General features: G+C 32.6%; 75 protein-coding genes and 2 tRNA genes (1 of these 77 running past the window's edge). 18 read left to right on the top strand and 59 right to left on the bottom strand.

Going from position 1 to position 115,343, the window contains the following annotated elements; all coding sequences use genetic code 11:
- The 19 genes from Q4548_RS07670 to lpxK all read right to left on the bottom strand — a co-directional run.
- A partial coding sequence (locus Q4548_RS07670; RefSeq protein WP_303453325.1) for a sulfatase-like hydrolase/transferase occupies positions 1-760 on the bottom strand: 760 nt, incomplete at its 3' end.
- Positions 761-777: 17 nt separating this feature from the next.
- Positions 778-1,899 (bottom strand): alpha-L-fucosidase, encoded by a 1,122-nt coding sequence (locus Q4548_RS07675; protein ID WP_303453328.1) that lies wholly within the window; start codon positions 1,897-1,899, stop codon positions 778-780.
- 17 nt (positions 1,900-1,916) lie between these two features.
- Positions 1,917-4,601 (bottom strand): glycoside hydrolase family 95 protein, encoded by a 2,685-nt coding sequence (locus Q4548_RS07680; RefSeq protein ID WP_303453331.1) that lies wholly within the window; start codon positions 4,599-4,601, stop codon positions 1,917-1,919.
- 196 nt (positions 4,602-4,797) lie between these two features.
- Positions 4,798-5,841 (bottom strand): glycoside hydrolase family protein, encoded by a 1,044-nt coding sequence (locus Q4548_RS07685; protein ID WP_303453334.1) that lies wholly within the window; start codon positions 5,839-5,841, stop codon positions 4,798-4,800.
- 413 nt (positions 5,842-6,254) lie between these two features.
- Entirely contained in the window at positions 6,255-8,360 is a 2,106-nt protein-coding gene (locus Q4548_RS07690) for a T9SS type A sorting domain-containing protein (protein WP_303453336.1), read from the bottom strand.
- 190 nt (positions 8,361-8,550) lie between these two features.
- A complete protein-coding gene (locus Q4548_RS07695) occupies positions 8,551-10,227 on the bottom strand; it encodes a RagB/SusD family nutrient uptake outer membrane protein (RefSeq protein WP_303453338.1) in 1,677 nt (558 codons plus the stop codon).
- Positions 10,228-10,238: 11 nt separating this feature from the next.
- Positions 10,239-13,451 (bottom strand): TonB-dependent receptor, encoded by a 3,213-nt coding sequence (locus Q4548_RS07700; protein ID WP_303453339.1) that lies wholly within the window; start codon positions 13,449-13,451, stop codon positions 10,239-10,241.
- Positions 13,452-13,491: 40 nt separating this feature from the next.
- Entirely contained in the window at positions 13,492-14,988 is a 1,497-nt protein-coding gene (locus tag Q4548_RS07705; RefSeq protein ID WP_303453340.1) for a sulfatase, read from the bottom strand.
- Between the two features lie 4 nt (positions 14,989-14,992).
- Positions 14,993-15,868 carry an SGNH/GDSL hydrolase family protein gene (locus Q4548_RS07710; RefSeq protein ID WP_303453341.1) on the bottom strand — a complete coding sequence of 292 codons (876 nt, stop codon included), beginning with the start codon at positions 15,866-15,868 and terminating at the stop codon, positions 14,993-14,995.
- An 11-nt stretch (positions 15,869-15,879) separates the two neighbouring features.
- Complete coding sequence (locus Q4548_RS07715) at positions 15,880-17,364, bottom strand: alpha-L-fucosidase (RefSeq protein WP_303453343.1); 1,485 nt, start codon at positions 17,362-17,364, stop codon at positions 15,880-15,882.
- A gap of 30 nt (positions 17,365-17,394) precedes the next feature.
- Positions 17,395-18,840 (bottom strand): sulfatase-like hydrolase/transferase, encoded by a 1,446-nt coding sequence (locus Q4548_RS07720; protein WP_303453345.1) that lies wholly within the window; start codon positions 18,838-18,840, stop codon positions 17,395-17,397.
- A 38-nt stretch (positions 18,841-18,878) separates the two neighbouring features.
- The gene (locus Q4548_RS07725) at positions 18,879-21,299 is read right to left on the bottom strand and encodes a T9SS type A sorting domain-containing protein (protein ID WP_303453347.1); all 2,421 of its coding nucleotides are present in this window, start codon (positions 21,297-21,299) and stop codon (positions 18,879-18,881) included.
- Between the two features lie 197 nt (positions 21,300-21,496).
- On the bottom strand, positions 21,497-22,417 hold the full coding sequence (locus Q4548_RS07730) for a T9SS type A sorting domain-containing protein (protein ID WP_303453349.1): 921 nt from the start codon (positions 22,415-22,417) through the stop codon (positions 21,497-21,499).
- A 46-nt stretch (positions 22,418-22,463) separates the two neighbouring features.
- Positions 22,464-23,594, bottom strand: a complete 1,131-nt coding sequence (locus tag Q4548_RS07735; RefSeq protein WP_303453351.1) for an alpha/beta hydrolase fold domain-containing protein — start codon at positions 23,592-23,594, stop codon at positions 22,464-22,466.
- A gap of 37 nt (positions 23,595-23,631) precedes the next feature.
- Complete coding sequence (locus tag Q4548_RS07740) at positions 23,632-23,979, bottom strand: hypothetical protein (protein ID WP_303453353.1); 348 nt, start codon at positions 23,977-23,979, stop codon at positions 23,632-23,634.
- Between the two features lie 305 nt (positions 23,980-24,284).
- Positions 24,285-26,114, bottom strand: a complete 1,830-nt coding sequence (locus tag Q4548_RS07745) for an arylsulfatase (RefSeq protein WP_303453355.1) — start codon at positions 26,112-26,114, stop codon at positions 24,285-24,287.
- A gap of 27 nt (positions 26,115-26,141) precedes the next feature.
- Complete coding sequence (locus tag Q4548_RS07750) at positions 26,142-27,950, bottom strand: alpha-L-fucosidase (RefSeq protein ID WP_303453357.1); 1,809 nt, start codon at positions 27,948-27,950, stop codon at positions 26,142-26,144.
- A 394-nt stretch (positions 27,951-28,344) separates the two neighbouring features.
- Positions 28,345-32,475, bottom strand: a complete 4,131-nt coding sequence (locus Q4548_RS07755; RefSeq protein ID WP_303453359.1) for a hybrid sensor histidine kinase/response regulator transcription factor — start codon at positions 32,473-32,475, stop codon at positions 28,345-28,347.
- Positions 32,476-32,741: 266 nt separating this feature from the next.
- Positions 32,742-33,767 (bottom strand): tetraacyldisaccharide 4'-kinase, encoded by a 1,026-nt coding sequence (gene lpxK / locus Q4548_RS07760; RefSeq protein WP_336622735.1) that lies wholly within the window; start codon positions 33,765-33,767, stop codon positions 32,742-32,744.
- 90 nt (positions 33,768-33,857) lie between these two features.
- Here lpxK and Q4548_RS07765 point away from each other — a divergent pair, with 90 nt between their 5' ends.
- The 3 genes from Q4548_RS07765 to Q4548_RS07775 all read left to right on the top strand — a co-directional run bounded on the left by Q4548_RS07765 (position 33,858) and on the right by Q4548_RS07775 (position 38,492).
- On the top strand, positions 33,858-34,952 hold the full coding sequence (locus Q4548_RS07765; protein ID WP_303453361.1) for a Nif3-like dinuclear metal center hexameric protein: 1,095 nt from the start codon (positions 33,858-33,860) through the stop codon (positions 34,950-34,952).
- 4 nt (positions 34,953-34,956) lie between these two features.
- Positions 34,957-35,730 carry a zinc ribbon domain-containing protein gene (locus Q4548_RS07770; RefSeq protein WP_303453363.1) on the top strand — a complete coding sequence of 258 codons (774 nt, stop codon included), beginning with the start codon at positions 34,957-34,959 and terminating at the stop codon, positions 35,728-35,730.
- 167 nt (positions 35,731-35,897) lie between these two features.
- Positions 35,898-38,492 carry a DUF6923 family protein gene (locus Q4548_RS07775; RefSeq protein WP_303453365.1) on the top strand — a complete coding sequence of 865 codons (2,595 nt, stop codon included), beginning with the start codon at positions 35,898-35,900 and terminating at the stop codon, positions 38,490-38,492.
- 229 nt (positions 38,493-38,721) lie between these two features.
- Here the strand turns inward: Q4548_RS07775 and Q4548_RS07780 are convergent, their stop codons facing one another.
- Together Q4548_RS07780 and Q4548_RS07785 are read right to left on the bottom strand one after the other, a co-directional pair.
- Positions 38,722-38,913: a cold-shock protein gene (locus tag Q4548_RS07780; protein WP_303453367.1), complete on the bottom strand. Its 192-nt coding sequence runs from the start codon at positions 38,911-38,913 to the stop codon at positions 38,722-38,724.
- A 188-nt stretch (positions 38,914-39,101) separates the two neighbouring features.
- A complete protein-coding gene (locus Q4548_RS07785) occupies positions 39,102-39,719 on the bottom strand; it encodes an FKBP-type peptidyl-prolyl cis-trans isomerase (RefSeq protein ID WP_303453369.1) in 618 nt (205 codons plus the stop codon).
- 69 nt (positions 39,720-39,788) lie between these two features.
- Here Q4548_RS07785 and Q4548_RS07790 point away from each other — a divergent pair, with 69 nt between their 5' ends.
- Together Q4548_RS07790 and Q4548_RS07795 are read left to right on the top strand one after the other, a co-directional pair.
- The gene (locus Q4548_RS07790; RefSeq protein WP_303453370.1) at positions 39,789-40,175 is read left to right on the top strand and encodes an RNA-binding S4 domain-containing protein; all 387 of its coding nucleotides are present in this window, start codon (positions 39,789-39,791) and stop codon (positions 40,173-40,175) included.
- A gap of 14 nt (positions 40,176-40,189) precedes the next feature.
- Positions 40,190-40,690 carry a phosphoribosyltransferase family protein gene (locus Q4548_RS07795; RefSeq protein WP_303453372.1) on the top strand — a complete coding sequence of 167 codons (501 nt, stop codon included), beginning with the start codon at positions 40,190-40,192 and terminating at the stop codon, positions 40,688-40,690.
- On the opposite strand, the gene Q4548_RS07800 is transcribed toward Q4548_RS07795, so the two are convergent.
- Positions 40,691-41,200, bottom strand: a complete 510-nt coding sequence (locus Q4548_RS07800) for a shikimate kinase (RefSeq protein ID WP_303453375.1) — start codon at positions 41,198-41,200, stop codon at positions 40,691-40,693.
- Between the two features lie 100 nt (positions 41,201-41,300).
- Here Q4548_RS07800 and Q4548_RS07805 point away from each other — a divergent pair.
- Positions 41,301-41,373, top strand: a tRNA-Lys gene (locus Q4548_RS07805).
- 57 nt (positions 41,374-41,430) lie between these two features.
- Here Q4548_RS07805 and Q4548_RS07810 read toward each other — a convergent pair.
- The 17 genes from Q4548_RS07810 to Q4548_RS07890 all read right to left on the bottom strand — a co-directional run bounded on the left by Q4548_RS07810 (position 41,431) and on the right by Q4548_RS07890 (position 75,352).
- Positions 41,431-43,032, bottom strand: a complete 1,602-nt coding sequence (locus Q4548_RS07810; protein WP_303453377.1) for a glycoside hydrolase family 172 protein — start codon at positions 43,030-43,032, stop codon at positions 41,431-41,433.
- A gap of 15 nt (positions 43,033-43,047) precedes the next feature.
- On the bottom strand, positions 43,048-45,189 hold the full coding sequence (locus tag Q4548_RS07815; protein ID WP_303453380.1) for a glycosyl hydrolase: 2,142 nt from the start codon (positions 45,187-45,189) through the stop codon (positions 43,048-43,050).
- A gap of 411 nt (positions 45,190-45,600) precedes the next feature.
- Positions 45,601-46,974 (bottom strand): alpha-L-fucosidase, encoded by a 1,374-nt coding sequence (locus Q4548_RS07820; protein WP_303453382.1) that lies wholly within the window; start codon positions 46,972-46,974, stop codon positions 45,601-45,603.
- Between the two features lie 20 nt (positions 46,975-46,994).
- Entirely contained in the window at positions 46,995-49,937 is a 2,943-nt protein-coding gene (locus tag Q4548_RS07825) for an alpha/beta hydrolase fold domain-containing protein (RefSeq protein ID WP_303453384.1), read from the bottom strand.
- 35 nt (positions 49,938-49,972) lie between these two features.
- Positions 49,973-51,412 carry an arylsulfatase gene (locus tag Q4548_RS07830; RefSeq protein WP_303453387.1) on the bottom strand — a complete coding sequence of 480 codons (1,440 nt, stop codon included), beginning with the start codon at positions 51,410-51,412 and terminating at the stop codon, positions 49,973-49,975.
- Between the two features lie 488 nt (positions 51,413-51,900).
- Positions 51,901-53,409 carry a T9SS type A sorting domain-containing protein gene (locus tag Q4548_RS07835; protein WP_303453389.1) on the bottom strand — a complete coding sequence of 503 codons (1,509 nt, stop codon included), beginning with the start codon at positions 53,407-53,409 and terminating at the stop codon, positions 51,901-51,903.
- Between the two features lie 86 nt (positions 53,410-53,495).
- Positions 53,496-54,446, bottom strand: coding sequence for a LamG-like jellyroll fold domain-containing protein (locus Q4548_RS07840; protein ID WP_303453391.1), 951 nt, complete (start codon positions 54,444-54,446; stop codon positions 53,496-53,498).
- A gap of 151 nt (positions 54,447-54,597) precedes the next feature.
- Positions 54,598-56,094: a sialate O-acetylesterase gene (locus Q4548_RS07845; RefSeq protein ID WP_303453394.1), complete on the bottom strand. Its 1,497-nt coding sequence runs from the start codon at positions 56,092-56,094 to the stop codon at positions 54,598-54,600.
- Positions 56,095-56,314: 220 nt separating this feature from the next.
- Complete coding sequence (locus Q4548_RS07850) at positions 56,315-57,214, bottom strand: BT_3987 domain-containing protein (protein ID WP_303453396.1); 900 nt, start codon at positions 57,212-57,214, stop codon at positions 56,315-56,317.
- Positions 57,215-57,237: 23 nt separating this feature from the next.
- Positions 57,238-58,992 (bottom strand): RagB/SusD family nutrient uptake outer membrane protein, encoded by a 1,755-nt coding sequence (locus tag Q4548_RS07855; protein ID WP_303453397.1) that lies wholly within the window; start codon positions 58,990-58,992, stop codon positions 57,238-57,240.
- 12 nt (positions 58,993-59,004) lie between these two features.
- Positions 59,005-62,055: a SusC/RagA family TonB-linked outer membrane protein gene (locus Q4548_RS07860; RefSeq protein WP_303453399.1), complete on the bottom strand. Its 3,051-nt coding sequence runs from the start codon at positions 62,053-62,055 to the stop codon at positions 59,005-59,007.
- Positions 62,056-62,084: 29 nt separating this feature from the next.
- Positions 62,085-63,941 (bottom strand): RagB/SusD family nutrient uptake outer membrane protein, encoded by a 1,857-nt coding sequence (locus Q4548_RS07865; protein ID WP_303453401.1) that lies wholly within the window; start codon positions 63,939-63,941, stop codon positions 62,085-62,087.
- A 13-nt stretch (positions 63,942-63,954) separates the two neighbouring features.
- On the bottom strand, positions 63,955-67,041 hold the full coding sequence (locus Q4548_RS07870) for a SusC/RagA family TonB-linked outer membrane protein (RefSeq protein WP_303453403.1): 3,087 nt from the start codon (positions 67,039-67,041) through the stop codon (positions 63,955-63,957).
- Between the two features lie 348 nt (positions 67,042-67,389).
- Positions 67,390-69,549 (bottom strand): RICIN domain-containing protein, encoded by a 2,160-nt coding sequence (locus Q4548_RS07875; RefSeq protein WP_303453406.1) that lies wholly within the window; start codon positions 69,547-69,549, stop codon positions 67,390-67,392.
- A 314-nt stretch (positions 69,550-69,863) separates the two neighbouring features.
- Positions 69,864-72,443, bottom strand: coding sequence for a fibronectin type III domain-containing protein (locus Q4548_RS07880; RefSeq protein ID WP_303453408.1), 2,580 nt, complete (start codon positions 72,441-72,443; stop codon positions 69,864-69,866).
- A gap of 85 nt (positions 72,444-72,528) precedes the next feature.
- Entirely contained in the window at positions 72,529-73,878 is a 1,350-nt protein-coding gene (locus tag Q4548_RS07885) for a hypothetical protein (RefSeq protein ID WP_303453410.1), read from the bottom strand.
- A complete protein-coding gene (locus Q4548_RS07890) occupies positions 73,871-75,352 on the bottom strand; it encodes an arylsulfatase (protein WP_303453412.1) in 1,482 nt (493 codons plus the stop codon). Before Q4548_RS07890 ends, Q4548_RS07885 begins: the two co-directional genes overlap by 8 nt.
- A 333-nt stretch (positions 75,353-75,685) precedes the next feature.
- Between Q4548_RS07890 and Q4548_RS07895 the strand changes: the two genes are divergently transcribed.
- Complete coding sequence (locus Q4548_RS07895; RefSeq protein WP_303453413.1) at positions 75,686-79,813, top strand: hybrid sensor histidine kinase/response regulator transcription factor; 4,128 nt, start codon at positions 75,686-75,688, stop codon at positions 79,811-79,813.
- Between the two features lie 128 nt (positions 79,814-79,941).
- On the opposite strand, the gene Q4548_RS07900 is transcribed toward Q4548_RS07895, so the two are convergent.
- The 4 genes from Q4548_RS07900 to Q4548_RS07915 form a co-directional block, all read right to left on the bottom strand.
- Positions 79,942-82,989 (bottom strand): glycoside hydrolase family 2 TIM barrel-domain containing protein, encoded by a 3,048-nt coding sequence (locus Q4548_RS07900; protein WP_303453416.1) that lies wholly within the window; start codon positions 82,987-82,989, stop codon positions 79,942-79,944.
- Between the two features lie 31 nt (positions 82,990-83,020).
- Entirely contained in the window at positions 83,021-84,526 is a 1,506-nt protein-coding gene (locus Q4548_RS07905; RefSeq protein WP_303453419.1) for a sulfatase-like hydrolase/transferase, read from the bottom strand.
- Between the two features lie 62 nt (positions 84,527-84,588).
- On the bottom strand, positions 84,589-85,707 hold the full coding sequence (locus tag Q4548_RS07910) for an alpha-L-fucosidase (protein WP_303453422.1): 1,119 nt from the start codon (positions 85,705-85,707) through the stop codon (positions 84,589-84,591).
- Positions 85,708-85,804: 97 nt separating this feature from the next.
- Positions 85,805-89,005: a glycoside hydrolase family 2 TIM barrel-domain containing protein gene (locus tag Q4548_RS07915; RefSeq protein ID WP_303453424.1), complete on the bottom strand. Its 3,201-nt coding sequence runs from the start codon at positions 89,003-89,005 to the stop codon at positions 85,805-85,807.
- Positions 89,006-89,291: 286 nt separating this feature from the next.
- Here Q4548_RS07915 and Q4548_RS07920 point away from each other — a divergent pair.
- The 3 genes from Q4548_RS07920 to Q4548_RS07930 all read left to right on the top strand — a co-directional run bounded on the left by Q4548_RS07920 (position 89,292) and on the right by Q4548_RS07930 (position 91,023).
- A tRNA-Leu gene (locus Q4548_RS07920) sits at positions 89,292-89,374 on the top strand.
- A gap of 12 nt (positions 89,375-89,386) precedes the next feature.
- Positions 89,387-89,791 carry a tRNA (adenosine(37)-N6)-threonylcarbamoyltransferase complex ATPase subunit type 1 TsaE gene (gene tsaE, locus Q4548_RS07925; RefSeq protein ID WP_303453426.1) on the top strand — a complete coding sequence of 135 codons (405 nt, stop codon included), beginning with the start codon at positions 89,387-89,389 and terminating at the stop codon, positions 89,789-89,791.
- A gap of 32 nt (positions 89,792-89,823) precedes the next feature.
- Entirely contained in the window at positions 89,824-91,023 is a 1,200-nt protein-coding gene (locus tag Q4548_RS07930; RefSeq protein WP_303453429.1) for an alanine dehydrogenase, read from the top strand.
- A gap of 82 nt (positions 91,024-91,105) precedes the next feature.
- Here the strand turns inward: Q4548_RS07930 and Q4548_RS07935 are convergent, their stop codons facing one another.
- Positions 91,106-93,907, bottom strand: a complete 2,802-nt coding sequence (locus tag Q4548_RS07935) for a VPS10 domain-containing protein (protein WP_303453431.1) — start codon at positions 93,905-93,907, stop codon at positions 91,106-91,108.
- 199 nt (positions 93,908-94,106) lie between these two features.
- Between Q4548_RS07935 and Q4548_RS07940 the strand changes: the two genes are divergently transcribed.
- Together Q4548_RS07940 and Q4548_RS07945 are read left to right on the top strand one after the other, a co-directional pair.
- The gene (locus Q4548_RS07940; RefSeq protein ID WP_303453434.1) at positions 94,107-94,538 is read left to right on the top strand and encodes a hypothetical protein; all 432 of its coding nucleotides are present in this window, start codon (positions 94,107-94,109) and stop codon (positions 94,536-94,538) included.
- Positions 94,539-94,543: 5 nt separating this feature from the next.
- Positions 94,544-95,425 (top strand): aldose 1-epimerase family protein, encoded by an 882-nt coding sequence (locus tag Q4548_RS07945; RefSeq protein WP_303453436.1) that lies wholly within the window; start codon positions 94,544-94,546, stop codon positions 95,423-95,425.
- A 109-nt stretch (positions 95,426-95,534) separates the two neighbouring features.
- Here the strand turns inward: Q4548_RS07945 and Q4548_RS07950 are convergent, their stop codons facing one another.
- The 4 genes from Q4548_RS07950 to Q4548_RS07965 all read right to left on the bottom strand — a co-directional run bounded on the left by Q4548_RS07950 (position 95,535) and on the right by Q4548_RS07965 (position 98,164).
- On the bottom strand, positions 95,535-96,116 hold the full coding sequence (locus Q4548_RS07950; RefSeq protein WP_303453439.1) for a toxin-antitoxin system YwqK family antitoxin: 582 nt from the start codon (positions 96,114-96,116) through the stop codon (positions 95,535-95,537).
- Between the two features lie 36 nt (positions 96,117-96,152).
- Entirely contained in the window at positions 96,153-96,950 is a 798-nt protein-coding gene (locus Q4548_RS07955) for a YHYH protein (RefSeq protein WP_303453442.1), read from the bottom strand.
- Positions 96,951-97,011: 61 nt separating this feature from the next.
- Positions 97,012-97,686, bottom strand: coding sequence for a TrmH family RNA methyltransferase (locus Q4548_RS07960; protein ID WP_408068630.1), 675 nt, complete (start codon positions 97,684-97,686; stop codon positions 97,012-97,014).
- 4 nt (positions 97,687-97,690) lie between these two features.
- The gene (locus Q4548_RS07965; RefSeq protein ID WP_303453445.1) at positions 97,691-98,164 is read right to left on the bottom strand and encodes a DUF6495 family protein; all 474 of its coding nucleotides are present in this window, start codon (positions 98,162-98,164) and stop codon (positions 97,691-97,693) included.
- A gap of 326 nt (positions 98,165-98,490) precedes the next feature.
- Between Q4548_RS07965 and Q4548_RS07970 the strand changes: the two genes are divergently transcribed.
- The gene (locus Q4548_RS07970) at positions 98,491-99,303 is read left to right on the top strand and encodes a transglutaminase family protein (protein ID WP_303453447.1); all 813 of its coding nucleotides are present in this window, start codon (positions 98,491-98,493) and stop codon (positions 99,301-99,303) included.
- A gap of 50 nt (positions 99,304-99,353) precedes the next feature.
- Here the strand turns inward: Q4548_RS07970 and rplI are convergent, their stop codons facing one another.
- From rplI to Q4548_RS08015, 9 genes are all read right to left on the bottom strand, one after another.
- Entirely contained in the window at positions 99,354-99,800 is a 447-nt protein-coding gene (gene rplI, locus Q4548_RS07975) for a 50S ribosomal protein L9 (RefSeq protein WP_303453450.1), read from the bottom strand.
- A gap of 14 nt (positions 99,801-99,814) precedes the next feature.
- Entirely contained in the window at positions 99,815-100,111 is a 297-nt protein-coding gene (gene rpsR / locus Q4548_RS07980) for a 30S ribosomal protein S18 (RefSeq protein ID WP_303453452.1), read from the bottom strand.
- 2 nt (positions 100,112-100,113) lie between these two features.
- On the bottom strand, positions 100,114-100,452 hold the full coding sequence (gene rpsF, locus Q4548_RS07985) for a 30S ribosomal protein S6 (RefSeq protein WP_303453455.1): 339 nt from the start codon (positions 100,450-100,452) through the stop codon (positions 100,114-100,116).
- Between the two features lie 86 nt (positions 100,453-100,538).
- Complete coding sequence (locus Q4548_RS07990; RefSeq protein ID WP_303453458.1) at positions 100,539-102,002, bottom strand: oligosaccharide flippase family protein; 1,464 nt, start codon at positions 102,000-102,002, stop codon at positions 100,539-100,541.
- Positions 102,002-103,084: a non-hydrolyzing UDP-N-acetylglucosamine 2-epimerase gene (gene wecB / locus Q4548_RS07995; protein WP_303453461.1), complete on the bottom strand. Its 1,083-nt coding sequence runs from the start codon at positions 103,082-103,084 to the stop codon at positions 102,002-102,004. The genes Q4548_RS07990 and wecB overlap by 1 nt, the downstream gene beginning before the upstream one ends.
- 1 nt (position 103,085) lies before the next feature.
- Entirely contained in the window at positions 103,086-104,339 is a 1,254-nt protein-coding gene (locus Q4548_RS08000; protein WP_303453464.1) for a glycosyltransferase, read from the bottom strand.
- A gap of 2 nt (positions 104,340-104,341) precedes the next feature.
- Positions 104,342-105,529, bottom strand: coding sequence for a glycosyltransferase family 4 protein (locus Q4548_RS08005; protein WP_303453467.1), 1,188 nt, complete (start codon positions 105,527-105,529; stop codon positions 104,342-104,344).
- A gap of 4 nt (positions 105,530-105,533) precedes the next feature.
- Positions 105,534-107,945: a YfhO family protein gene (locus tag Q4548_RS08010; RefSeq protein ID WP_303453470.1), complete on the bottom strand. Its 2,412-nt coding sequence runs from the start codon at positions 107,943-107,945 to the stop codon at positions 105,534-105,536.
- An 18-nt stretch (positions 107,946-107,963) separates the two neighbouring features.
- Positions 107,964-108,221: a DUF4834 domain-containing protein gene (locus Q4548_RS08015; RefSeq protein WP_303453472.1), complete on the bottom strand. Its 258-nt coding sequence runs from the start codon at positions 108,219-108,221 to the stop codon at positions 107,964-107,966.
- Between the two features lie 98 nt (positions 108,222-108,319).
- Between Q4548_RS08015 and Q4548_RS08020 the strand changes: the two genes are divergently transcribed.
- The 5 genes from Q4548_RS08020 (at position 108,320) to Q4548_RS08040 (ending at position 112,996) form a co-directional block, all read left to right on the top strand.
- On the top strand, positions 108,320-109,492 hold the full coding sequence (locus Q4548_RS08020) for a transporter (RefSeq protein WP_303453475.1): 1,173 nt from the start codon (positions 108,320-108,322) through the stop codon (positions 109,490-109,492).
- Positions 109,493-109,507: 15 nt separating this feature from the next.
- Positions 109,508-110,215 carry a 16S rRNA (uracil(1498)-N(3))-methyltransferase gene (locus Q4548_RS08025; protein ID WP_303453478.1) on the top strand — a complete coding sequence of 236 codons (708 nt, stop codon included), beginning with the start codon at positions 109,508-109,510 and terminating at the stop codon, positions 110,213-110,215.
- Between the two features lie 6 nt (positions 110,216-110,221).
- Entirely contained in the window at positions 110,222-111,481 is a 1,260-nt protein-coding gene (gene murF / locus Q4548_RS08030) for a UDP-N-acetylmuramoyl-tripeptide--D-alanyl-D-alanine ligase (RefSeq protein WP_303453480.1), read from the top strand.
- A 184-nt stretch (positions 111,482-111,665) separates the two neighbouring features.
- A complete protein-coding gene (locus Q4548_RS08035) occupies positions 111,666-112,115 on the top strand; it encodes a PA2169 family four-helix-bundle protein (RefSeq protein ID WP_303453482.1) in 450 nt (149 codons plus the stop codon).
- A 167-nt stretch (positions 112,116-112,282) separates the two neighbouring features.
- Positions 112,283-112,996 (top strand): hypothetical protein, encoded by a 714-nt coding sequence (locus Q4548_RS08040; RefSeq protein ID WP_303453485.1) that lies wholly within the window; start codon positions 112,283-112,285, stop codon positions 112,994-112,996.
- 78 nt (positions 112,997-113,074) lie between these two features.
- On the opposite strand, the gene Q4548_RS08045 is transcribed toward Q4548_RS08040, so the two are convergent.
- Positions 113,075-113,926 carry an N-acetylglucosamine kinase gene (locus Q4548_RS08045; RefSeq protein WP_303453487.1) on the bottom strand — a complete coding sequence of 284 codons (852 nt, stop codon included), beginning with the start codon at positions 113,924-113,926 and terminating at the stop codon, positions 113,075-113,077.
- 115 nt (positions 113,927-114,041) lie between these two features.
- Positions 114,042-115,343 carry the 3' portion of a 30S ribosomal protein S1 gene (rpsA, locus tag Q4548_RS08050; RefSeq protein ID WP_303453489.1) on the bottom strand. 495 nt of this gene lie beyond the right edge of the window, so 1,302 of the gene's 1,797 nt are visible here — the last part of the coding sequence; its start codon lies off the right edge, out of view — the gene reads right to left on this strand; it ends in the stop codon at positions 114,042-114,044.

Genomic DNA, 115,343 nt, shown 5'->3' on the forward strand with positions numbered 1-115,343 from the left:
CATCTTTTGCCTTTTCTTTGATATAAGAAACTGTTTTATCTACAAAAACTGGCAATACTTCTTCATGAACAAAATCACCAGAAACAGGTCCTTTTATCCAATAAGCATATTTATTTTCTGATCTTTTTTGCACAGATATTCCTGTTGGTTCTTTTACCACTTTGTCATTCTCTAAATAGACAAAAGGAGGCATGTTTAATGAAGCAGGAATCATGAATGAATAGTCAAAACCTAGGTCTAGAGCTCCTTTTTTTAATGGCTTGGAATAATCCATTTGGTGGGCTTTGAATCTATCTTTAATACCTGAAAAATAATCAAACTCTTCATTTCCATTTTTCATAGACCAATTCAAGCCCAAATGCCATTTTCCAATATTGGCTGTGTTATAACCATTTTGTTGTAGTATGTCTGCAACAGTTGCTCTGTCATCTTTAATCAACATTGGTGAATTTCCCCATGTTACAAACTGCTTTAAAGGTGTTCTCCAATTGTATCTACCTGTTAAAATTCCATATCTGGTAGGTGTACAAACAGATGAAGAGGTATGAGCATCTGTAAACCGCATTCCATCAGCGGCCAATTGGTCTAAATGAGGAGTCTGAATTTTACTGTTTTCATTGTAAACACTCAAATCGCCTATTCCTAAATCATCTGCTAATATGTATATAATATTAGGACTTTTATGAGTAGTTGTTTGACTTTCTGCATTTAATGAAAACGTTAAAAACAACGATACCCCTAAAATTAATTTAATATTCATGTTGTATTTTTTAGTATTTACTGTTTTAAACGTTTCCCTACTTTTTTTAAGGTTTCAACATCATCAGGAAAAACGGTACCATCCGGTAATGGACCTATATTCAGTAACAAGTTTGCTTGCATTTCTTTTGTATGTGCTAACATTTCCATTACTTCATCTGCTGTTTTGTGCCCTACATCGTTGTCTCTATCATATCCCCAGGCATAAGGTTGCATAGTATTGCATATTTCCAATGGCACATTTGATGTTCCTTTAAAATGACGTTCTGGAGCTTTAAAATCTTCCGTTCCAAGCACTCCTTGCTTGTATGAAACTAGTACTTGAGGTTGTAGTGAATGAATATGATCGTATAATTCCTGTATTTTTAATTCGTCTACTTTTTCTGGAGTAGATCTAGGTACAGCAATACCATCCAACCAAATTCCTGCTATAGGTCCATACTTGGTTAGCAATTCTGTCATCTGATTTTTCATAAAGTCTACATACAACTGTAAATCATGTTCCTCACCATATTTGTACAACTCTTCTCTTGGATTGTATTCTGGCTTTGGATTTCCTCCCCATTCTTCTCTATTAGGAGCATGAGGGTGTTTCCAATCACGACCGTGTGAATAATAAAAAAATAAGCCCAATCCTTTTTTATGACATTGTTCCGCTAATTCAGCTACCAAATCACGTTTTGCAGCACTGTTGGTACTTTTAAAATCTGAATACTCAGTATCAAACAAACAAAAGCCATCATGATGTCTCGTTGTAATGTTGATGTACTTCATTCCCACATCAACCGCTAAATCCGTAATAAAATCCGCATCAAAATTTTCAGCAGTAAATTTATCCGCTAATTTTGCGTATTCATCAGGTCTGATTTTTGCACGCAATTGTACCCATTCTGCTGGTTTTGAATGTATGTCTCCCCAATATCCTTCTGTTAAACTAAACAAACCGTAATGGATAAACATCCCAAATTTAGCCTCTTTAAACCATTTCAAAGCAGCTTCTCTAGGGTTTTGATTATAAATTTCTTCGTATCCTTTTAAATAGGAAGGCACCTTATTTTGATGTTTTGCACAACTGATAAGGCTCATCAAAATGATACTTACACAAATAAACGCACAGCTAATGTTTCTATGTATTCTCATGTTCAATTATTTATTTTTTAAGGCAATAACCATATTCCTACAGCTCCTTTTTCACTCTCACGTCCGTTATTATTTACTGCAGTAACTTTAAACATCATCTGATTGATTTTTTCTAGGTTTGAATTTTCACAAACAAAGTCTGTGCCCACAACTTTAGAGGCTATCAACTCATAATCAGATGTATTACCTACCGCTCTATAAACATTGTATGATGCTGCATCTGTAATACCATTCCACGAAAGTAAAATTTGGGTTGCTTTCGTATTATTTTTTATTTTTAAATCTGTTGGAGCCTTTACTGGAATAACCTTTGGTATATTGGTTATCACATAACTATCTCCTTTTATTGTCTTAACATTGATACAATCGCTATCAACAACATCAAACACTACTGTTTTACCCAATTTGGTCTTAATGATAGCCTTAGAAACATTAGGATATTTCAACTCTAATACCCCGCCTGATTTTGATAAAATTTCTAAAACATCAGCATGATTATTAGACCACTGTGCTGAAACCTCAAAATTTCCACGAGCTAGCAAACCTTGATAACTCCCCTCAGACCATGTTGTTGGCAAAGCAGTTAATGGAGCAATGGTATAGTCTTGACTCTGTAAAAGCATTTCAGCTACTCCAGCAGTAGCACCGTAATTCGCATCCGCTTGAAACAAGGGATCTCCACGATGATCATTAAACAAGTTATGCATGTAGTTTTCACCCAATAATTCTTTGTAATAAGAATAAGCTTCTTCCCCATCGTGTACGCGTGCCCACATGGCTATTCTTTCAGCTCGTGCCCACCCAACGTTGGTTTTATGAGAACGTTTTATCAAGCTAAATTTGGCAGCATCTAGCCAAGCAGGTGTTTTATCATTGATCAATTGCCCAGGATATAAACCTAACAACATTGACGAGTGTCGATGGTTTGGATCACCGATATCATTAAAGTAATTTTCTTGACGAAACTCTTTAATTTGTCCTGATTTTCCAATCTGAATAGGATCTAAGAGAGGTAACTGTTTTTTATAAGTAGCTAATCTAGCATCAGAACGATTCAATATTTCTGCTGCTTTTAAGGTATTATGATGATTTTCATAGAACATTTGTTGATCAAAGGTAGTACCAATAGTATTACGAAGCTTTTGTTCTGGACTTGAAGACGGATTGGACAATAAAACACCATCAACATTTTTCACAAAACGAGACACAAAGTTAGCTTGGTTGTAAAGTACTGGATATACCTTATCTGCTAACAACGAATCGTTACGCGTGTAATCATAATAATCCCAAAACAATAAGGAAATCCAAGAACCTGTACCAAAACCAGCAACAGGTGATTTTCCAGGAACACTGTAGGGATTGCTCCAAAATGGTCCAGACCAGCCATTGTCTCCATTCACATCTAACTGTTCACTGTTATATTGCTTAACGTACTGAGTTGCATACAAACGCTGACGAGGTTCAAAAGCTTTGAAATAATCTACATAAGACTCAAACAATTCTGACAAATTGGTAGAAAAAACAGGTGCATAAGCCATCTGTAAATTTGTATCATGCAAGTATTGAGACGACCATGGCGGTCTTTCGTAAACATTCCAAATACCTTGTAAATGTGGAGGAAGTGTACCTTTTCTAGAAGAACATATCAACATATAACGTCCATACTGAAATGCAAGCTCCTCAAGGTATCGACTTGAATCACCTGTAGGATAAGCATCAACCAATTCGTTCGTAGGAATCATTGGTTCTACAGCTCCAAGATTAAGATTTACTCTATCATAAAGTTCCTTATAATCAGCTTGATGACTTGCTAACAACTCCTCATAAGACTTCGTAGAAGCCTCTATCATATACTTCGTTACCTTATCGTGTGGATTCGGGAAACCTTCTAATTTTTTAGCTGGATTATTTGTTAAAAATACTTGAGGGTCTAGTTGATAATTGGTTCCAACCGCTATCAGAACTACGGCACTATTAGCATCAGAAACCTTGATCGTTCCACTTTTTGTTGCTTTCATTGTTCCTCCTTGCGGAATGACTTTGAACTGCCCCTCAAACTTTATCTTATAATAATTCATTACTCCAGAAAGCGTAATAATATCTGATTTAGCCGAAACAGATCCCGATTTTCCCTCCCCTAAAAAAGGAATTGTAGGACGAAGTGTAAATGATAATTTTCCTTTTTTGGAAGCGTTTAAACGGATTACCATTACCTTATCAGGATAACTGGTAAAATATTCTCTTGAGTATTTTACACCGTCTTGCTCGTATTCTACAGACGAAATTCCTTTGTTTAAGTTTAACTCTTGATGGTAACCACTGACATTGTTGTGATTAAAATCAATATAGACCTCCGAAAAATTGTTTAAACCTCTACGTCTAAGTCCACGATCTCCATCGCTTTCATACAAACTATTTTCAGTAATTTGAATTCTTTCTGTTGCCGTGCCTCCAAAAACATTCACTCCCATATACCCATTTCCCATGGGTATTGAACGATTTACCCAGCCCTTATCATTATCAGGAGTAGGCTCGTTGTACCACAATCTTAGTGTTTTATTCTGGCTTTTTAGATTGGTATTGATTGTACCTTCTGTCTCATAATTTTTCTTATTGTATTGCTGAGCATGAGCAAGTATAGTAGTACTAAAACCAACTACTATTAACAATTTAATCATTAGAATATTAGTTTTTATTTTCATTGATTCATTTTTTATCATAGACTTATGGGAATATTGTTTCCTATATTTCTTTTTACTTATGTTTCTTAACTTCTTTAAGATTATTGTAATATCATTCTTTAAATTGTACAACCTCATTGATTGTTAATCCATATTCTTTTTCATGCTATTTATTTTTACAATTTTCAACAATCACTCCAACTAATTTGTAAGTCTATCAATCCCAACCTTCTATTTTTAAAAAATAACCCGCTGTTGGATCTTCGTCATGACATGCAAGAAATAAATACTCCGGCTTTCCGTCTTTCCATAAAATATTAGGTCGTTCGCTTCTTGCTAGTTCATGATTGAAATAGTGACTATTTGTATTGTAACCTATTTGAGGTCTATCCCAATGTATTCCGTCTTTTGATTGGTAAATCAATCCTGGCCGTTTTCCTCCATGCTCTTTTTTACCTAGAGATTTTGGATGTCCTTCCAAAGCACTTTTTACATCCATACGATCTTCAACAATCAAATAGTACATTCCTTTGTAATAAAAAGCATAAGGATCTTCTATATCAATTCCCATATCTGCATAAGAAATTAATGGATTTTCTTGATAGTTTTTATAAGGCCCTTCTAAATTATCACTTACTGCCATTGAAATTTCTCTATAATGATTAGGCTTGTACTTATCTGTAATTGATTTGTAATAAATTCTATACTTCCCGTCTTCATCTATCAAAAAAGTTGGGTTTGAAGCATGAATAATAGCTGCTCCGTCCATAGTACCAGAAGCTTTTAAAATTGGATTGTGTGGACTCTCTACCCAAGGTTCATTTAATGATTTGGTGGTTGCAATTCCTATCTGCTGTGCTATTCGTGGAGTTGTTCTGTCCTTTATCAAGTAGACCATAACATAGCGATCTCCAACCTTTGACACTTGTGGGTTGTGGTACGTAGCTGATGGACTTGAAAAGGTAGTATCAACAAATTGATAAGGTCCTTTAGGTGTGTCTGCCACAAAATGAACAATTTTACTGTCTTTTATCCAACTACCGCTATTGGGGATGGTAGACATAAAAACATGCAATTTATTATCTTCATCATAAATGGGAGACATCCCCCAATTCCACCAACCTTCTTCTGCAGGAAGAATAAACTCTCCAGGAACTAATGATTTAACAAATGAAGATTCTTTAATTGTTAAATCTTTCTTGCACGAAAACAGCATGAATAAAGCAAAAGGAAAGATGGCTATTTTTAAATGTAATTTCATATAAAACTTTTTTCTAATAAATGAATTTTAAATATTGCAACACGTAACTTTTTAACAAATAATTTTACAATACAACATCATTATTACTATATAATTTAAGTATTGTAAAATTGTTAATTACAAAAATGAAAATATCATAAGGAATCTACATTCCTCTTATCATTCTTTATGTTGCTGAATTCACTCAATTCGAAAACTTGAACAACAAGAAAAAAAGACACAAAAACACAAACAACTAATAATCAAATACCTACAAAATCACTTCACAACTTAATTCTAATTGCATGAGTAACTATTTTTAAAATAATTCTCAATCATCCATTTTTTATTAGAGAGAATCTGTTTAGATGATTCTCTAATTTTTAGTATAATTAGAAACAAAATCTGAATTGTTTCATTAATTGGATTCACATCTATTTTTTGACTACAACTTTTTGAGCACTTGTTGTGGTTCCTGTTGTTATTATTAAAATATATATTCCTGAAGAAATGTTGTTTACATTTAGCATTACTTCTTGTCCAAAGCCATAGTCTTTTTGAAGTAAAAGTCTACCCGTATTTGTATACAATTTTAACGTAACTTCTTTACTTGTATCATCCGGAAATAGAACATTCAACTCTCCATTGGTAACTGGGTTTGGAAAAAGAGTTATTGTTTTATCTGATAGTTGATCTAACGATTCATTGCTTAAGCCCCCGTCCAAAGTTGAAACTATATTAAGTCCCACTTTCCGAAAAGCTCCAGTATCATCTGTTACTTTAAGAGCAATATTTTGAATTTCAAAATCGGTGGAAGTTGTACCAGAAATAAGACCGTTACTAGCAAGCGAAATACCATTAGGCAATACAGAACTAGAAATCAATTCCCAAGTATAAGATCCTGTACCTCCATTTGCTATTAACTGATAATTAAATTCTTGATTAACTACCACCTTAGGAAGCTTTTTTGTTTCTATGGAAAGATTGCTATCTGGAATAGCACTAAAAGTTTCTGACATGTAAGCTAATTCTTTAACCAAATCATGCCCCATTTCAATAGCTGTTTCAAGCTCTGTTTGTGTCCAACTTCCTTTTCTTGTATTTAAATTATTTGGTATGGATAATTTAGTTCCCATAGAAGAAGCAATGATCATAGCCGCATTCATATACAAAAGAGGATCTGAAATATGCAAAGCATCATCAGAAGCAATAAATCTTGGTAGGTATTCGTTTAAACGCCCCATACCTATGGTAAGAGGAATGGTTTTCCAACCCCTAAAATGATAATTATACCATAAAGCCGCACATCCTTCTTCATTTAAAGCATTTGTTGTAGAAGTAACACCACCAACACTTTCAAATCCTTTGATCCAATCAAAAACTAGAGGTACAACATTGGGTTGATTTGAATTGATAACATCTTGTGCATTTGCACCAGGGTCGCTTCCTCCAACATAAAGAAACAATCCTAAATTAGCCTGATTCTTAAAAGTATTTTGTCTAAGCTCAGTATCATCAACGGTCCAATCTCTTGTAGAAAAATTTTGATTCCCTAGTTTTTTTGCTGAAGTGGTAAATGAGTGATTGATCAAAGTATCTAATCTTTCACTAGTAATAGTTTGCGTACTACTTCCTTTATAAAAATAAGTTACATTGTTATTAAATGGTGCATTCGTAACGTTTATATCTCTATAAACCACAGCTCCATCATTCTGATAACTAGCATTGTAATGTTCTATATTTTTATGTGTATCTACAGCATTTGTAGCATAAGTTGCAAGTTCTGTAATTGTTGCCTTAGATAATGAATATTGACTTGATGAGTTTATATCTGTGTATTCATAAGTAGGTATATAATTAGCATTTTCTGCATTGAAACCTGTAATTTTCTTATAAATAGCACTTGCGCTTATCATAGCTTGTTCTGCTCTATCTACCCCAACTCTTCGTCCTTGTAAATTAGCTTCATCTATTGCATAACCTGCAGGAATCAATTCTATTCCATTTCCATTTGCAGCACGGTACAAAGACGCTCCTAATTGATCTACTTCAGCAACATAACTTGAATAATACATCATTAGCATTGGAGTTCCTCCAGTCTCTAAAATAGGTTTGGCAAACTGTTTACATCCTTCATAAACAACTTCTGGGTATGCATAAGCCTGTTCTGAATCAAATAAAATCACATACTTATAATCTCCATTAGTTATGATTGATTTGATGTCCTTAAACCGAGGATCGTAATAAATATCTGCAATAGAATTTGCATTACCAACACTATTATAATCTACTTCTACATCAGTATAATCATTCGTTAAAGATAAAAGTCCTTGTAAATATTCCGCTATGTATTCTACTGTAGGATCTGATACACTCATCTGACTCAACTGGTCGTACCACGTTTCATTTCCTATAGAAGGGAAGACTCCATTTTGTGAATCACGTTGCGCAGCGTGTATCAACAAAATATTTTTACTTTCTGTTTGTGAAAAAAGGGAAGCAGAAATACACATTAAAATTATAAACGAAAGTGATTTCATAACTAAAACTATATATAATGTTTGTACTTAATTTTTGAATATTTTGTTTTAGAAAGTCCGATTACAACATCCTAAAAACAGAAAAGTATATTTCTATAAAAACATACAAGACTATAAAATATAGCCTTGATGTTTTACTCTAATACTGTTTTATTTTTAAAATTGACTCATGACTTAACACTATAAATGCTTAATTATAACCGTCATTTTGATACCAATCATTTAAACTATTTAAGTTCATTTCTGATTGAGGAATAGGCAACAACCATTCATGATCTGGCCAATGTGTTCCATAGTTTGTGTTTAAAATAATATCTGTAGCAGAACCTTGCTCTGTACTCCATACAGTTATCAAATCTGCCTCCATTTCGTCGAAACTATCAGTTCTAATCAAGTCAAAACGTCTTTTTACTTCTGCATGCAATTCTAAACGACGTTCTTTTAATATTGCTGTTCTGAACTCATCTTGAGACAAACCAGATAAACTTGGCAACCCTGCTCTGTTTCTAATTTCATTTATTGCTGCATATGCTTCAGTCGTTGGTCCATTCACCTCATTTTCTGCCTCTGCAAAAATCAACAATGCATCTGCGTATCTGTATAAAATAAAGTTATTATTAGTACGCTGAAAAGCAACATCACCAGTTCCATCATCTGTAAAAAAGTCCATATCCATGTATTTTCTAAATTGTGGTTGTGATAAAAAAGTTCTCCCATCAGAAGTTGTATATCTTGTAAGAATTCCCCAATCTCTTCTTTCATCTCCTTCTTCATCAAATGCAGAATATAAATCTGGTGAAACTAAAAGTGTTCCTCCGTTGGTTGTTCCTCCAGTCCATCCCATTTCCACAATTGTAAGATCAATACCTTCATCTGCTAAAGGTGTGTTATTATTCCCTGCTCCCCAATAAAACCTTCCATTTACTCTATTTACACATTCACGAGAAAGATAAGAACCTAAACCACCAAAATTTGTAGAAGCTATTTCAAACATAGATTCTACTGAAAATGGCATGCTTTCAATCCATGGCACACCACAAGCTGGAGTAGTATGCTCACCATTAACGTAAGGCTCTGTAATTAATGAATTGGGAGAGTTTTCTATAACATCTTTTGCTACTGCACTTGCTAATGCCCAATTAGCAGCATCACCTTGAACCTTTTCTCCTTGTGATGTTCTTCTCCATCCTGCACGAGTTAAATACACATCTGCTAAAATTACTTTTGCAGACCATTTTGTAAGACGTCCTTCATGCAAAGTATCCCATCCGTTTTCTTCTGCAAACAATAAATCTGGAATAATTATTTGATCATAAACTTCATCTACGCTTGAACGCGGTAAATTATAATCTGACGCATCTGTTATAGAATTTATAACCAAAGGCATATCTCCCCAAGTTCTAACCAATTGAAAGTAACAAAAAGCTCTTAAAGCATGCGCTTCTGCAAGTATTGCATTTTTATCCGCTTCGTCCATTTCAACTTGAGGCACGTATTTTAAAACGTCGTTAGCCCTAGACACTCCTGTAAATAAACCTTGGTATTGATTGTTTGTTTCCAACCAATCATCAGTAGCAACCATATTGTGAGTTGCCCAATTTTCAAATTGTCTTCTATTGATAAGGTCATCTGTTCCTAAATCAATAACAGGCCAATAACGACCATAAATTGATGTTGCAGTTCCATTATGTAAAGCTTGATAAATGGCATCTGTAGCGGTACGAGCATCTGATTCTGTTTTATAAAAACTAGATAATGGAATGTCTGTTTTTGATTCTTCAATTAAAAAATCTTCACAGGAAACCGACAGAATTGCTATTAATAACAATCCTATTATTGTTGATTTTTTTATGATTTGTTTTTTCATCTTCTTCTTTTTTATAAATTCAAATTAACTCCGAACCTAATGGTTCTTATAGGAGGATATCCTCCATTATCATGTCCTAATGCCAAATTGTTATTACCAAATCCACTTACATCAGGACTGAACCCTGTGTATTTTGTAAATGTGTAAATATTATTAGCCGAACCATAAACTCTAAGAGAACTTAATCCTATTTTTTCTACTAGTTTTTTAGGAAAATTATATCCTATTGTAATATTTTGAAGTCTTACAAATGATGCGTCTTCAACATAACGGTCGCTAAATATAAATGCAGCTCCACCTTGACTTTTTACTTTTGGTAAAGAAGTACTTTGATTTTCTGGTGTCCATGCATCTTTTACTAATGACAATTGTTGTCCGTCACTAAAAGTTAAAAGGTTAAAATTTAACAGATTGGCAACTTCCTTACCTACTTGACCATCAAAAAAGAAACTAAAATCAACATTCCCAATTTTAAAAGAATTATTGATACCAAATGTAACGTCTGGCTGAGCGTTTCCTATTGCCTGTCTATCTTCATTATCAATAATACCATCTCCGTTTACATCTTCAAACAATTGTTCACCAGGCCTGTGCGTAAGGTCTTCTTGAGGAATTGAATTGTCTTCACGAGGAATGTATGTAAAAGTTTCTAATCTATCTGAATTGTATAAATTCACCTGATCTTCATAAGTAAGTCCTTGAAATTCCACAAAATCATCAAACTGACTTATACCAGCTGTTTTCCATCCATAAAATGTTCCTATTGCCTCTCCATTAATCAAACGCTGAGTACCTCCATCTACACGTCCATTAACCTCTGAACCTGCATTTATATAATCTGTAATCAACCCATCCATTGTTGCTTTTCCTACAGAAAAATTCCCTTTAAAATTCCAAGTCATCTTCTGGTTTCTAATAATATCAACTCCCAAACCTAATTCAAAACCTTGTACATCAACAACTCCATAATTTTGTGCGTATGTTGTTTGCCCAGACTGAGAAGGAACTTCATTGTTTTTAAACAAAAGATCTTTTGTTTTCTTTGTATAATAATCGGCTGTTAAAGTAACTCTGTTTCTAAAAAAAGCCAAATCTATACCTGCATCGAACTGATCTGTGGTTTCCCATCTTAAATTTGGGTTTGGCAATTGATTTGAGTAATAAATAGTTGTAATATCTTCACCTCCAGCTCCATCTCCACTAACATACTGATCTGGAGTCAATAAACTTAAAGAATTGTATTGATTGATGGCTTGATTACCTGTTCTACCATAACTCAATCTTATTTTTGCCTCTGAAATAGCATCTATATCTTTGATAAATTGTTCTTGTGAAAGTTTATAGGCAATTGCTCCTGCAGGGAAAAAACCATATTTATTATTTTCGGCAAACTTTGACGAACCATCGTAACGTCCCGTAAGTGTAAACAACCATTTTTTATTGTATGTATAGTTAATTCTACCAAAGAATGACAACAATCTAGAATCTGTATACGACACAATGTCTTGTTCATTAGTACCCGCAGTTCCTAAACCATACCACCCCAATAAATCATTAGCAAAACCGTAATTTGAAGTTCTAATACCTTCACTTTCTCTCCATTCAGCAGACTGACCTAATATTACATTTAGATTGTTACCTCCTATTTTTTTATTGTATGTTAACTGGTTGGTTATAGAACTACTTAAGTTCTGTGCATCACTAGTTTTAGCCCACCCCTTTTTATTGTTTGTAGGATCATCTATAATATTTTCTAAATCATTTTGATAAAAGCGTTGTTTTGACATTCTATTTTGATACGTTAATGTTGTTTTAAAAGACAACGATTTACTCAATTGAAAATCAGCAAACACATTTCCTAAAAATTGATATTGTCTTGTGTTCCAGTCGTTATTTTGCAAGAAAGACAATGGTGTAACTTGCAAGTTTTCATCATCAATTGTATCATCATCATCTTCGTCGTCAAAAACATAAAGTCCGTCTTCATAATACAATTCTGTAGGATTAGAACGAAGTGCTCTCTTTATAATACTTGATGTACCACTTGTTGTAAAGTTATTGGTAGTAGTTGCCTGTGTATCAGTATCTACATAAGAATATGTTATTCTAGTTCCTATTTTTACTTTTTTATTCACATTGGTTGTTAAGTTTAACCTAGATTGAATACGTTTAAAATTAGTCTCTTTTATCAAACCCGTATTGTTTAATACATTGGTTGAAAATAAGTAACGTGTCTCTTTATTTCCTCCGCTAAAACTTATATTTGTATTAGACGTTGTTGCTGGTCTTAATAGAATACTCAACCAGTCTTGAGATGGAACTTCTCCTGCCTGAGCTAATGACAACAACCCTTCATCAATAGGTGACTGACCTCCATTGATACGTGCTTCATTTAAGTTTATCCAATACTCGTTAGCATCAAAAACCTTTACAGCAGTATTAACGATAGACCCCGTAGAATATTCATGAGTTACATTAATTACTCCTTTACCAATTTCTCCTAATTTTGTCGTAATTAAGACAACACCGTTAGATGCTCTAGAACCATAAATTGCTGTTGCTGATGCATCTTTTAAAATTTCAATAGACTCAATATCCGACGGATTGATTAAGGACAACGGACTTAAATCAGAACCACCTGTTGAGTTACCATTTAAATCGCTTTCAACGTCATTCTCCATCGGAATCCCATCAATAACATACAAAGGTTGACTGCTTGATATTGTACTAATCCCTCTAATAGTAATGTTAGCTCCTGCACCAGGTGTACCTGAATTTGAGTTTACCACCACACCAGATGCTTTTCCTGCTAAAGCCTGATCTAAAGACACACTACCTGTTTTTGTAATTTCCTCCGCTTTTACAGAAGATACAGAACCTGTTAAGTCACTTTTTTTAACCGTTCCATACCCAACAACAATAACCTCATCTAGTGCTTCTGCATATTTTTTCAATGTCACATCTATTCTGTCAGCATCTCCTACAGTTACTTTTTTACTTTCTGCTCCTAAATAAGAAAAAGTAATTACATCTCCTTTTTTTGCTCTAATGGAATAAACTCCATCAAAGTCAGTCATAGCTCCTCTAGAGCTCTTTTTTATAAACAAGGAAGCACCTATCATAGGCTCCCCTGTATCATCTGTTACAACCCCTGTAATATCTTTTTCCTGAGAAAAAACAGACATAGATATCATAAGGATAAATACTGTTAAAATTTTCTTCATAATTTGGTTATTAGTTTTATAGTTAGTTTTTGGTATGCTCTTATTTTACATCTCTTTTAAATAATGATCCATATTGTTCATAGCCATTGTAATTTACACTCTCTTTTTTCCAATGTTCTAATTGTTGATCATACAATACTCTCATTTTATTTAATTGATCTTTATGCTCTGGTTTACTTGCGATATTGACCATTTCATAAGGATCATTTACAACATCAAATAATTCTTCTGTTGGATATAAGTTTTGTTTTTCGTCTTTATAATACCAGTACACATATTTATATTGGTCATTTAATACAGTCAAACAATGTGTTGCTTTAGGTCCCCACACCTGCACAATAGGCAACGTTTTTCTTACTTGAGTTTTTGTATTTTTTACTACAGGAAGTAAACTTGTACCATCATAAATTGTAGGAATCTTAACTCCTGCATAATCTAAAATAGTTGCTGTAATATCTACATTACCTGTAAGAGAAGTTGTTCTTCCTATTTTCTTTTTTTGTTGCTCACGAGGGTCTACAATAATTAATGGAGTTCTAGCTCCTTCTTCATATGGAAGTACTTTAGAACCTAAACCATGAGATCCATTAAAGTAACCATTGTCCGAAGAAAAAATAATGATGGTATTTTCATCAATATTTAATTTTTTCAACTCTTCTAAAACCATTCCTATAGAATAATCTACTCCATAAATCAATTGATGATATTTACGCAAGGCAGCCTGGTAAGTTTCTTCTTTATCATAACCCCACTCTACAAACCTTGGATACTGTCTCCCCATTCTAGATTGTTTTGCCAAATGTTTACCAGCTTCACGTCCGTAATTTGGTAATTTATCAAAGACTGTGTTTTTATACACATTGTCAAACATAGGATCTGGTTCTGAAGGTTTGTGAGGTGCTTTGAAAAATACACTCATACAAAAAGGTTCATCTTCTTTTACGGATTCTCTTATGAAATCAATACTTGCTGCTCCGTATGCACGAGTACTATGTGGGTATTCTTTAGCATACTTAGCTAACGATTTATTTTCTATAGTTTTGTAAGATGTTTGATGAGGTCCTCCTGCCCAAAAATCAAAATCTTTTTTGGCTACTTCACCCTCTTTTTTCCAACCTCCATTAGTGTCAGATACTGAAAAACCGAATTTACCTGCAAAACCTACTCTGTATCCTGCTTTTCTTAACAATACAGGATACGATGTAGACCATTGTTTTGTTCCTAAAGAACCATGATCAAAATTACATCCTGTTTTGTATTCGTATTGCCCCGTCATCACATTCGCTCTACTTGCCATGCAAATAGCAGTGGTATTGTAATGTCTTGAAAAAACAACTCCTTTACTAGCCAACACATCTAAGTTTGGCGTTTTTACTTTTGAATTTCCAAAATCTTTTTGCGTGTCATAAGATTGATCATCTGTAAAAAAGAAAATAATATTTGGTTTTTTCTCTTTTTGATCTTGTGATTGGCACGATTGCAAACCGAAAACCAACACCAGTAACGATACACTTGTTATGTTTTTAAAACTCCACATATACTTATTTTCTTTTATTTTTTATTTTAGATTCGTACTCTTTAAATTGAGCTTGAATAGTAGCTGCTGAGGGGCATTCTACTGGTGTTACACCAATAGCATTTGCTATTTTTTCAGCCACTTGAATTCCTTGTAATCTAGAACCTTCTGCATTATAATGAACATCTCCTTTTTTTACTCCATGTGCCTTTAAAACAGGTATTGAAAACGTACCTAAATCATTTACCACAACTTCTGGATACTGTTTCATAACCTTTAAAGCGACCTCGTTATATTTAATTGAATCTCCTGAAAATCTACCATCTGCTCCTTCTGGAACTGGAGTTGTTGTGGCAAAAATTAATTTCGCTTTTGGGTATGTGGTATTAAGGTAGTTAATAATCTTATGCAAATTCTCTTCATAGACTTCTAAAGTTGATACTTGCGTTCCTTTTTCCTTATCTAATTTATTACCCGCCAAATATTTTAAATCGTGTAATCCAACATTAAAATGAATCACGTCCCATTCAAAATCCCAACCTCCTTTTAAAAAAGGCTCAAACATTTTTTTTCTCAATGCTTCCATTCGAGGAATAAAATAATCGCTAGATTGTCCATTGGTATGCAAACGATAAACGCATGCTTTATTTTTTAGCGATACTCTAACATATTCTGTATACCCTATAGAAACAGAATCACCATAAATAAATACTTTCGGTAAATTAGCAATAGGTTCTATATATCTAAATTGATAGCGTATTCTTGTAAACTTACCCAAACTAGCCCAAGCTTCCTTACATATCTCTCCACCACTTTGCAATATTGCACCAAGTGTTTTTACAGGTATTAAGGATACCAAACCTAGTGCCCCTAATAATTTAAAAGATTCTCTTCTATTCATTTTTTAATTTTTTAATAAGTAACTTTAAGAGCATACCCATTTGGATTCTCTACCGCTGTACCTAAGTCAACTTCTAAACCTGCTTCTGTTTGTTTCCAATCAATAGCAACATTGCTCCCTAACATACTCACTGACTTTACTTTCCCTAACTGCTCTTTGGTCAAACTCGTTATCACTACTTTTTCTTTAGGGTATTCTAAAGCAATTGCATAAATGGTGTTTTCTTTTTGAGTAAACCAAAAATCATTTGGTGTAAATTCAAACTTTAGCTCACTATTATTTGCTCTGTCATGAGTTCCATTCATTTCAATTTTGGTTGGACCTTCATGTGTTACTTTCCACTTTCTAGTATTGTAAATAGCCTCTCCGTTTACTGCTAAAAACTTTCCAACCTCTAACAAGTTGTTTACAGACTCTACAGGAACTTCACCCGTTGCTTTAGGACCTATATTTAACATATAATTCCCCCCTTTACTCACTATTTCAGTTAACCAAAACAATAATTCTTTTACAGATTTCCAATCGTGATCATAAGAATTGTAACCCCAAGAATTATTGGTTGTTCCTACAGTTTGCCATGGTTTGGTAATTGCTAAATGATCTTGAGGTATCTTGTTATCACCAGGAATGTCAAAATCTCCTAAATCATTTCCTACTCTTGAATTCACCAACATATTTGGCTGTAAATCGTATGCAATTTGATAAAACTTCATACTTTCTTCAGGAGTTACATAATGTGGATAATCATACCACAGCGTTGTCAAATCAGGGAATTTTGTTAAGATTTCTTTTACCTGAGGATAGGCTTTATTTTCTAAATACTCTGTAAATGTATTAGGACTAGGATCCCAAGTATTTACCCCTGCTTTACGTTTCACTCTATCGTGTATTTCTCCACCAGCAGCTATGTATTCAGAAAGTCCACAATCGTTCGCATCTTTCCAATCAATATTATGTGAATAATACAATCCAAAATCAATGTCATACTTTTTACATGCTTTGTACAATTGCTCTACAACATCTTTACCGTATGGAGTAGCATCTACAATATCATACTCGCTTACTTTAGAATCATACATAGCAAAACCATCATGATGTTTTGATGTAATTACGATATATTTCATTCCTGCATCTTTTGCTAATTTTACAACTGCATCTGCATCAAACTCAATAGGGTCAAACTGATCTGCTAATTTTGCATACTCAGCTCTTGGAATTCGAGCACCAAACTGAATCCATTCAGCTACTTTTGGTCCCTTAAGCTCTTCCATCTTCTTTCCTTTCCAGATTCCTCCAGGAATGGAATACAATCCCCAATGGATAAACATTCCATACTTAGCATCATTAAAAGCTTCTTTTGCAACTTCTTTGGCCGCATTCATTTCTTCATACGTTAAAGCTGACTTTTTCTCACTATCCTTCTTAGGCTTTTGTTTACAGCTCACCACTATAAGAACTAAAAGAAGGATTGATGTAATTTTTAAGATCTGTTTCATTCTGCTTTTTCTTAATAGATTTAAAAAACCTTATTCTTGTTTATTCTTTTTTGCTTTTTTCTTTTTATCTGTATTTTTAGGAGCCTTTTTTGACTTTCCTCTTACAACAGACATACACGTTTCTCTAGGTGCTAAAGGTAATGTTGCTTTCCAAGCCGTTACTTCTGCTACTAATTCCTCTACTTTTTTAGGATATTTAGAAGCCAAATTATTTTGCTCTTTCCAATCTTCTACTTCATTGTATAATTCGTACTTGTTCGTTTCAGGATCTACTACTAATTTCCAATCACCATTTCTAACCCCAAGTGAAGGCCAAGTATATTCATGGCTAGATCCACCTCTCCATTCCCAAAAAATAGATTTAGATCTTTTAAAACTTTTTCCCTTAAAAGCTGACATGATACTCTCTCCATCTGGTTGATACTCTTTTGGCAATTTAAGACCTGCAGCTTCATAAAAAGTTGGTAATAAATCTACAGCAGTTACTACAGCAGTTTTATTTTCAACACCTTTAGGAATTACATTAGGCCACATAGCTACAAACGGTACACGAACACCTCCTGCAAACAAAGATCTTTTTTGACCTTTTAACCCACCTGTTTCTCCTACTGAATAATACTTTCCAAGCCCTGCTACTCCATTTTCTTCATCACCTTTATGTAGTTTTTCTTTTTCTGAACCTTCCCATTCCGGACCATTATCGGTAGAAAACACAACTAATGTATTATCATCAATATCTAACTCTTTTAACAAGTTCATAATTCTACCTACTGCTTCATCTCCTTCAGCAATTACTGATGCATACACTTGTTTTTGTTTGTCTAGTTTGCCAAACTTATCCATAAATCTTTCTTGTGGATAATGTGCTGTATGAGCTTCATGTAACCATAAGTTGATAAAAAATGGTTTGTTTTTATTTTTTTTAATGAATTTTTCAGCATAATCAACACCTATAGAACCTGATTTAGGAATATTGATAGTTTTAGACCCATTAAAAGTAGCATACTCATCATATCCATATTCACTTTCTTTAGGAGCATCTTTAGAAGACCATCCTAGGTGCCATTTTCCAAAGTGAGCAGTTTTATAACCTGCCTCTTGGAATGCTCTAGGTAAAGAAATATCCGTAGGATCCATCCAATCTGGCATGCCTCTTTTTTTATGAGCTTTCCACCCTTGAAAATGTTGATGAATAGATTGTCTTGCAGGAAACTGTCCTGTCATTACAGCTACCCTACTTGGTGAACAAACTGGACTGTTTACCGTAAAATTGGCAAAATCCATTCCCTTACTAATCATTTTATCAATGTGTGGAGTCTCTATCCAATTACTTCCATGAGCACTGATATCACCATAGCCCCAATCATCGGCAAAAATAAAAATGATGTTTGGTTTTTCGTTTTTAGATTGTGCCTGTGCTAAAAACCCCAATGATAGTACTAGACTAAAAACAGCTAATGTTATTTTTTTTATCATGATTAATATTTGTTTTGTTTTTGTTTATTTTCTACTTATTATTCTTTTCTTTTTATAAGTCTCTTCAAGAATACAGTTCCTTGTTTGCTAAAAAATTTAACAATATAAACTCCTGTGTTCAAATCAGAAACATTCATCGTTGTTGATCCAGAAACATCGTTCTTCAATAGTTTCCCACTGACATCATAAACATTAACTTTTTTAGGATCAATATTAAAAGAAACCTCATCAAATGTGGGATTCGGAAATAATTTAAGTGCCAATTCTTCCTCTTGTATTACCTCAACAACAGAAAGTGTATCTGTACTAAACTGAACAGCTACTGAAATTCCTTCTATAGACCATTTATTAGTTGCTTCAGTGTTACCTGTACCTACACCAAAATAAGGAATGGTATCTGTATTAAAAACAGTTTTTAAATCTATTATTTGGGTTTGATCTGACAACTTTCCATGTGAGAATGTAACTCCGTCTTTTTTAAACGAAACATCATCATTTGACGAATGTGCGTTTGCGATAGTTATTGTGCTAAAAGAAGTTGAAATATCTTCTAAACTAAAACCTCCACCGTTAGCGTTAAAATCTAATATTTGAACATCTCCAATGGTTTCCACCCATTCATTATCACTTCCAGTAAATATATCATCACTATTCGCGTTTGTTCCATCGCCAACACCCCATGAATAAACAGTAGCCGTACCTCCTGAAATTCCAGAAATTATTGCTTTATTGCTAGGTGGTATAACATCTATTGAGATTTTATACGTTGCCTTCTCATCGGGAGCTGTTTGAATTTCGGAATACATTGTTGCTATATTGTCTATTCCATAATTGGTACTAGCTGCTGCTTTTATTTCTACATCTACTGTGATTGGCTCTGGTGTATGATCTTCAAAAACATTTAATTCTACCGTCCTAACAGCCGTTTCAGACACATCACTAATCGCTAATTTAAATTCATAATCCGTATCTTTTGCTTCGTTAGGTACACCGCTCAATGTCCAAACACCTGCTGTTGTCTCTGTGATAGTTAGCCAAGACGGATAATTATCAAGAGCTAAAAGTGCTGTAATCGTATCTCCTTCTGGATCCCAAAAGTCAATACCTTCTGTTAGTGTGTGTGTATAAGGTATCCCTTTATAAGCAGGAGGTAAAATAGTATATTGTCTTGCCCAATTTGGTGCTCCTGGTGCTTGAAACTGTTTTAAATAATTATCTGTCAACGTTAACTGGGTAAGTGCATAAGGTTGAAGTGTAAGAATGGGTGCATTCTCTAAGTTTGTTCTTACCAAAGGTGTTCCCCATGTAATAGCTCCTCCATTTATAATTCCTGTACTTGTCCATGCTACAAATTGATTATCGGTCAAACAAGCTGCTGCACCAGCATTCCAAGATGTAGTACTCTGCTTTGGAAAGAAATGACCTACTACATTGTCATTCCAATCTCTAGTATCATCTCTAAAAGCATAACCATTATTGTTTCCCATCCAATCAATTATACCAAAATTATAGGTATACAAAACTTCTGGAACTACCATATTACCAGCACCACCAAAAGGATGTCCGAATGAATAATCATCAAAAAAAGTTGCTGTTGAAAATGGATTCCCCTCTCTTTCACCAACACTGTTATTAAATGCAATTGCCGCATTAGGATTACCCGCATGTACAGCATCGGCAAAAGCTTGGTAGACTCTCTGATCATCTATATCATCAGACGCTGGGTTGTCTCCACATTCCTCTTCCATAATATTGTCTGCGGAATCAAAACACCAAGCATCTATCAAATCACCATAACGAATAGCATACTCTTTAAGAATAAACTCTGCATAACAAAACATGTATTTTCGAACATCTGGATTTCCTTCTTCAATATAAGGATGATTATTTATGAAACTCTGAACAGTAGCATTTGTATCACAATACGCTTCCCATCTTTCGGAAAGCTCTGGATAATCATCAGGGATATTGTCAGGAAAACGAGCTAATAAATTGTATGAATTCACATACACCTCTGTTTTTAATCCTGCCGCCTTAATAGCCTTAAGCCAACTTAAAAAAGGATCATCGACAGATGCACGTGGCACCACTAAATTGATTAGTTTACCATTTGAATCTGTGTCGTTTTCCCACAAACTTTCTATAATATCATGAGGAGCTGTATGTACAGGAGAATAAATATTAGGGCTAGTCAAAGCAACTTGAATATAATCAATTGTTCTAAGATCTTTAATTTGTGTCAAAAAATCATCAATACGAATCCCTTCAATATTGGTATTGTAGTTTTTCTCTGGCAACCACAATGCACCCCAAGAACCACGCATCCAGTCTGCTCTTAATCCCTGATCTGAATCGGGAACTTGAGCTTGGATTGTTGCTACAGATGGCAATACAATTACACACACTGTGAAAAACAATATGAAAGTATTACAATGCTTTTTTAATTTTATATTTCTCATATAAAAGAGGGTTCTATTTTTTTAATAAAAACTTGAAAATATTTTTATCCTGATTTTTCTTAAAACTGTTAATCTATTGATACCATTTAAATTATAGATAATTTGAGTATTTTAGTTGGAAGAAAGCAGTATCAAGAAGCTTAAATTTCACTTCTTGATACTTGTTTCTCATTTAATAATTCTATTTTAAAATTGATTTATTTGATAATCAATCTACCTGTAACAACCCCTTCTGTTTTAGAGTCTAACACAACAATGTATACACCAGAACCAAGTCCTGTTACCTCTAAAGAATCAGAAGCACCAAACAACTTTACTGTTTTACCTGTAATGTCTATAATCTTTAAGCTTTCAAATTCTTTGTTTACTGTAAAAGTGCTTTCTACAACTGTTGGAAAAATAGTTAAACCATCTTTTTTTATGTTTTCTGAAGATAGTAACGCATCAGTTGTAAATGTATATGACACATTAGTTCCTACAATTTGATATGTATTCTTGAAAGAAGGTGAATCTGCAGTAGTCATTGTGATGCTAGTAACATCATTATCACTTCCTACTGTAAAAGATTCTCCTGCAAGATTTACAAACGGTACACCAAATGTAATAGTCTCTGTAGTACTTACTGTTTGACCTATGTCGTAAGTACCCGAATTTACACCATCAACCGTGATTGAAGGGTTGTCCACTGACTGATTATCTCCTCCTCTTACCGTAATTCCATCAAAATGTAAATTTGAAATAGAGCTTTCTAAATAACCAGTTCCATTTGCATTAAAATCTACAACACTAATTGCATTTATTGTTGCAGACTCTCCTAAGTTTGCATCAATAGTAGCACCATCAACTCCCCATCTATTGCTGGCATTGCTCTCTACATATGATGAACCTGCTGTAGATGATGGAGTAACTATAGCTTGAATTTTGAATGTAGTCCCTTCTTTTGTTATTTCATCAGAAATAAGTGTAATTGCTCCAGCAACATAAGTACTATCAGAAGCAGTTCTTAAATTATAAGTGTACTCTGTCGCCACTTGTGCATTTGCTTGTGACACCCCTGTTATAAGGATTGTTGCGAACATACCTAATGTTCTTTTTACGTTTTTGTAATTTTTTTTCATGACTTTAATGTTTAAGTTATTATTTATTTTGGTTAGTTATTTTTTGTTAATTATAAGTTGATAAAAAGTTTACTGTTTTTTGAACAATGGTTTCTAAAGTAGGGTCAATGTTTCCTCCTGATTTCCTCCAATTATGCCCTGCATTTTTAACAGTTAAAATGGAGACTGGTGCTCCTATTTCATCTGCCCTTTTTTTCATGTGATACGCATGAGCTACTGGTATAGTAGTATCATTTTCTGCTGCCATCATATACAAAGGAGGACTGTTTGGAGTCAAATAAAAGATGGGACTCATTTCTTTATACATCTCTTTTATTTTAGAAGAATTTTTCTCCTTTTTTGTAATCCTAGAACTAAATCTATCGGCCTCCTTGGTAGCATCTTTAGTTACAAACAATTCTTTAATCGTAAAGTCTGATGGTCCATACCAAGAAACTCCAGCAATTACTTTATATGGGTTTCCATAAAGATTATAATCACCTTTAAACTCATTAGGATCTGCCAACGTAATCATTTGTGCAATGTGCCCTCCTGCAGAATCTCCCAACACAAATACTCTATTACTATCTAAACCTAAATTATTGCTGTTTTTAGAAATGTAACGTACTGCATCCATCGCATCTATTACACAATCTCTCATAAGTACAGACTTATGCTTTACCAAACGATAGTTTACAGAAACCACTGCAAACCCTTTCTTAACAAGCTCTAAAAAAGGTTCTTTTAACGGAGATCTTGCTATATTTTCTTTACTCCCGGCAAACCACCCACCTCCATGAGTATATAATACAAAAGGAATTTTTTCTCCTTCTTTATGTACAGCCGGATAATAAATATCTAAATACAAATCTTCTTCTTTAGTAGTTTTGTACTTTACATTTAAGATAAGATCTTCATTTGTTTTAAGATAAGGAATTTCATATTTAGAAAATTCCTCTTTACTGATTTTAAGATCATTATCTGTATCATATTTTCTAATCAGCTTCCAAACTTGAAACAATTCAGTTCTTTCAAGCATTCCGTTTTTATTACTATCTAGTTTTGCAAATTCACTCATTGCATCCACATAGGTAGCCCTAGATTTTTCTTGTGCCACAAGAGTTCCCAAAAAAAGAAAGTTTACAGCCAGAAGGAACGCACCTTTTTGAATGATTTTATTAAGTGATGTATTTTTCATTTTACAAATATTTTGATAGACAAAAAATGTCATTTTTTTATTTACACTTTTTTCTTACTTCCTTCTCAAACTCCATCACTACTTTTTTTGATTCAGCAGTTAAATTTGAAAGACTGGTAAAGTACTTTTGGTTTATGGCTCTCATTTGAGTTCTAGCATATTGCTTTGTGATTTCAGTAGCTCTTAACTTTTTAAGAACAGCTGCACGATCTTTTTCTCTTTCTGCTAAAAATTTATTTAATGTAACCTTATTGTTTTCTGACAAATTAAATTGAGCAGTAGCTGTATCTACATAACAGTCGTTACTTGGATTTGCTTTTTTCTTTTGTGCATTTGTAGATATTCCAACAAATAGAATGGAAAATAGGATGATTATTTTTTTCATTTTTTAGTGATTTTATTAAAATTAAATAGACTTATAAATTTTATTCCTATATCGGATTTTGAACCAAAACTCCTCCGATATCTTTACTTTGTCAATGTAAGTAATTACTATTATTGTTTTTCATTAGTTATATTTATTGAGAGAATTCCTGGCAATACTTCTCTAGATTCATCTGTAATACTACCTGTAACTGTCTTTGTTTGTAAAAAAGCATAGATCGTATCAGAATAAATATCCTTTTTATATTTTCTTAATTTACCTTTGTTTGATTGTTAAATAATTCTTCAATTTTATTTTACAAAAACTTAGTTTTCACCCTCCTTTTCTACATTGATATAGAAAGCATTAGTAAGAGTTCCGTCTTCTAATTCAAACCAAGCCAACAATTCTGTTTTTCCTTTTTCAACCTCTAATTCAAGATCCGCAGATAATGCTTCGTTATTTGCCGCTACAGACACTTCTTGATTTCCTATTTTGATAAATGCTTTTTTAAACCTCATTGCTTCTCCTTTGATACGAGGATCTGTAGCAACAGTGGCTGCTCTTTCATCTAAAATCTCACTCCCTAAAGGCGTTTTACTTTCTGATGGCCAACGTCTTAATTTAAATAAGTACTTACCTGATTCTACAAAATTGACAAAGAATGGTGCTGGTTTCATAGGCACTCCTTCTCTAATTAACCTTTGGTTCCATGGTGGAAAATAATCTATGGTTCTGGCATCGTGGCAAGTAATTACTTCTTCCTCATCTACACCCAAATCAATAGTTGAGTATTTAGTTTCCTTAATTACACTTTCCCACCAAGAGTCATAAAAAGCATTCATCTTTACTACTTTTTCTGGATGTTGCGCTGCAATATTATCTGTTTGCCCTGGATCGCTTGCCGTGTTGTACAATTCATTTCCATTCACCAATCTCCAATTCCCATTCATTACGCTACTTTGTTTTCCTTTTACAGGCCAAGAAATTCTTTGAGTATCTGTTACTAAATACCTATCGGCTAAAGGTGTTTCTTTGGTTAAGTACGCACTTATATCTGTTCCGTCCATTACTTTGTCTGATTTGTAATCAATATTGGCTAAAGAACATAAGGTTGGTAAAACATCTACATGTGCTGTCAAATCAGTCAATGAATTTCCTGTGTTTAACTTTCCATTTGGCCATCTTATGATAAAAGGTACTCTATGACCTCCTTCATATTCACTTGCTTTTGTACCACGCATTCCTGCATTGTATCCATGTACCTCTCCTGTTTTTTCATCTACTTTATAACCTCCTGAAGTTCCATTATCTGTAGTAAAAATGACAATAGTATTCTCTGCAATTTCTAGTTCTTCCAACTTATTTAATAACTTAGAAAAGTTATCATCTACATTGGTGATCATTCCATAAAAACGCTTTTGACTTTCTAACAAACTTTCCTCATTTTTATACAAATCGTAATATTCTTCAGGAACATTGTATGGAGAATGTGGAGCGTTTAAACTTAAATAGCATAAGAATGGATCGTCTTTTTTATTTTCGATAAACTTAATCGCTTCACCAAACCAAACATCGGTACAATACCCTTCTACTTTTTCTGGTGTTCCATTTCTTAGATACGTATCTCCAAAATAATCGTTATTCCAATAATCTGGTGTTTGACCAACTCCACCACCTCCGTGATAAAATGTTTCTTGAAACCCTCTCTCTTCTGGAGCAAAAGGATGGTTATCTCCTAAATGCCACTTTCCAAACATTCCTGTCTTGTATCCGTTATTTTGAAACACATCGGCAAGAGTCACCTCTTCTCTATTTAACATAGAAGCTCCCATAATGGTATGCCAAACTCCGTTTCTATTACAGTTTCTACCCGTCAACAAACCTGCTCTTGTAGGTGCACATGTAGTACCCACATGGTAATTGGTTAAACTAACAGATTCATTAGCAAACTGATCAATAGTAGGAGTCTTGATAATATCATTTCCTGTATGACCTAGATCTCCATACCCTTGATCATCTGTAATAACGATAATAACATTAGGTTGTTTATTTACCTCTTCTGATTTTTTGGTTTTGCAAGAAATCAATACAGCAAACAAAGCTATCAATCCTATGTATTTGTTTCTATTTTTCATTCTATTGGTATTACTCATGGTTCTATGATTAAATCTCTATTCTGACTATTGAATTGGCTTGATAATTATTGATTTTAAACTGGAAGTCTCAGGATTCCCTTCAACTAAAGAAACTGATATAGTATGTTTTCCTGCGGTTTTAAACTCTATAATTCCCATTGGATATGCATTGTACTTTTCTGTGGCTGCTTGTTGATTCTGCACCTCAACCCCCTCATCTGTAGTTGTTTTCCAGACCAAACGACCCTGCCCACTATAATTTAAATCCAAATAATAGTAACCTGGTTTTAAGACGTTTACTTCCCATTCAGCTTTTCCATTTTTTTCCCACAAACTTACTTGAGTTGTTTTTTTCCACTCTCCAAACTTCTCCATCCATCTTACAGAATTTTTAGTTGCATTAGAAACCGTTGCAAAATCTGTTAACATTTCTGTTTTAATATTTGGATATATACCTAAAGCTTTATCAACCTTTGCCTTTTCTGCTTTTGTTTTTAAAACAACCTCTATTACAGAAACGGTAGCATTTGGTTTTTCAAATGGAACATCTATAACAATCCAATTGTTCTTACGGTTATATTTAAGTTCCGATTGATTCTTATTCTTTCCTACAATATTTACAGATGCAATTTCACTCTCTAACCCTGGCACGTACAGTTTTCCGTCTTGTGGCCAATCAAATACAGAAAGATATAAAGAATGGTCTTGTGTGGTTACATCTCCCCAAGATAATGCATGTCCCCATGGAGAACTTCCTGCCCCATAAATAACTTGTGGATAATTTTGAATCCATTGACCTGCTTCTTCTAAAAACTGAACTCCTATTTTAGGCACACTACCTTCTCCATTAGGTCCAACATTAAACAAATAAGTACCTCCTCTACCCACGGTAGATATTAGTCTGTGTAAAATTTCTTTTGGACTTTTAAAATTGTTATCATACCAAGCGTATGACCATGAATCGTTGTTGGTATCGCAGCTTTCCCACAACACATCTAAATTGGTAGGAGGCACCTCCATGTCTCCATGACTTACATAATCTCCCAAACCATAACCAATTCTACTACAAAGCATTGTATTGGGTTGTAATTCTCTTACCATATCTGCCAATTCTACTACATATTCTTTTGGCATTCCACCTGGTGTGTCAAACCACACAAAATCTATAGTTCCGTAATTGCTACAAATTTCTTTTACCTGAGGCTTACATTTATTGTAGAAATAATCTTTAAATGGGGCTTCTTTACCATTTTTGTGTGTAGTTGGTCCATTAGCACCTCCTGGAGTTGTCCAATCTTGATAATGTGAATAATAAAACCCAAATCCTAAACCTAATTCATGACAAGCTGCAGATAATTCTTTCATAGGGTCACGTCCGAAAGGAGTAGCATCTACAATGTTAAAATCACTTGCTTTAGAATCAAACATAGCAAAACCTTCGTGATGCTTACTGGTAATAATAATATATTTCATACCTGCATCTTTTGCTAGTTGAGCAATTGCTTTGGCATCAAATTTTGTGGGGTTAAAATCTTTGGCTACTTTTTTATAGTCTTCTGTAGAAATATCTGCCACTCTTTTGTGCATAAGCCATTCCCCAATACCATAATATGTTTTATCATTCCACTTTCCTGCTAAATGAGAATACAACCCCCAATGGATAAACATTCCGAAATTGCTTTCATCAAAAAACTTCCCTCTTCCTTCTCTTATGTTGTTATTTATAACAGAAGTTTCTCCCCACATCTCATCCATACCTTGATCTATTTCTTTTTTTTCCTGAGAAAAAACTTGAAAAGAAAAAAGCATTACCACACACAACAACTTGATATATGGATTATGATTTTTTAACATATAATTAATTTTTAAAAGTTTAAAAACCAATTATTGAAAACACGTTTGTAAGTAGATAAATAGAATTTGATGATTCAGTTGCTTTTTTTAAGTTTTTAAACCTAAAAGATATTGTACAAAACTACGATTCAATCAATCCACTCCAAATTAAGTATTTCTATTTAAAACATATATTTTTTAAACTTACCTCAACAATCACAGTAAGTAAATATCAAATTTTATGTTTTACATATATTTTACATGCTTTAATATAATTGGACACTACAAATATGTAGCTCCAATACAACAAAAGACTTACTCTCATCGTTCTTTTTGGTTATCCTATTCAACCCGATTGATTCGAGCAAGCGTTAACAACTGAAAAACAAATATTTAAGTCGTTTCTATCCTCAAATCAATCATCTATTTTTTTCACAAATTCTGAAGGAGAAACACCATGAATTTTCTTAAAAGCAGAAGAATAATAAGATTTTGACTCTATTCCTATTTCAAACATTACGTCTGCAGCTGTTAAGTTTTTATTAAGAGTTAATAATTCTGCTGCCTTTTGCAAACGGAAGTTCCTTAAATACACATTTGGTGCCTGTCCGGTAAGTTCTTTAAGTTTTCTATAAAAATGAGACGTACTCATTCCGATATCCTTAGCCAATTCTTCAACTCCAAAAGAAGAGCTTGACATGTTTTTTTCTATAGATATATTTATATTTTCTAGAAACTGTTTATCTCTATCAGAACTAATTAAAGAATCTTTTGGTAAAAAACTATTTCTAGAATAATATTCAAAAACACGTTGTTTGTTTTCTATTAGCTTCTTAACCCTTACCTCTAAGTATTTTATAGAAAATGGCTTTACAATAAAATCATCTGCCCCTATCTCTAGACCTTTAATAGCTTTCACCTTATCTCCTATAGCTGTTAATAAGATAACAGGAATGTGGCATAATTCATTACTAGACTTCATTTTCTCACACAATTTATACCCATCTAGCTTAGGCATCATTACATCACTAATCACTAACTGAGGAAGATTTTCTTTTACCTTATTCAATCCATCTTCTCCATCTACTGCTAGTATAATGTTATAAGTAGTTTTAAAAGCCTCGTACAAAAAGGTTCGCACATCTTGTTCATCATCTATAATTAAAATTGTTGGAAGAGAGGCATCTGTAGATATGTCTTGAATGCTTTCTAATTCAGAAGGCAACCAATCTGTTACAATTTTCTGATATTTATGTAAAACCACCTCTTCTACGGCATTACCCTGATTGACAATAGGTAACGTAATTCTAAAAACTGTTTTCTCTTCTGGATTGCTTACCACAGATATGGTTCCATGCATTAAGTCTACTAAAGATTTACATAGTGCCAAACCGATTCCTGTTCCATTCCAATCTTTTTTTTCATCAACACCTCTATAAAAACGGTCAAAAATTCTATCTATTTTTTCTGGTGGAATATCTATCCCTGTGTTTGTTACCTGAATAAAAAGAAGTTCTTCATCATTCTCTTGAACAATTCCTGCCTCTATACTTATTTCCTTATAAGAATTAGAATATTTAATGGCATTTGAGAACAAGTTTAAAAGAACTCTCTCTGTTTTATCTATATCTATAAAAACGTGTTTGTTGGGTTCATTTACCTTGTAATAAAAATTCATAAGCGACCTTTGAGCGTAGTCCTCAAAAGATTCTAGCAACGGATACATAAAGTTCCCCAAAGTTACTTTAGAATAATTGAGTTGCATGTGTCCTGTTTCTGCTTTTCTATAAGAAATTAACTGATCTATTAAACGCTGTAATCTAGATATGTTATTTTGAATGATAGAGAAGTATTTCTGATTTTCTTCACTTTTATACTGATCTGCAATTTTTTCTAAAGGTCCAATTATAAGTGACAATGGCGTTTTAAAATCATGAGATATATTGGTAAAGAATCTTAATTTTGCTTGATTCATATCTCTCACTCTTTCCTTTTCTAACTGCTCAAATTTGAGTTTTTGATTTAATTTTTCTAACCTAACAAAATATTTAAACCCACCATAACTAAACACTACTAATAAAACCACCCAAAGAGTTATACTCCACCACCTTAGATACCAAGGAGCCAAAACTTTTATCGTAAACTTTTCTGTAGTGTTTGTCCAAACTCCATCTCCGTTGGCTCCTTTGTATAAAAAATCATAGGTACCTGGACTCAAATTGGTATATGTCGCTGTTGTTTTTCCCTTATCAACTTCAATCCAATCTTTATTAACTCCTTCTAATTTGTAAGCTACTTTATTTTTGTTAGGAGTTACACTGTGCTGTACAATAATATCTAAGGATATATTTCTATTACCATGTTCTACTGTTACTTTTTTAGTATCAGAAATTAAAGTGTCTAAAATTGTTTTTCCATTGATCTTTTTTCCAGAAACAATAGGCTGATTGTTAATTTTTAATCTTGATAATAAAATTTTGGGTGCATTTTTATTTTTTACAATTTGTTCAGGATCAAAAATATTCAAACCTGCCACACTTCCCATTAGCATAATTCCTTTTTGGGTTTTTAAAAAAGCCGATTGTCTAAAATTATTCCCTAAAATTCCATCGTTTACATCGTAAAAATTAAAAGCTTCTTCTTTTACATCAAAACAACCAATTCCCATGTCTGTGCTTATCCATAGTTTGCCTTGATCGTCTTCTAGAATTCCATAAATTACCTCGTCACGAAGTCCATCTTTTCTGTGATAGCTTTTTATACTTTTAACCTCTCCAACACTGTTTAAAACCATTTTATTCAACCCTCCACCAAAAGTTCCTAACCACACATTTCTCTGACTATCAATAAAAACATTGAAAACATGATTATAGCTTATAGGAAAATTTTTAGACGTTGTGGTTAAATAATCTTTAACCATCCAATCTTTCTTTTTAGCTCTAACTCTAAAGACTCCTTTATTTGTTGTAAACCAATGGTTACCATAGCCATCTTTTACATAATCATTAATTTGATTATTTTCTCCAACATCAAACAATTCCTTTTCTACCTCAATAGGCTTGTTCTTTAAAATTGTTTCCCAAGGGTTCTCTACTAAAAAAGCCTGAGGTCCTCCCAAGATAATTTGATCTTTATTTATTTGCTGAATTGCTCTATTAAAAATCAAGCTAACCTCAACACCCTTTACTTTTAAACGAACAGGTTTTAGCCTATTTTCCTTTTCATCAAACAAATAGATTCCTTCATTGGTTGCAATCCACCAATATCCCTTAAAGTCTTGATACAAGCATAAAACCCATTGGTTTTTTAATGATCCTAGTTGTTTTTCGAGACGATTAAAAGAAACTCTACCTCCTGTTTTTAAATCTAGCTTTTCCTCAGTTCTACAAATAGTACTTCCAAAAAAGGAAACCCAAATCCTACCTTTATTGTCTTCTGTAATATCTGTAATCAGGTTACTAGACAGTGATTTATCATCGTATGCATTGTGAGAATAATTTTGAAAATCTTTTTGATTCTTATCAAATTTATTCAATCCTCCCTGAGCAGTTCCAATCCACAACACCCCAAAATCATCCTCATAAAAACAATTTACACGGTTACTTGTTATGACATTTTTGTATTTGGAATCGTACTTAAAAGATGTAAAATCTCTGTTTTTGGTATTGTATTTTACAACCCCATTATCTCTAGTTCCAATCCATAAATTTTCATCTTTATCTAAGTACAAAGATAAAATATCACATTTTGCATTTGCACTTCCTTTGTCCTCATTTAAATAGGCTCCTAATGTAAGTAACTGGCTATTTTCATAAAAAGTATGATACAAACCTGCATTTGTTCCTACCCAAATAGAGTTGTTAATTTTAAGTATTTTTTTTATTTTTTTTACATTTACTCCTAACTTAAGCTCAAGAATGTTTGTAGAATAATTATCTTTAATATCAATCTTATACATCTGATCTGTAGTAGCCACCAATAACTCCGAACTTGAAAGAAATTCTAGATCTATTATGTGTTTGCCTTTTAATACTTTTTCTAAATTTATTTCGGCAATTTTTTCAATTTTTTCAATATCGCTAGCATCGGAATCATAGATATCTATTTTAAAATCTGTACCAATCCAAATTCTTTTTTCAGCATCTTCTTTGATAAAAGTTTCTCTTTTTACCGTGTTATCTATAGGAATAAATTTCTCTTTGTCCGTCAAGTACATACAAAGTCCTCCTCTAGTTCCAATCCATAATCGCCCTTTAGTATCACTCAAAAGACTTGATATAAAATTGTTAGGCAGCGACGTTGAATCTTCTGTATTATGGTAGTAATAATCAAATGAATACCCATCATACCTAACCAAACCGTTAGGAGTAGCAATCCACAAATACCCTTTTGTATCTGTTACAATTACATTTACTGTATTCTGATCAAATCCTTGTTCACTTTTAAAGGATTCAACCCTTTGATTTCCATTTATTATGTTTTTTTCTTGAGCATTTGTAAGGTTAAACAGCAAAAATGCTAACAGATAAAATATTCTTACTTTCATTGTGTAATATTTTGTGCTTTTATGAATATTTTATGCATAAAACAAGAGTTTGTTAAATTGGTTTACATATTAAAAAAAACACCTTTAACAACAGATTAAAATTAGTTTTATATCAATAAAAAAACAAAATAAATCAAAATATACAACACTCCATGTATAATTATTGTTTTTATGAAAAATAAAATACAACAATCTCTAACGATGTAGTTCTTGATGAAAAGATATTCATAGAAATTCTAAATTTCACTTATTAGCAAGTAAGCATTTTATTGCTTTATAAAATCTAAAATAGCAGTATCAAAGACGTCACTTCTATTTAAAAATTGAATCTCTATAGGTAAGTAATATAAATTGTCTATTTCATCTTGTAGTCTAACGTAATCTTTTTCTGTAGTAATGATTTTTTTAGAAATAGATTTTTCATGAATCTCACCCAACTCTTTCACAGAAAAATTATGATGATCTGAAAACTTTAAATGTTCAAATTCAATTCCTAGAAAAGTTAAATAATCCATTAGCGGTTTAGGCTTTGCAATTCCTGTTACCAAAACCACTCCTTCGCTTTCAGAATCTTTTAAATCTTTTAAAGAAATTTCCGAAGTTCCAAAAACGCTATCTGCATATGTTATCTTGGTAAAATAAACTTGCTGATTTTTATTAGGTGCTATTTTTCTCAATATATTCTGTTGCTCTTCAACAGATAAATCTTCAGGACATTTTGTAACAACAATACTGTCTGCCCTTTTTTTTCCCCACCACAATTCACGTAAATTTCCAGTAGGCATCATAAAATCTTTATAAAACAAATCATGATAAGAAGTAAGTAAAATCTGATAACCCGCTTTTATTTTTCTATGCTGATAAGCATCGTCTAACAAAATAATTTCTGTCAACGGTTTTTGAGTTCGTATTTTTTGGACACCTTCAACTCTATTTCCATCAACTGCTACAGTAATATCATCAAACTTTTTGTAATATTGATAAGGCTCATCACCTAAATTTGCAACTGTTATTTCTGGATTGGCCAAAACAAAGCCTTTGCTTTTTCTTTTATAACCTCTACTTAAAACGGCTATTTTATGTTTTTTACGCAACAAACGTATTAAATATTCTATCTGTGGTGTTTTACCTGTTCCTCCAACACTTAAATTTCCTACCGTAATAATAGGCAGGTCAAAACTAGTTGACTTCAAAACTCCTGTATCAAACAATAGGTTTCTAATGACAACTATACTAGCATACAAAACAGAAAAAGGAAAGAGCAAAACTCTTAAAACAAAAATGACATTCATTAATGAATCGTATATATAACGGTAAGATATCAAATCTAAAACAATTTAAAGCTAGAAACAACTAATCCAACAAATTCTGTATTTTTGAGTATGAAAATTAAAGATGTTACAAATTATATAGAAGAATTAGCTCCTCTTGCTTATGCCGAAGATTTTGACAACGTAGGCTTATTGGTGGGAGATTACAATACAACTATTACAGGTGTTTTAGTTACTTTAGATACTTTAGAAGAAACTGTTGACCAAGCCATTGATGAAAAATGCAATTTGATTGTTAGTTTTCATCCTATTATTTTTGGAGGTTTGAAAAAACTAAATGGAAAGAATTATGTGGAAAGAATTGTTATAAAAGCCATTCAAAACAACATTGCTATTTATGCCACTCACACCGCTCTAGACAATAGTTTTAGCGGAGTTAGCGCTAAAATGTGTAGTGTTTTAGGTTTGCAAAACAAACAAGTATTGATTCCTCAAAAAGAAACCATCAAAAAATTGGTTACTTACGTTCCTATTAACCATGCTGATACCGTTAGAAAAGCATTGTTTAATACAGGTGCCGGTGGTATTGGTAATTATAGCAATTGTAGTTTTAATACGCAAGGAACGGGAACATACAAAGGAAACGAAGCCTCTAATCCTACCCTTGGAGAAAAAGGTGTTCTGCATCAAGAACAAGAAACTCAAATAGCTATTACATATGCCAAACATCTAGAAATCAAAGTACTAAAGAGTTTGTTTGAATCTCATCCTTACGAGGAAGTGGCTTATGAAATTACGACTCTTGAAAACACCAATCAACATATAGGAATAGGAATGATAGGTGAACTACCTACTCCTATGAATAGCACAGATTTTTTAAAGTATGTAAAAAAACAAATGAATACAGCCTGTATTAGACACTCTGTTCCTTTGTCTAAAAACATACAAAAAGTAGCTGTTTTAGGTGGATCTGGTAGTTTTGGAATATCCGCTGCTATGTCAAAAAATGCAGACGCATACATCACCGCAGATTTTAAATACCACGAATTTTACAAAGCAGAGGGTAAAATCTTGATTACAGACATTGGACACTATGAAAGTGAGCAGTTTACAAAAAACTTATTAGTTGACTATCTTCAAGAAAAATTTTGTAATTTTGCAATCATTTTATCAAATAAAAGTACAAACCCAATATATTACTCATAGTATTATGGCAGTGAAACAAGAAATATCTGTAGAAGACAAGTTAAGAGCTTTATATAATTTACAATTAATAGATTCTAGAATTGACGAAATTAAAAGCGTACAAGGTGAGTTGCCTTTAGAAATTGAAGACTTAGAAAGCGAAATTGCTGGTTTGACTATTCGTGTTGACAAATTAAATCAAGACGTAACCAATTTTGAAACTGAAATTGCTAACAAAAAATCTAGCATTGAAGAATCAAAAATTTTGGTAAAAAAATATGCTGAACAACAAAAATCGGTTCGTAACAATCGTGAATTTGACTCTTTAACCAAAGAATCTGAATTTCAAGAGTTAGAAATTGAATTGGCTGAAAAAAGAATTCGTGAAGCATATGTTAAAATAGAACATAAAAAAGAGGTTATTTCTAAAACCATTGATAAGTTAGAATCTCAACAATCTCATTTAGGTCATAAGAAATCTGAATTAGATGCTATCTTAAAAGAAACTGAAAACGAACAAAACTCGTTGAACAAGTTGTCTGAAGAAATGGCTGACAAAATTGACAACCACTTATTAGTAGCATATAAGAGAATTAGAAGTAATGTAAAAAATGGATTGGCTGTTGTTGCTATTGAAAGAGGTGCTGCTGGAGGATCTTATTTTACTATTCCACCACAAGTTCAAATAGAAATAGCTAGCCGTAAGAAAATTACCATCGATGAATACTCTGGTCGTATTTTAGTAGATGCAGCATTGGCTGAAGAAGAAAAAGAAAAATTAGCTTCTATTATAGGCTAACCAACATATTTATAACACACTGAAAAGCATCTACTTAAGTAGATGCTTTTTTTTATGCCTTTATATTTGCAACTCACCTACAGTAAAACGTCATTCAACTAATTAGCAAAAAAAAATCTTGAGTCCTCTAGTACCTTTGACAACGAAATCATTTAAAGACCATTGTCATGAAAAAAAGAATACTTAAAAACCCTGTAATCCTAACTGTATTACTTATTATCACATCCTTTAACTTATTTGCTCAAGACGAGCCTTTTAATTGTGTTTACGACGCTTACTTGTTTCAGTATAATGATATTTACGCTGTAAATCTAGCTTCTGGAACATCAATCTTAGTTTCAGAAAATATTGTAGAAGGAAAAATTAATGCTGCAGGATACAACAGTGTTGATGGATATCTTTGGGGTTTTTTACAATCAAAATCTAAAACATTGGTGAGAATTGGAAAAGACTTTCAAAAAAACGAATATGAAATTACTTCTTTACCTAATGGAGGTAGCTCTAGCTATATTGGAGACATCAGTATAGATGGAATCTATTATTTTAAAAAAAATAATGTAACGTATAAAGTTGACTTAAACCCAAACTCAGAAAATTACCTTAACTACACTGGTAGCTTTACCTTGTCTAAAAGTATAAACATACACGATTGGGCATTTAATGTAAACGACAACAAATTATATGCTGTAGAAAAAAAGACCAATCACCTATACAGAATAGATCCTGAGACAGAAACCCTTACTGACTTAGGAGAAGTACCCATCTTACAAGGAAGAAGTTATACTTACGGAGCTGTTTATTTTGATTTGGACGGAGGATTTTACATCTCTGCAAACGAAACAGGAACCATCTATAAAATTAAAAAAGTACAAGACCTTACCCCTAATAGTTCAATGAACTCTAATTTATTTGCATACGGACCTGCAAGTGCATCTAACGATGGTGCTAGATGTCCAAGTGCTCCCGTGCCTGACGAAGATTGTAGTAATGCAATTGACGACGATGGTGATGGCTTAGTCGATTGTGATGACCCCGCTTGTTCTGGAGTAGATGCCTGCCCAACTATCACCCTTACTACCAGTGGAAACGAAGGAGGATTGGAAAGTAACAACCGTCTTTCTGAAAAAATTACCTCTAGAAACTATTTAAGAAGCAAAACCAACTACAGCTTTAAAGCAAACAAAGCTCCAACTTTTAAACCAAGTACTACAGCTTACGTAGGTGGAACTGTTTTAGGAATAGAAGACTTTATCCCTTATGATGCAATTGAAAATACTACCCCTAAAATTTCAAGTCCCTCAGATTTGTTAAACTTAACCAACGCAAGTAAAATATTCTCTGTAGATTATTTAAACAGTCAAGAAGAAACAGTTGCTTCAGTATTAGCATTGCAAACAGAAAACGAAGTATACGAACACACTAAATACATTTGTGACAGACTATTAGGTGGACAAATACTAGGAATCAATACTTTTTTAATTGAAGAAGAATTGTTTATCAAAACAACAATTAAAAACCCAGGTGGAGAAATAGAGCATGTGCTTAGTTTTGCTGTAAATGACAAGGGAGATACTTACGGAGTAGAATCTCACTGGAATTTGGATAAATATTCTAATGACACTTCTTTTTACAACTTCCAAATATGGTCTAACTCTGTTGATGATTTGTACACCTTGGCTTCTACTATACTAGAGAGTTTTAAAAATGTAAAAACAATTTCTAGTTTTAACAACTCAACACCACCAAGCACATATGTTAGAAATGGATATTACAAAAACGGAAAATTAACCCTAAATATTACCAATACAAACAACAGTCACAGTTTGAACATTAAAGGAGGGATAAGAGCTACTGAAACTAGTGAAACTGAAGCTGTAAACACTGATTTAGAAATAGACAGCTACAGTACTAAAATTGAATTTGAATCAGGATCTCTTTTTGACTTTGGTTTTAGAATTGAAAGTGACAAAGGAGGTACACCAGATGATGTATTTATTGCAGATGGAGCTTGGGGTATTGATGATTCATCATACAACACAAACATTACAGAGTACGAAATTACTCCACATACAGAAGAAGCTACCGAAAATACATTTTTAGTAGAAAGAAACATCAACTTAGCTGCCACAACTGCAAACTACGTATCTGTTTACAAAGCTTTTACACCAAGATTTAGAGCTATTGACTTGAATGAATACAATACATTAAAGTTAAACACTAAAGGAACTGGAGAATTGTCTGTAATAATTATGAAAGATGATGTAGAAAACTGGGAAGATCAACACAAATACTCTTACGAATTGTCTGATGAAATGGAAACTAAAGAAATTCAATTGTCAGAATTTAAAAACGACAACGGAGATTCAATTGACTTGTCTAATGTTACCATGATTGTTTTTACACTAAATGCTACTAAAATTGGAGTTGAAGAAGAGAAAAAAGTAACGATAGAAAACATACAGTTCAAACAACTAGAAGCTGTAATTGTTCAAGAATCTGTAAATAGTGATACTGTAGAATTTTTCCCAAATCCAATTCAAAAAACCTCTACAATCCATTTTGATAGCGAAACAGATAGCACTTATCAACTTTCAGTTTACAACTTGGCAGGAAAAAGAATTCAATTGATAGAAGGTGAAGTAAATGCAGGTGCAAATGACATACTTTATGAAAAGCCAACCGATTCTGAAGGAATTTATATTTACAAAATAAACGTTCAAAATGGTAAAAGCTACAATGGTAAATTAATTTTTATCAACTAAAAAAATATCCCCTAAATTAAGCTGAAAACTATCGGAGCTGAAAAGCTTCGGTAGTTTTTTATGTTTTATTTATTATTGAAAATAATAACAACCTAACTCATGAAAGCTTACATAGTTGTAGAAAAAACCACCTACAATCTTATCCAAATAAAAACAATATAGCATAAAAAAAAGACTGCTCAGAAAATAACTTCTGAACAGTCTCTTTAATTTGTAAAAAGAAATAAAATTATAAAATTCTAACGTCTACTGCGTTTAATCCTTTTCTACCGTCTTTTAAATCGAACGTCACCGCATCACCTTCACGAACTTCATCAACCAATCCTGAGATGTGTACGAAATAATCTTGTTTTGTGTCTTCATCAATAATAAATCCAAATCCTTTTGATTCATTAAAGAACTTTACTGTACCTTTTTTCACTTTGTAAATATATTTTAATAAAGAACAAACATAATATTTAATAAATTAAATCTATAATTTTTTTCAGAAAAATATAGATAAATATCTGTTAGTCAACAAAAAAGTCTACCCGAATCTGAGTAGACTTTTAAATTTTATAATAGCTTTTTATTTAATTTACAATTAAATAAAACAAAAACAGTAAGAAATTAATCAACTTGAGTAACGGTTCTTAAAGTAATTTTAAAAATCAAATTTTTATTAGGAGCTACTCCACCACTTCCTAAATTTCGATATGCCAAACCAGAAGGAATGATTAAAAATCCTTTACCTGAATTAAAAAATTGTCTTGGTGTGGTTGGGTCTGTTTCATCCACCTCTCCTCCTTTAAAAGCAGCCATTCCTACTTGCCATCCTTCTATTGTATTTGACAAACTAATAAAACCATCGTTTGTATTACTTTCTTCTATCACAGAACTTTCATCATCTAAAGTGGTTAACTGATAGGCTATGTTTACAATATCGTTACTATCAGGGTTTTCTTGTGTACCTGTTACGGTTACATAGCTGTACATATCATAAGCAACTTCGTTAACAGTGTCTTTATAATTGATTAGATTGTCATCAGATTTTAGAGCAATCTCTCCATCTTCCAAATCTTTAAAAACATCGTTTGTAGCATCGTAACTATGCGTTTCTAAATACTCGTCTATCAAAACCTTATCAATATCATATTGGGCTTGATGATCAAAAACAGCAATACTATCTTGTTGACAACCTATTAAAACTACCGTTGATACCGTATAAAATATCCTTCTGAAATTCATTTTTTATTCTTTTGAAGTCGCAATTTACAATTTTCCTATCTTAGCAGAAAGAAACATTAAGAAATAACAATGCGAATTGATAAATATTTATGGGCCATCAGAATGTTTAAGACTAGATCTATAGCTACAGATGCTTGTAAAAAGGGACACATAAAACTTAACGGAACCAACGTAAAGCCTTCTAAGGAGGTGTATATTGGTGAAAAAATTGTGGTTCGTAAGAACCAAATCAATTACCAACTAGAGGTTTTGGACATACCGCCAAACCGTGTAGGTGCTAAATTGGTGGATTTGTATAGAAAAGACACTACTCCCAAAGAAGCATTTGAACACAACGAACTTTTAAAACTAGCCAAAGATTATTATCGAAAAAAAGGAAGCGGTAGACCTAGTAAAAAAGATCGTAGAGATATGGATGAATACCAAGAAAAGAATACTTTTGACAACGAAAATTAATTTCATTTATACACATGAATAAATCTATCATTTTAACGCATCAAGAAATCACGCAAAAAACAAGAAGAATTGCTTTTCAGATTTTAGAAAGCAACTGTGATGCTGAAGAAATTGTATTGGCGGGAATCAATGGAAATGGTTATATTTTTTCTCAAAACATCAAAGAACATTTGAATCAAATAAGTGATGTTAAAGTGACCTTGTGTGAAGTTTTATTAGACAAAAAAAATCCTTTGCTAGCAACTACTACGAGCATACCACAGAACGAATACGAAAATAAAAATGTTGTATTGATTGATGATGTTCTAAACTCTGGTAAAACATTAATTTATGGAGTAAAACATTTTTTAGAAGTTCCTTTGGCTTCTTTTAGAACTGCGGTATTGGTAGACAGAAATCATAAATTATATCCTGTAAAGGCTGATTTTAAAGGAATTTCTTTATCTACTTCTATGCAAGAACACATTGAAGTAGATTTTTCAAATCCAACAGAATCTAGTGCTTATTTATGTTAATTAAATTTTAGATAGTATTTCTGAAACAATTTCATCTACCGATTTTGCATTTACTGCTACAGAAAGTTGGGCTTGTAAATAAAATTGATTTCTTTCAAACAGATGTTTCCCGATAAACTCAGGTAAATCTGCATCTTCTATTCTTGCTATCAAGGGTCTTTTTGATTTTTCTGGCAACAATCTTTCTACCAAAGTAGGGATATTTGCATTCAAGTATACAGATGTTGCATTTGCATTTACCAAGTTCATATTGTTTCCAAAACAAGGTGTCCCCCCTCCTAATGACAAAATAAAATCTTCTTTTTTTGTCAAAATCTCGTTCAAATACTCCATTTCACGTTTTCTAAAATAGATTTCTCCTTGATCACTAAAAATTTGAGAAATTAGCTTTCCTTCTTTCATTTCAATATAGTCATCTAAATCTATTCTACTGACTTCTAAACGGTTGCTCAATGCTTTTGAAATGGCAGATTTACCACACCCCATATATCCTACTAATACTAATTTCATGCGTTTCTATTGTTTATGAGTAACGGCACAAATATCTTAGAAAAAAACTGTTAAAAAAAACTGCTAACTATAAAAATTATTTATATTTGCACCCCTCAACGACCTGGTAGCTCAGTTGGTAGAGCATCTCCCTTTTAAGGAGAGGGTCCTGGGTTCGAGCCCCAGCCCGGTCACAAAAAAAGCTTCCTTTTTCAGGAAGCTTTTTTTCTGTTTAATAGAGAAAATATGTATTACCACTTTGGAAATACCGTTACTTCTTTTGGAACAGGTTTGACATTAGCAATCGTATTTGCATCTCCATACCAATACATACCTACTGCAAACTGCATATCACAATCTGCCCAACTCCAAACCTCCATGTCTAGCTTAAGAGAATTTTCAAAAGGCATTCCGTCTAAAGACCTTGTACGTGTTTCTGTACTATAACCTTGCGTATTTTTCTCTTTTGTTGTTTTCCTATTTAACTTATCATAAACATTACTTCTTGGTTGTGCATGAAAAGGATGTTCGTAAAAATCGGTACTAATTCCTCCCCAAGAATACCCATAATAATCTTCAGTTCCTGTTCCAAAAATAGATGGAAATTTTTCTCCATCTACATAAATTTTTTCATCACCTTCTCCCCACCATCTTTCAACCGGATTCATTACAGTAAGTGCATCTCCTGCATATACACCTCTTCCTTTTATAGTAATATAGTTCCAGTCTGAATACGGACGAGTTGGAACTGGATATTGTTGACGAAAGCCTGCATGAAAATACAGAGAGTTTTTAGTCCATTTCCAATTTTCTACTTTGGTGTTTATCTTAAAGTCAATAGGATTTTTACTTAAATTAACAATAGAGATTGTTCCCGTTTTTTGATAAGGCATTACCCATCTACTAGATAAAGTACCATCTTTGGCAACAGTTCTATACCAACCTTCAAAAGGATGTAGTCCAACGCCTGTTCCAAAAAAATCACCAATAGGAGACCAAACTGTTTCTTTTCCATCAAAATTCATTTTAACAACCACAGAACGTGTAATTGTTGAATCTTTATAACTCTCTAGTTTTAGAGAAAGATTTTTTAAAGCAGCCTCTCCTTTAGGAAGTTCAAATTTTTTCTCTGTGTATGGAGCAAGATGATATGAAGCATTAGAATCTTGTATGGTATTTTTTACTTCAGGATGTAAAAGAACTTTACAAACTTTATCAATTACAGGTTTAGCTGTTTTGTAATCCTCTAATGTAAAAGTTTTAATTTTTGTATTTTCTGGATATTCTCTATAGGCAAACTGATAGAAAAAAGGACGTTTTGTAACCGTAATTTTACAACTTTTTGCATATGGTATTGGAAAAAAAGACACAGCAGAACGTAATGATTTATGTGCTAAAGGAAAAGGAATTAGTCCATCCCCATTTAATACCCTAAGCATATTTCCTTCTATTACTGGAGTTTTAGAGCCATCTAAATAAAATTTAATAATGATATCAGTTTTAGAGGTCGATGCATTTTTAAAAGGCATCCATGTACGCACTATAGCTCCAGCACCTTCATGATCCATCAAAACCCATTCTTTTTGTCCATTATTCTCTTCAATACGAATAAAATTATGGTCTTTTTTGTTAGAGCTAAAATCTTTATTCATAAACCATCCCTCTTTATCTTCTGGAGCTAAAGATGCACGATTGTAACTACTCTCTTGTTTTAGTCTGTAATTAGTATCTGGAAAATTAGCTATTTGCTCCCTATTGATCATTTCGGAGAGTAAACTTTCAATACTAATAATACTGTCTTCTTTTTGACAACCTACAATTAATAAAAGTAGAATTGGAATTAATTTTTTCATGTGAAATTTTTGTTATTATTGAATGATGATTTTTTTAGTAAAAAAGCCTGAAGCAGCTGTTATTTTAATAATGTAGACTCCGCTAGAGAGTGTCCCCACATCAATCTTAGTTTTTAAACCTGAGCTTTTTTGAACCAATTGACCAGCTGTACTACTGTATATAGCAAACTCTAAATTACTATTTTTAAATCCATTAGAATAAGCAATATTTACAATACCATCATTTATGACTGTTGGGTAAATCAAAATATTCGTAGCAATAGAATTTTTATCAGAAGATAGTTGCTCTCCTTGCTCGTACACTTCTTGAGTATAAGCTACAGGAGATTCATGATCACGATACATGTTTCCTGAGCTACTCAAGGTTATAGGGTTACGCACAGACATTAAAGAATAGATAGGTTTGTCTGGTTGCCATGTAAAAACAGCATATCTCTCTACAAAACTAGCATCATCTAACATGTTAATATAAGATTCTAGACCATCAGAAGCTGCTTCATTAGAAGCTGGTTGAGCTGTCCAAGTTGCTCCGTAGTTAAATTCTTTAATCCAAATAGGAAGTCCCCATTTATCATGAATAGCTTTTAGCCAATTATAGAAAGCCGTTGGACTTGTTTTTTTATAATAATGAACAACTATATAATCTACACGCAAACCATTTTCTACAGCCTTGGCCATAAATTCATTTCTCCATGTGGCTCCTCTACTACCATCTGTTACTGCTGGAGATCCTAGTCTTAAACCAGAAGCTAGTAATTCTGGATATTTTTCAATAGCTCTATCTACAGTCATATTAGATTGATCTTCATTATCAGGTTCATTAAAAGCCATATAATGGGTAAGATCCATTCTTTCTCCTAAACTAATTGCTTTAGTTACAGAACCACCACCCCATTGGTTAGGTACAAATTCTGAATCCCCTATATATTCTCCTGTTGTTCCCCAATTATAATTCCATGAAGTATTGAGTGAAGCTACTACATCATCCCCTTTAGCTCCAATTCCTTTTTTACGAATGTTACTCCATGGAGATACACGAATAAAAGAAATTTTATTTTGTAAATTTTCTGGCAGATTGATTTCTAAATCATTATCCTGAGCAATATAAACCTTACTCACTCCTAATCCGTTGATATCTTCTGCAAAAGTTGCCATGTATCCTTTTTCTAACGTGAAAGAAACAGCCCAATCTTCGTAGGCTCCTAAACCTCCGTTATAGTAACCACAATATACTTTGTGCTCTTCTCCTGAAAAACCTAATCCAGAATACAGCTTAAGAACTGGATTGTTAACTCTTGTGTTTTCAAATGTAGTTTTGGCTAGTATAAAGTAAGAATATGACTGATCTATTTCAGAAGTACTAGCTTCACAATTTGTTAAAAATGTTTGGGCATTGTTTACTGCGCTTTCAAAAACATCATAAGCAGATTGGGGGTATTGATTGTAAACATCTCCAATAATAGCTGTACTTAATATTGTTTCTGATGCAGTTACCAATTTTGTGAAATCTAAGCGATTTTGAGATGTACTAATTAAGGAAATATTGTCAAAAAAGAACCTTCCTTCATTATTATACATGTATTGTAATTCAATGTCAATTTTTGCAACATCTTGAGCCGTTTCTAAAAAAGGAACGTTAGCCGCCATTAAATTCCCTTCATTGTACATGTTTATTTGTTGATTGGCAAAATCAACATCCATAGCAATAGAATACACAGTGTTTGATGCATAATTACCAGGTATCAAACTACCTATAAATTCAGAAGGTTCACCACCATCCATATTGCTTGCATAAACTATGTTCTTTTTACCACTTGAACCAAAAGATAAACTAGCAAGATGTGTTCCTGTTGATGAAATTAAACTCATCGTACAGTTTACATAATTACGTGTACTAGATACATCAAAAGCATATGAAAAGTTATCTGTTACTGCCGTAAATGTTCTATAGACTGAAGGCTTTAAAGTATTGTGATCTAATTTAAGATTTCCATCATCAATAGTCACTCGACCAGAGGTATTGTATTCTGTCCATTCTGTAGGTAAACTTCCAGACACATCAAAAATATCATTAATTATACTACCGCATGGAGCGGTTTGAGCATAATAATGAAGGGTAAATAAAAGTGTGATAATAAAGGTAATTTTTACTCTCATATATTTTAGTTTTTAGAAAAGTTGTTTAAGTTATTTGTCATAAAAATGAAGTAATCATTTTTATGATATGTTTTAAGTACGTTTTTTACATAAAAAATGGTTTTTATTTGTGAGTAATTCAAAACTACAGAACAAGAGTCTTTTAGAATTCTCACTTTAGCGTTATAAATGTTGCAGTTATACCTATGCACTACACAAAATCAGCTTGATTTTGTACAATCTGTATATATATTCCAAAAAATCTAATTTTTTATGACTTTTAACGAGATTGAGACAATTCTATATTATTAAGAATGTAGAAAATAATATAGTATTCATATCACATAAAAAAGGCAGGTTGTACAACCTGCCTTTTTCTAATTTATTCTAACATTTGGTTTTAAACCACATTATGTTTTGACTAGATAGTCGTTAGTTTAAAACAATTTCTATCACAGGAATTTCAATATTTGGTTTTACCACGGGTAATTGTAAATTGATATCATTTTCTCCCAAACCACCACCTGCTCCAGGTCCAAAACCATGAGGTTTTGTAATTTTAATTTCCGAGGCATCGTGCAAGAACTGTATGTATTTTATTTTTCCTTTCATTCCTTTTAACGTAAAGTTTTGTATAGGATAATCTAATAAATGTATATAAAGTCTCTTTGTTTCTTCATTGTAAGTAAACAAAGAGTTTTCTGGAACCTCAAAATCTTGCGGAGCTTGTGTACAACCATAGATAGATCTCGAATTGTATTTCATCCAATCTCCCATTTTTAACAAAGCACTTTCTGCTCTGTAATCAATTTCACCTCTACCCGTTGGGCCTACATTTAACAAAACATTCCCTCCTTTACTTACAGTTTCAATTAACAAGACCAACAATTGTTTGTTATTTTTCCAAGACATTTCATCTCGGTAATACCCCCAAGAACCACTAAAGGTTTGACAAGTTTCCCATGGAATTTTTTCACCATTATACGTAGGCCATTCATTTACTTTAAACTGTTCTGGTGTAGTAAAGTCCCATCCTCCTTCATACTCTTCTATATCTAAACGATCATTAACAATAATTTCAGGCTGAAGTTTGCGAATCAATTTCATCAACGCTACAGAATCCCAGTCATCTTTACCTTTCCCGTGTTTGCCAGGAAAAGAAAAGTCCATCCAAAGCATGTCTACTTTTCCATAATTAGTTAAAATTTCAGTTACTTGATTTTTTAAATATTTACGGTATTTTCCCATGTCACGTCCTTTGTTTAGCTCTTTGTATTGCTTTTCATTTTTAGGTGCTTTTGGGTGAATTCTATCAATAGTATAATCTGGATGATGCCAATCTATAATAGAATAATAAAATCCTATTTTAAGGCCTTCAGCTCTAAAAGCTTCCACCCATTCTTTAAGCGCATCTTTACCGTAAGGAGTATTGGTTACTTTGTATTCGGTGTATTCAGAGTCAAACAAAGTAAACCCTTCATGATGTTTTGTGGTAATTACTGCATATTTCATTCCCGCAGCTTTGGCTAGTTTTGCCCATTCTTGAGGATTGTATAGATCAGGATTAAAGTTGTCAAAATATTTCTGATATTTTTCATCAGTCATTTTCTCATTTTTCTTAACTTTTTCATGTCTTCCGGCCAAGGAATAGGTTCCCCAATGCACAAACATTCCAAAACGGTCATTAGTCCACCAAGCTAACCGTTCTTTTTTTTCTTGTTCGGTTTCGTTCCATATTTTTTTCTGTTGTGCTTTTAAACTAAAAAAACTAAGGCATAATATGCAAAAAACAACTATTTTTTTCATGTTTTTTTTATTGATATTTATTATTGAATGATAATTTTTTGTGTTTCAGCAATAGAGTTAATTACTAATTTTAGAATGTAACCTCCCTTTTTATAATTTTTCGTATTGATGTACAATTGGTTAGACTCATCCTTTGGTTGCATTGTTGATGTTAATACAACTTGCCCTAATAAGTTTATTATTTGAACTTCTACTTCTTTGTTCTTAAAGTTAGAATTTAAAAAAATATTCAAAAAATCTCCTTGTTGCACAGGGTTTGGATAGGCTATTAATTTTCCTTTCTTATAAAGCGTTTCTACACTTAAACTCTCTTCAGCTGTTAGTGTTTTAGACATAAAATTTACCATTTCAATCAAAACATCTTCATAAGCAGATTTCCCTTTATTAAAAAAGGCATGTACTTCTCCAGGATAAATTACCGTTTCAGCACTACCACCATGGCTATTAATAGCATCAGCAAATAGAGTGCTTTGAGTATATGATATGGTCGTATCTGCATCACCGTGCATCATAATAGTTGCAGGTGGAGTACTACTTAATTGAAAAATTGGAGAATTAGCTTCTTCACTAGGCACATTTTGCTTATATGAATTTCCTGTACCAAAATCACCTGCATCGTTTACAAAATCATAAATTCCGTTAAATCCTATAAACCCTATGACATTAGCAAGTCTTTGTGAAGATAGTGCTGCTAAAGGAGTTCCTGCAGATCCTCCACTAAAAAACACTTTTGTCATGTCAAAATTATAAGTATCAGCATTGTCTAAAGCCCATTGGTAAGCTGTTGCTACATCTTCCATTGCTAAAGTAAAAGTACCACTAGAACCAGAACATCTATATCCAATCCCTAAAGTTGCTATTCCTAAGTTTTCGGCTAAATATTCTCCATGGGGAGAAAAATCCCCTGCTGAAGCAGCTACTGTTCCTCCAGACCAACCTCCACCATGTATCCAAAAATGCACAGGCACTTTATGCTCTCTATGAGTAGGTAAATTCATTTTTAAACCTAAAGTGTGCCCTACTTGTGGAAAATCTACGGTAGCTATTGATGTGAAAACAATGTTTTCTGACTCACCATAATTTTTATCCGTTTCTACTATATAATTGTATGTAGTTCCTTTTGATGTATCAATTGATACACCATCTGTAGAAGTAAGTTCTTCTTCTATTTTTACAGTAACTAATGCGTTGTGTGGCCAGTTTTCTGAAGGGGTAAAAGTAAGGGTGTTAGAGGGAGATAAAACCCAATTTCCTGCTACTTCAGTTTCATTTTTATCAATGTATATTTTTGGAAAAACAGAACTTGATTCTATAGCTTGGTCACAAACAACTGTAATGTTTGAGTTTACAGACAAATTGGTTCGTTCAGAAGGCAATGTTTCTGTTACCGAAAACTCTCCCTTAACTAATTCAGGGTATTCTGTAGATAATCTGGTAAACTCATTTTTAAAATCAATTGTAGTTAGTGTTTCTTTATACAAAGATAATTCTACAACTTCTGTATGATCGTACGTTTTTGGTCCATGAATATCATCAAAAAGATTTAATTGGAAATTTGCATTATTTTGTAAAATGGCAGCACTAAGAGTTCCTTCTTTTATTATAGGTGAACTGCTATCAAAGTATGTATAATTTCCTGAGGCATCCATAGAGAACCCAATAAAGAAATAGCCATCTCCAGGAATAGAACCTAAGGTTACAATTTTTAATCCAGGAGTACCATATTGAAGTTTTACACTACCATCTGTTAGTTTTACGATTCTTATCCCTGAAATTTTATCCCAAGCACCATCAATATCATAATTCCCTATTAACGAAGCTATTCTATTTGTTGGATTTGCTTTTCCTACATAAAAAAAACTAAAAGTATTATCAGACACAGCAGTATTTGTTCCCTCAAGTTCTAGATAGGAACCTTCTTTATTAAACCCAACAGTTACTTTTCCCGGATATGTTTCTTGTAATTGTTCCCCTCCTAGAGAACTATTACTTTGTGTTGCATCTCCATATCCATCTATTTGATTTTCCCAACGGATAACAGATCCTAATTCATCCTCAATAATTCCTATATTATTTTTTAAAGAAAAAATTAAACTTGTTATTCTTGCTTCAGTAAACTCTTCTTGAGCAGTATGAAGATTTGCAATAGCACTATCTATTGTATTAGAATCAGATTCGCAATTGGTCAATATAAAATTTGTATTGTCAATTGCTTGTTGAAAAACATCAATAGCAGTTTGTGGATATTCATTGTATTCATTGCCAATGCTTGCTGAATAAATTAATGATTCGGCATTTGTAACATCGGTGGTTAAAAGCAAACGATTTTCATCACCTTTGACTAGAGATAAATTGTCAAAATAGAATTGTCCGTTGTTACTATACATATAAATAGATTGAATGTCAATTTTAGCAATATCTTTAACGTTTTCTAAAAAAGGAATGTCCGCTCCCATCAATTCTCCATTAATATAAAAACTTACTTTTTTTAACGTAAAATCAATTTTGGTAGAAATTGTATAATTTGTGTTGGTTTCAAGACTCAGTCCAGATACTCCTGATGTAAAATTACTAGGAACTCCCGCTGACATAGTTGTTGCATACTTTATAGAAGCTGTTTTAACACCTACCGCTATACTAGATAAATATTTTCCCGTTGATGATATTAAATGTATTTGACAATTTACTGAATTACGAGAAGTAGCAACATCAAACGAAAAAACTGAATTACTCGCTACAGGGCTAAAAGTATGGTAAGCAGAAGGCTTTGTTGTATTGTGATTAAATTTTAGTTTTCCTGTTTCTACAGTAACCCGTCCAAAAGTGTTATATTCTACCCAACCATTAGATGAAATAGTCCCATCATCAAAGGTGTTGTTAACTATTTCACCACAAGAATTAGATTGAGAAAAACTAGTTACAGTAAAAATTAACGCTATTAAATAAAGTAATTGGGTTTTCATTCGTTTTTGATTTAATGTTGTATTCTAGTGTAAGCTTAATTATTAGCACGTTTTTTTAATGCAATAGCTCTTGTTGTTAAAGGAAATTCTGAATGTTCTGTTCTAACTGTTTTTAAAAGCGTCAACATTTCTTTTAACTTTTTTGACTCTTGTAAAGCAAGATTTTTAGTTTCTCCCATATCTGTAGAAAGATTATACAATTCAGGTTCTCCTTCTAGTTTCCAGACTAATTTCCAATCGTTTTTACGAATGGCTTGAATAGGTCCTTGACGTTCGTTAAACTCCCAATATAGATAATCGTGTTTTTGTTGTTGTTGTGCTTTCCCAAACAATTCTGGCACTAATGAAATTCCATTAATATCTTTGTTTGTTGGCTGTACACCAACCAATTCACAAGCAGTAGGTAAAAAATCCCAAAAAGCAGAAATATGATCACTTTTAGAACCTGGGGTAATTTTACCTGGGTATTTTACAATAAATGGAATACGAATTCCCCCTTCATACAAATCTCTTTTCCCTCCTTTTAAGTCTCCATTGCTGTTAAAAAAACGATCCTTTTTTTCATATTCGGGACCATTGTCACTTGTAAAAACAACAAGTGTATTGTCTTCTATTCCCAATTCTTTTAACTTATCAAACAAGCGTCCCAGATCTCTATCCATTCGAGAAATCATTCCAGCATAAGTAGTGTTTCCTTCTTCATCATTCTTATAATGTCCTTTCGTATTCATTTTACGTTTTGGCCAACCTAATTTCAAATAAGGTTCTTTAGACTCTTCGGGAACTGTTAATTCTAAATGAGGAATCGTTAATGCCAAATACAGAAAAAACGGATTGTCCTTTTCTCTTTCTACATAACTTAAAGCATCGTTTACAAAAACATCATGTGTGTATTTACCTTGTTTTAGAGTAAAATTGTTTTCTTTTAACATTAATGGATCTTCATTTCTGTACAATGTATCCCAATAATAATGATGTGCATGACCGTGTTTTTTATACCCTAAAAAATAATCAAAACCATGTTCAGAGGGCATATTTCCTTTTGTATCACCTTCTGAAAGTCCCCATTTACCAATTACAGCCGTTTTGTAACCTACTTTTTTAAGCTCTGTAGCAACTGTTATTTCATTTCGTTTGAGGTTTACAGGATTACCACTTTCTGTCCAAACAGGGTTCCCTCTAACACTCGCATGACCTTGATCATACCCTGTTAACAAACTAGCACGAGATGGCATACACACAGTAGATCCTGCATAATGATTGGTAAAAATTATACCTTCAGCAGCCATTTTATCTAAATTTGGAGTTTTTATTTTGGTCTGACCATAACAGCCTAAATCTGCATAACCTAAATCATCAGCCATAATAAAAATAATGTTTGGCCTTTTTGGGTCTTTTAGAATTTTATCAGCCTTACAGTTGAAAAAATATAAGAGCGAAATTACCAAGATGTAATATTTTTTAATGGATATCATTTTTGTTTTAATTAAGTGGATCTGTAAATGCTTTTTAGTTCTTTAACAAGAATTATTTACCTCATGTTGTAAACCCCATACTTTAAAATAATTTATCTATAGAAGTATACCTAATAGTACTGTCTTACCTACGAATTTAATGTATCAAAGTATTTTAAAATTCTCAATTAATGGGGCAGAATGTTACTTATTCCTACAAACACCCCAATAAAACAAATGAATAACGCTTTACCTAAATGTGTTTTAAGTAAAGCGTTGTAATTACTTTTTCAATAAAAAAGAAGCACATGGTGTGTTGTTTGCTTTGTTTTAGTTTGGTATCGTCATAATTTACAAGTAAAATAATTGATGAATTAGGTTGTATACTTTTTAAGTAATTGCATTAACTCTTAGTTTCCCTTTTGTATTTATCAATTTCAGTTCCGTTGTTGAATACAGATTGAAAACCTCTTACGCCCCGCTCTTCTGTTTATGGTATTAATTCTAAATTATTGTATGATTAGTTTTTTACATATTTTCCCTTTTGAATACTCTATTGAAAGTATGTAAATTCCTGAAGGTATATTTTTGTCGAGAACTATTTCTTCTCTTGAGTTTTGGGTTTTAGAAAACACCAATTCTCCACTAATTGAAAATAATTTTAGATTGATGTTTTCTGGAAGAAACTTATTGGAAAAATCAATATTAAAGTTCCCGTTTGTAACAGGGTTGGGGATGATTTTAGTTTCTTTTGAATTTAAAATTGATTCATTAGACAAGCCTGTAGATTTATTAAGTGTAAAGTTATAATACGTATAAGACGTTGCTGGTAATGTGACATTTACACTACTTGTCTCTGTATTGGTATATGAGTTACTCAAAGCTGTGGATGAGGCAGTCCATTCTTTTGTAGAATAATTACCTACAATAGTATAATCGTTTAAAAGTTGTAACCTTACTGTATGCTCTGAACTGTTGTTATTAATAACGTGTACATCTAAATTATCACCATCTTTAAAAGCAATCAACTTTATGTTCTCATTATTAGAGTTTGAAACTATATAATTCCCCTTTGTATTATTTACTACATTTTGAAAACCACTGTATTTTATAGGTAATTTACTTCCGTTTGCATAAACAAATCGTTTACATACTTGATAAAAAATAACAGCTTCAGCTCCTCCTCTAATAGGGGCAAAAATATTATCTAAACCCGCAATTAAAAGATTTATATTATCTCCATTAGAATATCTGGTAGCTTCTGTATACCAAACAGGATTTTCCGATTTTTCTACCAAAGTAGCCCATGTACTATCCCAATCAGCTTCATTAATAGTGTTATCATCATAAAAATGAGAACCCATAATTACAATTCTATCTTCAATGTCATCCACAATAGATATTGCTGCTGACAATGCATAGCTTTCACCTCCAATAATTTCAGTATCACCCAATTTAGTCATTTGGTTTATGATTTTAGTATAATCTGAATCATCTCCTGGATCTTCATTATAGGGGCCTAAATAGTCTATTGTAATTCCTGCATCTGTCATTCTTTGCATAAAACTATCTAAATAAGCAGAATATGCAGTTAAGTTTAATTTATATACATTATAATCACAACATCCCGTCCATCCAGAAGGAAATTTAGAAGCTCCATGATGATTGACACCATACCCATCTCCGTTAGCAATACTAGCAAACACTTTAACGTTTGGATTTACAGCTTTAATGGAGTTAACCACATCAATCACGTTATCATAGATACCATCTGAAATATCTTGCAAAGCAAATATGGGTACTCTTATTATTTTCAAGTCCATATCTTTAAACAACTTTTGAGAAACACTATGTATGTTTCCTTCAGCCCAAGCTTTAATAGTAAGTTTATTATCTCCTCCAAAAACAACCTCTTGCTTTATATCTTCTGGATTTATAGTAATTATGTCAGATTGAGAATAACTCCAAAAAGAGATTAAACACATTACTTTTAGTATATTTTTTTTTATTCTAGTCATTGTGATTAAATCAGTAGTATTTATATATCCTCATAATTTGATTAAGCTTCAAAATATGAGGAAAAAATTATTAGGGTCATCAACTTTTATAGCTTGATAGATTTTGTGGTTTTTATATCCTTTCCTTTACTATTTTTAAAAGTTATAAAATAAATACCTTGTGAAAAACTATGCATATCTACATACGTTGTAACTTTATGAGAAGCCACTAAAGTACCAACGCTATTATAAACATCAACACTTTCTACATCTTTGCCTGTAAAGAATAATTTATCTACAACAGGATTAGGATAAGTGCTAAATGTAGTTGGTGTTATATTGTTAGTGCTTAAAGTTGTTGTATAAACACTAACAATCTGTGTACTTGTTAATGCAGTGTCATATATACGTAACTCATCCATGGCTCCTTCAAAGTTTCTATTAGGAGTTACACCATTATAATCATTTCCAACTCTTAAAGGAGCCGAAGTTGTATTTAAAGCTGTTGCAGACCAATCTACTGATTTTTCAAAAACACCATCAACATACATTGTTGCAGTACCACTGGTATTATCATAAACTGCAGCAAGATGATGCCAAGTACCGTCATTTAATATTGTAGTACCTGAAAACCCTCTACCATGCACCTCTAGCCTGGGCGTATTATTTTTATAGAATCCTCCAAAAGTCCATCTTGCTGCTGTTGCTGAACTACCTAAACCTGCAACAACTTGAGTAGCTTCGGCTGAAGTTTTAATCCAAACTGTCATTGTTCTAGACTGGTTTCCTGAGATAGAAAAGTTACTTGTTGTTTCTAAATAATCTGCTGTATCAAATCCAGAAACAGCACCATTTGTTGTTCCATCAAATCCTTCTTCATATGTAAGCGTAGCTGAGAAACCTATTTTCTGTACTAAATTCCAATTGGTGGTTTCATCATTTAGATTGTTGTCAAATTTATAATATGCAATTGGTGTTTGTGCATTTGCAGAATGTCCTGTTAGTGACAACACCGTTACAAATGATACAATCCTCATTAAAGTAGTCTTTTTTTTCATATTTACACATTTTAAAGTTAATATTACTGTTAATATGAAATCTAAATTATAGTAAAGAATGGTCTCAGTAGGTGTATTACTGTAGCATACTATGGTTTAAAATGTTGCGTATCTTCTTTTTTATTTAAAAATCAACTTTAATAAATTATTTTTAATCTAAAAATTCATCAGTTCTAAAAGGTCTTGTTGGCAAACCTTCTTTATTAGCCAAATTCACTATTGGTTTTGCCGAAAATGCATACCTTACCTGTGTTGGGTTACGAACACCTTCTGCTTTTAAAATAACTTTACGTCCTTTTATTCTAGCCTCTGCTTTATGCCATTTTTTGTCATTACCATAAATCCAAAAACCTTTTGGAGAAGCTCCATTATTTGTTTTTAATCCTTTAGAATTCTTAAAAAACACTACAATTTCATTATTTTTAATAATGTGCTTTTTAAAAATAGGTCCTTCTACCAATCCTTCTTTATCCAATGTTATTTTCTCTGCTAACAATGCTACCCTTTTTCCTACAGGAAGTTTGTCTTTAGGATGTATCTGAAGTTTTTCTCCTAAATCAATAGTAGTCACAACATGGGTATTTTTCATGTTTTCAAAAGAATATTGAGATTCACGCATCCAAGCCCATGAATCTTCAGTAGGGCTTTCAGCATAGTTCAACTTATTTTTATTTTTTCCACCAGCATAACCTGGTAACGCAATAACAATAGCTGTAAATTCTTTTTGATTCCATTGTTTTCTTAAATACTCAATCCATAAAGGAAACGACTCACCATATTGCAACATATCTTTTTTGGTTTTGGTATTTGACTCACCTTGATACCAAACCATACCTCGGCATGAAAATGTTTCTAAAGGATGCATCATTGCATTGTAAATAATATTTGGTTGAGTGCGTAAAAAAATATCATCATTTCTTACTCTTGTTTTTTTAGAGCTTACAATGGTTTTGATTCTCTTGATTTTATCTTCATCGTGTTTAAAAGTATCCATGATAGATTTAAAATGTGGTAACTCTTCTGTTAACTCTATAGGCATCCATCCTTCTAATGATGAACTTCCCCAAGCTGTTAAAACAATTCCTACTGGAACATCAGCATACTTTTGTAGAAAATAAGCAAAAGTAAATGCTACTGCGCTAGAAGGATTTTCTAGAGACCAAGAACCTTCTTTGATATTGTTTTGTTTCTCAAAAGCAACAGTTTTAGGAACTTCAAAAGTGCGTAATTTTTTTGATTGTTGAGCTAGTTGATGTATTTCTGGAATATTTTTATGGGGCCACACCATGTTAGATTGCCCTGCACAAATCCACACTTCTCCAACCATTACATCTTTAAAAATAATAGATTCATTATTCGTTTTCACACTAAACTCATAAGGTCCTCCAGCTTTAAACTTTGGTAAAACAGCTTTCCAACTACCCGTTGCATCTGCCTTAACCTGAATAGACTTATTTTTTAAACTAACCGACACTAAACTATTTGGCAAAGAAGTACCCCAGATATTGATAGGAATATTCCTTTGTAAAACCATGTGTTCTTTAAACAAAGGTCCTAATTCTAAATGATTAGCAAATGATGAAAAAGATGCCAACACTATAAATAATGAAAATAAAACAAAACTTTTTTTCTTACTTTTTTGAAACATTTTATATGGTTATTATTGTTTATAAAAAAACTAAAGTACATTTTTTGAATGCTTCATCTTGTTTTAAAAATATCATAAAGAGGTCTTTTTTGTTGCACTTAAGGCGTTATTTATAAACAAGATTAGAATACGGTAGATATCCTACAAATAGTTTATAAATAAAAAAGTCGCCTAAATATTTAGGCGACTTTTTTAAAAAATTAATTTCTAATTTAAACTTTTACCATTCTTCAAACCTTAAATCAAATTCAACTGCTTGACGTAATACCAAAGTATCTTCAACTTCATAATTTTTTCCTCCATTGGTGTAAGAATAATTTAAAGAGATAGATCTATCTTCATTAACAACACCAGAACCAACTAAATTAGTAACTCCAGCAGATGGGCTATCAATTGCTACTGTATTATCGGACTCATCAATGTTAATTACAAAGTTTTGATTAGTTAATGTACCCACTCCTGGAGTACGTACAGAATTTCTATCCACAGTAGTTAATTTCCAAGTTTGATTATTGATTAACTCCGTATCATCATAAACAACTTCTTCTACAACACCTCCAGAACCATCTAGTTCTTTTTGAGTTCCTTTATGATAATATACTCCTGAATATTGACTAATGTATTTTACAACTAAAACAGTGTGATCTTTAGTATCTAAAATAGAATCTAATGATGAGTCTGTTAGTTTAATTGGTAATGCATATGTATTTTGAGTTGCTAAGGGATCATTTGTAAACAAATCTCTATTTAAAGTTACTGTAACATCTCCAATAAACTCTCCTTTAGAAATAACCATCTGAGAATCATCACTTAACTCATAATAAGAATCTGGTAATAATGTAAACCCACTAGCACCATCAACTGTAGTTAACAAATTCTCGTCAATTTCAAAATTCACGTATTCATCTTTAGAGTTTTCTCTTTTTCCTCCTAAAGATACCCCAACCTTGAACTCCATCTCGTCATAAGAAACAATTGTTCTTAGAGGTTTTTGAGTAGCAAAATACGTAGTTGTATAGTCAAAATCCGTTGCAAAATCCTCATATGGTTCACAAGAGGCAAACAAAAGCCCTAACGAAAGTAGTGCTAAACTTATTTTTTTTAATTTTATCTGTATCATCTTCTTTTATGTTTTTAATAATATTACCAACCTAAGTTGTTGATTAAATTAGGGCTTTTAGACAATTCATCATAAGGTAATGGAGCATAATAATACCTTACTCCATTGAATCTTCTTTCTTCTACATCTTCTTCTTCATAATTAAAAGTTCCATCTGTATTTTGAGTAATTTTAATTCCTTTTACCGTTTCATTTAAAGGCAATAAACATCGTCTTAAATCAAAATATCTATGATTTTCAAATGCCAATTCTAATCTTCGTTCAAGCTGTATTAATTTTCTAAACTCATCTTTTCCTAAAGCAGCAATTTCATCAACATAAGTATTATCTGTTATTCCTGCTTTTGTTCTGATAGATTTAATAATGTCTACAGAAGATTGTGTTACATTGCCACCTATACTTATAGGTCCATAAGCTTCATTTGCTGCCTCGGCAAGATTTAAAAACAATTCTGTTCTTCTAAAGTAAGGATTGTAATGACGCTGATTACTTGAATTATCTACACTAATAATACCAGGAGCTAAAGACAACCATTTTCTTACATAATATCCTGTACGAGTATTTCCAGAATATTTTTCTTTAGAATCTATTCCACCTACATACGTTTCTAAATATCTATTGTTAAAATCACTTCCATTGTACAATACATTTACATACAATCTAGGATCTCTATTATCATATGGATTATCCGCATCATACCCTGAACGAGAATCGTCTATAGGATAACCTGTCTTCGTATAAAATGCATTTACTAAGTTTTGAGAAGGTCCTGTTCTTGCTCCACCACGTTCTGCAATAGGATAGTTTGAGTTTTCTAAAGCTGAACTTGTGAAAAAACTTCTCCAAATAAACTCTGCTGGTGTGTTGTTGGAATCAAAATCAGAAGTTTTTAAACTTGTAAATGTCCCTATTTCATTAATCGCCTCTTGTGCATCATCTGCAGCAATTTTCCATTTGTTAATATAAGCTGTTTCATCCACAACGTTAAATTGCCCCATCCCTACTAGCTTCACAATATTATCTGGTTGATATGCTGGACTTGCTGCGTATAAAGATACTCTTGACTTTAACGCCAAAGAAACTTGTTGATCTGCACGTCCTAAATTATTGATTCCAGTAACAGGATCGTTACCTGTATATTTGCTTGGCAAATACAACATAGCAGAATCAATATCTTTTTTAATTTGAATTACACATGCTTCATATGTATTCCTTTTTACAGCTTCTAAATCCGTAGATTCTTCTTTAGTTGCAGATCTTAAAACAATTGGGTACCCTAAGGCTTCTCCTTCAGCTGTTTTACCACCATAAGCTTGTAACAATTGAAAACTCCACCATGCTCTTAAATAAAATGCTTCTCCTTTTAGGTTATCTCTCTTGGCTTTGTCTGCTGCTTCAGAAGAAATATCATAATTGATATTGTCTCCTAAACCATTTTCCATAAATAAATGAACGTTTCTTATTTGATTATAAGCATTGTCCCATTGTCCTATCACATTACTACTTGGTGTCAATCCTCCTGTTCCTAAGCGGTAAACCCCAGATTCGTTGTTTGTTACTGCATTGTCTGTTGCTGCATCTAAAAAATCACCTCCGTAACCATCAACAATTGTGTTTGGTAAATTTCCGTAGGCATTTAAAAGCAATCCTTCTACATAATCAGGCTGACTAAAAACCCAATCTTCACTATAGGTATTGTCTATTTCTGGATCAAATGAACATGCAACTTGTAATGTTGCTAATGCAATCAATGTATATTTTATAAAATTATTTTTCATCTTTTTTATTTTTTAAAATGATAAGCTAACTCCTCCTGTAACAGTTCTAAACAAAGGGTAGTTAGAAACCCCTGAATTTGGCACCTCTGGGTCTAAATCTTTTACATCAGACAATACAAATAAATTAGTACCTCTTACGTAAAATTTCATTTTTTTAACCAACCAAGTATCCTTAGAAACAGCATAACTCAACTCTACATTTTTTAACCTAAAGAAAGATGCATTCTCCATCCAAAAAGTAGAAGTTACGTTGTCGTTTATAGGTGTTAATGTGGTTAATATTGGTTCTGTTCCGTTCGGATTGTTTACCGGATGAAACCTATCTGATGCTAATGTAGAATACTTTCCTTCTCCGCTATTTCTGTAATATGCATTGTTTTTAATCATATCTACACCTGTTTGTACAACTCCCAAAGCAGAAAGTCCAAAACCTTTATATTTTGCATCTAGACTAATTCCAAAATTAGATCTTGGAAAACTATTACCAATCACTTTTCTATCTCTTTCATCAATTACACCATCATCATTTAAGTCTTTGTAAGAAACATTCCCTACTCCATATTGACCTAATGCTTGAAAGGGAGCATTATCTACCTCCTCTTGTGTTTTAAAAATACCATTAGCCACGTAACCAAAAATAGCATCCGAAGGAGTTCCTATTACATTTAAATTACTATCTATGTTATCAATTACATCTGATTGTTTGATTTTATTTTTAGAAATGATAAAGTTACCTCCAACATTTAATTTAAAATCTCCAAAGTTCTTTCTCCAGTTTACACTTCCGTCTATTCCTTGATTTGCAACCTTACCCATATTTAATGGTTCTTTTGCAATACCTATAGTACCCGTTGTATTAGAAGTAGGATTGTCATAAATAACATCATCTCTTAATTCATGAAAGTAATTGAATTCAAATTGTAAAGACTTGTTGAAAGCCAAACCTTCTACACCTACATTAAATTCATTGGATCTTTCCCAAGCTAAATCTGGATTCCCAAAATTGTTAAAACTAATTCGACCAGCTGAAGACGTATTTCTTTCTCCAAAATTCACGTTTCCTGCAGAACTATATCTTGTTTCAAATAAGTAAAAACTAGTACTTGCATCATACCCTATAACACCATAACTAGATTTTAACTTTAAATAATCAAAAGCATTTCCTTTAAAAAAGTCTTCTTCGCTAATTACCCATGCTGCACCAACTGCCTGAGATAAAAAAGATCTATTTCCTTTTGCAAATTTGTTACTAGTCATTAACGCGTGAGTTAAATCAAAAAATAGTTTGTTTTTATATGCATAGTTGATCTTAAACACTGTATTTCCATTCTTAATATGCTGACGTCTAGAATTATCTTGATTTAAATAATAAAAATGAGAAAGATCTAGTGTTAACATATCGTCACCCTCAATGCTTGTTTGATATTCTACATTAGTAGTTGAACCTAAAGATCTTGTAGAAGCACTTCCCATTTCTTTTACTTGAGCCGTAATACTTCTGTTGTTTAACTTGGTGTAAGTAGCTTCTCCTGTATCCTCATCTTTTTCAACCACATAGCGAATTGGGTTGTTTTTTTGCTCAGTAGCATAATAATCATAACTATCAAAGTTCAGTTTTGTGCTTGCAGACAATCCTTTAATTGTTTTGTTTAAATCCCAGTCTAAACCAAAATCTGTTTGACCATGAAAAAAGATGTATTTTTGATTTCCTCCATAAAGCATATCTCCATACAAACTTGTTCTGTTTTGAAAAGAACCTCCTAAGGGCGGAATTATTTCTTCTCCTAAAGATGCTGCTTCACCAATAAAATTTGGATCTTGAATTACCAACGGAAATTCATTAGGTCTTTCTGAATTTACACGTCCAAAAACCTGATCTTGACCTAATTTACCCCATTGTCTAGATTCAATAATTCCATTTCCTTGGATATATGCTTTTAAATTGTTTGTCAAATCAAAAGCTAAATTTCCTCGTATATTAATTCTATCTTGTGAAACATCTTCTCCTATTTTTTCCAATCCACCATTTCCGATATATCCTAAATACACTCCATATTGAGACTTATCTGTACCTCCAGAATATTCAAAATTCATTTTTCTAAAAGCAGTACTTTCTTTTAAAAAGTACGAATTATGATCAATGTTTGGATAAAATAAATCATTTTCTCCTGTACTATTTCTATAACCTTCAATATCTGCTGCAGAATACAGTGGAGAAAAACCATCGTTTTCTCTAGCTTCATTATACAAAGTAGCATAATCAGCGCTATTTAAATACGTTGCCATTCGAGTATTCATATTCGCTCCATACTCTACAGAACCTTTTATTACTTGCGTATTTTTACGTCCTTTTTTAGTTGTAACTAATATCACTCCGTTGGCAGCTCTAGAACCGTACAATATTTTTGCAGAAGCATCTTTTAATACCTCTACACTTTCTATTTCCTCAGCATTTAAAAAATCGATAGGTCTTTCTAAACCATCTACAATAAAAAGTGCAGTGTTAGCACTCTCACGTCCTAAACCACGTACATAAATAGCGGGATGATTATTTCCTAATCCGTTTGTTGTCATACGAGCAGTAACCCCTGCCAATCTTCCTTGTAAGGCATTGTGAAACACAATATCTGGTTGCGACTCCAACTCCTCTCCCGAAACTTTACTAACAGCTCCTGTCAAGGCTCTTTGCGTTGTTTTTAAATTTCCAGGAAGAATAATTTCATTCTCTCTATCGTCAAATAAAGAAGCAGATTCTAAGACAATCTTTTCTCCTATTACTTCTTTATTCAGTTGAATTACTTTACTCTTATATCCGTTAGCACTGATTAATAATATGTTATTTAAAAGTGCATCTAAAGTAAAACTTCCATTTGAATTAGAATTGGTTTCCACCAAACCATCACCCAATACTATTAAAGCATTAGGAATTGGATTGTCATTTTCATCTACTAAAGTTGTTTTTATCTTTATACTCTCTTTTTCTTGACCATAAAGGAAATTCTGAAAGCTAATCGCTATCAAAACAAAAAGAGTTGACAAGAAATTAATTTTATATTTTTTCATAATTTTAGTTTCAATTAAGCTTTTTACAATTACCATCCTGGATTTTGTTGATAGTTAGACAAATCAAACACGTCATTTGACGATACTGGATACCAGTAGTTTCTCTTATCAAAAACACGTTGTTCCGTAGTTAGGTCAATGTAGTTGTAAGTAAAGGTCAATGTGCTTTTATCAGTAACACTACCATGACCTGCTGGTGGAATAGCTTCTACACCTCTAATTGGTTTTTTGAACACTTCTTCTGCAATCATCCACCTTCTTAAGTCATGCCATCTGTGGTTCTCCCACATTAACTCCACAGCTCTTTCGTTTCTAATTCTATCTCTAAATACTACTTTGCTTGTTGCAAACTCAGGTAATACATCTGGCATATCTACTCTATTTCTCACTTTATTAATTGCTTGTACCGCTGTTAGACCATATCCTTTAGGATCTGCATTGGGTCCATATGCCTCGTTCATAGCCTCTGCATAATCTAAATACACTTGGGCAACTCTTATGTATATTGTATTTATGTTGTATATATCAAATTGAAACGGAAAGTTTTGTGCTTCTGGCCATAAGTATTTTTTTATCATATATCCAGACAACATTCTATTTTTAGTATACCTACTATTACTTTGTAAATTATAATCTGTTCCATCTACATATAGTTCTTGGTACATTTTAGTTCCATTTTGAGCTATTCCCCATTCCTCACCAGGAATAATTATGTTATTTTCCAACCTTGGATCTCTGTTTTCAAAGGGGTTTTGAGAATCATAACCTGATCTTGAATCATCAATAGGGTATGCGTTAGTTCCATCAAAGGTTTCATACATATCTACAATATTCTGAGTTGGGTTTGTGTAAGCTGCTGCATCATTCCCTGTCCCTCTTGACATACGTTGAGGAATATAATTACATCTTAACCCTCTAGATTGACTAGATCTTTTTCCTGCATCCAATCGGTACCAAACAGACTCTGGAGATGCTTGGATTCCATCTGTATAAAATATGTTCTTATATTCTGCTTTTGTCATCAATCTAAAACCAGCTCCACCTGAACCTGCGTCAATGTATTTTATCAAGTCGTTTGCATATTCTGCTGCCATTTCTGACCATTCTGTACTGTAGTCAAGATCCTCTATTGAATTTAAATCATTTTGCATTAAAGGACTTGCAGCATACAATGTTGCCATAGATTTTACAGCCATTGCTGCTCCTTTAGTTACTCTACCAAATTGACTAGTTTCCCAAACATCTGGCAACATAGGAATGGCTTTGTCTAGATCTGTTAACATCCACTCAGTGCTTTCTTTATAAGTAAGTCTGCTTAAATTTGTATTGTCATCCGAAGCAAAAGCATTGTCTAAAATAGGCATACCTCCTGCTCTTTGAATGATTTGAAAATAGTACCATGCTCTAAAAAAGTAAGCTTGTCCTAACAATTCATTTCTTTGATCTTCTGTTAAACTTGGCACTATACCACTTTCTATATTCTCAATTACTTTATTGGCAACTCTAATAGCAAATGTAGCATTGGTAAACACGCTTCCTTGGTCAAAGCCAGAATTTCCTCCCCATCCAAGTTCTGGAACACCTGCCCATCTATTTGTCCAAGCTCCAGAATTTAAAACGGTAGCTATATTTCCATTATAAGGACTTCCTGCCTCATCTGAAAGTGCATTTACAGAAGTTCTATCAAATCCTTGAGAACGCCAGTGGTGAATATCTAATAACACCTCGTAACAATTATCTAAATACCCTCTAACCGACTGGTAACTTGAAAAAACATCTTCTTCCGCCAATCCAAAATCTGGATTTACATCTAAAAAATCTTCACATGATGACAGACTTATAAAAGTCAACATCATTACTATTGTTTTATAAAATTTTGTTTTCATATCTTAATCTATATTAAAATGAGACTCTTACTCCTAAACTATATCTTCTTATAATTGGATAACTACCCGTTCCGTTGCTTTCTGGATCTAATTGATCTGGTAGCCTAGACCATGTATATAAATTATTTCCGTTTGCATAAACTTGTGCAGATTTCAGTCCTAATTTCTTAACCAATCCTTTAGTGAACCTATAACTTATCTCTGCACTTTTTAATCTCACATAAGATCCATCTGCATAGGTTAAAGTGCTGCTTTGCTTACTATGTGCATAGTCATTCAAGTGCAACACTGGTTTTGTTGCTGTTGCAGCTGTTTCAGGTGTCCATCTATTAAGTACATCAGGATTTGACTGAATGTAATTACTCATGTCATCATAATAATATAAGTTAGGAATGATGTATCCTGTGTTTGAAACACCGTAAAACCTTGCTGATAATGATAAGTTTTTATACCCTACATTCAATCCTAAGTTGTACGTGTTTAATGGAAATTTAATTGTTTTGTCCATTGCAACAAGATCTTCATTTGTTATTTGACCATCTCCATTATAATCAACATAAGAAACATCTCCTGGAAGCAAACTAGTTTGTGCTACTCCTAAACTTGGTGTTGCTCCATTGTAAAGGTCATCTAAGCTATCATAAAAACCAGCATCTAAATATCTTTGACCTCCTGAACTATTCCACCCGATTGGTTTTCCTGCTTGTTTTAAATAATCAACCTGTCCAGATGGATCATTTCTAAAAACAATTCTGTTTTCAGAAAAGGCTGTATTAAAATCAACTCCATAGGATAAGTTTTTTGTTATCTTATCTTTCCATCCTATTTGGAATTCATAACCACGCTTTTTGGTTTCTCCTAAATTTCCCGTAGGAGGATTTACTACTCCTGTAAATGACTGTTGTCTAACATCCATTAAAATATCTGTTCTACTTTCTTTGTACAAATCTAGACCTAATGTTAATTTTTTAAAGGCCTCAAATTTAACCGTTAAGTTGTGTACACGACTTGTTTCCCATCCTACGCTTTCGTTGGCAAGAGATCCTTCTACATACCTAGGTCCGTAACCTGTTAGAGCATCATATCCAAAGTTTACGTTACCTCCTGTATTGTATATTTGAACATATTGAAAACGATCTTGGTCATTGTTAGGAAATTCATTTCCATCCGCACCTGTTATACCATATGAATAATTTATTTTTAACAAGTCTAACCAATTTCCAGCAATTTTTTTCACAAAAGATTCTTCGGAAGCTACCCATCCTAAACCAACAGAAGGGAAAAACCCAAATCTATTTTTAGGAGAAAATTTTTCAGATCCAGAATAAGAACCGTTCAATTCTAGTAAATAACGTTTTTTATAGTAGTAGTTTATACGACCGATCCACTCTTCTCTTTTGGCTGAGTATTTATTTCTAGTATTGGTGATTTGTCTTGTCATAATCGCATTGGTCTTTACTGTATGATCTCCAAAAGCACGATTATAATCAAACTGAAACTTATAATTTAACCTTCTTTGGTAAGAGAACAAGCTTGGGTTTGTAGCAACTACAGCAGTTCCTTGAGATTGATCGTTTGGAAACCTAACTTCTGATATAAGAGGATAAGTTACAGTACCATCATCTGCCACTATTGGATTTGCATAATCGTAATTTCTAAAATACCTTATGATTCCCACATTTGCAGAACCTAAACCTACTCTTAAGATTCTTTCTTCGTAACTAGATTGAGAAGAATAGTTAATACTTCCTTTAAAACTCAGTCCTTTGGTGATAAAATCTAAACCTTGTGTTAATTGAGCATCATAAAAACCTTGAAAGTATTTGTAAGTTCTAACCCCTCCTTCATTCAAAGCCATAAGAAGATTGGCTTCACCATTAGAGCTATCTCCATAACCATCTTCATATCTAATAGGAAATAGATTTCTAGGAGAGCTATAAAGAAGTCCAAAGAATTGAGATTGTCCAAAACCATCTTCTCCATTTCCATCTATACGATATCCTGGTTGCGTTCTTACTCTATAGTTTCCTGAAAAATTCACACTGAATTTTGTACTAGGTGTAACATCAAAGTCTAAATTTGTTCTCCAATTGTATTTTTTTAAATTAAAAGCAGGATCATATTCATCTTGTGGAGTTGTTTTAAAAATATCTCCATCGTTTCTGTGCCCTAAGGAAACAAAGTAACGTACCAATCTTGACCCCCCACTCATGTTTAAATTATACGTTTGTTCGTATCCAATTCCTACCACTTCATCCGTCCAGTCTACTTCTGGGAAATAAATGTTATTCGGCCCTCTTTGGTCATAGTTTTGCGTCCATGCATCAATGGTAGATTGAGGAATTAATTGCCCCCATAACCCTTCATTAGTAGCAGCTTCATTGTACATTTTTTGAGACGTAATATAATCTGAGTATTCTGGTTTTGCTGTAGGATCTTTAAAACCAAAATTAGATGTAAAGTTAAATTGAGGTTTACCCAATTTACCTCTTTTGGTCGTAATTAAAATTACCCCATTCGCACCTCTTACTCCATAAACTGCAGTTGCAGATGCATCTTTTAATACAGAAATAGTTTCTATTTCGTTGGGGTCAATATTGTTGATATCACGTTGAATCCCATCTACCAATGTAAGAGGACCTGTCTCATTCCACGAAGATTTTCCTCTTAAATAAATGTCGGCAGCATCAGATCCTGGTTTTCCGTTAGTATTTATAACTGTTAACCCAGGCAAAACTCCTTGCAACCCTTCAGAAATGGTACTTACAGAACCAACTTTTTGCAATTCTTCTCCCTTTACAGATTCTACCGCTCCAACAAGTGTTTGTTTTGTTTGAGTTCCAAAACCAACAATTACAACTTCTTCTAAATTTGTGGAGTCTAATTCTAATTTAACTTTTATTATAGAAGAGTCGGTTACGTTTTGAATAACTTGTGTTTTGTAACCTACATAACTAATTTCTATGTTTGAATTGTAATCTACTTCCAAACTAAAGTTTCCATCAAAATCTGCCACACTCCCCTTAGAAGTATTTTGCTGTAATATTGTTGCCCCCAACAACGGAATATTATTTTCATCAACAATATTTCCTTTCGCCATAACTTTTTTTGGAGTCTGAGCATATATCTCATTCTCACCAAATATTGATAGTGATATACAGATTAAAATTGCACACAATATCGACTGAAAAGTCTTTTCAGGTATTTTCATTGTTTTCATCAAAAAACAAATCAGCTTTCTTTTATTATTCGTTTTCATGTTCATTCAGTATAATTTAGTTTTAATTTTATAGTAAGCAATATTTCAATCTCAAGAGTAAACTTAACAAGAATAGATATTATTAAATTCTCAATTAGAGGGTTTATATGTTGCAAAAAAAGCACCTCAACACGCCAAAAACCTACATTACAGTTGTTTCAAGGCGTATATATTTGATTCTTGAGATTTTTATCGATTGCTTTTTAGCACTTTTAAAGTTGAGTTAATTCTTTTTGAATTTAATTTTAAGAAATATAAGCCCTTATTTACATTACTAATATTTATCTCCATTTTATAATTTAAGTCTCCTTGTAAAACAACCTGTCCATTAGAATTGATCAAAGAGTATGATAATTTTTCTTTTATAAAATCATCATCTATAACAAGGTGAATTTTTTCATCTAAAACAGGGTTTGAAGAAACTCTAACGCTTGTATTATTGTTTATTTGTTTGCTAAAAAGAAGCTCATCACTTTGATTGGTATAAATACAAATACTTTTCGCTTTAAGGTCTGTAACAAATGTATTTGTATTTCCTTTTTTAATTATTACTTCAGCTCCTTCATCATTATTATCATTAGTCCATGTAATTTGTTTTATATCATCATCTAACTGAAAATTATTGAAATTAACAGGAATATTGTTTATGTCATCTTCACTATTATTAACAATAACTACTGTAAAATCATTTTCTTTAACAAATGCCATGCTGTGTACCTCTTCAAGTAGTGAAGTAGTACTTTCTACATATTTTTTCCCTACAACTCCATTAGCAAAATATTTCATTATATAATAACTTCGAAGCCTTTTTCCCTCTGTATTATTTTTAAAGTAAATAGCTCTAGTCTCAGAGTTTACACCTCTAGAGTTTACTTCAAAAAAACACTCTCCAACTAGCCCTCCTTTATACAGTACTGTTTTATCAATATACGTGTTTATTGCCAAGCTAATATCCGGGTTCACACCTGAAGTTCTTGACCCTCCTCCTGCAGAAGATTCATCATTCCATGTTTTTTTACCTACTGATGTAGCTGCTAATGCAAAATCGTCATATAATTCTGATTGATTGTTTAAGTTATGTGATGAAAAAGAATGGTACTCATTTTGATATCCTTCCGTTTCAACATCTTCTATATAACTTACACCTTGTGATAATGACCAGGAAGCTGGACCTATAATTTCAGGAATGGGAATTCCTCTGTCAGCGCATTCTAATTTCATTTTTTCGTAAGCTACATGAGACCTTAAAGGTGTTACCACACTTGTCCATTCTTTTGCTGTTGCCAAATAATCTATAGTTACTCCATTATTATGCATTAACTCTAAGTAGTCTGCCAAAAAAACTCCATAAGAATTTGCATTAAAAGATTTGTTTCCTATAGTTTTGATACAGTTACCTGCATCGTTAGTTTCTACACATGAATACTGATAGATATACTCTGGTAAGTTATTCCAATTACCACTTTTGTACCCATGGTAATCTGAGCGCATAGTTGCTAAAAACTTAACATTTGAATTTGTAGATTTTATAGCTTGCATTGTTTTAATAGCATTGTTATAAAATGCCATATTCTCTACAACCTCGTCTATATCTGTGTAACGTAATCTTTTATCAAACCCTTTGTTATCAATAAAAACAATACTATTTGAATTGTTTTTTAGAGATAATTTCCATAGTGAATTCTCATCATTCTCGTTTATTGTATTTACATCTACAGCCTTAACAAACAAACCTGTATTTGCAGATGGATCGGAAGTACATTGTAAATACTTGTTTTGTCCTACACTACGAATATTGTAATAACCTGGATAGTTTTCATTTTCAGTCAACTCCCATTTGCACCAACTCCCTCCACAAGATCTAGCTGGTCTAGAAAAAACTCTATTCCCAGTATCATCGTCAGTTTTATCACTAGTACTTTGTAAATTTGTATTTGATGCGATATTTTGAATAAAATAAGTTCCATTCCCATTTTCACCTTCCCCAAAAGACCATTCTACTATTTCTTCAGTAGCACCATTTCTTAATTGCCATTGTACATAAGTTCCTGAAGCACCAATGTTATTAGCCTCTATTTCATACTTCTCATTTTCAGTTTTCTGAATTTTATCGTACGCAACTCTTGCCAAGTTAAAATTAACATCTCTAAAAACCCAATCTATAATTTCATTAGTATTGGTTGCGTTTTGAACAAAATTTTGAGACCGTTCAAAATCCGCTCCCATAAATTCAATTTCTTGTTTTAGATTTCCAGCTTCAACAGTAATACTTTGGGAGTATACCACAACACAAACAAACATAGAAAAGACAAATACGGTTAATTTTTCTAATTTAAATCTACATTTCATTACAAATAATTTTACTTAGTTAGTATTTATTTTAATTATTCTTAAAATAATATCACAGCCAAATTAAAAGCTTTGTTTCAATTTAAAATCTCGTTTTAGGAGTGTTATTGTTACTTCTATGTCTTAATATTTGTTTATCTACAGTTTTGAACGATTTACACCTAAAATTAGAAACAAATATCACCTGTTTCCATAATAGAGTGACCTAAGAAAAGTATATGGTAATCAAAATCAAGTTGCCATCAAACAACTCTATAAGCTCAAAAAAAAAGAGAAGATAATTTTATCCTCTCTTTTTTTGAATTTAATCCCAATTAATCTGTAACAATGGTTTTGTTAGGCAATTTACTATAGATGGTTTTTCCGTTTGTTTTCATATAGGCTTTGATAGCATATTTTGATTTTTTTGTCAACTCTGAATTAGAAATAAAAACCTCAAATGTTTTATCTTTTTTAGACAAATCACTTCCCTCAACCAATTGTTCTTCAACAGTTAAATAAGATATATTTTCTATTTTAAGTCCGTAAGAGTATTCCCCATCAAGCAAAACCTTGTTATAAGATACATAAAATAAATATCCATCATTTTTCTTTTCTACCTTGTTAATTTTTACTGAAGATGTTTCTTTAACATCAATTAACGTAGCTGTATTTGGATAAAAATTACTTTCTCCTGCTGATGTTTCTGCTTTTGCAGTGTAATAATATATTTTTTCTTTCACAGCTGTGGAATCTACATAACTAGACATTTTTATACCCTCTGCAATTTTGCTATAATGATGAAGTTTTTCTCCTCTATAAATATTATAAGTAGTTTCTGGATGAACATCTTTTTGTGTAATCCATTTTACCATAACATTTCCTTCTTGATTTCTAACTGCCGATACATTTCTAGGACTCAAAGGCACTTTGTTTGACAACACCAAAGTAACTGGTTCTGAAAATTCACCAACACCTATACCATTATATGCTGCAACTGAAAATTGATAAGCAACATTATAATCTAAGCCCTCTACTCTGTATCCATAAACATTATTAACATCAATAATGTTCTCTTCTCTTGTTTTAGTACTAACATACTTCAACTTATACGCACTTACATTGGCAACACTTTTCCAAAAAATAGTAGCTGTATTATTCCTTCTTGATGTTTTAAAAATCTTAGGACTATTAGGTGTAGCTATCTTCAATTTTATGTAATTTGAATAACCACTTTCTCCCTTTTTATTCTTAGCTAGCATTTTAAAATAATACTCCTCTCCTTTTTCTAAATCAGAAACCTCAACAAAATTTCCTTTTTTAACCTTTAATTTATGGTTTAATGCATTAAGAGATTTCCCATAGTATACAATGTAATTATCTGCATTCTCTATAGTTCCCCATGTTAATTTTATTCCCGATTTATTTATTTCTCCTTTATAAATAGTTGGAGTTGCAGGCTTTGCTATTTCTTTAGATTTCCACTTTGCAACTGTTACACTATAAGCAGGTATGTTTATACTTCCCTTTTTATATACTTTATTTTTAATTTCTGTATTGTGTACCTGTAATGAATCAGCGTGAATAAATTGAGTTTCTATTTTTTTGTTTAATGGCTCTCCATCTATATTAATTTTAAAATCTTTAGATTGATTTGTTCTGTTGGTAAAAACCAAATAATCATAACCATTAATACCTCTGTAAGCTTGTGAGTAAAAAGCTACTTCCGTAGTATTTTTCATTCCAGGAGCATTAAATCCACTAGTTACAGATGACTTAAAAACAAAATCAGAATTATTGGTTGCGTTATGAAAAATTTCATAAGCTTTTCCTTCTAAGGTCTTTTTTATTCCAGTTAGAATACTATCTGTATTTAGAGTTGTAGCATTTTGATAAGCTTGTTCAATTTGCTTATTGATATTCCTTTTAGGTTGAAATTTACTGCTTATTTCATGTGCTCCCACATACCATGTGTTGGTATGTTGCAACTGTCTCATTACGTATTCAATATTATAAATGCTTGAATAAATTCCATTTAAAGGAGTATTCCACACACCAAACTCAGTTATTACCATAGGAACATTTTCCCATGTATAATCTTCTATCTCTTGCATTGCTTGAGGAGAAGTAGCTTGCAATAGTTTTGTGTTTCCTCTTTTATAAGCTTTCTCTAAAGATTCTTTTTTTCCTGTATGGGGTGCGTAAGAATGCTTAGAAAACACATTCCAATAAGCTCCATGTTCTTTTTGATAGGTATTGATTTCTTTCATAAATCCCCAAATACCATCCCAAGTGCAATTTAAAGCTAAATATGCTTCAGGAAAAACTTCTCTAATAGCATCTGCATGAGGTTTCATTTTAGCAGCATAATCATACCCATTGTTCCACCAATACACCTCTCTATGAGGCACATAAAAATAAGGCTCATTACAGAATTGCCATGTGGCAACTTCAATATTATTATTCTTACAAAAACGAGCTAACTCTTTGGTCATTTCTGGAGTTTCGGAAAAACCATTGACAGTTATAATTAGTTTCCCATTAATTTCACTTAATAAATCATACAAATCAATTATACGATGTGGTCCTTTTACTTCTGTAAACCTATACCCCTTTAAGTATTGTTCAGAATGGTTGAACATCATTGCATAATCAATATCATATTGACCTGTTGCACTACTAAAGGCATCACCCATGGTACCTGAAAAATAACGAAGCCAACCTGGCTTTAGCTGATGAACTGCTTCTCTAAAATCTGGATGCGTGTAATTCCAACTTTTATCAGCTATACGCACATTAAATCCGCTTGACCCAACTTTAATTGAATGTCCTTTTTGAGTATCAATATTAATGATTCCTGTTTTTTGTTGAGCAAAGCAAGAAATTGATAGTAAAAGCAAGAAAAAATATTTCAAAAAATTCATTTTGTTTTTTATTGTAATTATTAATAAAAAAAGGCAAAAAAGTATGTTTACTAATTTTTGCCTTTTCCTTTTTATTTTATTTTATTTTAAACGTAAATCGTGAAATCGATCTTTCTGGTAACGTAAACATAAAAATATTATCCTCTTCTCCTTCAACATCAATTAACTTTTCTGTTCCTGTAACCACTCCACCATCTGTCCAATGTATAGTTCTTACTCCTCCATCTATACTAGCATCCTTTACTTGAAAAGTATAATCATCCCTTACAGTTGTATTCATATTTACTGCAAAAACTGTTATTGTTTTGTCTTCTATAAAAGCACGTGTTTGCAGTTTTCCTAAATCTGTTATGTCCTCTCCATCAATATCCGTTACCTGTATTGGTCTTGCTCCTAAAAGAGGTACAGATATAGCACGAATTAAATGTTTTCTTACATTACTAGCATTGTAATTTAAATCCCACCACATAAATCCTGTCATTCCAACATCTATCTGATCCCACAAGGCTACTATACCTTGTTCCGCTTCGTCAAAATCATTTACAGTTCCTTTGGTATCCCAATGAGGTTCTGTTGACCAAAAAGGCATATTTCCTACCAAATCTAAATCTTTTACAAGGTTAGCTTTAGGTCTGTATTTGGGATAGTAATGAGTTCCATAAATTTCCATAGTATCTCCCCATCCGTTTTCAAACAAGGTTTTCACCCATTTATTTTTATTCGGACCAAAATCCTCATAACCGACAAGAACAGGTATATCAAAATCTCTTTCTATTGCTAAAGACCTTAATTCAGCAATTGTTTCTGCATACTTTTGTGGAGTAATATTTCCTTCGTTGTATACATATTCATTATCTATTCCTAAATAATCAATTTTAACATTTTTAGATTTCATAAACTCTAAAAAATCTGCAACTAAAATGGCATATTTTTCTGGTATAATACCATCGTCTCCCTTAACCCAATCTGGAAAAGATCCTTGTCCTTCTAATTTTTTACTAGCAAAAACATAAGTATCATCGTTACCTCTAACCGCTTTTGCTAAATTGATAGACGTAATAAATCTTTCATAAACAGCTTCATCTACAACTCCTTCACTAGGATGTGCATTATCTTTATCTGTTCCTAAAATAGAAACTCTTAAGCCATTAAGACCATCTTCCTTAAATATAGTATAAGCAGTTGTTGCATTTGTTGTATTTCTTGCTGCGTACTTAACATCATAGAAAAATACATCAATTAACTTTCCTGGATTTTCAAAAGAAATTACACTGTGAATTGTTGCTGGATCAAATTCTTCTGAATCAGTTATCTGATCTGAATCTGGCTCTACAGTATCTATCGACGAATTGTCATCAGCACAAGCAATGGCTTGAAACAACAATACTACAATGACTATTTTTTTGAAGATGATGTTATTAATCATGACCTAAAAATGTTTCTTGACTAAATGTAAATACATCTGAAGAAGTTCTAGCACTGTCTAAAATAGCTTGCATTTTTGAAACAATATCAGGATGTTCACTAGCTATGTTATTTTGTTCTCCTATATCATTAGACAAATCATACAATTCTAATGGAGCTTTCGGATTTTTTAAAACATTGTATTTAACTGCTTTCCAATTGTCCATTCTTACCGCTTGACGACCTCCTTTTTCATGAAACTCCCAATACAAATATTTGTGTTTTTTCTGATTTTGAGCTTCACCCAATAGCTCAGGTAAAAATGAAATTCCATCAGTATTATTAGGAACCTCAATTCCTACAATATCAGAAAATGTTGGAAACACATCCCAGAATGCAGAAACATGGTCTGATATACTACCTTCTTTTATTTTCCCTGGCCATTTGATAATCATAGGAACTCTAATTCCACCTTCATACAAATCTCTTTTAAATCCTTTAAGAGCTCCATTGCTGTTAAAATATTTAGGATCTGCTCCTCCTTCTTTGTGGGGGCCATTGTCTGATGTAAAAATAACTATGGTATTGTCTGCAATTCCAAGCTCCTCAACCTTATCCATAATTTCACCTACTTGCTGATCTAACAAATCAACCATCGCTGCAAAAGCTGCATGAGATTCGTCTTGAGACTGGTATGCTCCATTATTTAGTTCAGCTGGATTGTTAGATCCTTTGTATTTCTTTTCTGGTAAAAATTTATTTCTATACTTATTTATAAGCTCCTCTGGTGCTGCCAATTCTGCATGAGGAATTATAGATGCTACGTAAGCAAAAAACGGCTTGTCTTTATTTTCTTCTATAAATTGAATTGTTTTATTATGAATCACTGTAGGAGCATACACTCCATTTGCAAAATTCTCATTCTCTTTTATACCGATAGAATCTCTATTGAACCATAAATGATCTGGAAAATATTTATGCCCTAAACGCTGACAATTGTATCCAAAAAAAGTATCAAAACCTTGATTTACAGGATCTCCTTCAGACCCAGGAAAACCAAGTCCCCATTTCCCAAAAGCCCCTGTGGTATAACCCGCTTTTTTCATAGCTTCTGCTAAAGTGTATGTATTGTCTGGTATTGGATATTGTCCTTCTGGCTGAATTTCTTTATTCCCCCTTACAACAGTGTGGCCTGTATGCATTCCCGTAAGCAATGCTGACCTTGAAGGGGCACAAACAGTACTTCCTGAATAATGCTGTGTAAACAACATTCCTTGTGATGCAAGCTTGTCTATATTAGGTGTTTTAAAATTCTGCTGCCCGTATGAACTTAAATCACCATAACCTAAATCATCAGCTAAAATGTAAATAATATTTGGCTTATCTACATGATTAGAAACTAACGGCTCTCCTTTACTTTTTTTACTTGTAGAATTACATGATATCAAAAGCGTTACCAGCAATAGAACAAAATAATGAATTGAATGTTTTATCATCGTTTAAATTGTATAAAAACTATAGAGTACTAGCCTCTATAAAATTAGTTGTCTTATAGATTTGATTGTTTTTAATCTATAGTTCTCGAAATTACAACGTTTACCGTCATTACATTTCTCATATAACACCGCCAAATGTTGCAACAAAGCGTGTTTTACGTATTTTTAGCCATTTGCAACATTACCAATCACACCAAGCAACATTTTTACCCCCACCATTTAAGGTTTCAATAAAAAAAATAATGAAATTGCAACAATATCATAATGTAAGTTGTATTTTGATTCATCATACACAAAAACAAAGAATTTTTCTACACTTGAAAAAAATATACCGTGCGAAACATAATTACACCATTGCTTAAGCAAATAACTATTTTTATCTTATTTTTAAACATCTCTTCTGTTCTTTCACAATCAAAAGAATCGTCTTTTCATGAGCTAAATACTCAAGGTACTATATTCAATAAAAAAGTAAATACACTGTATGAAGATAGTATTGGTTTTTTATGGATTGGAACACAAACGGGACTATATAGATATGATGGAAATAATTTAGTAGTATTTCAAAACAATGTTTTTGATCCTTACTCTATACCTAATAACAGTATAAATTCTATCATAGAAGATGATGATAAAAATTTATGGATTGGAAGTGAAAGCTTTTTAATATTTTACAATCGTAAGTTAAATAGGTTTACAGGGTTTTATAAAAACGCAACATCAATAGTTTTACAAAAAACATCCGATGGAAGTATTTGGGTCAACTCTAAAAACTCTGAGTTGATTATAATTAGTCCTAAAACTAAATTCACAAAAGTTGACTCTACATCTCATTTTAACTATAATAACAACCAAAGTATTATTCAACTTGATACTCAAATAAATTGTTTTGTTGAAGATAGTTTTAATAGATTTTGGGTAGGTACCAACAAAGGAATAGCATTATTAGATGAATCTAACAAACACATTAAAAGTAATTTTAATCACCAAATTAAAGGATTAAAAAACATAGAAAACAATCGATTTATTGCGTTGACGAACAATGGCATATACCTATTAAGCTATAATAAAGCTAACGCTACTCTTGAAACTCTTGAATCTTATCCAAACATTTTAAAACCATTTAAAAAACAAGGATTATTAACTTCTTTAGCACAAACATCAACACATAATAATTTGTGGATTGGAACTACCAATGGACTTATAAAAGCCGTAAGGAAAAACCATCAATATACTTTTTTATATCATTCCGAAGAAAACTTAAGAACCAATCATATCAACTCTACAATATTTGATTCTTATGGAAATTTGTGGATTGGCTCTAACAAAGGTATTAACAAACACATCAGCAGAACCTCTCTTTTTGATTTTCAGCATGTCAATAAATTTTCAAACAAAGAAGTATCAAACACAAATAGTCTTCTTTTTTACTCTGAAAACAATGTACTTATTGGAACTAGTAATGGATTGTACAAGTACAATTCTAAAAAAAAGAATGCTCACGAAGTTCAACTTATTACAAATTCAAAAATCAATGGCATTAATAACTTAACGCTTAATTATGATAAAACTGAGCTTTTACTAAGCAGTGAACACCGCTTATTTAAGTCTGTTAACTACAACCCAACTGACAATAAAATACATCTACAAGAAATTGGAAAATACAACAGACTAATAACTGATATTGCACCTATCAATAAAAATGAAGTATGGATTGGTTTGTGGAATGGAGGAATAGATATTCTTAACAACAAATCTCCTCTTTCTGAGTTTAAGAAAAAAGTATTAAAAAAACTCTCTAAAAATCATACTTCTGTTTTTTTATTAACTAGTGATTATCAATTATGGATTGGTACTCGTGGTGAAGGTTTATTTAAAATTGATTTTAATACTGAAACGCTAGAGGAGTTTTTACCAAATAAAGACGGACTGTCTTCTAATGCTATTTTAAGTTTGTACGAAGATCGTCATAAAAACATATGGGTGGGTACAAGAGGTGGTGGTTTGAATCTTTATCTTGAAGAAAAAAATAGCTTTAAAAACTTTAACAACTCTAGAGGATTGGTTCCAAACACTATTATTGCTCTTGAAGAAGATAATAAGGGACACATATGGATGAGTACACAAGATGGTATTACTCGTTTTGATGTTGCAAATGAAAAATTCATCCCTTTTGGAGTAGAAGATGGCATACATGAAATTCATTTCACCTACAAATCTAGCTCATCTAGCAAAAATAAAAAATCTCTGTATTTTGGTAACAAAGAGGGTTTTTATAATGTAAGTCCCAACACATTTTCACAAAAAAATAAGACTCCAGCTACCATTATCACAAACTTTTCTATTCTGAGTGATTCTAAAAACAATACGTCAAACTCTTTTCAAAATCACTCAACCTCAATCAACATCAACTCAGAGCAACCAATTGTTTTGCCTTATGATCAAAACAATATAGTGGTCAATTTTTCATCTCTAGACTTAACTACTCCAAACAAAAATGAGTATGCTTATAAATTAGAGGGATTAAACAATTATTGGATTTATACCACCGCTTATAACAGAAATGCAAATTACAACGACCTTGCTCCAGGATCTTACACTTTTAAAGTAAAAAGTTCTAATAGCGATGGTGTTTGGAATGAAAATCCAACTGTATTAAAATTTAAAATCACACCTCCTTTTTGGAGAAGTACATTGGCTCATATTATTTATGCATTGATTTATACTACCCTAATTTTAATAGGATATTTTCTAATTAACCGATGGTACAACCTTAAAAAAAACCTAGTAGCTGAAACTATTAGTAGAGAAAAAGACAATGAGCATAACAGAATGAAAATGATTTTTTTCACAGATATTTCACACGAATTGCGCACTCCTTTGTCTCTAATTTTAGGAACTATTGAAAAAGTTGTTAAAGAAAAAAATTTCTCCTTAAGTCCACTCACTGCCCAACGTATTTACAACAATACACTTAGAATGCATAGACTTATCAATCAGATAATGGACATTCGTAAGTTTGATGTAGGTAAATTTAATTTAAGTGTATCTAAAAATGACATTGTTAAAGATGTTAGCATCATTAAAGATAGTTTTAATGATTTTGCAAGAATTTACGAAATTGACTATAATTTTATCTCTAAAGAAGAAAAAATTAGAGGTTGGTACGATGTAGATATATTAGAAAAAACACTCTTTAATTTGTTATCTAATGCTTTTAAATACACCAAAGAAAAAGGAGCTATTAGTGTTACTTTAGAAATTGCAAATGCAGAAGATACTAAAACAACAACTCTTGATTTAGAAAAAAACAACTATATCAAATGTGCTGTTAGAGATAATGGTATGGGAATTCCTAAAAAAGATTTAGCATTTATTTTTGACCGTTATTATCAAGCAACTAAATCACACACCAATCAAATACCCGGTACTGGAGTCGGGATGGAACTTGTTCACAAATTGATAGAAAGACACCATGGTATTATTTGTGTTGAAAGTGAAGAAAATATCTTTACAGAATTCACTTTTTACCTACCTATTAATAAAGATAAGTATCCTAAAAACGAACTTTTAAAAACAAGCATCCCTCTAAAACGAAATTTTATAGAAAACTCTGAATTCCAGGTAATTGAAGAAGTATCCAGCGAATTTGAATCAAAACAGAATTCAAAAAAATCAATAAAACCAACTGTTTTACTTGTAGAAGACAATGAAGATTTAAGACGTATGGTTAAGGATGAATTAATTTCTGATTTTCATATCATTGAAGCTCCTAACGGTAAAGAAGGTTACGACCTTATTTTAAAAGAGAAACCATTGCTAATTATTAGCGATATTTTAATGCCTATAGAAGACGGAATATCTATGTTGCAACGCATTAAAGACAATAAGGAGATTAGCAATATTCCTATCTTTATGCTAACTGCAAAAAACTCGGACGACACTAAAATTAAATGTTTAAGCCTTGGTGCTGATGATTATATTGAAAAACCTTTTAGTTTAGAATTTGTGAAATGGAAGGTGAAAAATGCTCTAGGAACTAGAAAAGAACTTAAAGAAAAATACAGTAAGATTATTACTCCTGAACCTTCTAAAATTGAAATTGATTCTAACGATGAAAAATTCATCAAAAAACTCATTAAAATTATTGAAGAATCTATGACCGATAATTTATTAAGTGTTGAGTATTTAGCTTCTGAAGTAGGAATGAGTAGAGCTAATTTGTATAGAAAACTTCAAGCTATTGTTAACGACACTCCTGTTAATTTTATCAAAAAAATAAAACTAAAAAGAGCAGCGCAATTGTTAAAACAAAACAACATGTATATTTCTGAAGTAGCTTATATGACAGGATTTAACAATCAAAAATATTTTGGTAAATGTTTTCAAAAAGAATACAAAATGAGCCCAACAGAATACATTAAGAAGCATGCAGAACAGTTAGACAGCAATAATGATTAAAACTTATTGAACATCTAGTATTTTGTTCATGCTATTGCATATAAAAAGGGCTTAGTTAAAAAACTAAGCCCTTTTTATTTAAATCATTATTCATTTGAAACAGTTGCAAATCAAAAACAGGTGCCTTTTTATTCTACTATTAACATTAAAATATTTGGACCACTTTTACCAACTGTTTTCAGTTCAATATAATTAGCTCCTGCTTCTAATTTTTTTTCTACTTCAATTTCTCCCCATTTAGAATTCCAAGAACCTGTAGACTTAAACTCTATGATTCCAGTACTTTTATTATTCACAAAAAGTTCCATTGGTCTTAATTTTGTATCGTTAGATGCGTACTTAAATTTTAAAATAAAACTTCCTGCACTACCATCATTTTCTTGATACCAACTTACCTTACCTTCATTTCCTTTAAAATCAACATAACGCTGACCTTGGTTAGATATTTTTTTTGCTCCTTTTACATCTGCATTTACAGCCAACATACCATTTGTATTTATAGCACTTGTTGTATTTTCATTTGCTTTCCAATACAATCCTAAATCAGCTGCAAAGGTCTCTTCCATTGTCAATATTATTTTTCCTTGTTTAACTACAATAGCCTTGACTGTGGTTCCTAAACCAACTTCAAAAGAGCTTTTATATTTTGTACTTTTTATTGATGGCTGGGTACCATCTAATGTGTAGTATATAGCATATGCTTCCTGTTTTTCAGTATCAAGAAAGTTTAAAGTTTTTACATCTATACTTACTTTTTCAGAAGTTAACAATTGCTTTTCTCCTAAAATTGCTCCTGTTGTAATCAATGCTTTTTTAGCGTTTTCAGACACTCTTAAAAATGCTCTTGTAGCTCCCATAAATGCTTTTTTCTCATAAATATTAACATTTTTAGTAACATCTACAGGATCTCCATTTTCTAAAGAAAGTAATACAACATCTCCTTCTAAGTGGTAATATATTTTATTTTCTCCATAAGGATAAAAAACATTTTTAGTATCTACCAAATTGGCTGTTACAATAGCAACTTTATCTGTTGCTGTATTTGTATATTTTTTTTCCAAATCTAATTGAATTGCAGATGGAGTTGATGCTGTAGTTTGTTTTGACATCACAACTTCTTTTCCATCAACATATCCTTTTACGACTAACTCTCCTGTCTCCCAAGGTACCATCCATTCACATTGCATTTCATCCCATTTTGTTCCAGGTTTATCCCTACCTAAAGAGCGTCCATTTAAAAATAACTCTACCTCTTCACAATTAGAATATACCCAAACTGGAATTTCTACTCCTTTTTCTAAGGTTGGGTGTGTCCAATGTGGTAAAATATGAGCCATCGGTTCTTTTGTCCATTGACTCTGATAAAAATAGAATAGATCTTTTTTAAATCCAGCAACATCTAAAGCACCTCCCATAAACAATCGGAAAGGCCAACCACCATGTACATATCCTGCTTCACCATAATAATCATAACCAGTCCATCTGAAATGACCACTAAACCAAGGTAAATCACGCATCAATTCCCAATTTTTACGAGCAGAAATACGCACCATAGCATTGTCATAAGAGGAATTAAAATGTTGTTTTCCATTTGTCCATTTATCACTAGAAGCCCATTCGTAAGTAAATACTTCTTTTTCAGTTAAATCTGGCAACTCAAAAGGTTGCTGCCCTTTGTTAGGGTACCCATCTCTAAACCAAGTTTTGGTTCTATAGTATCCTCTAGTTTGCCAAGTATGTGGAGCTTCTGTAGAAACAAATGGTTTGTTGGGTCTAGGTTTGTTAAAGAAATCCATTTTTTCACTTCCTCCGTTTACTCCATAAACATCCATGTATTCAGAAGAACTGTGTCCAGAAGTTACAGGTTTTTCAGCATCTAACTCATGGCACAATGCAACCAATTCTTTTCCTATTTTTCCTCTAGTTTCATTACCAACACTATAAATAATTATAGACGGATGGTTTCTATTTCTTAACAACCACTCAGTCATATCTCTCTTCCACCAAGTATCGAAAGCTTGTTTTCCGTAATCTTCTTTTGCTTTTTTACTCCACCCATCAAATATCTCATCCATAACTAAAATACCCAACTCATCACACAAATCATAAAACATTGGTGGTGCAGGATTGTGTGCTGTACGTATCGCATTTACTCCCATATCTTTCAATAAACCTAATTTCCATCTTAATAAAGGCTCTGTCCATGCTCCTCCCAAAGGGCCACCCTCATAATGTTCACTCACCCCCAATAACTTTGTTATCTTTCCATTCAACCAAAAACCTGTCTCCGTTTTCCACGCTATTGATCGTACTCCTAAATTGATTGTAACCTCATCAATTATCTTGTTTTTAATCACCAAACGGCTTACTACTTTGTACAAATAAGGGTTCTCCAAACTCCATAATTCTGGAGTTTCAATTTTAAGCTCCGTCTCTAATTCTAAGTCAGATTTACGATCCTTATATTTTTGTTTTTTTTGAGCAACAATATTTCCCTCAATGTCTAAAATCAATGTTTCTAAGGTTCCTTTTGACTTTAATGAGCTTTTATTCCCTAAAGAAGTTTTTACATTGACTAAAGCAAAATCCTTCTTAATTTCTGGTGTAGATACATATACTCCATTAGGCTTAATATATTGTTGATTTGTAACCACTAAATGCACAGGAGCATAAATTCCACAAGGGTGATACCAACGTGCAGAAGGCTCCTTTGAATTGTCGACTCTTACAGCAATTATGTTTTTTCCGGTTGTTAAAAATTTAGAAATTTCATAACGAAATGAAATGTATCCATACGGTCGTTTCTCAAGGTAATGACCATTGACCCAAACTTCACTATTCATATAAACACCATCAAATTCAATACTAACAAGCTTATTTTCCCAGTTTTTTGAGGCTTCAAATGTCTTTTGATACCAACCAATTCCACCACCAAAATATCCACCACTTGCTCCTTGTGCTCCATCTTTAGAAATCCCCTCTTCAAAAGCCCAATCGTGAGGAATTTGTATAGAATTCCATGTAGATGTATTTGTATTAGGTTTTGAGAATTCTGGGTTGTCCTGTAATATAAATTTCCAGTTCTTATTAAACACAATAGTTTCTCTTTGAGAGAAACTATTGTTAGAACATAGAAGAATAAAAAATAAATAGGTAACAATTAATTTATACTTCATATACGAAATTTTTATGATATTTTATTTTTGATTAATGGCTTGTTTTTTTGACGTTTTTTAAATCAACTCCTTTAAAATATTTATCTAAAGTATACTTTGGTTGTTTGTCATCTGGCCTCTGTTTCAGTTTTTTATAATCGTATTCTAGAGGTAGAATGGTTGATGGATTAAGGTCTGCCGTGTCATCTGTTGTTTGATGCCAACTTTTTATTAAGCCCATCATTTCATCAACCTTAGATTTATACCCATCTAACTCAGCCAAATTGTGAATTTCTAAGGGATCCGTTTTTAAATTAAACAATTGCGTATAATTTCTTTCTGGATATCTAATCAATTTCCATTCATCTGTTCTTACTGCTCTTGCTGTATGTCTATATGAAGTGTAAAGCGATTCTCTTATTTTTGTTTCTTTTCCTTTAACAATTGCAGCAAAGTTTTTTCCATCAATATTTTTTGGTTCAGGCAAATCACATAAATCTGCCAAACTAGGAAATACATCAAATAAGTAAACCAAAGCATCTTTTGTTTGATTTTTTGGAATTCCTGGACCACTAATCATCAATGGAACTTTCATACTATGCTCATACAAATCTTGTTTACCTAACAAACCATGACTACCAATTGCCAACCCATTATCTGCTGCATAAACAATAATCGTATTTTCATACAATCCTTGTTTTTTTAGGGTGTTGATGATGTCACCAACTCTATTGTCTAAATGACTAATCAAAGCATAATAATCTGCTAAAGAAGCCTGAATTAACTTTGGTGTTCTAGGCCAAGGTCCTAATGTTTCATCTCTAACATTCAAATTATCAAACTTAAAAGGATGCAATGCTTTAAAGTTTCCTGGTAAAGGAATTGATTCGTCTGGGTACATGCCTATATAATCTTCTCTTGGTGATCTAGGATCATGTGGAGCTGTAAAAGCTACATAACAGAAGAAAGGATCGTCTTGTTTACCTTTGGCATATCCTTCTAAATAATCAATGGCTACATCTGCAAACAAATCTGTAGAATATCCCTTATTAACTGGGTCACTTAATTTTCCATCTTTCCCAAGACTTCTCATAGGTGTGCTGTAATGATTTGCCATACCTCCAACAAAAACATTTTCTCCATGTTGAAAACTTGCTTCAAAGCTTGTTTTTTCGTTGTGCCATTTTCCGGTACCAAAAGTTTGATAACCATTTTCTGCAAAATGCATAGGCATGGTTTTTACACCTTTTAATTTATCGTAGACATGAAACAAACTTTTCCCACTCATTAGCATAGCTCTACTAGGTGCACAAATGGCTCCATGATGACCTCCCATAACATAGCTATTGGTAAATCTAACTCCATTTTTAGCTAACTGATCAATATTAGGTGTTTGAATATATGTATTTCCTGCACACCCTAAAGCATCAGCTCTTTGATCATCCGCAAAAATGAATAGTACATTTGGCTTAGGTTTTACCTCTTGTTTAGAAGCTAAAGAATTACTAAATATAGAGGTGGATATAAAAAGGGGTAGAAAATATACTATTTTTAACATGTTTCAATTTTTTATGAACAATTATTTTTTTCTAATTTATTGATATGTAAAGGAGAATTATATTAGCTCTTTAATAAATTTTCCCAACCTTTGGTTTTGATCTCTTTACCTACTTCTCTTAAAACCTTAACATCTTCTGGATGCATTTCTCCCGATGGTAATGGCCCTGTATTCAATAGCAAATTAGCAGGATAACTATTTGCTTTTTTCAACATTTTTATAACCTCTTCTTTGGTTTTGTGTTTCCCATCTTGTGTTTTGGTGTATCCCCAACCTTTACGCTGTAAATGATCGCAAATCTCAAGTGGTGTTTCTATTTTTTCGTCAGCATTATATTTACGTTCTGGAGCTAAAAAGTCTTCCGTTCCTAACATTCCTTGTTTATAAGAAACTAAAACTTGTGGTTGCTTAGAATGAATCAAATCATATAATTCTTGACATTTAAACAAAGAACGATCTCCAGAAGCTGGTGTTGAAAAACCATCTAACCAAATACCTGCAACATCCTTATAGTTAGTTAACAATTCAGTTACCTGATTGGTCATAAACTCTAAATAATTATTCAAATTATGCTTTTTACCATAGTTGTAAAAAGGTTCTTCGGTTTCAAATTTAGGTCTCGCTGCTCCTCCCCATTCATCATTATTTGGTGCATCAGGATGTCTCCAATCTCTACCGTGTGAATAGTATAAGAAAAGTGCGATACCTTTTTTATTACATTGTTCTGATAACTCTGCGACCAAATCTCTTTTGGCAGGAGAATTAACACTATTAAAATCGGTATATTTAGTATCCCACAAACAAAAACTATCGTGATGACGTGTGGTAAGGTTGATGTATTTCATACCTGCCTCTAATGCTAAATCTGTAATAAAATCTGCATCAAACTTATCTGCTGTAAATTGATCTTTCAACTTTGCATATTCTGCTACGTGAATCTTCTCATTATATTGCACCCATTCATGTCTTCCTAAAATAGAATACAAACCATAATGGATAAACATACCATATTTAGCATCTTTAAACCATTGAATAGCAGCTTCTCTTGGATCGGTTTTGTACAAATCTTCGTATCCTTTTAAATAACTAGGCATCTCAGTACCCTTTCCTATACAACTAGGAAACATCATGGTTCCAGCTGTTGCTAACATGGATACCTTTATAAAATCTTTTCTGTTCATAATTTAATATCTAAATTCGATTTATACTGTTTTTTATATCTCTTCAATGAAACAAGAAGACCCTATCCTATCAGGAAAAAGTCTTCTTATTAAATAATTATTTTGTAATTGGTACTATTTTATAAGAATAGGTAATATTTTTAGGTTGAATTCTAAACTCTTTATGTGCTAAAGCTTTTGGACTCCAACTGTTATCACCTCCAATACCTGTTTGTTTGTAATCAATATTAATATTTACAAAGTCTCTTTTTTTAATATCTGTAGTATGACGTTGTTGTTTTGTTTCTCCAGCATCAAAATCACTATTGTATTGGTGATGCGCACTAAAACCTAACAACTGTAAACCTTCAATTTTTATTCCTGAACCATTAGTATTGGTAAAAGTTACCCAACGTACATCTGTTTTATATCCATTTTCTTGTGGACGAATGTATGGAAAGTACAAATCATCAACCTTTGCTTCATAATTTCCTACCAAAGCAGCTGTATTTCTATCATTGTAATTTTCATGAGGACCTCTACCAAACCATGCTACATTTTGATATTCATTTTTGATGATAAAATTATCTCCAAATCTTGGCAAATGAGGCAAATTATTGCTAATTCCACTCAACGTGTTGGTAACCATAATTTCTCCCGATGGCTCAATCTTATAATCAATAATAATCTTTCCTTTTACAGATGGTAAATCAAAAGTAGTTTGAATACGGACAGCTCCTTTTACTTTAGCTTTTTTTGACAATGAAATTTCTTTTGATTTCTTAAACAACTTAACTGTTGCTAAAGATTGTTGCTCAGTAGCTTGTTTCCAAACTTTTAAAGTTTCTGGTGTTTTTGCTCCAAAATCATTATCCGTAACAGCTCTCCAAAAATTTGGGGTAATGCTTTCTACAAATACATTTCCGTTTCCATAATCTAAAGAGGTAATTTTTCCTTTTGTAGCATCTAACTTTAACTCAAATTGATCGTTAGAAATTGTTGTAACATCATCTTTAGAGGTAACATATATTTTCTCTTTAGAAGCTGATTCCTCAACACTAAAAGTTGGTTTGGTTAACTGAAATTGCTCAAAGGCTACCACATGATTCAATGGCATTAAATCTGTTTTTGTTTGATTTAAAGCATATACATTTAAATGATATTCTGCACTTGGATTTTTAAACTCTGGTAATACAACCTGAACTTTTTCTGATTGATACGGAGCTACATTTAATTTTGGTAATTTCCCTTTTGCAATCTCAATTCCATTTTCTAATAATGTCCAAGTAAATTGATATTCATTTAAATTGCTAAAATCGTACTTATTGGTAATTTCAATTTCTCCTTTACTTACATCTGAAGCTTTGAATTTAATGTATTGGTACACTTTCTTTACTTCGTACAAAGCCGGATGTGCAGTTCTATCTGGATTTACAATTCCATTCAAACAAAAGTTTTTATCATTCTGTAAGTGAAATCCTCCTAAATCACCTCCATAAGCCCAATAAGCCTCTCCTTTATCATTTTTAGTCAACATTCCTTGATCTACCCAATCCCAAATAAATCCACCTTGCATGATGTCGTATTTTTCAATAACATCCCAATATTTTTGTAAGTTTCCAACACTATTCCCCATCGCATGTGCATACTCACATTGGATCAAAGGCCTTGTTGGATTGTTTTCTGCATATTTAATCATTTTATCAATCGTCCAATACATAGGGGCTTGAATATCTGAGTTTGCATAATTTGTAGCACCTTCGTATTGTGTAGGTCTTGTGTTATCTTGTTCTTTTAACCATTTATAGGTAGCAAAAAAGTTTTCTCCATTTCCAGCTTCATTACCTAAAGACCAAGTAACAACACATGGAAAGTTTTTATCACGTTCAAACATTCTAATAGTTCGATCCATATGCATTGCTTTCCATTCTGGTAAATATGCAGGATGCACTTTTTGAGCATTCTTATTTTTGTCTAACCCTTGATTGGTAGTTCCCATACCATGTGTTTCAATATTAGCCTCATCAACTACATAAAACCCATATTTATCGCACATTCTGTAAAAATGTGGATCTTTTGGATAATGACTACAACGAATTGCGTTTAAATTGTTTTGTTTCATTACCTCTAAATCTTTTAAAGTAAGTTCTTCAGAAATAGTATGCCCTTCTGTATCACTATGATCATGAAGATTTGCTCCTTTTAACAAAACAGGTTTTCCGTTTACCAAAAACTGATTGTTTACAATTTTCACATTTCTAAAACCTACTTTAATAGAAGTTGCTTCTAAAGTATTTCCTTTAGTATCCTTAAAATCTATTAATAATGTATAAAGGTTTGGGTGTTCTGCATTCCATGTTTTTACACTTTTAACAACCTGAGAGAAATCAATATTATTTTCTCCTGTTGCTAATTTTAATGACTTAGATGTTGCAAATACTTCTTTAGCCCCATCCATTAACTTTAATTCAACAATTCTTTTTGCATTTTTTCTGGTATTGTTATCTACTTGCAATGTTGCTTTAAAAACACCGTCTGTATAGTTATTCTCTAAATCAGCAAGCACTCTAAAATCTCTAACAGTTACTTTATCTGTTGCGTACATATATACATCACGCTCAATACCGCTTAATCTCCAAAAATCTTGATCTTCCATGTAACTTGCATCAGACCAACGCAACACTTGTACAGCAATGGTGTTTTTCCCAGCCTTTGCAACATTTGTAACCTTAAACTCAGCAGGTGTTTTACTTCCTTCGTTATATCCAATTTTTTTGCCATTTACCCATACATACATAGCACCACTAACCCCTGCAAAATGAAGGTAGATATCTTTTCCATCCCAATCTTTAGGTAGCTCAAACTCTCTTTTATAACTACCTACATTATTAATATTATGAGGAATATATGGAGGATTTGCAGGAAACATATAATGTCTATTTGTATAAACAGGAATACCAAAACCTTGCATTTCCCAGTTTGAAGGTACATCAATTGTACTCCACCCTGTCAAACTAAAATCGCTTTTATAAAAATCTTCTGGACGTGCAGAAACACTATCAGCATAATAAAAACTCCAAGTTCCATTTAAAGATTTATACAATGGTGATTTATTCCAACTCTCACTGTTCAATGCACCACTTACAGTTTTGTGTTTATAAAAAGAAGCAGTTGGTTCTTCTCTATTGATTTGAAATATTTCAGGATTTTCCCATTCAGGATTTTCCCATTTCTCAGCTTTGTAAATAGGTTTTTCTTGTGCCTTTCCATTTGAAAAAAACAAACCTGCAGCTATTAATAAGTAAAAGTATTTGTTCATTATATTTATTATGATGATTATTTTTTTTATGCAATGATTCTAATTGTTACTTAGCTTAGTCTCATTAACTACAAATTTAGATTAAAAACAAAATTTATAATTATCAGATAAGGGGTCTAAATGTTGCATTCTTCACAAATTTAACAGTAAATGCTTGCTAAAACAGAGACATTCATTCTATATCTCCATCTAAAATTGACGCATCTATATTTCTATTGTTACATTTCATAAATCCTATTCCATTTATCTATATTTGCATTCTTTAAAAGGAATATTTTTTTTAATAGCACCTATGGCGGAATTGGTAGACGTGCTACCTTGAGGGGGTAGTGTCCTATGGACGTGCTGGTTCGAATCCAGTTAGGTGTACAAAATATCACTATGGAAATAACATATTCTTTAGACAATTTACCCGTTGTTGCCTCTCAAATTTTAGAGCATACAAAAAGTAAAATCTTGTTGTTTTATGCAACTATGGGAACAGGAAAAACAACCTTAATTAAAGAACTAGCAAATCAATTAGGTTGCAACATTAGCTCTTCTCCAACTTTTTCTTTGGTCAACGAATATGAGACACCAGAACAAGAAATATTGTATCACTTTGATTTTTACAGAATTGATAACGATGATGAAGCCTACGACATTGGTATTGAAGAGTATTTTTATAACAACCAATGGTGTTTTGTAGAATGGCCTGAGAATATAGAAAATTTATTACCTTTAGATGCACAGGTAATTTCCATTAAGACAAATAGTGACCACACAAGAACGCTTTGCCTTAAATAACAACTTTACCTGCTTTCTAACTAAACTCGTGTATGGATAAGCGTATGACTGCATTTGGAAAAATTGAGTTTCATGTTCAAGAAGAACGTTTGGCAATTACTCCCAAGAAAGGAGATTTGTTTATAGGACTCCCTAAAGAAACCTGTCACGAAGAAAAAAGAGTTTGCCTAACTCCAGATGCTGTGGCAGCCATGACTTTGCAAGGTCACAGAATTATTATTGAATCAGGTGCCGGGTTGGCTTCCAATTTTACAGACAAGGAATATTCTGATTCTGGAGCAAAAATATCTTACAGTACAAAAGAAGTTTTTGAATGCAATATTGTTTTAAAAGTTTCTCCCCCATCCATTGAAGAAATCAACCTAATCAAACCTCAAGCCTTTTTAGTTTCTTCTTTACAACTAAAAACACAAGCCAAAGACTATTTTAAAGCCTTAGCAAACAAACGCATTACTGCTATTGCTTTTGATTTTATCAAAGACGAGCAAGATAGTTTTCCTATTGTAAAATCTTTGAGCGAAATTGCTGGAACTGCTTCTATTTTAATCGCCTCAGAATTGATGAATGCTGAAAATGGTGGTTCTGGAAGATTGCTAGGAAATATTAGTGGAGTACCTCCTTGCGAAGTAGTAATTTTAGGAGCAGGAACCGTAGCTTTATTTGCAGCAAAATCCGCAAAAGCACTGGGAGCAAGCGTTAAGGTGTTTGACAATTCTATCACCAAACTAAGACAATTACAGCAAGACTTAAACATTCCTGTTTACACCTCTACCATACATCACAAAGCACTAGAAAAAGCATTGATGAGAGCCGATGTTGTGATTGGAGCCATCAAAGGAAAAACAAGAGCACCCATTGTAGTCTCAGAAGATTTGATTTGTGTGATGAAAGAAGGGGCGGTTATTATTGATGTTAGTATTGACAGAGGTGGTTGTTTTGAAACCTCCGAATTGACAACACACAGCAATCCTACTTTTAAGAAACACGGAGTGATTCATTATGGTGTTCCCAACATTCCCTCTAGATATGCCAAAACAGCTACTGTATCTATCAGCAACATTATTACTCCTTATTTGTTAGCCGTTGGTGACGAAGGTGGCTTTGAAACTGCCGTAAAATACGATACCGTAATTAGAAGTGGTATGTATATGTACAAAGGTATTTTAACTAAAAAAGCAGTTGGAGATTGGTTCAACATCCCTTTTACAGACATCAACCTATTGATTTTATAAAAATTACACTTAATTTCTAAATATTAAAAAAGGTTGTAAAACTTAAGTTTTACAACCTTTTTTAATTCCTATAACAAACGTATTAATGTACCGTTACAACTGAATAATCTCCAAAACGTCCGTCTTTGGTAGTTGCCCAAATCTTCACATTACCTTTACCAACAGGAGTTATTGTTCCTGTTTTACTTACTTTGGCAATTGCTGAATTTTCAGATTTCCAAACAATCTTTTCACTTTGGTAACTTTTATTAACAATTTTAGCTTTTAACTGAATCTTTTTACCGTCTTTTATAGTTACCACAGGAGTTGTTACTTTAACTACTTGTACTTGGTTCCCATTTTCAATTTTCCCTTTATAGAAACCTCCTCCTTTGGTTGCCAACCACATTTCTGCTGGATTGTGTAAATCGAACTTTACATCTTCTATTTGATGAGGAATTACAATGCTTTTATTAATCTTTTCCCAAGTCTCTCCACGATCTTTACTTAAATACACTCCTGGATTTTTGGATAAAAACTTGGTAGTAACCACCATTAAATTATGATCAAAAGGAGAAATTGCAAAACACTCTGTTTCTGGTGCTTTAAAAACTTGTTCCCAATTTTCACCAAAATCATCAGAATACCAAACACCTGCTCCACCTCCACGGTAACCTGTAGTAATATACATACGGTTGGTATGGTCAAAAGTTACAAATTGTACTCCCTCTACCTCACTCGGTGTTTTTACTTCTTTCCAAGTTGCTCCTCTATCTGTAGAATGAAACAAACCTCCTTCTGACAAAGGCTTTCTATAATTGTGAATGTTTTTCTCTGCAGCTATAAACAACGATTTTCTAGATAGATCTCTTGGATCAAATTGTACATCGTTAATTTTTGCAGGGCTTGGCAATCCCTCATTGCTTTGCTGGAATGTTTTCCCCTTGTCTTTAGACACAAAGAACCCTCCTTGATGCCCCTTTTTAGCATTGGCTATGTCAGTAATTCCAAAATACATATAATTCGGATCAATAGGGTCTATCAACAACCCATTAGTATAAAAGTCATCTTTCCATTTGTTGGTGGCAGGAGTAGCAATTCCATGCTTGTGCCAAGTTAATCCTCCATCTGTACTTCTAAACATATATTGTTTTTCCTCTTGTCGGTTAGAGGTTACATACACAGTTTTAGCATCATACGGATCAAATACAATATTACTAACCGTAGCTTGAGCACTTTCTATATACTTTAAAGCAATCTCTCCGCTTTCTGTAATTTCGGGAATCCATAATCTATGCTCACCCGATCCTAACAAAGTAGTTTCAAATCTTTTGTCCTGAGCAATGGTCAATGCAGGCAAATTGCTGTTTCCTGTTCCTATAATAGCACCTGTTGAAGTAACATTTTCATCTACCTGTTTCCACGTTGCCCCTCTATCAGAGCTTAACATAGTACTGTGATCAGAAATAATCATCACACTTCCATCAACACCAACATCCATCCCCCTCATAGAGCGTAAGGCATAATTTTTACCAAAACGCATATGTGGAGAAGAATGTCCAACCTCCATATTGTTATGTGTTGGATTTCCTCTTTTTTCCCAATACGCTTTGTCTTTTTCCCATGTTTCTTGGTACAAACGAGCGGTACTAATCCATTTATTTCCAAAATCTTCTGTTTTCCACAAACGTCCTGGCATGATTGATTTTCCTATTTGTGGATCTGCAAAACCTAAATACACAACACCTTCTTTACTAGGATCAGCACTAATCATATTAAAACGTTGTAGTGCCTTTGTTGGCAATTCTGGATATAATTCTTGAGCTTTTCCTTTAGAAATCCCAAACCATTTAGCCAAATATAAATAGTAATTAGCCGGCACTCCTCCAGATAGTTGATTGATATCTAAATACAATTCTCCAGTTATATTTTTCCATGACTTTCCTTCATCATTAGAATAAAAAACTCCTCCTGTACATTGGGTTGTTTTTCCATTAGCAACGTATTGCGTTTGATCTATAACAAATAACTGAAATGATTTAGTCTTAGCATTGTAATAAAAATCCATATCCATGATAATATCATTATCAAACTGCCCAGAAACTTTTTTCCATTTTTTCCCTCCATTTTCTGATTGAAACAAACCGTAATTAGAAGCTGCAAAAATTTGCTTTGGTTTCCTAGGATTTACAATAATTCTACAAACTTGAATTTGTTCTGGCAAACCATTATTAATCAGTTTCCAGCTTTTTCCTCCATTGCTAGTTTTCCACAATTTTCCAATATGCATGAACTTTTTACTTTCATCACCTCTAGGATTTTTTGCATTTATATCTTTTAAAGAAGACATCCAATCTTGTTGACGGACATTCCCTCCTCCTGCTACATACCAAACTTTTTCATTTGTTGGATCAATGGTAACTGCCGCTACTTTTCTTCTCCAACTCTCTTTATCAGTTCCATCATTATCTACTTTATACCAAGGACAATATTTTACAATTTCCCAATTCTTTCCTAAATCTTTTGTTTTCCATAGTTGCGATGATGTTAATGCTAAACCAAATTTTGCATCGGTAACAGAATACTCCAAATCTCTTAAATGGTAAAACGAAGCATCTCCATCATAATCTGTAATTCCGTACCAACTTTTTCCGTTATTTTCAGATTGATAAGCATTCCACATATCTGGACATTGAGTAATAAGTTCTGGAATGGTTGGATGGTAACGCATTAAATTAGCAAAACCTGCATTTCCCGGAGCAACCTGTTTCCAAACTACTCCGTTAGTAGAAGCTACTTTTTCATTCTCTAATTTTTTAAAAAACTTGTTTTGAGAATTTGCACTAGTACTTACAAGTAAAATAACGGTAAATACTCCTTTAAATATTTTATATATCTGTTTCATATTGATTAAAAATAATTATCAAACAAACTTAATTATTTACTTAACAAACTAGTATAACAAATAGTTTATACACTAAAACATACGATCTATAAAACTAGACTTGTCTATTTTTAAGCACTTAATTAAATATAATTTAATTTTAAATAACTCTTAAATTCTTTTATTCTTCTTTACTTTTGATGATAGAAAATGAATAATAATGATCAAAGAATTATTGAAACAAATAGACGCTAAATTATTACGAAGATTTGGTTATTATTTTGGAGGATTGGCACTTGGAGTCGTAGCATTAAGCTACATTAACAAACAAAAAGGAACTACTTTTGCATACTTTCCCAATGCTCGTACTTTAAAACAAATTCAACTAAAAGACACGCTTAAAATTGATGCGTTGGCTCAAAAAACAATGGATCAATTTCATCTAGACTCTCTAGACATTCAATACGTTTTACACAAAGGAAACGTTGATTTTTCCAAAAGCCACCCAAGAGTTACTCCGTGTCCTGATTATTGGATTGATATCACTATTGGTAAAAAAACAAACGACCAAGTATTGTCTCAAAAGTTTGCTTTCATCATTGAAAGGTGTGAGTATGTAGCTACTATTAAAGAAATAAAACCATTACCATAAACATCATGAGTTCTACCTATTGCCTAGAAAATGAGTACCTAAAAGCTAACTTTACTTCTAAAGGAGCAGAATTGATTAGCCTTACTAACAAAAACGAAATTGAATACATTTGGAATGGAAATCCTGAATTCTGGGGTAGACACGCTCCTGTTTTATTTCCTATTGTTGGAGGTCTAAAAGACAATACTTTTTATGTAGAGGATCAGAAATTTGAAATGAAACAACATGGCTTTGCTAGAAATAGTGAATTCAACATAGTAGAACAATCTAATGACTCTATTACTTTTGAACTTGCTTCTTCTAAAGAAACTTTAGAATGGTATCCGTTTGAATTTGTATTGCAAATAACCTATACATTAACCAATAAAACCATTAATACAAAATACTTAGTTAAAAATCCATCAGACAAAAACTTATTATTTTCTATAGGTGCACACCCTGCATACGCTTGTCCTTTTGAAAAAAATCAGACAAGAGAAGAATATATTTTGGTTTTTGACAACGATGCAGCACCTCTATCAACACACCTAATCAACGGATGTAGAAACAAAGAAACTTCAAAAGTCTTTAATCAAGGTGGTGTTTTAGATTTGCCAAAAAATGTGTTTGACAAAGATGCGCTTATCTTTAATCCTAATCCTTTTTCTGAAGTTTCTTTTATTCATGAACCTACAGGAAAAACATATATGAGTGTAAAATTTGAAAACTTTCCTTATTTAGGAATTTGGTCCGCAAACCAAGAAGCCCCGTTTGTTTGTATTGAGCCATGGCACGGAATTACAGATCACGCAGACCACAATCAGCAATTAAAAGATAAAGAAGGAATTATTTCTTTAGGACCTAAACAGGTTTTTACCTGTGCATATCTTGTAACAATTAACAACTAGACAACATAAAAAAAGAGGCTAATTTAGCCTCTTTTTTTATGTTGTTATTTATCAACCAACTGTTGATTATTTTTATTCATACTATTACAAATTTTCTATAGTAGGTGAATTATTTTTTGACGATTTCATTTTCTACTTCATAACACATATTTGATCCCAAAAGACCAAAAATTCGTCCATTTACAGCTTCATAATTAGCATACAACTTTCCGTTTTTCCTCCAAGCTTTCTGCATTCCTTTTTCTTGACCATAATGGAGTATTCTTTCTTTTTGTTTTTCTCCTGTAGAATACCAAATAATCTCTGTTCCATGTACAACACCCTTAAAATAGGTAGCTTCACTTTGCAATTGTCCACTTCGGAACCAAATTTTAGTCAACCCTTGTTTTCTGCCGTTGACATATTGAGTTTCATAATTTTTATTTCCATTGTCATACCATCGTTTTGAAATACCATTTTTCAACCCTTCTGAATACGTGACTAAGTATTTTAATGTTTTCCCATCTTTCATGTATTCTTTGGCAACCCCAGTAAACAAAACTCCTTGATAAAGCATAAAACCATTTGCTAGATTTTTTTCTAACTCATCAAAAACTACTTGTACCACAGGACTTTCTTCTTTCTCTATATTTTTCTTACATGCGACAACAAGTGACAACAACAATATTAAAGTGCTAAAATAGATTTTCATTTCTTACTCATTATATGTTAAGAACTTTTCTCTCATTTAATTTCTACCTGAAATTCTATAAGGTGTCCCTTGGTAATCTCCCGTAAAGTTTACATAATATTCATTGTAAATAGTAGTATTTCCAATGTGGTAATGGTACTCTGCATCATCATTGTACTGAGTTACAGAAGTGTGTCCGTTAGAACTATCTAAATCTGTAGGATAGCCTCCTGTGGAATAACATTTTCTTCCGTACAAGAAAAATCCATCGGCAATTACACCTACTAAATTGGAATCGTTATCTGTAAAAGCTGTTGGTTCAAAATGATAATGATAGCTACTTGGTCCTGTATGAGCTCCATTATAATCCAATCCTGAAGCTACATTCTCTGTAATTTGAATATTTCCAGCTTCATTCTGATTGTAAATTACCGCTCCACTAACTGCAATTCCAATAGCCCCTAAGCTTGTAGCTGTAGTCCGACTTGCCTTTTGTGGATTTGTGGAAACCTGTAACGCAAAAGTTCCCTCAAAATCATCAATATATCCTGGTGACATGTGTGCCACTCTAGCTACGGTTGCTGCAGTATACAAATCACTGGTTGGTGACCAGTAAGGAGATGTATGATTTGGCAATCCATCTGTTTCAATAGAAACGGTATCGTCATCCAAAAGAACAATTTCTATATCCGAAGAAAAATCTTCAAAAGCAGCATGAAGAGTTCCTGTAACTATAGTTTCATCTGTAATATCTGTTGTATCTGTATCTTCTGTTGTTGTCATAGAATCATCACCGCTACACGAAACAACAAAAACAAGAAAACCTAGTCTTAATAAATTTGTAAAATAATTCATAGATCTATATTGTATTATGAGTTTATACATATATAACCATTACTTGTTAAAAAACCCTACCCTACTTTTTAATATTTTCATAATATCTTTCCTTTATCTGTTTTACAGAACCGATAGATTTTTCTAACCAACTAAAATACAATTCTTCCTTTTCTTGTTCGGTAAATTTCCAATCCAAGTTAGACTGTCTTAATCTATCGGTTGTGTTTTGTAACGTAATAGCAGCAGCTACAGAAACATTAAGACTCTCTGTAAACCCAACCATCGGAATTTTTAAGTAGCCATCTGCCTGATCCATAATCAAATCAGAAGCTCCCCTACCCTCAACTCCAAAAACAAAAGCTGACTTTTTAGTAATGTCAAAATCCGAGACAAAAGAGGATTCTTCGTGCGGTGTGGTTACTATAATTTGATATCCTTTTGCTTTCAATTCGTCCACGCATTCTTGCGTATTATTTTCTCTTGTTTTAAAACGATAAAAATCCACCCATTTCTGAGCTCCTTTTCCTACTCCGTTAGAAATATATGCACTGTATTTGTTTTCTATGGTATAAATATCTTGCACTCCAAAAACGTCACAACTACGCACTACGGCACTCCAATTGTGTTTTTGGTACAAATCCTCTAACACAACAGCAAAATGCCTTGTTCTGTTCTCTATCACTTTTTTGAACAATGCCTTTCGTTCGTCTGTAACAAATTCTTCTAAATAAGAAACCAATGCTTTATCTATCATAGGATTAGTTTACAAATTTTTCAAAATTCTGATACAACACTCCCTCTTTGCTAATACTTGCTCCTTTCAATATCAAATCAAAAATTTCTAGATTTCGCTCTTTATTGTATTTTTTTGCTCCTTTAAAAAACTCAAACTTTTCATTTTTAGGTTGATTTAGCAATTCTTGAATTCCTTCTTGAGATGACAAATCTATAACCTCGTCATTGGTTTTTATCATAATTCTCTGAATCACTCCTTCTGTACAAAAAAACAAATTGATACTTTGCTTAGAAAAGTGTTCTACATATGTTGCCTTGGTCAACACATCTTCCCAAACCAAATCGCTAAAAATATTAATTTCTTCATCTGCTACTTCTGGTTTCTCTGCCTTTATAACCGCCCACTCCTTTGCATCTATTTGCTGACTTGCTAAAAATGTAGCAAATTCCTCATGCAATTCTTCTAACTGTTCTTTAGTCAATTGGATGTATTTCATATCTTATACCTAATGCTTCCTTTTCGTTTTTATTTATTCTATAATCAGAGTGCAAAAATAAGAAAATATGAACGAAGCCAATCATATCCAATGAGAGATGATGTGTTTTTCACGCTTTCTTTTCTCCTAAATTTCACAATTGACAATAAAAACTTTCTTAATTCTTTTTTCATTTGTGAAAACAATCATTTTTTGGGATATGTGTTTTATTCTAATAGTCATGCATATTATTATTAAAAACTATCTGTTAATCTTCTTAAATAGACGATATTAGATACAACAAAACAAGCTGTATTTAATATGGTTTTACTCTAAAGTTGAAATAGATGCATTTACGTATTAGCTGTTATTTAAGTTTTGAAATTGCTGTTCCCACTCCATTTATCCTAATGTTAAGACCAAGAAGCGGGGGACAACAATGGGTAGAAAAAGACGAGTATAAAATCACTCCTAGTACTCCTGTTTTTGAATTTACAGATCATTACGGAAATTTATGCCAACGATTGATTGCCAAACCTGGCATATTTTCTATTACTACTTCTGCAGATGTAATTACGTCTGACGTTACCGATCAAGCTTTTGGTGCTCCATTTGTTGAAATTCAAAACTTACCAGAATCTGTACTTTGCTACTTATTGCCTAGTAGGTATTGTGAATCTGATTTTTTTAACGAAATGGCTTGTTCTATCACAGATGATGATCTTGCTGGTTACGATCAGGTACATGCAATTACAGAATGGTTACGCAACAATATTCAATACATACCAGGTAGCAATAACGAACCTTTGTCTGCCATACAAGTAAACAATCGTCAGTTTGGAGTTTGTAAAGATTTGGCTCATTTGGGAATTGCTCTTTGCAGAAGTTTGAGCATTCCAGCCCGAATTGTTGTAGGCTATCTACACCAACTTCAGCCTATGGATATGCATGCTTGGTTTGAAGCCTATGTAGGAAATAGATGGTATACTTTTGATGCCACACAAATCAATTCACCTTGTGGATATGTAGCTTTAGGATATGGTAGAGATGCAGCCGATGTAGCTGTATTCAATCAGTTTGGATTGTCTGTTTTTCCTATAGAACAAAAGTTTGATGTCCAATGTTTTTCTTCATTTTCACCAGATAATAATTGGACATAAAAAAGCTCACTATTTCTAGTGAGCCTTATATATTTTAATTGCAGTGAAAATTACTCACCAACAATTTCAAATTCTAAATCAGCTGTAACTGTTCTGTGTAAACGAACAGATGCAGTATATTTACCTGTACGTTTGATAGATCCTCCAGCAATTTTGATGAATTTTCTTTCAATAGAATGTCCAGCTTTTGCTAAAGATTCAGCTATATCAATATTAGAAATAGAACCAAATAATTTAGTTCCTTGACCTACTTTAGAAGTCAATTTAATTTCTAATTCTTTGATAGCTTCAGCAGTTACATTAGCCTCTTCTACCAATTTAGCTTCTTTGTATGCACGTTGTTTTAACGTTTCAGCTAATACTTTTTTAGCAGACTCTGTTGCTAAAACAGCTTTTCCTGTAGGAATCAAAAAGTTACGTCCGTAACCATTTTTAACCTCTACTATATCGTCTGCAAACCCTAGGTTCTCAACGTCTTGTTTTAATATTACTTGCATGATAGTCTACTTATTTATTTTAATAAATCTCCAACATATGGCATTAATGCCAAGTGACGCGATCTTTTAATTGCTTGAGCCACTTTACGTTGATATTTTAAAGAAGTTCCTGTCAAACGTCTTGGTAAAATTTTACCTTGTTCGTTTACCAAGTACATTAAGAAATCAGCATCTTTAAAATCGATGTATTTGATTCCTTTTTTCTTAAATCTACAGTATTTAGCTTCTTTCTTAGTTTCGATGTCTAAGGGAGTTAAGTATCTTACATCTCCTTTAGCACCACCTTTTGCTTGTTGATCAATAGTTGCCATAATTACTTCGCAGATTTTAAGTTAGACTTTCTTTTATCAGCCCATGCAGCAGCGTGCTTATCTAACTTTACAGTTAAATAACGCATAACGCTATCGTCACGTCTAAACTCTAATTCAAATGGAGCTACTACTTCACCTGGAGCTTTGAACTCAAACAAGTGATAAAATCCACTTTTTTTCTTTTGGATTGTGTAAGCTAATTTTTTTAGCCCCCAATCTTCCTTATGCAACATTTCGGCACCTTTAGAAACCAAATAGTCCTCGAACTTTTGTACTGTTTCCTTTACCTGAGTATCAGATAAAACGGGATTCAAAATGAAAACAGTTTCGTAATGATTCATAATGATTGTTTTTAATTAAATTTTAAATCGGGTGCAAATATAGTCATTACAAACCATTTATCAAAAAGGATAAACCTAAAAAAAAGCTATTTCTTAAGTTTAGACAAGCTTTGAGTACAAAGTAAGCTAATATCTCCTGAAAACTGAAATTGGAGTACCACAAAAATGTAAACTACTGATAACAAAAGAGATTCTAACATTATATTAAAAACAGGATGGAAAGGAAAATTTAAAAAATAGCCTCCTAAAGTAAAACACAAAATTGCCAAAAGTGTTAACCATGTTTTAGTCGTGGTAGGTTGGATCTTAAATTTTCTTTTGACATAAATTAATTTAACCGAATTGAATACAAACACCACAATTAATGTAGACAACGCAGCTCCATTGATTCCAAAAAGTCCAATCAACCAAAAATTTAAAAACACCACCATCAATGCCATAGCCACTCCATAAGGTAATAATATTTTATAGTACTTTGAATTGGAAATAATAGATCCATTGTTTCCCAAAAACATGTGATACAATTTGGCACAAGCAATCATCAACACCACCCAAAAACCTCCAGTGTACTTTTCTGGCAACAGTGCATATAACGAGTCTATGTTAGAAATGACCAAAATAAAAATCAACCCAGACGCTATTAATAAATTGATAGAGCTTTTTTGATACAAGCTCAAGACCCCATCCGTATTGTTTTCATTCAATGCCTTAGCAGTTAAAGGTTGTACAATTTGACTCATGGCCCTACCCGGAATTTCAATAATAGTTCCTATATATACCGCAACGGCATAAAAAGCAACTTGCTCTATAGCTTCTTTTTGAGGAATCATAAACTTATCAATATCTAACAAAATACTAGCTGCGGAACCTGCTAAAATAATGTAAATACTGTATTGAAAAATATCTTTAAAATTGGATGGAATTTCAAAAACAAATTTAGGTCGATACAAGTGAAAAGCAAAAAACAACATCACCAACATTTGAAAACCGTAAGATGCTGCCACAAAAAGCACAAATTGATGTTCCGTAATTACATCAAAAGAAACAAGAACTAACAACAATGTTGTAATCACTCTAACAAATAATTCTTTCAACACATTTCCTAAAACAGATTTAAAATGAACACGTGCCCAAGCGTAAAAAATATCAAAATAAGTTATGGCGATAGCTACCCAAAAAATAAGATAACTGTAATTTTTCACCATTGGATTTTTCTCAGACAAATAATCTGACCACTGCTGATAAAAAAAAGCCGCAACAATCCCTAACGGAACAATGATCAAAAGCGGCAACCAAAGAACTGTACTCAGAAATTTATCTTTCTCAACTTTGTCTGTATAACCTGAAAAAAACTTGACAATGCTGTAGTTTACTCCCAAAGAAATAAACGGTTTTAAAATAAGAGATGTTGACAATAAAAAAGAAAGCAATCCGTAATAACTAGTATCTAAATAATAGACATATAAAAACAACGTGTTGACAGCTCCTATTGAAATTGCCAACATTAAGGTTACTGTATTTTGATACGATTCTTTTAAAACGATTCCCATTAAGACAGCAATTGCACTAGTTGTTTGTATATTTCTAAACCAACATTTTTACCGTATAAAGAAACAGAAAAATCATGTTGTGTGTCTAAAAGTTGCTTGTATGCTTCCTTCATTTTTATGCTTTCACTCCCTACTAATACAGCAAAACCATGATTTACCAATTCCACCCATTCCGTTTCTTCTCTAGCTATCATACAGGCCTTTTTGTTAAAAAAAGCTTCTTTTTGCAAACCACCACTATCTGTAACTACAATCAAGCAGTTTTTCAACAAAGACAACATGTCAAAATACCCAACAGGATCTATAAAAGTAATCGGATATTCTAACTTATTCTTTTCTAAAACTGCTTTGGTTCGTGGATGCAAAGGCATCACTACTTGTTTGTTTTGATGAATAGCAGTCAATCCTTCAAAAATTCCTTTCAACGCTTTAAGGTCGTCAGTATTTTCCTGTCTATGAATGGTTGCCAACACAAATTCATTCGGTTCTAAATTGTGTTTTTCCAACACAGTAGCTTTCTCTTTAGACAGATCTCCGTAAAACTCTACAGCATCTTTCATAATATCTCCAGATTTCACCACTTTGATATCTAAATCGTCAAACCCTTCTTTCGTCAAATTATGCATTGCCGTTTCCGTTGGACATAATAGTAAACTGGAAATTCTATCTGTCAAAATTCTATTTACTTCTTCTGGCATACTCATGTTGTACGAGCGCAATCCTGCTTCTACATGCACAACTTTAATTCCTAATTTCTGAGCTGCCAAAGCTCCTGCCAATGTTGAATTGGTGTCTCCATAAACCACAACAGCATCTGGTTTTTCAAACATTAAAACGTCCTCTATTTTAATCAACATCTGACCAGTCATCGCTCCATGATTCAACCCATTAATGTTTAAATTGTACTTAGGAACGGGAATTTTCATCTCTTCAAAAAAGACCGTGCTCATGTTGTTATCGTAATGCTGACCTGTATGCACAATAACTTCTTCGATCGTATCAAACTCCGAAATTACTCTACTCAACACAGCAGCTTTTACAAACTGTGGTCGTGCTCCTAATATGGTGACTATTTTTTTCAATTTATTGCTGAATGATGTTTGCCAATTGTTCTGTCAATGCTTTGCGATGGTATTTTTCTACTCCTGTAGAAGCTATTTGTAAATTTCCCAAAGTGTATTGATGGTGTAAATCTACAAGTATTTCTTTTAAGTTGTTCACCTCTTTAAAATCTACCACAAAACCTGCATTTGCATTCTCTAAAATACTCGCTAAATCTCCATCTTTTGGAGCAATGGCAATAACAGGTCTTTGTGCTTGTAAATATTCAAATATTTTTCCTGTAATAATACCTTTCGCACTTGGTACATTGTTTACAGCCAGCAGTAATACTTGTGATTTTTGTTGATACTTTCTTACCTCATCATGGGGTAAATAATCAATAAACGTAATTGAATCTGTCAATTGATAATCCTCAATGCTTTGCTTTACTTCTTGTGCTACTTTTCCTATCAACTGTATTTTGCAGTTTACACTCTCTTTCAGTTCACTCAATGCTTGCCATAAAACTATAGGATTTCTGTCCGCATTTAGCATTCCTATATGTGTCAATGTAAACTCTTTGTCTAGTTTTTTTTCATTGCTCAACTCCCCATCAAAACCATTGGTAATAACGTGTACATGATTTGAAAACACATCGTAAGATTTTTTCATTTCATTTCCAACCACCAATACCTCATCTGCATTTTTCAAAACTTCTTGTTCTAACTTGTGATGTTTTTGAATTGATTTTTTGGTCAAAGGCAATTGATGAAAATAATCTATTTCTGTCCAAGGATCTCTAAAATCAGCAATCCACCGGATATTTGTTTTTTTCTTTAACCCCAAAGCAATACAGTGTGTAGTATGCGGAGGTCCTGTAGAAATAATGGCATCTATTTTATGCGTAGATAAATAATTTTCTAAAAAAGAAATAGAAGGTTTTATCCAAAATACACGAGCATCTGGAATAAAATAATTTGCTCGAATGTAGGTAGCAATTTTTGTCAATCTACTCTTTTGGGGACTTAAAAAACCTGCGCTTGTCTTTATTTTTTTCTTTCTCGAAAATATGGAAGCTAATTGATAAGGTTCCCAAATGGGTTGTTTGATAACTTCTATATTTGCAGGAATATCATCACACAAAGTCTCATCCAATATAGGATAATCTGGATTGTCAACGGTATAAATCACTGGGGTAATGTCAAAATCTTGTAAGTATTTTACAAATTTCAACCAACGTTGCACACCAGAACCTCCCGCAGGCGGCCAATAATAAGTGATGATTAAAACCTTCATTTTTAAATGGTATTATACAAATCAATCAACCCTTTACAGGCTTGATCCCAGTTGAATTCATTATCGATAAACGCTTTTCCTTTTTGCCCCATTTTAGTTCTCAAAGCTTCATTCTTGTACAATTCTAAAGTCTTTTCTACAAAATCATCTACATCTCTATCTTTGTGAACCAATCCTGCTCCTACCCTGTTTACCAATGTTTTTTGAGCCGTAGCATTGCTTACCAAAAGTGGCTTGGAAAAACTCATGTATTGAAAAATTTTATTGGCATACGCAACATCGTGCTGCATGCTTCTGTGTAATGGTGATATACACACGCTACTGGCTTTTATATAAGACGGAAACAACGCTACATTTTGCCAACCTTCAAAATCAACTAGATCTTCTACTCCCAAATCTTGAACTTGTTTTTTTAAAACAATATCTGTTGTGTTGGTTCCAACAATCACCAATTTTACATTCTCAATTTTATCAGCAATAATTTTAATTGCACTTATCGCTGTTTGCAAACCTCTCCTTAAATGCGTATCTCCCAAGTACAAAATCACAAAACTATCTTTGTATCTTTTTAAGATCTCTGTATCCATAACTGCATCTTGGTAAAAAGATTTACGGATGGTATTAGGAACCAAAACTATTTTATCATTTGATATTTTAGTTCTTTGCACAACTTCCGAAACAAACTCTGGAGAAACGGTGATAATTTTAGTAGCTTTTGCTATAAACTCCTCTTCCTTTTTTTTCCATTTTGTAGGTGATATGATGTATTTACCCGGAAACTTCTGTAAATGAGGATAAAACTTCATCACTTCTGGCATGTTGTCATGAAGATCTAAAACCGTTTTCAATCCTATTTTTTTGTTGGCTTTAAAAACGGCATCTGCAATTCTAATGTCATGAATGTGAAGTATCTCAACATTCTGTTGCTTTACAAATAGTTCAATTTTTTTAGCCATTCTGTTTGTGTAAAAAGGAACCGTATAGGCCAAAGCAGACAACTTATATTCTAATAAATTGGACGTAAATCTACTAACCTGAATTCCATTGATCACTTCAAAATCACTCTCTTTTTCATCGTATTTCAAACAAAATAAAAAAACGTCGTGCCCTGAATTCACCAAAGACACAGCTTCATTTTCTACCCTTGGATCTGGTGGAAAATTTTTATCCAAAATCATTCCTATACGCATCCGATTACTTCTTTTTTCGATATAGAAATGCTAAAATTGCAGAAATTACAATTAACAAAATATACCCTATCAAACTAATACTTGCCCCTTGTTGAATTACTTTAGGTTCAAATTTAAACTCAACAGTATGTGCTCCTTCAGGAACATTCATTGCTCTTAAAACATAATTGGCTCTAAAATGAGGTTTCAAAACACCATCTATATATGCATTCCATCCTGGCTGGTAATAAATTTCCGAAAACACCGCTACCTGAGGCTTTTCCGATTTGTATGTATAAACCAAATCATTAGGTTCATAAGATTGTAATTGAATCTCTGCTGTAGGATCTTTTTCGATTGGAGCTACGTTAAATTCGCTGGTATTTACAACCACATCCGTTTTAGAATTGAAATTTGATAAAGCTAAAATTTCTTCATCGGCATTATTTACATTAATGGTATTGTTTACAAACCAAGCATTTCCATTTGCTCCAGGATTTCTTTGCACTTGCTTACTATCTTCTGTAGGAACTATAAAATATTTGGTATTTAACATATTCAACACCTCAATATTGTTCTTTGAAATCTGAAAATCCACCAATTCTTGATATCTTCTCAACTTAGCTGCATGATACCCTCCAATAGATTTGTGAAAATAGGATGTTGCCCCATCATTCATAAAATTACCAGAAAAATTCACCACTCTATAATGCCCTGTATCTTGTAAAATCTGTTTGTCTATAGCAGATTTCTGAAAAGGCTTTTCTACTTTGTTCGATGGTAAAAAATCAGCATCGTTTACATATCTTTTTGCTACACTCATGGTATCAAAAAGCAGTACCAATCCTAAAACAACAAGTGTATATTCTTTCTTAAACTTTGTTTTTAATGTCAACCACAAAGCTCCAATTACAATCAAAATCAAAAACAAAGAACGTACACCATCTCCATATAACATTGCTTTTCTATCCGCTTGCAGTGCTCCAGAAAAACCTGCAATTTGAGAATTCCAATACACATCATTTACTCCTTCAAAAGAATAAAACATTCCTCCCAAAAAGACAAAAAGCAACAACAAACCACCTGTAATTAGTGATCCAAGTTTTAATGCTTTAAATTTTTCTGTTTTAGAAACCTCATCAGCCAACAATTCTTTTAAAGCCAACATTCCTAACAAAGGAATGCATATTTCTGCTATAATCTGAATAGACGTAACTGCTCTAAACTTGTTGTACATCGGTACAAAATCAATAAAAAAATCGGTTAAAAAACTTAAATTTTTACCCAAACTCATCAACAAAGAAAAAACAACCGCTGCAATCAATCCTTTTTTAATCCATCCTTTCACTAAAAAACAACCTACAAAAAACAGAAAAACAAATACCGCTCCAATATATGCAGGTGCTGCTACAATAGGCTGTTCTCCCCAATAAGTTGGAGCATTTTCTGAAAACTTAGCTGCTTGTTTCACTCCTATTTTAGGAGCTAAAAATTGATATGTATGAGATTCTATACCGAGGTTTTCATTGTTGGCACCTCCAACAAAACCAGGCACCATTAAATTTAGTAGCTCTAATTTTCCGTAACTATATTCTGTAATGTAATCCTTAGACAAACCCGTTGTTTCTTCTCTGCTTTTTTGATCAGGAGTAATTGTCAATTCACTTTTACTACGCGTACTGTTAGATGCGTATTCTTTGGTAGCTAACAAGCTTTGGGCATTCATTAACAACCCAACAACCATAGCTACAATAACAAAAGAAATTGGCTTGATGACTTCTTTGATTGTTTTGTTTTGATAATGTTCTAACACATAAAATCCGCCCACAAACAAAAACATGAACAACATATAATACGTCATTTGTGGATGACTTGTGTGTACTTCTAAACCTGTAGCCAATGCTGTTAAAACAAACCCCAAAACGTATTTATTTTGGAACAACAACAAAACTCCAGACAAAACCAAAGGAATGTAACCAATAGCATGTGCTTTTGCATTGTGTCCAACCCCTAAAATAATGATAAAATAGGTAGAAAAACCAAACGCCAAAGAACCAATCAAAGCTAGCTTCCAATCAAACTTTAAAACTGTTAGCAGAACAAAGAAACCAACAAAATATAAAAACAGATAATCTGCAGGTCTTGGTAAAAAGCGAATAATACTGTCTACCGTTTTGATATAATCATTGGGATAATACGTACTTAATTGATACGAAGGCATTCCTCCAAAGGCAGCATCCGTCCAATAAGCTTCTTTACCATTTTCTGTTCTGTAATCATTCAATTCTTTAGACATTCCTCTAAACTGAGCAATATCACTCTGAAAAATTTTATATCCTTTTAAGACAGGTTTGAAATAAAAAAGTGCTACGATACAAAAAGCAGCAAGCACTCCTAAATAAACTGCTACTTGTTTTACATTTATTGATTTTTTCAACTTTTATTTTTTAGAAAATTAATCTACTTCTTCATAATCTACATACTCCCCAACATTATCACTTACTGTACTATTTTGTTGTGGTTTTTTATCAATTGTTGTGGTGCCTTCTTTTGTAACAGTTTCTTTTTTAGTTTGCTGTTGTCCCGTTTTTTTTTCCACATATTTCACTAACAAAACAGGAGCAATATACTTCATGAAAAACTTAGCAACGTAATATATTGCCATAATAATTAAGATAGTTCTAATCAGTCCCATAACACTCGCTTCTTGCATTCTTAAATTTTTAGTTCCCCAAAAATAATAATTTGAAAACGAACCAACCTCTCACAGTATAAAATATTATATTTACACTTATATATTTTCTAGCTATTATGAACCGAATACTTTTAAGCATCTTTTGTTATTTGTTTTTTACAACCACAAATTATGCACAATACACGAGCATTATAAATTCAAATAGGCCTGGTCATACAGAAACACCTTATGCTCTTGGTACAGATGTACTTCAGTTTGAAAACACTTCTTTTGTTAAGTCTTTTAAAAACCCAAGCATAAAGTCCACAGCCATCAGCAATTTACTAAACGTTCGTTATGGGTTTGCTACTGAAAGACTAGAAGCCTCTTTTGATGTACTTTACACACACCAAAGTTTTTCTACAGAAAACTTACCTTCTATTACTGGAGCAGAAAATTTAGCTATCGGGCTTAAATATCTTATTTATCAACATACCAACAAAGAAAGTACTGAACTTAAAAAAAGTTGGAACAGAAGATATGGGTTTAAATACAACGGACTGATACCTAGCATAGCCTTAGCCGTACATTTAAATACCCCGCTTACAAGTAGTAATTTTGTAAATGGTGGTGCTGGATCTTTTTCTTTTAGCCTGATTACTCAAAACAATATTAGCAGAAAATTACGAATCAACAATCAATTTGATTACAATTATTTTGGTGGTGATTTGCCTGAATTTATTTATACAATATCTAGTGCGTACTTAATGTTTGATAGATTCAACCCTTTTGTGCAATTAGGATATCACAACAACGATCTGTATTCTTATCTAAATTTAGGGATCGGTACTCCTTATTTAATCCAAAAAAATCTTTCAGTTTCCGCCTATTTAGACGCTTCTTTTGGTAATGATGTTTCTGGATTAGAATTTGGGATCAATGCTTCGTACCGAATAGACAAACACGAAGACAAATGGGTTTACAAAAAAAGCAAATTACTTGAAGATGAATATTGGGAGGATGAAGCAAATATAGACCAAGAACTTCTTGAACAAGAATTAGAAATGGGAACTATAGAAGAAGAACCAAAAAAAGACAATTTCTTTACTCGATTTTTCAGTAAATTCAAAAGCAAGAAAAAAGATTTGAAACCTAAAAAGAAGAAAAAAAGGAAAAAGAAATCTAAAGAAGAAGATTCTGAGGAAGATATTAAAGCAGAGAAAAAAGGTTTCTTTAGTAGATTCTTTAAGAAAAAAGAAAAAAAAGAAGACCCCGAAGAAGAAATTGAGGATGTAATTTCTGATTACTAAACATCCAGAAGAAATATGATTTTATCGATTAGCGAACACATACAACCTACAGACACATCGTTTGTTTTTGACAAAGATGAAAGTAGACATTTGATAAAAGTACTCCGAAAAAAAGAAGGAGATTTTGTTTATATAACTGATGGAAAAGGTAATTTTTACACTACTTCTATCAATTTAGCCAATGAAAAAAGATGCATCGTTGTTGTAGATAACGTAACACAGCATCCTAAAAACAGGCCGTATCATTTACATATTGCCATTGCTCCCACCAAATTAAATGATCGATACGAGTGGTTTTTAGAAAAAGCTGTAGAAATAGGAATTGATGAAATTACTCCTATTATTTGCAAAAACTCTGAACGAAAAATAATAAAAATAGATCGAATGAAAAAAATCATTCAATCTGCAATAAAACAATCACTTCAGTTGCATCTCCCTATTTTAAACGAACCTGTTTTGTTTGATACTTTTCTAAAGCAACAAACAGCTTCACAAAAATTTATTGCACATTGCGAAGACGAGGACAATAAAAAATATTTACAAAAAATAGCAAAACCTAGCAATGATCTTTTGATACTTGTAGGTCCTGAAGGAGATTTTACTCCCAATGAAATTGATCTTGCAATACAGCAAAATTACATTCCCGTTACGTTGGGTCAAAATAGACTTAGAACAGAAACTGCTGGCGTATATATCACCTCTTTAATGACAACCCTATTATAGTTGGACATGAAAATTCAAGAATTACACGAATTGTTTTTATTACAAAAGCAAAACTTTACCACTGATACTAGAAAAATCACTCCCAATTCCATGTTTTTTGCTCTAAAAGGAGAAAAATTTAATGGAAATACTTTTGCACAACAAGCATTGGAAAAAGGAGCTTCTTACGTTGTTATTGATGAAAAGGATTTCTATATAGATGAAAGAACTATTTTAGTGAACAATGTTCTAGAAAAACTACAGCAATTGGCTCATTTTCATAGAGAACATTTGGGTATTCCCATCATTGCTTTAACGGGTAGCAACGGAAAAACCACCACCAAAGAATTGATTAGAGAGGTTTTAGCAACTCAACACAACGTAGTGGCAACTGTAGGAAACTTGAACAATCATATTGGTGTTCCTCTTACAATTTTAAGCATGACCGCTGAGACTGAGATTGGAATTGTAGAAATGGGTGCCAATCATTTAAAAGAAATTCAATTTTTATGTTTTATTGCTGCTCCAAATTTTGGTTACATCACCAATTTCGGAAAAGCACACTTAGAAGGTTTTGGATCTGAAGAAGGAATTATTCAAGGGAAATCTGAAATGTATGATTATATAGCCAATGCAGAAGGAACTGCATTTGTAAATCAAGAAGAGAAAAAACAAGTTGAGCAAGCTGAATTGTGTGATTGTATTTATTTCAATCCACACGAGACACCTTTGTTAGAACTGACTCCTTATGTTCAATTGGCTCATAACAATCAAATTATTCAGAGCAATTTGATTGGGAAATACAATTACAACAATATTATTGCTGCCATTGCAATTGGAACTCACTTTAACATTTCCAACGACAACATTAAAAAAGCAATTGAAGGTTACATTCCCGAAAACAATCGTTCTCAAATTATTAAAAAAAATACAATTCAAATTATTTTAGATGCTTACAATGCCAATCCTACCAGCATGAATGCAGCTTTGGAAAATTTAACAGCTCTCAATGTTTCTAAAAAAGCTGTCATTCTAGGTGATATGTTTGAACTTGGAACAACAAGCTCTCAAGAACATGAAAATTTAATCAATCATACATTGGCTAACAATTTTGAAACAAACGTATTTGTAGGCGAACATTTTTACAAACATCAAAGAAAAGGTGCACATTTTTACAAAACTTTTAACGATTTAAAGAATAACTTTTATTTTGATTTTAAGAACACAACCTTATTAATTAAAGGCTCTAGAGGGATGGCATTAGAAAGAATTTTAGAAGCACTATAAAAATAGACAACCAACAGATAACCAAGGCTTAAATTATTTTTTTAAGCCTTTTATTTTTTTCATATGAGAACACAACTAACTCATTTGAGCAAAAACAAACAATATTCTATCGCTAATTTTGGACTAACAAACACGATGTTTCTGTGATACACATCATCTAAGTATCACACTAAAAAATAACACCATGAAAACAGTTCAAAAAGCAATTACTGACAAATTAGAAACACTATTAGTACGAACACACGATGCTGAAAAGGGATTTTCCAAAGCAGCCGAAAATACAAGTCACTTAGGATTAAAAGCCTATTTTAAAACAAAATCAGAACAAAGAAAAAAATTTTCTGATGAATTAATGGATGAGATAAAAGCCCTAGACGGAGATTTTGACAAAGAAGGAAGTATGCAAGGTTCTGCTCACAGAACATGGATGGATTTAAAATCTTATTTTACCAATGATGATGCCGAAGCGATGTTAGAAGAAGCTATTACAGGTGAAAAAAAATCAGTTGAAGATTATAAAGACGTCATTTATGACACCGCAATTCCACCTTCAATCAAATCTATTTTACAAACACAATTGTCTAAAATAGAAAACGGATTGTCTACCATCAAGACTTTGGAAGACATTCATTAAGATATACTCAAACAATCAAAAAAAGCTAATAGATCAACCTCTATTAGCTTTTTTTGATTTAAAACACACAAAATCACATGATTATAATTTTGGCACGTTCTTTGGATTCTAACCTGTGTTAAGTTTCTTGAAATAAAGAAACCAAGTTTCATTAAAACACACAGATTATGAAAAAATTAATACTCTTATTTTCCGCTGTTGTTCTTCTACAATTTTCCGCTAATGCAGCTATCAATCACTACGAAGAAAAACCTTTTGTTTTTGTTGAAAACAATGTAGAATACGCTGTTTTTAAAGATGGTCAATTTGATTTCAATATCATTCCCAAATCTAACAATATTCACATCAACACAAGAAACATTAATGTTAGTTTCAATACAGGACAAAATTACACTCCATACATCAAACACAATCGAAATGGAGAAATTGTTCAAATAGAAAATACTTCTATTTTTTACGATTATTATGGTAGAGTTAATAGAATTGGTAATGTTTCCATCAATTACAATAGATATGGATTTATAAACAATATCGGTAATTTAACCGTCTATTACCACCAAAATGGTGCTTATAACAGATCCGTAGGCTATGTTAATAGGTACAATATTAACTACAGACCATATAGAACTACATATACTAGACCTGTTACAAAAAGACGTGTTGTTGTTTACAACAAACCTAAATATTATCCATCTAACAAATATTACGCAAACAAATACAACAAAAAAAACAAGTACACTTCTAAGAAAACAAAAGAATACAACTCTACAAAAAGCAGTCAAAAAAAGTCTGCTAAAACCGAATACACTACTAAAGATAATTCCGAATCTAGTGTTGCTTATAGTAAAAGAGAGAACAGCAATTCATACAGACGAAAATAAACATAAATTCTGCCAAAATAAAAAAGGAAGTTTGATGTTTCAAACTTCCTTTTTTGCATAATAATTTTTAATGAGCAACTATAGCAAATGTTTTTTGTGATAGTTAATCATATTATCTATAGGTCTTTGAATAGCTCCTGCAAAAGTCAAATCGTACTTGTTGGCTACTTTCTCAATAATATTTGAGAAATAAAAAGCAACAGAACCTATAAAATAAATAGGTGTTTCTTTTCCTTTTCCATAAGGTAAAACACGATATCTGAAAAATTCATCTACTCCTTTTTCTATCAAACCAGTAATATAATCATGTTCTTTAAATTCAAACATAAAAGCAGCATGACTTGCTAAAAATGTATTTGGAGTTTTTCCTTTGTACAATTCTTTTTTAATATAGTCATCTTCCAAATTAAAGCTATCCTGAAATTTTTCTCTAATTTCTTCTGGCATAATTTTATAGTAGTAATCACGTATCAATTGTTTCCCAAAGTAATTACCGCTTGCCTCATCCATAATAGCCCATCCTAAAGACACAGAACAAGACATTATTTCTTTTCCATCAAAATAACAACTATTAGAACCTGTTCCTAAAATACACACAATAGCTGGTTCTGCTTCTGATGCTGCATATACAGCTCCCAACATATCTTCTGCAACAACAATTTCTGCGTTTACAAAAATCTCTTGAAACACTTCTTCTAAGTTTTTTATTGCTTTAGATGTTCCACAACCTGCTCCGTAAAAGAAAACCTTTGTAACCTCTTTTCTTACCGGCTCTAAATTTATATTATCTAAAACTCTATCTTTAAGAATATCTTTATCTACAATAGCTGGATTCAATCCTTCCGTTCTGGTTTTAAACCTTTCCGTTTTATCTATGTTAAGGGCAAACCAATCCACCTTTGTAGATCCGCCATCTGCAATTAATATCATAATAATTAATTTTTAGTTTTATACTTCATACTGGTGGGGTAAATATACAAAGTATGGCACAAAAAAAGCTGTTTTGGCGAACCAAAACAGCTTTAAATTTATCTAAAAAGGAAGCTTATTTCCCTTCCATTTTTTTCTTCAAATCAGCCAATCCAGCGATGTCTCCAAAAGTAGACTTGCTTTCTGTGTTTGCTTCAGCTTTTCTAGCTTGAGCTTTTACATTTTTAGCTTCTGCATCTTTAAAAGTAGCAGTGTGAGAAGCAACAATTCTTCTAAATTCTTTAGAGAACTCTATTACTTTGAAAATAGCAGTATCTCCTTTGTTAATTTTAGAACCATCTTCTTTTTCTAACAAACGAGTAGGTACAAATGCTTCAACTCCTTCTTGGAATTCAACAACAGCACCTTTGTCAGTTTTCTCTTTTACAGTTCCTTCGTGGTCAGTATTCAAAGCGTAAGTAGCTTCGTGTCCATCCCAAGGATTGCTTTGAGTTTGTTTGTGTCCTAAGTTTAATTTTCTGTTTTCAACATCCAATTCTAACACTTGTACATCTAATTTATCACCTACAGCAACAAAGTCAGATGGGTGTTTGATTTTCTTAGTCCATGACAAGTCAGAAATATAAACCAATCCATCAATACCTTCTTCTAACTCAACAAAAACACCAAAGTTAGTGTAGTTACGAACAATTCCGTTGTGAGTAGATCCGATTGGGTATTTAGCAGTAATATCCGCCCATGGATCTGGGTGTAATTGCTTGATACCTAATGACATTTTACGTTCTTCTCTATCTAAAGTCAATACTTGAGCATCTACAATATCTCCGATTTTCACGAAATCTTGTGCAGAACGCAAGTGAGTAGACCAAGACATTTCAGAAACGTGAATCAATCCTTCAACTCCTTCAGCAACTTCGATAAATGCACCGTAGTCAGCCAAAACAACAACTTTTCCTTTAACTTTATCACCAACATTTAAGTTCGTATCTAAAGCATCCCAAGGGTGTTGAGACAATTGCTTCAATCCTAATTGGATTCTAGTTTTCTTGTCATCAAAGTCTAAAATTACAACGTTTAATTTTTGATCTAATTCAACTACCTCAGACGGGTGGTTAATTCTTGACCAAGATAAATCTGTAATGTGGATCAATCCATCTACTCCTCCTAAATCTACGAATACACCGTAAGAAGTAACGTTTTTAACCACACCTTCTAATACTTGACCTTTTTCTAATCCAGAAATAATTTCTTTTTTCTGAACTTCAATATCAGCCTCGATAAGAGCTTTGTGAGATACAACAACGTTCTTAAATTCGTGGTTGATTTTCACAACTTTGAATTCCATTGTTTTGTCTACATACTGATCGTAATCTCTAATTGGCTTCACGTCAATTTGAGATCCTGGTAAGAATGCTTC

It is taken from the genome of Wenyingzhuangia sp. 2_MG-2023 (assembly GCF_030548295.1).
In the GTDB taxonomy this organism is placed as follows: domain Bacteria; phylum Bacteroidota; class Bacteroidia; order Flavobacteriales; family Flavobacteriaceae; genus Wenyingzhuangia.

Excerpts from the sequence above, each read along its gene's own strand:
- Q4548_RS07675 (WP_303453328.1), bottom strand. The coding sequence starts at position 1,899 with ATGAGAATACATAGAAACATTAGCTGTGCGTTTATTTGTGTAAGTATC.
- Q4548_RS07680 (WP_303453331.1), bottom strand. The coding sequence starts at position 4,601 with ATGAAAATAAAAACTAATATTCTAATGATTAAATTGTTAATAGTAGTT.
- Q4548_RS07685 (WP_303453334.1), bottom strand. The coding sequence starts at position 5,841 with ATGAAATTACATTTAAAAATAGCCATCTTTCCTTTTGCTTTATTCATG.
- Q4548_RS07690 (WP_303453336.1), bottom strand. The coding sequence starts at position 8,360 with ATGAAATCACTTTCGTTTATAATTTTAATGTGTATTTCTGCTTCCCTT.
- Q4548_RS07695 (WP_303453338.1), bottom strand. The coding sequence starts at position 10,227 with ATGAAAAAACAAATCATAAAAAAATCAACAATAATAGGATTGTTATTA.
- Q4548_RS07700 (WP_303453339.1), bottom strand. The coding sequence starts at position 13,451 with ATGAAGAAAATTTTAACAGTATTTATCCTTATGATATCTATGTCTGTT.
- Q4548_RS07705 (WP_303453340.1), bottom strand. The coding sequence starts at position 14,988 with ATGTGGAGTTTTAAAAACATAACAAGTGTATCGTTACTGGTGTTGGTT.
- Q4548_RS07710 (WP_303453341.1), bottom strand. The coding sequence starts at position 15,868 with ATGAATAGAAGAGAATCTTTTAAATTATTAGGGGCACTAGGTTTGGTA.
- Q4548_RS07715 (WP_303453343.1), bottom strand. The coding sequence starts at position 17,364 with ATGAAACAGATCTTAAAAATTACATCAATCCTTCTTTTAGTTCTTATA.
- Q4548_RS07720 (WP_303453345.1), bottom strand. The coding sequence starts at position 18,840 with ATGATAAAAAAAATAACATTAGCTGTTTTTAGTCTAGTACTATCATTG.
- Q4548_RS07725 (WP_303453347.1), bottom strand. The coding sequence starts at position 21,299 with ATGAGAAATATAAAATTAAAAAAGCATTGTAATACTTTCATATTGTTT.
- Q4548_RS07730 (WP_303453349.1), bottom strand. The coding sequence starts at position 22,417 with ATGAAAAAAAATTACAAAAACGTAAAAAGAACATTAGGTATGTTCGCA.
- Q4548_RS07735 (WP_303453351.1), bottom strand. The coding sequence starts at position 23,594 with ATGAAAAATACATCACTTAATAAAATCATTCAAAAAGGTGCGTTCCTT.
- Q4548_RS07740 (WP_303453353.1), bottom strand. The coding sequence starts at position 23,979 with ATGAAAAAAATAATCATCCTATTTTCCATTCTATTTGTTGGAATATCT.
- Q4548_RS07745 (WP_303453355.1), bottom strand. The coding sequence starts at position 26,114 with ATGAGTAATACCAATAGAATGAAAAATAGAAACAAATACATAGGATTG.
- Q4548_RS07750 (WP_303453357.1), bottom strand. The coding sequence starts at position 27,950 with ATGTTAAAAAATCATAATCCATATATCAAGTTGTTGTGTGTGGTAATG.
- Q4548_RS07755 (WP_303453359.1), bottom strand. The coding sequence starts at position 32,475 with ATGAAAGTAAGAATATTTTATCTGTTAGCATTTTTGCTGTTTAACCTT.
- lpxK (WP_336622735.1), bottom strand. The coding sequence starts at position 33,767 with ATGAATGTCATTTTTGTTTTAAGAGTTTTGCTCTTTCCTTTTTCTGTT.
- Q4548_RS07765 (WP_303453361.1), top strand. The coding sequence starts at position 33,858 with ATGAAAATTAAAGATGTTACAAATTATATAGAAGAATTAGCTCCTCTT.
- Q4548_RS07770 (WP_303453363.1), top strand. The coding sequence starts at position 34,957 with ATGGCAGTGAAACAAGAAATATCTGTAGAAGACAAGTTAAGAGCTTTA.
- Q4548_RS07775 (WP_303453365.1), top strand. The coding sequence starts at position 35,898 with ATGAAAAAAAGAATACTTAAAAACCCTGTAATCCTAACTGTATTACTT.
- Q4548_RS07785 (WP_303453369.1), bottom strand. The coding sequence starts at position 39,719 with ATGAATTTCAGAAGGATATTTTATACGGTATCAACGGTAGTTTTAATA.
- Q4548_RS07790 (WP_303453370.1), top strand. The coding sequence starts at position 39,789 with ATGCGAATTGATAAATATTTATGGGCCATCAGAATGTTTAAGACTAGA.
- Q4548_RS07795 (WP_303453372.1), top strand. The coding sequence starts at position 40,190 with ATGAATAAATCTATCATTTTAACGCATCAAGAAATCACGCAAAAAACA.
- Q4548_RS07800 (WP_303453375.1), bottom strand. The coding sequence starts at position 41,200 with ATGAAATTAGTATTAGTAGGATATATGGGGTGTGGTAAATCTGCCATT.
- Q4548_RS07810 (WP_303453377.1), bottom strand. The coding sequence starts at position 43,032 with ATGAAAAAATTAATTCCAATTCTACTTTTATTAATTGTAGGTTGTCAA.
- Q4548_RS07815 (WP_303453380.1), bottom strand. The coding sequence starts at position 45,189 with ATGAGAGTAAAAATTACCTTTATTATCACACTTTTATTTACCCTTCAT.
- Q4548_RS07820 (WP_303453382.1), bottom strand. The coding sequence starts at position 46,974 with ATGAAAAAAATAGTTGTTTTTTGCATATTATGCCTTAGTTTTTTTAGT.
- Q4548_RS07825 (WP_303453384.1), bottom strand. The coding sequence starts at position 49,937 with ATGAAAACCCAATTACTTTATTTAATAGCGTTAATTTTTACTGTAACT.
- Q4548_RS07830 (WP_303453387.1), bottom strand. The coding sequence starts at position 51,412 with ATGATATCCATTAAAAAATATTACATCTTGGTAATTTCGCTCTTATAT.
- Q4548_RS07835 (WP_303453389.1), bottom strand. The coding sequence starts at position 53,409 with ATGACTAGAATAAAAAAAAATATACTAAAAGTAATGTGTTTAATCTCT.
- Q4548_RS07840 (WP_303453391.1), bottom strand. The coding sequence starts at position 54,446 with ATGAAAAAAAAGACTACTTTAATGAGGATTGTATCATTTGTAACGGTG.
- Q4548_RS07845 (WP_303453394.1), bottom strand. The coding sequence starts at position 56,094 with ATGTTTCAAAAAAGTAAGAAAAAAAGTTTTGTTTTATTTTCATTATTT.
- Q4548_RS07850 (WP_303453396.1), bottom strand. The coding sequence starts at position 57,214 with ATGATACAGATAAAATTAAAAAAAATAAGTTTAGCACTACTTTCGTTA.
- Q4548_RS07855 (WP_303453397.1), bottom strand. The coding sequence starts at position 58,992 with ATGAAAAATAATTTTATAAAATATACATTGATTGCATTAGCAACATTA.
- Q4548_RS07860 (WP_303453399.1), bottom strand. The coding sequence starts at position 62,055 with ATGAAAAAATATAAAATTAATTTCTTGTCAACTCTTTTTGTTTTGATA.
- Q4548_RS07865 (WP_303453401.1), bottom strand. The coding sequence starts at position 63,941 with ATGAAAACAAAATTTTATAAAACAATAGTAATGATGTTGACTTTTATA.
- Q4548_RS07870 (WP_303453403.1), bottom strand. The coding sequence starts at position 67,041 with ATGGCGAAAGGAAATATTGTTGATGAAAATAATATTCCGTTGTTGGGG.
- Q4548_RS07875 (WP_303453406.1), bottom strand. The coding sequence starts at position 69,549 with ATGAAATGTAGATTTAAATTAGAAAAATTAACCGTATTTGTCTTTTCT.
- Q4548_RS07885 (WP_303453410.1), bottom strand. The coding sequence starts at position 73,878 with ATGATTAATAACATCATCTTCAAAAAAATAGTCATTGTAGTATTGTTG.
- Q4548_RS07890 (WP_303453412.1), bottom strand. The coding sequence starts at position 75,352 with ATGATAAAACATTCAATTCATTATTTTGTTCTATTGCTGGTAACGCTT.
- Q4548_RS07900 (WP_303453416.1), bottom strand. The coding sequence starts at position 82,989 with ATGAAGTATAAATTAATTGTTACCTATTTATTTTTTATTCTTCTATGT.
- Q4548_RS07905 (WP_303453419.1), bottom strand. The coding sequence starts at position 84,526 with ATGTTAAAAATAGTATATTTTCTACCCCTTTTTATATCCACCTCTATA.
- Q4548_RS07910 (WP_303453422.1), bottom strand. The coding sequence starts at position 85,707 with ATGAACAGAAAAGATTTTATAAAGGTATCCATGTTAGCAACAGCTGGA.
- Q4548_RS07915 (WP_303453424.1), bottom strand. The coding sequence starts at position 89,005 with ATGAACAAATACTTTTACTTATTAATAGCTGCAGGTTTGTTTTTTTCA.
- tsaE (WP_303453426.1), top strand. The coding sequence starts at position 89,387 with ATGGAAATAACATATTCTTTAGACAATTTACCCGTTGTTGCCTCTCAA.
- Q4548_RS07930 (WP_303453429.1), top strand. The coding sequence starts at position 89,824 with ATGGATAAGCGTATGACTGCATTTGGAAAAATTGAGTTTCATGTTCAA.
- Q4548_RS07935 (WP_303453431.1), bottom strand. The coding sequence starts at position 93,907 with ATGAAACAGATATATAAAATATTTAAAGGAGTATTTACCGTTATTTTA.
- Q4548_RS07940 (WP_303453434.1), top strand. The coding sequence starts at position 94,107 with ATGATCAAAGAATTATTGAAACAAATAGACGCTAAATTATTACGAAGA.
- Q4548_RS07945 (WP_303453436.1), top strand. The coding sequence starts at position 94,544 with ATGAGTTCTACCTATTGCCTAGAAAATGAGTACCTAAAAGCTAACTTT.
- Q4548_RS07950 (WP_303453439.1), bottom strand. The coding sequence starts at position 96,116 with ATGAAAATCTATTTTAGCACTTTAATATTGTTGTTGTCACTTGTTGTC.
- Q4548_RS07955 (WP_303453442.1), bottom strand. The coding sequence starts at position 96,950 with ATGAATTATTTTACAAATTTATTAAGACTAGGTTTTCTTGTTTTTGTT.
- Q4548_RS07960 (WP_408068630.1), bottom strand. The coding sequence starts at position 97,686 with ATGATAGATAAAGCATTGGTTTCTTATTTAGAAGAATTTGTTACAGAC.
- Q4548_RS07965 (WP_303453445.1), bottom strand. The coding sequence starts at position 98,164 with ATGAAATACATCCAATTGACTAAAGAACAGTTAGAAGAATTGCATGAG.
- Q4548_RS07970 (WP_303453447.1), top strand. The coding sequence starts at position 98,491 with ATGCATTTACGTATTAGCTGTTATTTAAGTTTTGAAATTGCTGTTCCC.
- rplI (WP_303453450.1), bottom strand. The coding sequence starts at position 99,800 with ATGCAAGTAATATTAAAACAAGACGTTGAGAACCTAGGGTTTGCAGAC.
- rpsR (WP_303453452.1), bottom strand. The coding sequence starts at position 100,111 with ATGGCAACTATTGATCAACAAGCAAAAGGTGGTGCTAAAGGAGATGTA.
- rpsF (WP_303453455.1), bottom strand. The coding sequence starts at position 100,452 with ATGAATCATTACGAAACTGTTTTCATTTTGAATCCCGTTTTATCTGAT.
- Q4548_RS07990 (WP_303453458.1), bottom strand. The coding sequence starts at position 102,002 with ATGGGAATCGTTTTAAAAGAATCGTATCAAAATACAGTAACCTTAATG.
- Q4548_RS08000 (WP_303453464.1), bottom strand. The coding sequence starts at position 104,339 with ATGAAGGTTTTAATCATCACTTATTATTGGCCGCCTGCGGGAGGTTCT.
- Q4548_RS08005 (WP_303453467.1), bottom strand. The coding sequence starts at position 105,529 with ATGCGTATAGGAATGATTTTGGATAAAAATTTTCCACCAGATCCAAGG.
- Q4548_RS08015 (WP_303453472.1), bottom strand. The coding sequence starts at position 108,221 with ATGCAAGAAGCGAGTGTTATGGGACTGATTAGAACTATCTTAATTATT.
- Q4548_RS08020 (WP_303453475.1), top strand. The coding sequence starts at position 108,320 with ATGAACCGAATACTTTTAAGCATCTTTTGTTATTTGTTTTTTACAACC.
- Q4548_RS08025 (WP_303453478.1), top strand. The coding sequence starts at position 109,508 with ATGATTTTATCGATTAGCGAACACATACAACCTACAGACACATCGTTT.
- murF (WP_303453480.1), top strand. The coding sequence starts at position 110,222 with ATGAAAATTCAAGAATTACACGAATTGTTTTTATTACAAAAGCAAAAC.
- Q4548_RS08035 (WP_303453482.1), top strand. The coding sequence starts at position 111,666 with ATGAAAACAGTTCAAAAAGCAATTACTGACAAATTAGAAACACTATTA.
- Q4548_RS08040 (WP_303453485.1), top strand. The coding sequence starts at position 112,283 with ATGAAAAAATTAATACTCTTATTTTCCGCTGTTGTTCTTCTACAATTT.
- Q4548_RS08045 (WP_303453487.1), bottom strand. The coding sequence starts at position 113,926 with ATGATATTAATTGCAGATGGCGGATCTACAAAGGTGGATTGGTTTGCC.